Source organism: Arthrobacter sp. BE255 (assembly GCF_031457335.1).
GTDB lineage: Bacteria > Actinomycetota > Actinomycetes > Actinomycetales > Micrococcaceae > Arthrobacter.
This window is the reverse complement of the sequence record NZ_JAVDWK010000001.1, coordinates 169,644-283,681: the sequence shown is the minus strand read 5'-3', so window position 1 is coordinate 283,681 and position 114,038 is coordinate 169,644. Positions and strand designations below refer to the sequence as shown.

The window sequence follows — 114,038 nt, the reverse complement described above, 5'->3', positions numbered from 1 at the left end:
GGGTGTTCTGGGCGCCGGGCGGGGAGCTTGTTCGCAGCACATTTGCCCCCATCCTCGAGCCGGCGGGGACCCGGCACGGGCTCGACGTGATGACCGGCGTCTCCGCGCTCTTCCTGCCGGCCACTGCCCTGGACCACGACGGCAACCGCATCGGACAAGGCGGTGGCTATTACGACGTTTTCCTCGATGCGCTCGACGGCGTCCGGCCCGGCCTTCCCTCCGCGGCGATCGTCTACGACCGGGAGGTACTGCCTGCCGGAAGCATTCCTGCCGAGGACTTCGACCGGAAGGTACCCGACGCCCTCACTCCCTCCGGGCTGGTTCACCTGGGCCCGGAGCGGGCATAACTTCCGACGCCGGCAGGCCCCCGCGGCGGGGGTGATAGAATTGGCACTCAGGCCCTGCGACTGCTAATGGACGGTAAACGAACGTCCTGGCAGCACGGGACCTCTCGTTTGTCCAAGAGGAGGAGCACCAGTGCCAACGTATGCGTACGCCTGCAAGGATTGCAGCCATGCCTTCGATATTGTCCAGTCGTTCACGGACAGCACACTGACGTCCTGCCCCGAGTGCCAGGGCACCTTGCGCAAGAAGTTCAACAGTGTCGGCGTGGTCTTCAAGGGCTCCGGTTTCTACCGCACGGACTCCCGGGATGCCAAGGGAAGCACGGTTTCGGCCGCCCCGTCGGCGCCCGCCGCGCCGGCACCCGCCCCGGCCACGGCTGCTGCTGCAAGCTGACGCGCCGGGCCTGTTCCCCAGGCCCCGCTTTACCGCGGCATCCACAGCGATTCCCGGTCCGGTTGTCCACATAGCTTGAGGCCCGCCTGTTCTCCTTGTCCGGCCCGAAATAGCGTGGGCCCATGTCAGCCACAGTGTTTCGCCCTCATCGAAGAACTCCCGCCAGCCGAAAGTCCTCTGCGCCCGGGCGCCCGTCACATGGTGCCCGTCCGCTGCCGGCTGGCCGCCCGCCGGGCCGCCGGCTTGGCCCGTGGCTGGCCCGCAATCGCCGTCTCGCCATAGCGTTCCTGCTCTGCATTGCAGCCGCCGTGGCGGTCCATCAGCTCACTCCGGCGCCTGCGGATTCGGTGACGGCCCTCGCCGCGGCCCGGGACCTTCCGGCCGGTTCCTCGCTGGCGCCCTCGGACGTAGCCGAAGTACAGGTTCCACCGGGCATGATCGCTGCCGGATCGCTTGGGGTCACCGCCGAAGCCGCGGGAAAGCAGCTGGCGGCCCCGCTCCGAAAAGGGCAGCTCCTGACGGACGCCCAGCTGCTGGGTCCCGGTTTGCTCGCGGGGACTCCTCCGGGTTCTGCAGCTGTGCCGCTGCGGATGGCGGACCCTTCCTCCATCCAGCTCGTGTCACCGGGGCAGCTGGTCAACGTGGTCCTCACGTCCGCCAACGGCTATGACCAGCAGGCTGCCTCGGAAGTCCTGGCGACGGCCGTGCCGGTGCTCTGGACCTCGGGCCAGGGCGGTAAAACCGGTGAATGGCTGGGAACAGGCGAGACGGATGGCCTGATCGTGGTGGCGGCCGACCCCGGACAGGCTGCACGGCTGGCGGGCGCCTCCACGCAAGGCAAACTGTTTTTCGTCCTTGTCGGGCCGCCTTCGGGGTGACCCGCCCGCGCCGACTGGCGAGGCCCATGGCGCAGTGGGCGCCGGTCCATCACCCCCAGTGCGGCGGTTTCTGTTCCTTCAGCCATGCGTCGTGGTCGTCATCCGCGCCATCGCCCCAGCGCCGGGGGTCGTCCTCCGCGGCTTTGTTGGGCAGGATGCCGTCCGTTCCGGTGGCAGCCTGGCCGGACGCAGGGGCAGGCGTTTTGGCCGCCTCGCGGGCGTCTTCCTGGCCTGTGCCCTGGCTTGGCACCTGGCCGTCAGCGGCTTCTCCGCCAGCGTGGGCGTCAGCGTTGTGCGTTGGGGCTGGGGCCACGTGGACCGCCTCCTCCTCGTCCGGACGTGCCGCCCGGTTCTGGTAGTTTTCCGGCGCAGCAGGCTGTACCTGCTGCGTGTGGTCAGCCCGGCGGGGAAGGTCAGCCTCCCGGCTGACGCTCCCATAGGCTTCGAGTGAGAGCGGGTCCACGTCGTCGTCGAAGAAATTGGCGGATGCCGTGGCCCGGCCCGGCAGGACCACTTTCTCCAGGCCCAGGTAACCGGCAATGCGGTCGGCGCAGGCCGAAGGGTCGGTGAAAACCTCGATGGTCCACAGCGGCATATACCGCCAGCCCAGGCGCTCCAGGAGCTGCGGCCGGAGCCGGCTCCGCTCCCGGACGCTCATGGTGCGGTACTGGTCGGTGCCGTCTGATTCGATGGCCACCGGCCACGGCGTCTCGGGGTCGTCCTGGCCCATGGTGCTGAGGGGGTCGGCTGCCGCCACCACGTCGATGACGCCGTCGTACTGGTGCCAGACGCGGGCACCGCGGGCCCGCAGGCGGTCCCCGAGGTCGGCCACCAGCGGATCCGCTCCGAGCGCCTGCTCGCTGGCGGCCGCCCGGGACGCAGGGGTGCCGAGGTTGGTGTTCCCCGCGATCTCCCGGTCCAGGAGCTCGTAGAGGTCAACGGCGCCGTGGGCCAGCCTGGTGTGGTCCAGGTCTTCGGGCCGGAAGCAGGTCAGGACGTGCAGGGACCGGCGCGCCCGGGTCATTGCCAGGGCGAACTTCTCCCGGCCGCCCTCGGCGGACAACGGACCGAAATTATGCAGGGCACGGCCATGCGGCGTCCGTCCGAAGCCGGGTGAAAAAATCACGTGGTCCCGGACCAGGCCCTGGGCACGTTCAAGGTCCACCACCCGGAAGGATTCGGGACCTGCCCCGAAGAAGCCGGCGAGGCCGGGGTGGTTGGGCAGCTGCAGCCGGATGGATTCGCCGATCCTGGCCGCGTGCCGCAGGCTGGCCGTGACAACGGCCAGGGAAGTCCGCGGCCGGAGCCGGGCGTGTTCAAAGACAAGGTGCACCACCCGGTTGACCTCTGCCACGACGGATTCAACACCCTCGTGGTCGGCGCTCGGCAGCCCGGTGCCGTCCGGCAGATACTCAACCAGCAGGGCCCTGTCCAGGCCCGTAGCGGACTGGCCCTCCGGCAGCCGGCGGAGGCCGCCGTCGTAGAAATTCTTGCTGAGCTGGAGGACCAGGTCCTCGTCCACCGCACGGTACACAAAGTTCAGCCGCCAGACCGGCAGTACGGCTGACAGTGCGGAGAAGGCGCTCTCCACGCGCTGGTGGGCCGTTTCGCCGGCTGCGAGCCGTTCCACTCCGACGGTGAAAGTGCGCGGGCTGGCAATCCGGGAATCACCAAAGGCAATGACCTGCTTGGCCCGGGCCATGGCCGGCAGGACCGCCTGGAGCGAGGTGGCCTCGGCATCCAGGACAACCACGGCATCAAAGCGCTGCTCTGCCGGAAGGAGGCCGGTCATCAGGTACGGGCTCACGGACCAGACAGGCACGAGCATGGGCACCAGCTCGGGCGCCTGTGCCGTCAGGGCAGCAAGGGTCACCCTGCCGTCCTTCAGCAGGCTCCGCAGCAGGGCGGCCTGGCGCGGGTTCTCGCCGATGGCTGCGCGCCACCGCTCGGACAGGTCCCAGCGCAGCCGGGCGGCGCCGCTGGCTATGTGCGCGTTGTCGGCGAGCCGGTATTCAGCTTCCAGTTGCCGGAGGGCGTCACCGTCTGACATGGCGAGGTAGTCGTCGCCGCTGATCATCGCTTCCAGCGCGGACTGCCACCAGGCGAGTTCAAGCTCCGCGGCGACGGATCCGGCCGGGACCTCCCGCTCGGCGAGGTCGGTGAGCAGCTCACCCAGGCCATGTTCACGCATGTTCTCCACCAGCAGCGTTCGCTCCGGCAGTGTTTTCAGAGTGTCAGTGTCCGCGACCAGCCGCTCCAGGCGTTCCATGAGTTCCGGGTACGGCGTGGTTGCCAGGGACCCGCCGGCCTCGGTGTGCCGCAGGGCCTCCCCCAGCTCCGTGAGTTCACGGTCCAGCGAGCGGTACATCATGTTCATCTCCGCCAGCCCTGACGGCACTGCGGGGTGGCGCTGCGTTGTGGCGTAGCCGGACCACAGTGCGCGCTGTTCCTGCACAAGCATCAGGGAGCTGTGAAGGTCCGCGATGTGCACGCCGGGGCGGACGTATTCTTTCGCCACGCGGCGCAGCCGGGAGCGCTGCATTGATGCCATGTCGATGTTGCGCTCACGCCGCCAGGCGGAGGACGCTGTCGCTGAAATCAGGTCATGGACGGGCCGGTCGAAGATGTCCGGGGTGAACTTGTCCAGGCTTTCCCGGACCGCCATGAGAAGCTCCAGCTGCTCGCCCCATTCCGCAAATGACAGGCCAAGGCGGATCTCGGCGTGCTCCGCCACGGCGTTCATGCGGTCCCGCAGGACCGGCAGGTTTTCTTCCACGGAGCGGGCCAGCTGCTGGGCCTCTTCCGTTTCCTTGCGCGTGAGCAGCCTGGCCCCGTGCCAGGGGCTGGTGGTGGACGCGCGGCTGAAACTGCCGAGTTCGGCGGCACGGTGGAGCCGGCCGGCGAGCTCGTTACGGTCCCGGATGTTGTCCAGGACGCTCCGCTTGAGCCGGACAGTGGTGGCCGGGGCAGGCTGGATCGACGTCAGCTCGGCCAGGGACTGCATGGCCTGGTAGGGCGAGCACCCCCAGCGCTGCCGCACGTTGTGGAGGGACGCAACGTGGTCCGTCAGGGCGTGCCGGTGTTCGGTGAGGGTCTTGTGCAGGTTCCCCAGCTGGGGCTGGAGGGACTTTTCGTTCCGGACGATGGCGCGGACCAGCTGGGCCTTGAGCTGCTGCGGAGTGGCGGTGCCGGAGAGCTGGAACAGGATGGATTCCAGGCCGAGGGTCTCCAGCTGCGCCGAGACCCCGTTGAGGCTGGCACGCCGGTCGCCGACCACCAGCACGGTCTTGCCGGCATCCACGAGCGCGCCGATGGTGTTGATGGCGGTCTGGGTCTGGCCGGTCCCGGGCGGGCTGCTGACCACCAGGGAATCCCCGGCCCGGGCGGCGTCAAGCACGTACTGCTGGTCCGCGTCGGCGTCGAGCAGGAGCAGTTCATCCTGGGGGTGGCGCTGGTCCACGCCGGGGAAGCGGGAGGGGTCCGGTTCGTCCACGTCCACCACGGCACCGCTTGCGGCGGTGGCCAGGGCAGCCACCAGCGGGTTCGCTTCGTTGATCCAGGGGTCATCGAGGTTCCCGGACAGGTCGGCGAACGTGGAGACCAGCAGGTTGTGCTGCGCCTCGGCTCCGTGGATTGGCCTGATCAGCGTAGCCAGCCGGTCAAGCACGGGCTGGGGGTCAAAGCGGGCGGTGCTGTACGCCAGGCGGGTCACCGCGTTGACGTCGAAGACGATCCCGTGGATGTTCTTCAGGTGACGGACCAGTGCCGGGTTGATGTGTGCCTGTTCCGTGAGCTGCAGTTCGTAGTCGTCTTCGCCAGGGCGCACTGTCAGGGAGATCGCGGTCAGCATGACCGGGGCGGAGATCCGCTGCGGTTTGCCCCCGACGGCGGACGTCCAGACCACTGTTCCGGCGGAAAGGTAGCCGGCGTCGATACCGCGGTCGTTGCCCAGTTCGAAGATCTTGGAACGGATGTTCCGTGATGCGCGGGCCGCGACCACGTACTGCTGGCGGTCCCGGATCAGGGTGGAAAGCCGCGTGCGGCGGCCTGCCATCAGCTGGGCGAGGCCTGACGGGTGGGCGTGGGTCAGGTCGATGGAACCTTCAGGGGTCTTGGTGAAACGCAGCATGGTGTCTGCCCCGGTGACGGGCTTAAGACCGGACAGCCATTTCCTGAACTCCTCGGAGCCCTCCGGGTGGCCTTGACCAACTGACACTACTGCCTTCTTTTCTGCGTTTTCACGTGACGCCCTGGACCATACCGGCATACTTTCGAGCGTAGCCGGAAAGATGCCGTAGTGAGAGACCGCAACACTGATCAAGCCAAATTGCGGAGTAATTCCCCTCAAACGACCAGTGGCCGGCCTCCCTGACGGAGACCGGCCACTGTTATGCGGTTATTCCCATTCGATGGTTCCCGGCGGCTTGCTGGTCACATCCAGCACGACCCGGTTAACGCCTTCCACCTCGTTGGTGATCCGGTTGGAGATCCGGGCCAGGAGGTCGTAGGGCAGCCGTGACCAGTCGGCGGTCATGGCGTCCTCGGAGGAAACCGGACGGAGGACGATCGGGTGGCCGTAGGTGCGGCCGTCGCCCATGACGCCGACGCTGCGGACGTCTGCCAGCAGGACAACCGGCATCTGCCATACGTCGTTGTCCAGCCCGGCAGCGGTGAGCTCGGCGCGGGCAATGGCGTCCGCCTTGCGGAGCAGGTCCAGGCGTTCCTTGGTGACTTCGCCGACGATGCGGATTCCGAGGCCGGGCCCGGGGAAGGGCTGGCGTCCGACGATTTCCTGCGGCAGGCCCAGTTGGGCGCCGACGGCCCGGACTTCGTCCTTGAACAGTGCCCGCAGCGGCTCGACGAGCTCAAACTGCAGGTCCTCGGGAAGGCCGCCCACGTTGTGGTGGCTCTTGATGTTGGCTGCGCCTTCGCCGCCGCCGGATTCGACGACGTCGGGGTACAGGGTTCCCTGGACCAGGAATTTGATCTTTTCGCCGTGGGCGGCCGCCTCGGCGATGATTGCCAGTTCGGCTTCTTCAAAGGCGCGGATGAACTCGCGGCCGATGATCTTGCGCTTCGTCTCCGGATCGCTGACCCCGGCCAGGGCGGCCTGGAAGCGCTCCTGCTCGTTGGCGACGTAGAGCTTGACGCCGGTGGCGGCGACGAAGTCGCGTTCCACCTGCTCGGCTTCGCCTTCGCGGAGCAGCCCGTGGTCAACGAACACACAGGTCAGCTGGTCGCCCACGGCGCGCTGGACGAGGGCGGCCGCAACCGCGGAGTCAACGCCGCCGGAGAGGCCGCAAATGACCTTCGCGTCGCCGATCTGCTGGCGGATGCGCTCCACCTGTTCGTCGAGGATGTTCCCGGTGGTCCAGTTCGGTTCCAGCTTGGCGCCCTTGAAGAGGAAGTTCTCCAGCACCTGCTGGCCGTAGGCCGAGTGCTTTACTTCCGGGTGCCACTGCACGCCGTAGAGGCATTTTTCCTCGTTGGCGAAGGCTGCCACTTCGGCGCCGGCGGTGGTGGCCAGCACTTCGAAGCCTTCCGGCGCCTCGTGCACGGAGTCGCCGTGGCTCATCCAGGTGTTCTGGTGCTGCGGCATCCCCTCGAGCACTGAGCGGCCCTCGCCGAGGATGGTGGTCTGGGTGGAGCCGTACTCACGCAGGCCAGTCTTGTCGACTTTCCCGCCGAGGGCATTGGCCATGGCCTGGAAGCCGTAGCAGATGCCGAAGACCGGGATCCCGGCTTCGAAGAGGTCGGCGCCGACAGACGGCGCACCGTCAGCGTAGACGCTGGACGGGCCGCCGGACAGGATGATGGCGGCGGGGTTCTTGGCCAGGAGCTGCTCGGTGCTGTAGGTATGCGGAACCACTTCCGAATACACATTCGCTTCCCGGACGCGGCGGGCAATAAGCTGCGCGTACTGGGCACCGTAGTCAACAACCAGCACCGGCTTCTGGGAAGTCTGGGATGCAGTGGGAGTAGTCACCGTACTAGCCTACTTTGCGCGGTTGCCCCGCCGCACATCCAGGACCGCCGGTGTGACGGAGTAAACGTCCGACGGCGGGACGGCCTGCGTGCCGCGGCCCTAGTAGCGCTGGGGTGCCTGCGGGTTGTCCGCCAGCTCCGCCTCGACCTCGGCGTGGAACTTCTTCTCGACGATGAAGGACAGGAAGGGAACAACGCCGCCCAGGGCCAGCAGGATGAGTTTGGCGAAAGGCCAGCGCATCAGTGACCAGAGGCGGAAGTTGGACATCAGGTACACAACGTACATCCAGCCGTGGACGATCAGCACCGTGACGGAGATGTTGACCCCGCCTAGGACGCCCTTGGGTTCGGCGTCGGCGAACCCCAGGCCGAACGGCTCTCCCGTGACGGCGTTGGTTCCGCCCGCGAAAAGGTACTGGCCGAACGCATAGCGTGCAATGAGCTCGGCGCACAGCAGCAGCAGCATGCCGCCGGTGAGGTACGCCAGCACCTTGTAGAACTTCAGGGCTGAGCGGATCTGCTGCTCCGTGCCGCCGAAACGGCGCTTTTTGCCTTTGTTGGCCGCTCCGCCGCTGGTCTGGCTGCTGTCACCGGACGGCTGTGCCTGGATGGCAGGTTTGGGTTCGATCATGGCTGTACCTTTTGTTGGGTCGGTTCAGAAGGTGTGGGGGCTGGGAGGTGGTCGTGGCCGCCGTCGAGCTCGTCCTCAAGGGTCCGGCGGTAATCGTCCTTGACCAGGCGCCACCAGATGAACAGCGCAAAGCCGGCGAAGACCACCCATTCCAGGGAGTAGAAGAGGTTGAGCCAGTTGATCTTCTGGGCGGGCGGCTGGGGTCCGATGTTCAACGGTTTGAGCGCACCGTCGGTGGCCCCGGCGCTGAGGTCCGTTCCGGCGGACACTTCGGCCGTGGCCGCGATGAACCCGGGGTAGCTGCTGACGTCCCAGTAGTTGATGAGTTCGGCCACGGAAACCGCCGTGGCGCGCCCCGGGCCTGGAGCCGTTTGGGGCAACGGCGCCTCGGACGGCAGGAGCCGTCCGGTCAGTTCAACAGTGCCCGACGGCGGTTCGGCGGCGTCTGCGGGATCGGCCACCCAGCCGCGGGCCACGGGAATCCATGTTTCCGGTGAGGCGCCGGCGCCGCTGAGGACGGGCGCCCCGTTAACGGCAAAGGCCGTCACCACCCAGTAGCCGGACTCGCCGTTGTGCAGCCGTCCGGATATCAGTACCTGCTTGTCGGCGTCGTAGGTCCCCGCCGCGGTGACCATCTGGTCCGCCACGGAGCCATGGAAAAAGTCTCCGGGCTGGAGCGTGCCGGTCAGCGACTGTGCGGTCTCGGTGGCGGGATTGACCGGGATCTCGGCTTGCGTGGACCTGCCGAACTGCCATTGGCTGAGCAGGACAAAGACCCCGGAAACGGCAATCGCGAACACCAGGCCTGCGATCCATCGGGGTTTGAGGGCTGTTTTCCACACCCCTTAACCGTACTTCGTTCTGCCGTAGAACAACTAAACGTAGGGCCTGCCCCAAGAGTGGGGCAGCAGGGTCCCTACGTGGCGACGGAGTCGACACGAAAGGGCCTGCCCCAATCTTTAGTGGTCGAAGAAGACCAGGCTGGAGTTGATGAGCTCGGCGATGACTTCGGGGTCGTAGGCACGCCGCAGGGACTCGCGGAACGATTCCTTGGACAGCGACCGCGCCAGGGTGGCGAGGACCTCCAGATGGTCCGAGAAGGAACTCGCCGGCGTCGCGATCAGGAGGATGACGGTGGCCGGACCGTCGGTGGCGCCGAAGTCCAGTGCGTGCCCGTACTTGGTGATGCCGACGGCGATGGAGGTCCGGGACACGAATTCGCTCCGGGCATGCGGCAGCCCGATGCCGCCCGGCAGGCCCGTGGCCAGCTGGTGCTCACGGGCGTGGACGTGCTCAAGGAAGCCCGGCAGGTCCGTCACCCGGCCGGCGGCGAAAAGACGCGCTGCGAGCTGCGATGCCGCGTCCACCTTGTCCGATGCCTCGAGCTCGAGGATCACCATTTCGGGCGTGGTGAGTTCGGCATCGTACCGGTCAAGTGGTTCCGCCAAGGCGTGTCCCTTCAGTGAGGCGAGAATGCTGGAGCGGCCCCTCAGCGCAAGGGAACGATGTCGTCGACGCCCATTCGTGCGGCGTCGGCGGATTCATCATCGGGTTGCTGCTGGCTCAGCCGCTCGGCTTCTACGCGTGCAATGTAGTGCTTGATTTCGCTTTCGCGCTGCACATCGCTCCAGCCAAGGACTTCACCCATCAGTTTAGCGACTACCGGAACCGCGGAGACACCACGGTCCCACGCCTCGATCGAAATCCTGGTCCTGCGCGTCAGGACGTCGTGGACATGCCGCGCGCCCTCGTGGGTGGCGGCGTACACGGCCTCGGCCTGGAGGTAGTCGTCGGCGCCGGGCAGCGGCTCCGCCAGCTCGGGCCTCTCCGCGATGATGGCGAGCACTTCGGGCGCCATCGATCCGTAGCGGTTGAGCAGGTGTTCGATCCGCGCCACGTGGACACCCGATTCCTCGGCCGTCCGGTTGCGCCGGTTCCAGGCGGCCTTGAAGCCGCTGGCTCCCAGCAACGGGATGGTTTCCGTGCAGCTCGGCGGCACGCGTTCGTCCATGGTGCGGGTGGCCTCGTCAACGGCGTCCTTGGCCATGATCCGGTACGTGGTCCATTTGCCGCCGGCCACCACTACGAGGCCCGGCACCGGATGCGCCACGACGTGCTCGCGCGACAGTTTGGCGGTGGAGTCGTTTTCGCCGGCCAGCAGGGGACGCAGCCCGGCGAAAACCCCTTCCACGTCCTCGCGGGTGAGGGGCCGCTTCAGGACCCTGTTGACGCGTTCCAGGATGTAGTCGATGTCCTTGCTGGAAGCGGCTGGGTGGGCTTTGTCCAGGTTCCAGTCGGTGTCAGTGGTGCCGATGATCCAGTGCCGCCCCCACGGAATAACGAACAACACGGACTTCTCCGTGCGCAGGATCAGTCCCACGGTGGACTGGAAGCGGTCCCTGGGCACCACGAGGTGGATGCCCTTGGAGGCGCGGACCTTCAGTTGGCCCCGCTCGGTCACCATGGCCTGGGTCTCGTCCGTCCACACGCCGGTGGCGTTGATGACCTGTTTGGCGCGGATCTTGAACTCCGTGCCGTCCTCGTGGTTGACCACCTTGGCCCCGACCACGCGTTCGCCCTCCCGCAGGAAGTCCACCACTGCCATCTGGTTGACTGCGTGGGCGCCATAGTGGGCAGCCGTGCGGATCAGGTTGGCCGCGTATTTTGCGTCATCCACCTGGCCGTCGTAGTACCTGATGGAACCGACGAAGGCATCGTCCTTGAGGCTGGGCGCGGCGCGGAGGGTACCGCGCCGGGTCAGGTGCTTGTGGAAAGGCACCCCGCGGCTGTGCCCGCCGGTGATGGACATGGCGTCGTACAGGGCGATCCCGGCGCCCACGTACGGCCGCTCAAAAAATGGTTTGGTCAGCGGGTACAGGAACGGCACGGGCCTGGCGAGGTGCGGTGCGAGCACGGACAGGATCAGGCCGCGCTCGTGCAGGGCCTCCTTGACGAGGCCGAAGTCCAGCATTTCGAGGTAGCGCAGGCCCCCGTGGATAAGTTTGGAGGACCGGGACGAGGTGCCGGCCGCCCAGTCGCTGGCTTCCACGATTCCCACGCTGAGCCCGCGGGTCACGGCGTCCAGGGCCGCTCCGGTACCCACGATGCCGCCCCCGACAATGAGGATGTCCAGTTCCTTGCCAGGTTCAGTGGTGGCCCGCAGCCGCGCGATGGACTGCTCACGGGCCGCCGGGCCCAGGGTGCCGCTGGTGTTAGGAACACTCTTCATGGAACGCCTCCGATGCCGCTGGTGCAGGTAGTAATCCACACTACTTGCTAGCCGCACGGTTCGGCAGGCGGGTCCGGGTCTGGCGCCCGGCCCGCGCCGGACGTCAGTTTCCTGAGTAAGGCGAGACGACGACGTCGACCCGCTGGAATTCCTTGAGGTCCGAATAGCCGGTGGTGGCCATGGAGCGGCGCAGCGCGCCGATCAGGTTTGACGTCCCGTTGGTGTGGTGGCCCGGCCCGAAGAGGACTTCCTCCAGCGGCCCGACGGTGCCAACATTTGCCCGGTCGCCGCGGGGAAGTTCCAGGTGGTGGGCCTCCTGGCCCCAGTGCCAGCCCTTGCCCGGCGCCTCTTCGGCACGGGCCAGTGCGCTGCCGAGCATCACGGCGTCGGCGCCCATCGCGATGGCCTTGACGATGTCGCCTGAGGTTCCCATGCCGCCGTCGGCAATCACGTGCACGTACCGTCCGCCGGACTCGTCCATGTAATCCCGGCGGGCGGCCGCGACGTCGGAGATGGCCGACGCCATCGGCGAATGGATGCCCAGGGCACGGCGCGTGGTGGTGGTGGCTCCCCCGCCGAAGCCCACCAGCACGCCGGCAGCGCCGGTGCGCATGAGGTGCAGTGCCGGGGTGTAGCCGGCGGCGCCGCCCACAATGACGGGTACGTCGAGTTCGTAGATGAACTGCTTGAGGTTCAGCGGCTCGTGGTCCTTGGACACGTGCTCGGCGGACACGGTGGTGCCGCGGATGACAAAGATGTCGACGCCGGCAGCCACCACGGTCTTGTAGTGTTCCTGGGTGCGCTGCGGGGTCAGCGAGCCGGCCACGGTAACGCCGGCGGCACGGATCTCGGCGAGGCGCGAGGTGATCAGCTCGGGCTGGATGGGCGCGCGGTACAGTTCCTGCATCCGTCCGGTGACGGCGGGGCTGTTGACCTCGTCCTCGAGGGCGCCGATTTCGTCCAGGACTGCCTGCGGGTCCTCGTACCGGGTCCAGAGGCCCTCAAGGTCCAGGACCCCCAGTCCGCCGAGGCGGCCGAGGGTTATGGCAGTCTGGGGGGACATGGCCGAGTCCATCGGGGCGGCAATGACGGGCATGTCGAACTTGTAGGCATCGATCTGCCACGACACGGAAACGTCCTTGGGGTCGCGGGTACGACGGTTAGGGACAATCGCAATGTCATCCAGGGAGTAGGCACGACGCCCACGCTTGCCACGGCCGATCTCGATCTCATAAGTCACTGGTCTAGGTTATCCTCCAACGGTGTCAACTGCGATTCGAACATCCTGAAGTAGCGGCCACGCAGTGCCACCAGCTCCTTGTGAGTGCCCTCCTCGACGATCCGGCCATCTTCGAGCATGTACACGATGTCCGCCTTCTCAATAGTGGCCAGGCGGTGGCTGATGGCGATGATCGTGCTGCTGCGGTCCGCGAAGAGCCGGGTGAAGATGCGGTGTTCCGCCAGCGCATCGATGGCCGAGGTGGGCTCGTCCATCACCATGAAGGACGCGTTGCGGTAGAAGTTCCGGGCCATCGCGAGCCGCTGCCACTGGCCGCCCGAAAGCCCGCTGCCCTTCCGGCCGCGCGGGTCCTCCATCCAGTTGCTGACGTGGTTGTCCAGGCCATTGGGCAGCTTGTTGATGAACTCCAGCGCCTCCGCGTCCTCAGCCGACCGGCGGATCCTGCGGTCGTCCTTCGCGGAGTCAACATCGCCGAAGTAGATGTTCTCCGCTGCGGTGGCGAACTCGTACTTCAAAAACTCCTGGCTCAGCACCGCCAGGTGGCGGTGCCAGGAGGTGACGTCGACGGCGGCGAGGTCGACGCCGTCGAGCATTACCTGCCCGGAGTCCGGGGCGTAGAGCCCTGCCAGGATCCTGATGAGGGTGGACTTTCCGGCCCCGTTCTCCCCCACGATGGCGATGTGCTGCCCTTCCCGGATGGTCATGCTGATCCCGCGGATCACCTCGATGTCGCTGCCGGTGTAGGTGAAGCGGATGTCCTTCAGCTCCACGGTCTTGGGGGCCTGCAGCAGCGGCGGCGCATGCCGGGAGTGGACGGGCAGCGCCATGAACAGTTCGTAGTCCTTGAGGTTCGCGAGGTCCTCGTCGATGGAGCTCAGGGACGATACGAGGTTATTGGCTGTCGAGAGTGCGCGGCTGACGATCTGCTGGACGTACAGGAACTGGCCCACCGGCTGGGCGCGCGCGATGATCTGTCCGACCACCCAGATCAGGGAAACCACTTCGGCGCCGTACTGCAGGGCATCGGCGGCAAGCTGCTTCGGGATGTACCGCTTCTGGAAGTCCAGCCTGCGGCGCTCGTCCGCGTCCCGCAGCCGGGACCGGAAGTCCATCAGGTAGCCAACGATGCCGTACAGCCGCATTTCGGCGATGTGCTGCGGGCGCAGCAGGTTGGTCTCGATCATCCGGCGCTGGCGGCGCGAGTCCACCTGCGTGTTCCAGTGGGCGATCTGCTCCCGCGAAAGCTTGAACTGCAGGTAGACGCTGGGCCCGATCGCGACCAGGACGATGACGGCGATCCACCAGCTGACCAGCAGCAGGGCGCCGACGGCGAGAATCACCGACACGAGCTGGGTGAAGATGGCGGCGATGCGGTCCAGGACCCGGGCGTAGGAGTCAGAGAACCGTTTGGCGCGGTCGTAGAGGTCAACGGTCTCTTTGTCGTCGTACCGCCAGAATTCGAGCGCCAGGAACCGCTCGTACATGAGGTCGCCCACGATGGCTCCCACCTTGAAGCTCATGAGCTGCTGGATGTAGCGGTCCACGCTGCTGAACGCACCCCAGAACAGTCCCAGCGCCGCGGTGACAATGACGTAGACAATAGCCTGCCTGCCGGCGGCCTCGTCTCCCGAGTACGCAGCCGCCAAGGCGGTGGTGGTCAGCGCAGCGAAGTAGGTGGTGACCAGCGGTAGCAGCGCCGAGATGAGCGAACCCACCACTTTCATCACGACGGCGGCCGGCGAGGCCCGGAAGCTGACCCGCAGCACCTGCGCCACAGCCCGGGCATACGGCCGCACGGCGAGCTTCCGTTGGGGATCCCGCTTGGGGTTCAGCTCGGCGGGATGGTGTGGTTCGGGCATGAATACAGCCTAGTTCTGCCCGGGGATGCTAGGCGCAGACGCAAAGAGGCCACAGGAACGAATCCCCGTGGCCTCCTTGAGCGTGTGTGGCTAGCGAGAACCGTAGTTCGGTGCCTCCACGGTCATCTGGATGTCGTGGGGGTGCGATTCCTTCAGCCCTGCCGGGGTGATGCGGACAAACTTGCCGCGCACCTTCAGCTCCGGGATGGTCGGGGAACCGACGTAGAACATGGTCTGGCGGAGGCCACCCACCAGCTGGTACGCCACGGAAGCCAGCGGCCCGCGGTAGGCCACCCGGCCCTCAATGCCCTCGGGGATCAGCTTGTCGTCGCCGGAGACGTCGGCTTGGAAGTAGCGGTCCTTCGAGTAGGACGTGTTCTTGCCGCGGGACTGCATGGCGCCCAGCGAGCCCATGCCGCGGTAGCTCTTGAACTGCTTACCGTTGACGAAGATCAGCTCGCCCGGGGACTCGTCACAGCCGGCCAGCAGGGAGCCCAGCATCACGGTGTCGGCGCCGGCAACCAGCGCCTTGCCGATGTCGCCGGAGTACTGCAGGCCGCCGTCGGCGATCAACGGAACACCGGCCGGGATGGCTGCCTTCGAGGATTCGTAGATGGCGGTGATCTGCGGGACGCCCACACCGGCCACCACGCGGGTGGTGCAGATGGAGCCGGGGCCAACACCCACCTTGATGCCGTCGGCGCCGGCGTCGATCAGTGCCTGCGCGCCTTCACGTGTGGCGGCCTGGCCGCCGATGATGTCCACGTGCGCCGCTACGGGGTCGGACTTCAGGCGGCGGATCATGTCCAGCACGCCCTGCGAGTGGCCGTTTGCGGTGTCCACGAACAGCGCGTCGACGCCGGCGTCAACGAGGGCCATGGCGCGTTCCCAGCCGTCACCGAAGAACCCGATGGCGGCACCGACGCGGAGCCGGCCCTCGTCGTCCTTGGTAGCCAGGGGGTACTGCTCTGCCTTGGTGAAGTCCTTCGTGGTGATCAGGCCCTTGAGGCGGCCCTGCTCGTCAACGAGCGGGAGCTTTTCGATCTTGTTGGTGGCCAGCTTGTGCGAGGCTTCCTCGCGGCTGATGCCCACGTGGCCGGTGACGAGCGGCATTTTGGTCATGACGTCGCTGACCAGCCGGAGCGGGAAGTCTGCCTCCGGGACAAAGCGGGTGTCGCGGTTGGTGACGATGCCCAGGAGCCGCATACCCTCATCCACCACGGGCAGGCCGGAAACCCGGTACTGGGAGCAGATCTCGTCAAGTTCGGCCAGTGTGGCCTCAGGGCCGATGGTCAGCGGGTTGGTGATCATCCCGGACTCGCTGCGCTTCACGCGGTCCACCTGGTCGGCCTGGTCCTGGATGGACAGGTTGCGGTGGATAACACCCAGGCCGCCCTGGCGGGCCATTGCGATGGCCATCCGGGATTCGGTCACGGTGTCCATCGCGGCGGACAGCAGCGGTGTGTGGACCGTGATCCGCTTGGAGATCCGGGAGGAGGTGTCGGCGTCGGAGGGGATGACGTCGGTGTGGCCGGGGAGCAGCAGGACGTCGTCGTACGTCAGGCCAACAAAGCCGAACGGATCGTGTGCGGGCTGGGTCATGAGTGCGCCTCTTACCTTGGTTGCGGGGTTCACGGGTAGGGGTTGCAGCTGATGACCAGCCCGTCATTACGGGACTGGTCCGTGCATGGGTTGCGGTGCGGGGGTACTTCGTACACGGGTTCAGTGCAGAAAGTGTTGAGTAAATATTAGAACCTCGGCGCCGATCCCCCTATTCCGGGACGGCAATGTGAGCAACGGCACCCCCAGCGGCCGGAAGAAACCTCAGGTCCAGCCGGTGGCCGCCAGCAGCCGTTGCTCGAACATGGGGATCATGCTCTGCACGTAGGTTTTGGTGAGGTGGTTGTCGTCCTTGTAGACGTACACGTTCCCCACGACGGCAGGGCAGGTGCCGCCGGCGCAGATGAAGTCGCTCAGGTCCATCAGGTGGAGGCCGTCGATCCGGCCGCGGTAGCTGTCCAGCGGCGACGATTCGGCGAGGGACTCGTTCAGCGGCGCGTTGCATTCCGGGGCGTTTGCGCCGTGCTTCTGGACGCACTCCGGCATGTTGATGCTGAACCGCGGGTTGTCCCGGATACCCACCACGTCCATCCCTGCCTGGGTGAACTGGCGGATGCCGTCGAGGTAGCCGGGAACCTCGGTTTCGAACGGCGCCTCCACATGGGTCAGCGACGCGACGGTGAACACCGCGTCCGGCCGGTGTTCCATGACGTAGGCGGCGCTGGCCTTGTTGAACGCGTTGCACTCCGCGTCCCGTTCGGGTGACTCAGCACCGAAGCGGCAGCTGCCCCTGAGCAGGGTCACCACTTCCCAGCCGTGATCCTTGGCGATCGGGCCCAGGGCGGCCATGTACTGCTGGGCGTGGGAGTCGCCCAGCACCACGATCCGTTTGGTCACCGTCTCGGGTTTCGTATTCTGCAGGCATCCGGCCAGCAGCGGGTCCGACGGCACATTGGCGTCGGTGCATAGCCCGTCGATGTCCGCCCATTCGTCCTTCATTGCCGCCGGCGCCGGAATGATCCGGGCTTCCGGAGTGGGCTTGCCGGCGTTCTCCGGCGCCAGGGACGCGGCCCCGGGAGTCAGTTCGCGGGGCTGCCCGGCCGCGGCCGCCTCCTCCGCCGTGATCGTGGTCTGCCATACGGCCACAGGGCCGGCGAGTACCCCGCAGCAGGCGGCAATCACGACGGCGGTGCGCCAGGACCGCTTCTGCGGCCAGTGCCAGTCGCGCAGCGGCTTCTCCACAAAGCGGGTGGTCAGCACGGCGAGGATGACGGACGCGGCAACAACGGCCAGGCCCTGGCCGAGTCCGGGCGTCCCGATTCCGGTGGCGGCCAGTGCCAGGACCAGCACCGGCCAGTGCCACAGATACAGGGCGTAGGAGTTGTCGCCGAGGGCAACCAAGGGCTTCCAGCTCAGGAGCCTGTCCACGCCGAACGGGCTGCCGCTCTGGCCGGCAACGATGATCGCGGCTGCGGCCAGGGTTGGCCACAGGGCAATGAATCCCGGGAAGGAACGGTCCACGGTCAGCACCAGGCCGCAGGACACCATGGCGGCCAGGCCGGCCCAGCCGAGCATTACGCGCAGCGCCTTGCCCGGCTTCACGTACGGCAATGCCAGGGCCAGGAGGGAACCGAGGGCGAATTCCCACAGCCGTGTCCGGGTGTCGAAGTAGGCGTAGGCCTGGTTCGTGGCTGTCTGCTCGACCGAAAATGCCAGGGACGCCAGGAAGATTGCGGAGAAGGCCGCCGCCAGGACCAGCCGGTAGCTGGCGTTGCTCCGTCGTCGAAGCCACCGCCACACCAGCGCGGAGCCGGCGAACACCAGCGGCCACAAAATGAAGACCTGGCCCTGGATGGACAGCGACCAGAAGTGCTGCAGCGGGCTGGCACCGGAGTGGTCCTGGGCGTAGTAGTCGACGGCGGTATCGGCCAGGAGCCAGTTCTGCCGGTAGAGGAGGGAGGCCCATGCCTGGTCCAGGACGTCGGGCCAGCGGCTCTGCGGCAGGATCAGCCACGTGCCGGCCAGGATGCCCAGCAGGACCACGACGGCGGCAGGCAGCAGCCGCTTGAAAAGGTGCAGCCAGTGCCGGATAAGGTTCAGGGGCTTGTCCGCTTCGACTTTCCTGGTGAAGGAAAGGGTCAGCAGGAACGCTGAGATGAGCAGGAAGATGTCAACGCCGCCGGAAACCCGCCCCAGCCACACGTGGTAGGTCACCACCATGAGGACCGCGAGCGCCCGGAGCCCCTGGACCTCGGGCCGGAACGTCGCATTGCGTCCTTTGGGGGACGCTTCGCCCGCACGGCCGGGAGCGGGCGTGGTTCTCGCAGTCGACACAAAAGACCTCTCGCAGCGGGCAACCAAAGCCTCCATGCTACCGAGCCGTATTTTCGATGACCAATCAGGGCGGGCCGGTCAAGGGTCCCGAAGCACTGGGAAACTATGCTGTCCCCAGGCCAGGAAAGGGATCTGACGTGATTGTCCAGATGCGTATTTGTGTTCCCGGAGAGCTCTCCGCCGTCGTGCAGGAATGCTGTACCGGGCAGACCGGAGCCGCCGGGCTGGCAGTTCTTGCCGGGGCGTCCGTCCTGCCTCCCGGCGACGTCATCGAGGTCCAGATCGCCCGCGAGGCGGTCGAGGAGCTGCTGGAGAAACTGCACGTCCTCAAGGTGCACCAGACTGGGTCAATTTCCGTCTCCACGCCCGAACTGGTCCTGTCCCGCCGCGCGGACGCGGCGGAAAACGCCGCCCCGGGCGACGGAGCGGACGCCCTGATCTGGGATGAGGTGACGCGGCAGACCGGTGAGGACTCCCGGCTGACGTGGAGCTACCTCGCGTTCCTCGTGCTGGCGACTCAATTGGCCGCCATCGGCATCGTGACCAACTCGACGATCGCGATCGTTGGTGCCATGGCGGTGGGGCCGGAGTTCGGCCCGCTGGCCGCCCTCGCCGTCGCCCTGGCAAGGGGACGCTGGCGGCTGGGGCGCCGCGCCGCCGTCGCACTGGCCGTTGGTTTCCCGGTGGCGATGCTCCTGGCGGCGCTGAGCGCCTGGCTGTCCGTGCCGTTGGGCCTCTTCCCGGCAAACGTCCTGGACACCGGCTCCGCGGTGGAGTTCATTTACCACCCTGGACCGTACTCACTGATCGTTGCCGGGCTGGCAGGGGCGGCCGGAATGCTCTCGATGATCAGCCGGCGTTCGGCCGCGCTCATCGGTGTGTTCATCTCGGTGACCACGGTGCCGGCGGCAGGATTTGTCGCGGTGGCGCTGGTCCTTGGTGAATACCAGAAAGCTGCAGGCTCGGCCCTGCAGCTTTTGGTGAACCTGGTGGGGATCGTGGCCGCCGCCGTGGCCGTGCTTGTCTTTTACCGCTTGGTGTCCACCCGGCTGCCCGAGGACAAGGCGCGCCAGCTCAGATGGAGGATGCGGCGGACTCACGGCTGACGGAAACCGGGATTTTCCCGGCCAGGTAGCGGGCGTCGCGGCACTCACCGGGAAGGGTTGCCGAGGCCGCCGCATACATGAAGTCCTGACCCAGGAAGAACAGGCCTGGCGAGTCCAGCGCAACGCCGCGGTATTGGCGGGGCATTCCACCGTCGTCGAGCAAGGCCGGGTCCATCCAGCTGAAGTCCACGTGGAAGCCGGTGCACCAGATCACATTTGCGATGTCCTGCCGGCTACCGTCGGCGAGGACCGGCAGCCCGTCGTCCACACCAGTGACCCGGGGAACGAACCGCACACCGGCGGCTGCGAGGTCCTTGGTCTTGGTCCTGATCAGGGGTGCTCCATGGGCTTTGAGGCCCGGAATGGCCTTGCGGCCAATGGGAGTGGAGATGTTCAGCACGTGCAGCCCTGCAAACCGGACGAGTGGCAGGACAAAACGCGCGGCCGCCCTGCCATGCTTGACGGGGAGCTCACCGCCCGCCTTCCCTGCCATCAGGGTCCGGTGGGTCCTGCAGACCTCAATGCCGATCTCCGCGCCGGAGTTTCCGACACCGACAACAAGGACCGGACCGTCCTTGAGCTGGCCCGGATTCCGATAGTCGCTGGAATGGAGTTGGACTATGGAAGGGTCAAGCAAGGAAGCGAATTCCGGGATCTTGGGCGAACGTTCGGCGCCCGTTGCCACGACCACGTTGCGCGCTTCCCAGCGATGGCCGTTGGAGGCGGCAACATAGCGGTCATCTTCCCGCCAGAGCCTCTCGACCCGCATGCCCTGGCGCACCGGCAGTTCGAATTGCTCCGCGTAACGTTCGAGATAGTCCGCCAGTTGGTCCTTCGGGGGAAAGGACAGGGGATCCGCCGGAAACGGCGCGCCGGGCAGTCCGTCGTATTTGGCGGGGGTAAACACCCGGAGCGAATCCCACCGCTGGCGCCAGGCGTCTCCGGTCCTCGGGTTCTCGTCCAGGATCAGGAACTTCCGGTTTTGCTCCTTCAGGTAATAGCCGATGGCAAGGCCTGCCTGGCCGCCACCGATGATCATCGTGTCCAGCGTGCCGGTTCCGTCGTTGTTGTCCATCATCACTGCGCTCCTTTTTCACTGAGGTTGATTCCTGGGGCTGAACCCTCCCGTTGGCCGGCAGCCGTGCTCCCCGCTGCTTCGCCGCCCGTCTCCCTGTAGCGCCACCACCAGGCCAGCATCAGCGCGGACGCCAGGACGTAGGCCAGGTGCAGTGCCCAGATGGGGCCGGCGGGCAGGTTGAAGACGTAGACGGAGTGAACCGCATTGGCCACATTGCTCAGGACCAGGTTCCCCAGGCTGTAGGAGGCGAGGTCCCGCGTGCGGGCCGCTTTCACCAGCATCGGCAGCATTCCCAAGGCAAACAGCACCGTCGAAAGGGTGCCGGCAAGGACTGGAAGGTTCATGCTTTGAGGCTACGATCGGGGCCAGCCGGGCCGCGTCGGCCAAATCATGTAACTCTGCGCAGGGGCTTTGTGGGTATTTTTATGCAGTCCTGCAGTTACTCCGCGAGCCCGTGCTCGAACGCATACCTCGTGGCGGCCGCGCGGGAGGAAAGGCCCAGCTTCAGGAAGATGTTGCTGATGTGCCGGGCAACCGTCTTTTCGCTCAAGTACAGGTCAGCGGCTATCGCCCGGTTGCCTTCTCCGGACGCGACGAGCCGAAGCACTTCCGTTTCCCGCGGGGACAGCGGACTCTTGGCTCCGTCGTCGGCGCCTTCCCGCATAAGCGAGGCGGCCCCGGCGGCAGCAGGCGCTGCACCCAGCTCCAGGAACTCGGCATGTGCGGCCTCGAAGTCCATCAGCGCCGAGGGCTCATCGCCGAGAGCCCGGCACGCACGCCCGGTCAGGATGCGGCAACGCGCGGCCTCGTAGGGCACGCCGAGTTCAAGCCACAGCTTCCAGGCGTGCCGCAGGGCTGCTGATGCACCCGCCGGATCGCCTTCAGCGAGCCGGACCGCGCCGGCGGCCTGATCGGCAACCGCCCGGACCATGGGCATGGGGCATTCGCGGGCAAAGCTCTCCAGCTCGTCCGCGCCCCGCCGTGCCGCCTCAAGGTCGGAGGCTGCCAGTTCGATCTCCACCAGTGCCGGCAACAGATTCCGGCGGGTGGCGACGTCGGCCACGCCGGCTGCCCTGCGGAGCATTACCTGCGCCTGCTGCGCTTCCCCGCGTGCCAGCAGGAGGAGCGCAAGGCCGGGCTGCGGCTCGTAGCCGCTTCGTGCCGCCTCGCGGTAGGAACCGTCGGCGGCATCCAGGGCGCCGGTGAGCCGCTGCACTTCGCCCTGCTGGTAAAAACCGCCGTAGAGCGCCTGCGGATCGCCCCGGGTGGAGCGTCCCTGGGCCGCGGCCGCAGCCTCCATCGCTTCGGCCCAAGCCCCGTGCAGCCGGAAGATCTCGGCGCGGTGCGACTGGCACTGGCCGCTGAACGCCACCATGTCAGGGCGGGCATTGCACCAGCGGTCAAGCGCCACGGTCCATTGCAGCGCCCTCTCAAGGTCAAAGGCCAGGTGGCAGTTGCCGATGACAGCGCAGTAGATAATCCCGGAGGGGATCGCGGAGACTTCCCCCGCTGTCACGGCCACCATGACCTCGTCGAACATCCGAAGGCCCTCGTCGGGGTGTCCAAGCATCAGGGTCGCCTGGCCAGTGCCGAGGAGGGCCAGGGCGGACAGGTCTTTGTCCTGGAAGTTCCGGCCGTATTCGGCAGCCTGGGAGAACGTCTCGAGTGCGCCGGCAGGGTCGCCGCTGTAGAGCTTGCCCAGGCCCACCGGGACGAGCAGGAAACCCTGCACGGCGTCCGGCTCGGCCAGTTCGTCCGCCAGCCTCTGGCCGCGGGCAAACCAGCCTCCGGCCCGCGCCGGCTCCCCCACGTTCATCAGCTCCATGCCCATCCACGCCGCGCACCGGGCGGCACCCACAACGTCGCCGACCACCAGGTATTCCTCATGGGCCCGGGTGAGCGTATCAAGCCCTGCAGTGATATTGCCGGTCAGGATTTCGGAGACCGCGAGCCGGTCAAGGTCCGGTGCCGGCAGTCCGCCGCGGAGGTCGGCGTCACGGAAGTTCTCGAAAGCATCGGTCCAACGGTGCTCCCGGAAGGCTGACCGGCCTTGGTCGATGCCCGTCTCGGCTGTCATCTGGCCTCCGTTCGGATACATTCCCGCCCAGCCGGTTTGGCCCTGCCGCGCGCCAGGCGGGCTGCTTAAGCGCCACGGTACGCCCGCTCGGGAACCGGCACAACCTACCCGCGCAGCAGCGCGCGGAGGGTCTGGATGGTGTCCGCCTCGGCCGCCGTCTTGTCATCCCTGTAGCGCTTAACGCGCGCGAACCGAAGGGCAATTCCGCCCGGGTATCGCGGAGAACGCTGCACACCGTCGATCGCGATCTCCACCACGGTGACGGGCTCAACCCAGACCGTGCCGGCCGTGCGCCGCAGTTCGATCTCCGGGAACCTCTCGGTCTGCCAGCGCAGCAGCGCATCGGTGAGGCCCTTGAATGTCTTGCCCACCATCACGTAGCCGCCGGGTTCGCCAAACTCGCCGGTCGGGTCGAGGGCACCGAGGTGCAGGTTTGACAGCAGCCCGGCGCGCCGCCCTGACCCCCACTCGCAGGCGAGCACCACCAAGTCGTAGGTGAGTACCGGCTTCACCTTGATCCAGTTGGAACCACGCCGGCCTGCGGCGTAGGCCGATCCGACGGCTTTCACCACTACGCCCTCATGGCCGGCAGCGAGCGCATCCCGCGACACCCGTTCAGCGACGGCAGCGTCCGCCGTGATCTCCCCCGGGATCCGGTGTTCCGGGGCGATGCGCTCGAGCACGCCGATGCGCGTCGACAGAGGCTCCTCGAGCAGGTCCCGCCCGTCGATATGCAGTACGTCGAAGAACCAGGGATGCAGCACCGTGGCGTGCACAGCATCCGCCCCGAACCGCGACATGGTCTCCTGGAACGGCCGGGGGCCGCCGTCCTCGTCGAGGGCGAGTGTCTCGCCGTCGAGGATCACTTCACGGACCGGCAGTCCGCGCACCACCTCCACGACCTCGGGCAGCCGGTGCGTCACGTCGGCCAGGGTGCGGGTGTAGATGCGCACCTCGTCGCCGAACCGATGCACCTGGATGCGGGCGCCGTCGAGCTTGTACTCCACCGATGCCTCCCCCGTGGTTTCCAGCGCCGCGCTGGCGCTGGAAGCAGTGGCGGCGAGCATGGGCTGCACGGGACGGCCGACGACGAGGCCGACGGCGTCAAGCTGGGCGGCCGTGCCCGTGATCGCGAGCAGGGCGGTCCCGCCGAGATCGCCGGAGAGCATCGCAGCGCGTCGTACTGCGTCGGCGGGCCGGCCGGCGGCGCGGGCAACGGCATCCGTCAGCACGCCCTCAAGCGCACCGGTACGCAGCTCACCGAGCAGCACACCGGAAATGAATGCCTGCTCGCGTTCGGTGGCAGCCGCCGTGAGCATCCGGAGGGTGGCGGCGCGCTCCGCCGCCGATCCGGCACCTGCGGTGACGAGCAGCCGGTCCAGCGCAGCGTCGAGGTCAGCGACGGTAAGGCTCGGCTCGGCGGCCGGTTCCCCCATGGCCGCTGTCATGCCCCGCCAGCCGACCCCTACCCGGCCCTGTCGCGGCTTGGCGGTGAGCAAGCCGACGGCCGTTGCGATGTCCGTGGGGGCAAGCCGGCGCAGCAGGTCGGCCAGTGCCTCAACCTTCGCCAGCCGGGAGCGGGTCGACGCGACGGTATCAGTGGTTCTCACGAGCTCGTCGAGCAGCATGGCACCAGTCTGCCACGCGGGCCGATGCCGGTCGCTGGCTCTGGACAGCGCCGGAGCACAGTTCCAGACTGGACGCATGGGCATCATCGTCGCGAACCTGTTCATTACCCTCGACGGCGTCTACCAGGCGCCCGGCGGCCGGGAGGAAGACCCCGAGGGCGGCTTCGCCTTCGGCGGCTGGCAGGCGCCGGTGTCCGATGACGAAGCCGGCGCGGCCATCGGCGCCGAGATCGAACGCATCGATGCCCTGCTTCTCGGCCGGAAGACTTACGACATCTTCGCCGCCTACTGGCCGCACCAGTCCGACGACATCGGCGGCACGCTCAACCGGGTGCCCAAGTTCGTCGTCTCCAGCACGCTGGCTGATCCGACATGGGCGGGCACCACCGTACTGCCTGACGCCGCGGCCGCGGGCCGGCTCCGTGAGGAGTACGGCCAGGTGCACATGTTCGGCAGCGGCGTCCTCATCCGTTCACTCCTCGCTGCAGACGTCCTGGACCGCCTCCACCTGTGGCTCTATCCGATCACCCTTGGCCAGGGGAAGCGCCTTTTCGACGACGCGACGATCCCCGGTTCCTTTCGCCTGGCGGAGCCGGCCCGCAGCTTCCCCAAGGGCGCGGTGTCGCTGGTGTACGAGCGCGCGGGCGACGTCGAGACGCGGGACATGTAAGTCCCGGGCACAAAAAACCGGCCCAGCGGAAGCTGGACCGGTTTTTTGTGTACGAAGGACTGCGCTCAGGCGTCAGCTCAGTGGCTGTGACCTGCGTGCTCGTCTTCTTCAGCCGGCTTCTCCACCACGAGGGTCTCGGTGGTGAGGACCAGCGCGGCGATGGACGCTGCGTTGCGCAGGGCTGCACGGGTGACCTTGACCGGGTCGATGACACCGGCGCCGATCAGGTCCTCGTACACGCCGGACTTGGCGTTGAAACCGTTGTTGGTCTCGAGCTCTGCAACCTTGGCCGTGACAACGTAGCCGTCGAACCCGGCGTTCTGGGCGATCCAGCGCAGCGGCTGGACCAGGGCGCGGCGGACGATGCCAACAGCGGCTGCGGCGTCGCCTTCGAGGGCCTTGACTGCAGGGTCCTCGTCGAGTGCCTTCAGGGCGTGGATCAGCGCGGAACCGCCACCGGCCACGATGCCTTCTTCGAGGGCGGCGCGGGTGGAGGACACAGCATCTTCGATACGGTGCTTCTTTTCCTTCAGCTCAACCTCGGTGGCTGCGCCAACCTTGATCACGCCGATGCCGCCGGCCAACTTGGCCAGGCGTTCCTGCAGCTTTTCCTTGTCCCAGTCGGAGTCGGTGCGGGCCAGCTCGGCGCGCAGCTGGGAAACCCGGGCTGCGACGTCTTCTGCGGAACCGGCACCGTCAACGATGGTGGTGTTGTCCTTGGTGACCGTGATGCGGCGGGCAGTACCCAGCACCTCAAGGCCAACGGTGTCCAGGCTCAGGCCCAGTTCCGGGGAGACAACCTGCGCACCGGTAAGGGTGGCGATGTCCTGCAGCATGGCCTTGCGGCGGTCGCCGAAGCCCGGAGCCTTGACGGCAACCACGTTCAGGGTGCCGCGGATGCGGTTGACGATCAGCGTGGACAGCGCCTCGCCGTCGACGTCTTCGGCAATGATGAACAGCGGCTTGGAGCTCTGCAGCGCCTTCTCCAGCAGCGGCAGGAAGTCCTGGACCGAGGAGATCTTGCCCTGGTTGATCAGGATGAGGGCGTCTTCGAGGACGGCTTCCTGGCGTTCTGCGTCGGTGACGAAGTACGGGGACAGGTAGCCCTTGTCGAACTGCATGCCTTCGGTGAGGACCAGTTCGGTCTGCGTGGTGGAGGACTCCTCGATGGTGATCACACCATCCTTGCCGACCTTGCCGAATGCCTCGGCGAGGAGCTCGCCGATTTCGTCGCTCTGGGCGGAGATGGCTGCAACGCTGGCAACCTGGGTGCCCTCAACCGGACGGGCGTTCTCGAGCAGGCGGGCGGCGACGGCTTCAACGGAAACCTCGATGCCGCGCTTGATCTGGCCGGGGGCAGCGCCGGCAGCAACGTTACGCAGGCCTTCCTTGACCAGTGCCTGTGCCAGAACGGTGGCTGTGGTGGTGCCGTCGCCGGCAACATCGTTGGTCTTCGTGGCGACTTCCTTGGCCAGCTGCGCGCCAAGGTTCTCGTACGGGTCGTCCAGTTCGATTTCACGGGCGATGGTGACACCGTCGTTGGTGATTGTGGGAGCGCCCCACTTCTTGTCGAGGACGACGTTGCGGCCGCGGGGGCCGAGCGTCACCTTGACAGTATTGGCGAGCTTATCGATGCCGGCTTCAAGCGACCGGCGGGCAGCGTCGTTAAACGCAAGCTGCTTTGCCATGGTTGTGTCCTTTCAAGACAGAAACCCCGCGCTGCCGGCCAGCAAAAGCATGACCAGCGGCACGGGGATCCAAAGAGTTACTTTACGACGATCGCCAGAACGTCGCGGGCGGACAGCACGAGGTACTCGGTGCCGCCGGTCTTGACTTCGGTTCCGCCGTACTTGGAGTAGATAACGACGTCGCCAACGGCTACGTCGACAGGAACGCGGTTGCCATCTTCAAAGCGGCCGGGTCCGACTGCAACAACTTCGCCTTCCTGCGGCTTCTCCTGTGCGGAGTCCGGGATGACCAGGCCGGAAGCCGTGGTCTGCTCGGCTTCGAGCGGGCGGACAACAATACGATCCTCAAGAGGCTTAATAGAGACCGACACTCGGACCTCTCCTTTTCGTCAGCAAATTCATGGACTGGAGAGCTGCTGCCCGTGGCTGGCAAACCGTCGTCGCGGTGCCGGCAGCAGCCTGGCTGGCAGCTCTTCATGTGTTAGCACCCTCCTAGGGAGAGTGCTAATGATGACTCTATGTAAGTGGTTAGCACTCGGTCAAGGCGAGTGCCAGAATTTTGCCCCCGGTGAACAGTCCCAAACAGTCTCAGCGCCCGGCGAGGTCATCGAAATCGACGTCCTCGTCACCTTCGTTGCCCTCGTCCACGGCGTTGCCCCGCTGGAGATAGAGGATGACGGCGCCGGCTGCAGCGGCCAGCAGCGAAACCACCAGCAGGATAATGCCGCCTAACCGGGCCCCGGCATAGAGGTCCCTGATCTCGCGTGCCTCGTCGGTGGCGTCCTGGATGTTCTTGCCGCCCACGGAGTAGACCGTGGCGTTGAAGGTGTCCAGGAAGAAGATGATCACCAGGAGTGCGGTGCAGACCACGGCCACAGCAGCTCCCGCGATCAGTGCGGGACGGGCGAACTTCACCAGGCCTGGGTGGTTCGGATGTGGCTGTTCGGACGGCTGTAGGCCTGCGCGCTCTTCCATGCCTTCAACCCTATCGGCATCCCGCCGCCGTGCTCCTCCACTACGCTTGAACCCATGGCTCAAGCACCGCAGGACCAGATCGCACCACTGCTCACGAGCGAAGGCTGGGACCTGCTGGCGTCCCTTGGCCCGTACCGCGAGGACACCTCGTTCGAGCTGAATTCCTCGCTCCGCAAGGCCGGCCACTCCCCCGCACTGGTGTCCGCTGTCCTCACCCAGTCCAGGCTCCGCACCAAGGCCGAACTGAAGTTCGGTGAATTCGCCCGGAGCATGCTCTTCACCCAGGCCGGGCTGGAACAGGCCACCCGGCTGAACGTTGCCGCCCGGCACGCCGAACGGTTCGCGCAGGCCGGGATCGGCCACGTCGCGGACCTCGGCTGCGGGCTGGCCGCCGACTCGCTGGCCCTCGCCTCGATGGACATCACCGTCACGGCCGTGGAAATGGACGAGACCACTGCCGCCTGCGCCACGGTGAACCTCATCCCGTTCCCCAACGCCACCGTGGTGCACTCCGACGCGATGTCGGTCCCGCTGGACGGGATCGACGGCGTCTGGCTGGATCCGGCACGCCGTGTCACCTCCACGTCGGGAACCAGGCGGATCTGGGATCCGGAGGCCTTCTCCCCGCCGCTGTCCTTTGTGGAGTCGCTGGCCGCGTCCGGCCGCGCGGTGGGGGTCAAAATGGGTCCCGGGATGCCGCACGAATCGGTGCCGGCGGATTGTGAGGCGCAGTGGGTCTCCGTGGGCGGCGACGTCACCGAGGTGACGCTGTGGTTCAACGCGGTGCGCCGGCCGGGGATCCGCCGGGCAGCGTTGCTTTTGGGGCCACAGGGCGCCGCGGAAATCACCAGCGCTGAGGATTTCGACGGCGGTCCGGTCGCCCCGGTGGGCGCGGTGGAGGGCTACCTGTACGAGCCCGACGGCGCCGTGATCCGCGCGGGGCTGGTGGCCGACGTCGCACTCGAACTGGGCGGGCACCTGGTGGACGAGCACATCGCTTACATCTGTGCCCCCGACCTGGTGGACACGCCCTACGCCCGGGCCTACAGGGTCCTGGAGGTCATGCCGTACAACGTGAAGGCGCTCAAGGCCTGGGTCAAGGACAACGGCATCGGCGTGCTGGACATCAAGAAGCGCGGCACCTCCGTTACCCCGGAGGAGCTGCGGAAGCAGCTGCTTCCCGCGGGGAAAAGCAGCAAGAAGGCCGGAACCAAAACGGCCACCCTGGTCCTGACGCGCATCGGGGAGGACCGGGTGGCCATCGTGGTGGAACCGGCCTGAACCTACTGGGCGCGCGTGAATTCCTCGGCGGCCCGGACCTGCTCGTCGGTGGGGCGGACCCCGGTGTACAGCACAAACTGCTCCAGTGCCTGGATGGTGGCCACCTCGGCGCCGGTGATCACCGGCTTCCCGGCGGCGCGTGCCGCCTGGATCAGCGGGGTTTCGGCCGGCAGCGCCACGACGTCGAAGACCACTTTGGCGGCTGCGATGGTCTCTTCCGGGAACGACAGGGCGTCGGCTTCCGGACCGCCCTGCATGCCGATCGGGGTGACGTTGATGATCAAATCTGCCGTGCCGCCGTCGAGCGCTGCGCGCCAGCCGAAACCGTACTGCTCCGCGAGGGGCCGCCCCGCGTTCTCGTTGCGGGCAATCACCGTGACGTCCGTGAAACCGGCATCGCGGAGGGCGGCGATGGTGGCTTTCGCCATTCCGCCGGCCCCCTGCACCAGGACCGAGTGTCCGGTGGGTACGGCATTGGACTTGAGCAGCTGCTCAATGGCCGTGTAGTCCGTGTTGTAGGCCTTGAGGTGCCCGTCGGTGTTGACGATCGTGTTGACGGAATCGATGGCCTTGGCGGAGGCGTCCATCTCGTCCACGAGCGCGATCACGTCCTCCTTGTACGGCATGGACACCGCGCAGCCGCGGATCCCCAGGCCCCGGATGCCGGCGATGGCCTGGCCAAGGTCCGTGGGGGCGAAGGCCTTGTAGATCCAGTTCAGGTCCAGAAGGTCGTAGAGGTAGTTGTGGAAGCGGGTCCCGTTGTTGCTGGGCCGCGCCGACAGCGAGATGCAGAGGGTCATGTCTTTATGAAGAATGGGCACCGGTCCATTAAACGCGCTCCCGCCCAGCTGACTGACAGACAACGCACTGAAATGCGTGAATGGTGACGTTAACTGTGAGCCATTTGGGGTTATGGGCAGCCGGTGCCGGCGGGGAAGCTTCCGACGGCGGCAGGCAGCTTCCCGGGGGCGGTTGCCTTGCCGGCCAGTAAGGCCGCCAGCGCGTCGAAGGCGCCCGGGCTGCGCCCGTACAGTGCAACCTTGACCGGCGCGGCGGAGTCCTGCAGGGGCCAGGGCGCGTCGAGCGACACGGCAACGTCCCCTGCGGCCGGGGCGCCGCCATAGCCGATGAGGCTGACCACCGGCCCCTCGCCTACTGCGAGCCCGGCCTTGGCGGCGGCGGCCTCGAACCGGGCCCGGTCCTGCGGGGAGCCTCCTGCCACCCGGACACTGCCGGGAACCAGCGGACCGCTGCAGGGTCCGGACAGGACCGTGACAGCGGCGGCCGATACCCGCGCTGAGATGTCCGCGCCGGTCCCGGGCGCCGACCCTGGAGGCGACGCTGTCCTGCCCCGCCAGATCATCATGGTGGCCACCCGCTGCGCGGCCTCGTCCAGGCGCGCGGCCGGCAGGCTGCCGCCGGCCACCGCAGCCAGGATGGCCGCGTGTGCCTGCGCCACATCCGTGGGCATCAGCAGCAGGTCCGCCCCGGCGGCGAGCGCCGTCACGGCAGCGGAGCCGTCCGGATACTGCTTCTGGACCGCACCCATGTTGAGGGCGTCCGTCACGGCGACGCCGTTGAACCCCATGCCCCGCAGCGCAGCGTACGTGGGCGCGGACAACGACGCCGGGACGCCGGGTTCGAGCGCGGGCACGGCGATGTGCCCCGTCATGACCATGGGCACGCCGGCGCCGATAGCGGCCCGGAACGGCTTCCAGTCGCGGGCCTCGAGGTCGGCAATGCTTGCGGGCTGCACGGGCAGATCCTGGTGCGAGTCAACCATGACTGAACCATGCCCGGGGAAATGCTTCACGGCCGGCAGCACGCCCGACTCCTGCATCCCCTGCGAAAAGGCCACCCCCAGGGCCCCGGCCGCATCCGGGTTCCCGGACATGGAGCGCGCGCCGATGGTCGGATCGGCAGGCCCGATGGTGACGTCCGTGTCCGGTGCGAAGTCCACGTTGAACCCCAGCGGCGCGAGTTCGGACGCCATGGCCCGGCCCGCGTCCTTGGTGAGCGCCGCGTTGCCCGCAGCGCCGTAGGTCATGGGCGCCGGCCATTCGGTGAGCGGCGCACCGAGCCGCGCCACCATGCCGCCCTCCTGGTCCACTCCGATGAGGCCGGGCCAGGTCCGGCCGTCCGCGCGGGCTGCCTGGGCCAGCCGTGCGGTGGTTGCTGCCATGGCCGCAGGGTCCACCTGCTTCCGGGCGTCCACCGGGACGTTGTCCCCCATGATGATCGAACCTGCCAGGTGGAGGCGTTCGATGGTGGCGGCGTGCGCCTCAGCGTCCGTCCCCGCGAAGAAGGGCATCAGGACCTGGCCGGCTTTCTGCTCCGGGGTCATGGCGGCCACGGCTGCGGCGGCCGCGTCCCTGTCGCGCTGCTGCGGTCCCCAGCCGAGGGGCCTGGTCCCCGGGTCCGGTGCGGCAGACGACGGCGGGGGTGCCGGCGTCGTCCGTTGGGATGCCGAGGGCGACGGGCTGGGAGTGGGGCTCTCGGAAGAGGGCGCCGCCGCTGGGGCGGGCACGCCCGTGCAGGCGCTCAGGGCGGTGAGGGTGGCCGCCGCTGCCATGATGAGGGTGGTTTTGTGAAAACTGTCACGGGTCTGCGGGAACAAGGCCATCAATACGATGCTACCCCTGCACTAGACTTGAACCACCCCTTCGCCTGCCTGCCGCCGATTGCCAGGACACCCTTCCGGGGCGGCGTGGGCCAGGGACAACAGAACAGTTAGGGGAACGCATGAAGATTGATTTCGCTTCATCGAGGCAATCAACTCTTGGTGTGGAGTGGGAGCTGGCGCTCGTGGACGGCCAGACCGGTGAGCTGGCTTCCGTGGCCAACGAGGTGCTCCGCGGCGTCGCCGCCAAACACCCCGAGCTGAACGAGGACGACGAACATCCCCACATCAAGCAGGAACTCCTGCTGAACACGGTGGAACTTGTCACCGGCATCTGCGAGACCGCCGGCGAAGCCAAGGAGGACCTCAGCAGGTCCCTGGCCGCAGTCCGCGAGATCACCGACCCCATGGGCGTGGAGGTCTTCTGCGCCGGAAGCCACCCCTTCAGTCCGCCGCAGCTCCAGCCGGTCACGGACAAGGCCCGCTACGCCAAGCTGATCGACCGCACGCAGTGGTGGGGCCGGCAGATGGTCATTTACGGTGTGCACGTCCATGTTGGCCTGGACCGGCGCGAAAAGGCGCTCCCCGTGCTGGACGGCCTGGTCAACTACTTCCCGCACTTCCAGGCCCTGTCGGCGTCGAGCCCGTTCTGGGGCGGCGAGGATACCGGCTATGCCTCGCACCGGGCCCTGATGTTCCAGCAGCTGCCCACCGCGGGCCTGCCGTTCCAGTTCCAGTCCTGGGACGAATACGAGTCCTATGTCCAGGACATGTTCACCACCGGCGTGATCGACACCCTGTCCGAGATCCGCTGGGACATCCGCCCGGTCCCCAACCTCGGCACCATCGAGATGCGCATCTGCGACGGCCTGGCAACGCTGGAGGAAGTGGGCGCCATTGCCGCCCTCACCCAGTGCCTCGTGGACGAATTCTCCACCACGCTGGACAACGGCGGGACCATCCCCACCATGCCGCCGTGGCACGTCCAGGAAAACAAATGGCGTGCCGCGCGCTACGGCATGGAGGCCATCATCATCCTCGATGCCAAGGGCAGGGAACAGCTGGTGACGGACCATCTCCTGGAGACCCTGAACCGGCTGGAGCCCGTCGCGGCCAGGCTCGGCTGCCCGGACGAGCTCGCCGACGTCGAAAAGATCATCAGCCGCGGGGCCGGCTACCAGCGCCAGCGCCGCGTCGCCGCCGAGCACGGCGGGGACCTGCAGGCCGTGGTGCTGGACCTCGTCAAGCAGATGCGCAACGGCCCCACCGCCTGACGACACCCTCCCGAAACGGGGCACTTCGACACGGACACGCCCGCCGCCGTCGTGATTTACGACGACGGCTCCCCCAAAGTGCCCCGCGACGGTTCGCCGGGTCCCGGAGAGTCCGGCCTGCCTCAGGTTGGCAATGACACCGCGGTGACCGGCATCGACGAGTCCGGCGCGAAGCGGATGCCGCTGGGCGCCACCCCGGCCATCACCAGCTGCGCACCGAGGGCCGCCACCATGGCGCCGTTGTCCGTGCACAGGTCCAGCGGCGGAACGTGGAGCCTGATTCCGGCGGACGCGCAGCGCTGTCCGGTGAGCTCCCGCAGCCTGGAATTGGCCGCCACGCCGCCGCCCAACAGCACGTCCTTGATCCCATGTTCACGGCAGGCCAGCACGGCCTTTGACGTGATCACGTCCACCACCGCTTCCTGGAACGCGGCCGCAACGTCTGCCACGGGGACGTCCTCGCCGCGGGCCTCGAACTGCTCGACGCACCTGGCCACCGCGGTTTTCAGGCCGCTGAAGGACCAGTCATAACGGTGCGGGCCCGGTTCCTCGGCGGACCCCATGTATTTGGGCTGGGTGAGGCCGCGCGGGAACCGGATTGCCTTGGGGTTGCCGGTCTTTGCCAGCCGGTCGATGGCGGGACCGCCCGGGTAGCCGAGGCCCAGGATGCGGGCCACCTTGTCGTAGGCTTCGCCGGCGGCGTCGTCGATGGTGGAACCCAGCAGCTGGACATCGTCGGTGATGCTGTTGATCTTGAGGATCTCGGTGTGCCCGCCGGACACCAGCAGGGCTCCGAGGTTGTCCGGCAGCCGCGGGGCGACGCCTGAACCAACTCCGCCCGAAGCGCCGGCAGGAGACCGGCCGTCGAGGAGCCCCACACCCACGTGCGCCACCAGGTGGTTGATCGCGTACAGCGGCTTGCCGGTGGCCACGGCCAGGGCTTTGGCAGCGCAGACGCCCACCATCAGGGCCCCGGCGAGGCCAGGTCCCGACGTGACCGCGATGGCGTCCACGTCTGCCAACTCAACGCCGGCGTCGTCGAGGGCCTGCCGCAGCGTGGGGACGAAGGCATCCAGGTGCGCGCGGGAGGCGATCTCGGGGATCACCCCGCCGAAACGCACGTGTTCGTCCATGGAGGAGGAAACGGTGTTGGTCAGCAGGGCGGTTCCGCGGACGATCCCCACGCCGGTCTCGTCGCAGGAGGATTCGATGCCCAGTACCAGGGGCTGCTGGCGGTTCATGGCTGGTCTGCTTCCGTGGTGGGGGCCGGGTCGGGTGCGAGCTGGAGCCGCATGATCAGGGCGTCCACACCGTCGCGGTAGTACCGGCGGCGGACATGGATCTGCTCAAAGCCGAAGCGCAGGTACAGCTGCTGGGCCCGCGGGTTGTCTGCGCGGACCTCGAGCAGGACGTCCTGGGCGCCGCGCCGTCCGGCTTCCCCGATGAGCCGGGTGAGCAGTGCCGAACCGATCCCCCGGCCTTCGAATTCAGGAACGACGGCGATGGTCTGGACGTCCGCGATGGGCTCGATGCACATCAGGCCGGCGTAGCCCACGATCATGGACGCTGTTTCGGCCACCAGGTAACGGCGGGTGTCGGTCTGCGACAGTTCGTCGAAGAACATGTGGAGCGGCCAGGCATCGGTGGGGAACAGCCTTTGTTCCAAGGCGTTGACGGCCGGCACATCCTCCAGCGTCATGTCGCGGAGAACCACCCCGTCAGCGCCGGGCACGGCCGGGGTGCTCACAGCGCCCGCTTCCGCGGCCCAGGGACCTGAGCGTCCGATTCGCGCAGGTACAGGGGTGTGGAATCAGGCAGTGGGGCGCCCGCTGCCAGCCGGGCCAGCGCGAACTGGCCCAGATACAGGGCGTCGGGCTGTTCGGAGCTGAACGCGGCGTTGGCCTTGAGCACATCGGAGTACAGGCCGGCGCCGGCACCGTAGGCGGGCAGGTCCGGGAGGTCCGCAGCGAAGCCCACGTGCGGGCCGTCTTCCAGCTGCGGCAGCTGCCCGTCCGCCAGGCTGTAGCGGGCCCAGTAGACCTCTTTCCGGCGTGCATCGGTGACCACCAGGAATTCGGGCACCGCATCGGTGGATTCGGCAACCTCCAGGGCCACGGCGTCGAGGCTCATCATGCCGTACAGGGGCTTGTTCCAGACGAAGGCCAGTGTGCGGGCGGTGGCGATGCCGGACCGCAGGCCCGTGAACGGGCCCGGCCCCACGCCGGTGACGATGGCGTCGACGTCACTGCCCGAGACCCCGGCCGAGGCGAGCAGGTCTTCGATGCCCGGGGCGAGGACCTCGGCGTGGCTGCGGGTGTCCTCGGTGGCGAAGCTGGCTACGACGCCTTCCAAGGCGTCGTCGGACACCAGCGCGGCGCTGGCCACGGCTGAGGTGTCGATGGCAAGGATGAGCATCAGAGTGTCCCTTCCGTGATTCCGCCGAGGGCCGGCCTGGACGCCCAGCGCGGACCGAAGCCGCGCATCACGATCGTGCGGGGCTCGTCGTCGTCGTCCGTATCAAAGTCCAGGACTTCGGGCTCCCCTTCGTGGACGGCAGCTGCCGGGTGCGGTTCCGTTGCGGGCAGGCCAATGGCACGGTGCAGGTCGACTTCGAGGCGGCTCTCGCTCAGGTGTTCCACCCTGCCGCGGCCCCATTCCACCACTGTCACGGCTGAGTCCATGGTGTTCTCCAGGTCGATGTCGTCAATTTCCGACGCCGATCCCAGCCGGTAGGCGTCCACGTGGACCAGGTCCGGGCCGCCGGGGCGGGGACCGTCGGGCAGGTTGGGGTGGATGCGGACCAGGACAAAGGTCGGTGAAATAACGCCGGACCGCACCCCCAGGCCCTCCCCCAGCCCCTGGGTGAAGGTGGTCTTGCCGGCACCCAGCTCGCCGGTCAGCACCAGCAGGTCCCCGGTGTCCAGTTCCGACGCCAAAGCCGCCGCGAGCCCATGCGTCTGGTCCGCCGTCGACACGCGGAGCGTCAGCTCCCAGTTGGCCCCGGAGCCGGCCCCTGCGCCAGTGTCAGGAAGGCTCATGGCGTGCGCTGCTTCCCGGCCCCGGGCGCAACAAAGGCCTCGTTGATGAACCGGCGCGGAACCCGCGGACTGATCCGGGTCACGATCTCGTAGTTGTTCGTTCCTGCGGCAAGCGCCCAATCGTCAGCCGTGGGACCGCCGTCGGACCCGCTGCCGAAAATTTCCGCCTCTGCGCCCAGCAGGCCGGCCCCGGCCGGGACCGCGTCGCCGAGGTCGATGACCATCTGGTCCATGGCGATCCGCCCCACCACCGGATACGTGTGGCCCGCCACACGGACCGGGCCGCCGGTGGCCACCCGCGGGATGCCGTCCGCGTAGCCCACGGGGATCAGGGCCAGGGTGCTGGGGCTGGTGGTGTGGTAGCGCAGGCCGTAGGAAACCCCTTGTCCCTCCGGCACGTGCTTGCACTGCGACACGATGGTCCGCAGCGTCATGGCCGGGCAAAGTCCCAGCTCGGCGGACGTCTGGCCCTCGAACGGGGAGAGGCCATAAATGCCCAGGCCCACACGGACCAGGTCGAAATGGGTGTCGGGCCGGGACAGCGTCGCGGGCGTGTTCGCAAGGTGGCGGACCTCGGGATCCACGCCGGCGTCCTCGGCCACAGCCAGCACCTCGCGGAAGGCAGCCAACTGCTCGTCGGTTTCGGGCCGGTCGGGTTCGTCCGCGACGGACAGGTGGGAAAAGATGCCTACGACGCGCAGGAGCCCCTGGTCCTGGTATTCGAGGGCCTCGCCCACCAGGTGGTCCCAGCCTTCGAGGGTGACGCCGTTGCGGCCGAGACCCGTGTCCACTTTGAGGTGGATCCGGGCCGGGCGTTCCTGCTCGCGGGCGGCGGCCACAATTTTGTCCAGCTCCCAGCCGGAGCAGCCGATGTCGACGCCGGCAGCAACGGCCGCGCCGAAGTTGCTTTCCGTGGTGTGCAACCAGGCCAGCATGGGCGCATCGATTCCGGCGGTCCGCAGGGCGAGGGCTTCTGAGATGTGGGCGACACCCAGCCAGGAGGCCCCCGCTTCGAGGGCTGCCCGGGCCACGGGAACGGCGCCGTGACCGTACGCGTCGGCTTTGACCACCGCCATGACCTTTGCGGGCGACGCCGCGGCGGCCAGCCTGCGGACATTGTGGCGGATGGCGTCCAGGTCGATGACGGCGGAGCGTTCGTAGAGCGGATCCGCTCCTGGGGCCGCGCTGAAGTCACCGGTTGCTACGGGGTAAGTCACCTTAGTGATTCTAGTGCGGGCGGTCCCGCCGCAAATCACCGCCGGAAAATCGCGGGCCCCAGGCGTCCTGGCAACTCCGCTGCCTCAGGCGTCGGAGAGGTGGGCGATCGTGGCAGTGGCCCGGCGCTGGGCGGCCAGCGGGACGTCCCGGATGATCTCTTCGAGGAAGCCGTAGCGGCGCAGCCACTGGCTGCTCTGGCGTTCCCGCCGGGCGTTGGCCCGCTGCCACCAGTCGGCGATGTCGCCCCAGCCGGGGGCTGCGAGGGAACCGCCCACCTCCTGCACGGCCAGCGACGCGCACAGGTTCGCGAAGCGCAGCCTGTTCCCCAGGGGCCAGCCTGCGAGGCTGCCCACGATGAACGCCGCGTCAAAGCAGTCGCCGGCGCCGGTGGGGTCGAATGCCGAGACAGGCAGCGACGGCACCCATTCCTCCTCGCCGGTCTCCGAGTCGACAGCCATGGCGCCCTGCGCGCCGAGCGTCACCACGGCCACGGGCACACGGTCCGCCAGGGCATAGAGCGCCGCCCAGGGGTCGTCCTTGCCGGTGAACGCCATGGCCTCGCGCTGGTTGGGTAGGAAGGCGTGGAAGTACTGCAGGTTTTCGAGCCGGACCGGGGACCATTTGCCGCTGGGGTCCCAGCCGACGTCGCCGAAGAGCTTGACGCCGGACTGGTGCGCTTCCACCGCCCAGGGTTCAATCTCAAGGTCCAGTTCGGCGATCCCCGCGAGCGCCGGCGGCGGCGTGCCGATCAGCTCCGACGACGTCACCGGGGCCGGGTGCCCGTGCGTCACCAGCGAGCGGTCCTTCTGGACACTCAGGGACACCGTGACCGGCGAGTGCCAGCCGGGGATGCGGCGCGACAGGCTGAGGTCCACGTGTTCCTGCCCGGCCAGGATCTTCCAGTTGTAGTCGCCGTAGCCGTCGTCGCCGAAGGCCGCCGCCAGGCCCGTCCTGAGGCCCAGCCGGGCCGCCGCGATGGCCTGGTTGGCCACGCCGCCGGGGCAGCTGCCCATGCCCTCGCTCCAGATCTCTGTGCCGGGTTCCGGCGCATGCGGCAGCCCGGTGAAAATGATGTCCTGGAACACCGTGCCGGCGAGGATCAGGTCGAACTCACCGTCCGACGGCGCGCGGACGGCGGAGAGCGGGTCGAAGCGTCGGGCGGGGATGGCGTCCATGTCCGGCACGATACGCCCTGCCGCCCGCCGGCGATAGGGGCGACCCGCCGTCGGGCCTAGACTGCTGGTTATGCGGCTCATGATCGCCGGCGGCGGCGGATTCCGGGTTCCCCTCGTGTACCGGGCGCTGCGTTCGGGCGCCTTTGCGGGACTGGCCACGGAACTGGTGCTGTACGACGTCGACCCCGGCCGGCTCAGTGCCGTCGCCGCGGTGCTTACGTCCATGCCCTCCCCGCCTGCCGGGGAAGGCGACCGGCCGCCGTCGATCCGCACCACCACGTCGCTGCCGGACGCGCTCCGGGGCACGGACATGGTGTTCGCCGCGATCCGCCCCGGCGGCACGGCCGGACGGATCGCGGATGAACGAGTGGCGCAGGACCTGGGCCTGCTGGGACAGGAAACCACGGGAGCCGGCGGGATCTCCTATGCCCTGCGCACCATTCCCCGGATGCTGGAACTCGCCCGGCAAATGCGGGAGGTTTGCCCCGACGCCTGGCTGATCAACTTCACCAACCCCGCAGGGATGGTCACCGAAGCCCTGCTCCCCGTCCTCGGACCAAAGGCCATCGGCATCTGCGACTCGGCGGGCGGGCTGGTGCACCGGGCCGCCCACGCCGCCGGGAATCCGCTTCAGGACGGAAGGCTCGACGGCGTGGGCTACTACGGGCTGAACCACCTGGGCTGGCTGTACCGGCTGGAGTCCGGCGGCCGGGACCTGCTCCCCGGCCTGCTGTCGGACCCTGCGGCACTGCACACCTTCGAGGAAGGCAGGCTGTTCCCGCAGCCGTTCCTCGCTGAGCTCGGTGCCCTGCCCAACGAATACCTCTATTACTACTACCGGCAGGACAGTGCCGCGGCGGCCATGCGCGCCATGCCGCAGACCCGCGGTGAGTCGATCCACGCCCAGCAGGCCGAACTCTATCCACGGCTTACAGCGGCCGGACCCCGCGCCTACCGGCTGTGGGACGCCGCCCGCCGCTCCCGCGAGGAAGGCTACCTGGCCGAAGCCCGCACCCACGGTGAGCAGCGCGACGAGGAGGACCTCGCCGGCGGCGGCTACGAACGCGTAGCCCTGGCGGTGATGCGCGCTCTGGCTGGCGGCAGCGGTAACACGCAGCTGATCCTGAACACACGCAATACCCTGCCCGCAACTGCAGCAGCCCCACCGAAACCGGCCATTCCGGGGCTGCCGGCGGACGCCGTCGTCGAGGTCCCCTGCACAGTGACGGCCGACGGCGCGGTGCCGCTCCCCCAGTCGGCCCCGGGAAGGAAGCAGCTGGGGCTGATGCGCCGGGTCAAGGAGGTGGAGCAGCTCGCCGTGGGGGCAGCCACCCACGGCGACCGGGCCGCGGCCCTCGATGCTTTCGCCAGGCACCCCCTGGTCGACTCCCGGGAACTGGCCGGTGCGCTGCTCGAAGGCTATGAACGGGCGTTCCCCGCGCTGAAGGAACTCTGGCGCTGAATCCTGTGGCTCTATTCACACGCGCCACGTCAGCCGCCGCGCAGCTGCCGGCAGGCCGCGCGTTAACGTCAGGAGTAGTGTTTTATCGGATGCATAACTGAACGCGCCCCCGCGGGCGCAGGTGCTGGAAGGAGATGCCGTGGCACTGATCCGCAGGGTCGCCCTGCTCTCCCTCCACACCTCGCCCATGGAACAGCCGGGTTCGGGCGACGCGGGCGGGATGAACGTCTACATCCGCGAACTTGCCTCCGCCCTGGCTGAGACCGGCGTGGAAGTGGAAATCTTCACGCGGTCCACCTCCGCCAACCAGCCCGCCGTCGAGCATCCAGACCCCGGCGTCTGTGTCCACAACGTCCTGGCCGGACCGCCGCACAAGGTTCCCAAGGAGGAACTGCCCGGCCTGCTGCACAGCATGGTGGCCGAGATCGAGCAGATCCGCCAACGCCAGCCCCATGGCAGGTACGACGTCATCCACTCGCATTACTGGGTGTCGGGCGTGGCCGGCCTGGAGCTCTCAGAGCTGTGGGGCGTGCCGCTGGTCCACACGATGCACACCATGGCCAAGGTCAAGAACCTGCTGCTGGAGTCCGGCGAGCAGCCCGAGCCACGGCGGCGCGAGGTGGGCGAACACCGGATTGTCGACGGCGCCGCCCGCCTGATTGCCAACACCAGCGCCGAGGCCCAGGAACTCGTGTCGCACTACGGCGCCGACTACGACCAGATCGACATCGCCGCTCCGGGTGTGGACCTGGCCACGTTCACGCCGGCGTTCCGCGCGCGGTCTCGTGCCGAGCGGGATATCCCGGCGGACACCTTCCACCTGCTGTTCGCGGGGCGCATCCAGCGGCTCAAGGGCCCGCAGATCCTGATCAAGGCGGCCGCGAAGCTGCGTGCCCGGCGCCCGGACATCAACCTGCGGCTCACCATCCTGGGTGCGCTCAGCGGCAACAAGGACTTCAACCTCCGCCACCTGGTCTCGGACGCGGGAATGGACGACATCGTCACACACCTTCCCCCTGTGGGCGCGCCTGAGCTCGCGGCCTGGTTCCGGGCCGCCGACGTGGTGGTGATGCCCTCCTACAGCGAATCCTTCGGGCTGGTGGCGCTCGAGGCGCAGGCGTGCGGCACACCGGTGGTGGCCACCCGCGTGGGCGGACTGTCCCGGGCCATCTGCCACGGCCGGACCGGGCTGCTGGTGGACGGGCACCATGCCGAGGACTGGGCTGATGCCCTCGAAGCCCTGTACGACGACCCGGAAACGCGGGTAGACATGGGGCGGGCGGCCGCCATCAGGGCCCAGAACTCCGGGTGGCAGCGCACCGCCGCCATCACGCTGGAAAGCTACCACGCCGCCGTCGACGATCACCTGGTGGGCCGGCTGATCCCGGCTGCACCGGCACCCTGAGGCGGACGCCACCGCGCCCGCCGACCCGCCCGAGCAAAGGACAAAGATGTCTGAACACATTCCGCTGACCGACCTTGAGATCGCGCGCCAGGCAACGATCAGGCCCATCGGCGAGGTGGCGGCAGCGGCCGGAATCAATGCGGAAGCGCTCGAACTGTACGGGCGGTACAAAGCCAAGATCGACCCCGCCCTGCTTGATGCCCCCGCCCCGGCAGGGAAGGTGGTGCTGGTCTCCGCCATGTCCCCAACCCCCGCCGGCGAGGGGAAGTCCACCACCACCGTGGGCCTGGCGGATTCGCTGTCCCGGGCCGGCCACAAAGTCATGATCGCCCTGCGGGAGCCCTCGCTTGGACCCATCCTGGGCATGAAAGGCGGCGCGACGGGCGGCGGCTACTCCCAGGTGCTGCCCATGGATGAGATCAACCTGCACTTCACCGGCGATTTCCATGCGGTCACGTCGGCCAACAACGCGCTCATGGCGCTGGTGGACAACCACATCTACCAGGGCAACGAGCTGAACATCGATCCCCGGCGGATGACATTCAAGCGGGTCCTGGACATGAACGACAGGTCGCTGCGGGAGGTGATCATCGGCCTGGGCGGGCCCACCCAGGGTGTCCCCCGGCAGGACGGGTTCGACATTACGGTGGCGTCGGAGATCATGGCCGTGTTCTGCCTTGCCACGGACCTGGCCGATCTCCGCGGGCGCCTGGGCAGGATCACGTTCGGCTACACGTACGACCGTTCCCCCGTCACTGTGGCGGACCTCGGCGTCCAGGGCGCGCTCACGCTGCTCCTCAAAGACGCCATCAAGCCCAACCTGGTGCAGACCATTGCCGGCACTCCCGCCCTGGTCCACGGCGGGCCGTTCGCCAACATCGCACACGGCTGCAATTCGCTGATCGCCACACAGACAGCGCGGCGGCTGGCCGACATCGTGGTCACGGAGGCCGGCTTCGGGGCCGACCTGGGCGCGGAGAAGTACATGGACATCAAGTCGCGGGTTGGTGGCGTGGCGCCGTCCGCCGTCGTGGTGGTGGCCACTGTCCGGGCGCTGAAGATGCACGGCGGCGTGGCCAAGGACCGGCTGACCGAACCCAACCTCGAAGCGCTGCAGGCCGGCGTCGCCAACCTCCGGCGGCACGTGCACAACGTGGAGAAGTTCGGGGTGACGCCGGTGGTGGCCATCAACAGGTTTTCTTCCGACAGTGCTGGGGAGCTGGACTGGCTGCTGGAGTGGTGTGCCGCGGAGGGCGTGCAGGCCGCGGTGGCGGACGTCTGGGGCCGGGGCGGAGGCGGCGACGGGGGCGACGAACTCGCGGCCAAAGTGGCGGCAGTGGTCTCCGCGCCCAACAGTTTCCGGCACCTGTACCCCCTGGACCTGCCTGTGGAGGAGAAGATCCGGACCATCGTCCAGGAGATCTACGGTGCCGACGGCGTGGACTTCTCCGTCCCCGCCCTGAAGCGGCTGGCCGACATCGAAAAGAACGGCTGGACCGGGCTGCCCGTCTGCATGGCCAAGACCCAGTACTCGTTCAGCGACGACGCCTCCCGGCTGGGCGCGCCGAAGGGCTTCACTATCCACGTGCGTGACCTGATCCCGAAGACCGGTGCGGGCTTCATCGTGGCACTGACCGGTGCGGTCATGACCATGCCGGGCCTCCCCGCGGCCCCGGCGGCGATGCGCATGGACGTGGACGCCGCCGGCAACCCGGTAGGCCTCTCCTGACCTATCAGGACCCTCTCTGTTGCTCTATCACTTTTGGCCGTTATTTTGCCCTTATAAGGGCCAAAACTGATAGAGCAACAGGGGCTGTGGATATCTTCTGCGGGCGGCCGAGGCTTGGGCAACAATGGTGCCCATGCGCCCGTCCTCGCCTCTGCCAGACACTCTTTCATCTGTTCCGTTTACCGTCCATGAGGCTCGGGCCGCCTGCCTGAGCCGGGGTAGGCTACGTGCCTCCGATTTGGCCTCCGCCGGGCGGCTGATCTACCTGCCGGCCGGGTGGGACTTTGAAATCCGGGCTCTGTCCAGGGCTTTATCCGCGGCGACACCTGGGGCGTGGATCTCGCACGCGACAGCGGCCTGCATCCTGGGACTATGGCTCCCAACCTGGTTCCGCGACTGCCGTGAACTCCATCTGAGCAAACCGAGGGAACTGCCGCCCGTACGGCGGAAGGGAGTCGTCGGCCACACCGTCCTGGCATTTGAAGGAGAGGTCATGGAGCTGGACGGGATTCGAATCTCCACACCGGCCCGGACCTGGCTTGACCTTGCGGGCATCCTCCCTTTGGAGGATCTGGTGGCCGTGGGCGATCAGTTGGTCCGGCAGCCGCGGCCAGGCCTCGAATACCGCGCAGAGCCGTGGTCGACCCTTCCCCAGCTAAACGAAATGCTCCGGCGACACCGGAAGCTAAAGGGAATCGTAAGAGCCAGGGAAGCGGCCAAGCTCATCCGCTTTGGATCAGATTCGGCACCGGAGACCTTCCTGCGTTTGGCCCTGACTGCCGCAGGCCTGCCCGAGCCGGAGCTGCAGATGCGGATCGTGCCAGGCGACTTGTATTCGCCGGCGGCAGACATGGGATACCGCGCGCAACGCATTGCCATCCAGTACGACGGCGGCCCTCACCCGCGAGCAGCAGTCCATTGATAATCGCCGGGACGAATCCTTCAATGCCGCGGGCTGGCGGTATTTCAAGTTCAACGCCGACGATCTGGCGCAGGACTTCCGCCGGGCTGTCAGGAGGGTCAGGCTGGCCCTCGACCCTCATTAAAAGCACATTGCCCTATCACTTTTGGTTCCCAAACCGGGGGTTTGGGGACCAAAAGTGATAGGGCAACGAAAACGTGGGCGGGTTAGCGCTCCAGGTCGCCGCGGATAAAGGCCTCGACCTTTTCACGGGCGAGGTCGTCGTTGAACTGCTCCGGCGGGGACTTCATGAAGTAGCTCGAAGCCGACAGCAGCGGGCCGCCGATGCCGCGGTCAAGGCCGATCTTGGCAGCGCGGATGGCGTCGATGATCACGCCGGCGGAGTTGGGCGAGTCCCACACTTCCAGCTTGTACTCCAGCGAGACCGGGGCGTCACCGAAGTTGCGGCCTTCGAGGCGGACGAAGGCCCACTTGCGGTCATCGAGCCACTGGACGTAGTCCGACGGGCCGATGTGGACGTCCTTGGCAGCCAGTTCGGCCTCGACGTTGGACGTAACGGCCTGGGTCTTGGAGATCTTCTTGGACTCGAGGCGGTCGCGCTCCAGCATGTTCTTGAAGTCCATGTTGCCGCCGACGTTCAGCTGGTACGTGCGGTCCAGCGTGACGCCGCGGTCTTCGAAGAGCTTGGCCATGACACGGTGCGTGATGGTGGCACCGATCTGGCTCTTGATGTCGTCGCCCACGATCGGCACGCCGGCGGCGGTGAACTTGTCAGCCCAGGCCTTGGTGCCGGCGATGAACACCGGAAGCGCGTTGACGAAGGCTACCCCGGCGTCGATGGCGGCCTGGGCGTAGAACTCGGCGGCTTCCTGAGAGCCAACGGGCAGGTAGCAGACCATGACGTCGGCTTTGGCGTCCTTGAGGGCCTGGACAACGTCCACCGGCTCGGCCGGGGACTGCTCGATGGTCTCGAGGTAGTACTTGCCCAGGCCGTCCAGGGTGTGGCCGCGCTGGACGGTCACCCCGGTGGGAGGAACGTCGGCGATTTTGATGGTGTTGTTTTCGCTGGCGAGGATGGCATCCGCAAGGTCAACGCCGACCTTCTTGCCGTCCACGTCGAAAGCGGCAACGAACTGGACGTCGTTGACGTGGTACTTGCCGAACTCCACGTGCATCAGGCCGGGGATCGTGGCCTCGGGATCGGCGTCACGGTAGTAGTGCACACCCTGGACGAGCGATGCGGCGCAGTTACCCACACCGACGATTGCAACACGAATCGGATTTGAAGACACGGAACTCCTTTGAGGACAAAACTTCAGCCGCCGGACGGTCAGTACTGGAACGTACGACGGCGGACAGCAGGCATGGCGCCATGCGGCGCCTTTTCATAGTACCCAACTGAGCGGGGGCCGGGATTGTTCCCCGGCGCCCCGCCCAGTTGATTCGCGTACAGCTCGGAAGTGTTACTTCTTCTGCCAGAGGTTGATGTCCGATGCCTCCGCGAACTCGTCGATGGCGGTCAGCTCGTCGGTGGTGAACTTCAGGTTGTTGATGGCGGAGAGGGTGTCCTCCAGCTGCCTGACGCTCGAGGCCCCCACCAGGGCAGAGGTCACCGGCGTGCCCTTCGGCTGGTCGCGCAGGATCCAGGCGATGGCCATCTGGGCGAGGGACTGGCCGCGGCCCTCGGCGATCGAGTTGAGGCCGCGCACGCGGTCCAGTTTCTCCTCCGTGATGGCCGCTTCGGAGAGGAAGCGCTCCTTGGCGGCGCGGGAATCGGCGGGGACCCCGTTCAAATACCGGTTGGTCAGCAGGCCCTGCGCCAGCGGCGAGAAGGCGATCGAGCCGGCGCCCACCTGTTCCAGTGCCTCGTAGAGGTTGGGGGTGCCGTTTTCGGTCCACCGGTTCAGCATGGAGTAGCTGGGCTGGTGGATGAGCAGGGGCGTCCCGAGTTCCTTCAGGATCCGCGCGGCCTCGAGCGTCTGCTCGGGCGTGTAGGACGAGATGCCGGCGTAGAGCGCCTTGCCGGAACGGACGGCGTAGTCGAGCGCGCCCATGGTCTCCTCCATCGGCGTCTCGGGGTCCGGCCGGTGGCTGTAGAAGATGTCCACGTAGTCCAGGCCCATCCGCTGCAGGGACTGGTCCAGGCTGGAGATGAGGTACTTGCGGGAGCCCCACTCACCGTACGGGCCCGGCCACATGTAGTAGCCGGCCTTCGTGGAAATGACCAGTTCGTCACGGTAGGGCTTGAAGTCATCCGCGAGGTGGCGGCCGAAGTTGGTTTCGGCCGAGCCGTCCGGCGGGCCGTAGTTGTTGGCGAGGTCGAAGTGGTTCACGCCGAGGTCGAACGCGCGGCGGAGGATGGCGCGCTGTTCGTCGAAGCGCTTGTCGTCGCCGAAGTTGTGCCAGAGGCCAAGGGAAATGGCCGGGAGCTTCAGTCCGCTGCGGCCGACGCGGCGGTAGGGCATGGATTCATAGCGGTTTTCCGCGGCTGAATAAGTCATACGTTCCATCCTGCCAGCTGTGACGCAGGCTACAGCCCGGAACGGCCTTGTTACGCCGCGGGCTGACACAATCAGCCCGCGGCGCAGCAGCCGGAGCTACAGAGCCCTTACGACGGCGGCACTCCACGGACCCAGCGCCAGCAAACCATCACCGGCGGCGGGCACTTCCTCGGTGGATAGCAGCACTGTTCCCCCAGCACGGTCGAGCGTGATCTTCTGCTCGGACAGGTTCAGCAGCACCTCAACGGATCCGCGGCGGAAACGCAGCCAGCCGGCGTCGTCGTCGAACTCCACCTTGGTCTCCGCGAACCCCAGCCCTGCCAGCTCCGGATGCTCGCGGCGCAGCGCGGCGAGTGAGCGGTAGAGCTCCAGCAGCCGCGCGTGGTCACCGTGCGAGGCCTCGGCCCAGTTCAGTTTGGAGCGGCGGAACGTTTCGGGGTCCTGCGGGTCGGGTACGACGGCGGGATCCCACCCCATCCGTTCGAACTCGCGGATCCGGCCTTCCGCCGTCGCCTTACCCAGCTCGGGTTCGGGGTGCGATGTGAAGAACTGCCACGGGGTGGACGCGCCGAATTCCTCGCCCATGAACAGCATGGGCGTGAACGGCGACGTCATGGTCAGGACCGCCGCGACAGCCAGCTGCCCGTAGGACAGCGACTGGGAGAGCCTGTCCCCCGTGGCCCGGTTGCCGATCTGGTCGTGGTTCTGGTTGCAGACCACCAGGGCCGCGGGCTCCACGAGCGAGGTGTTGATGGCCCTGCCGTGGTGGCGGCCGCGGAAGCTTGAGTAACTGCCGTCGTGCAGGAAGCCGTTTTTGAGAACCTTGGCCAGAACGGCCAGCGACTGGAAGTCCCCGTAGTAGCCGGTGGTCTCCCCGCTGACGTTGACGTGGACGGCGTGGTGGAAGTCGTCGCTCCACTGTCCGGCCAGGCCGTAGCCGTTGGCATCGCGCGGGTAGAGCAGCCGCGGGTTGTTCAGGTCCGATTCGGCGATCAGGGTTTTGGGCAGCCCGGTTTCGGCCGAGATGGCGTCACCCAGCGCACCGAGGTCCTCCAGGATGTGCACCGCGCGCTCGTCCCGGAGGGCATGGACGGCGTCGAGGCGCAGGCCGTCCACGTGGTAGTCCCGCAGCCACAGCGCGGCGTTGTCCAGGATGTACTCGCGGACCACGTCCGAGCCGTGGCCGTCCAGGTTGACCGAATCGCCCCACGTGTTGGCGTCGCCCTGCTTGAGGTACGGCCCGAACCGGGACAGATAGTTGCCACTGGGTCCAAGGTGGTTGTAGACAACGTCCTGGATGACCCCGAGCCCGGCGGCATGGGCGGCATCCACAAAACGCTGGTAGGCCGCAGGCCCGCCGTAGCCTTCGTGGACGGCGTACCACTGGACGCCGTCGTAGCCCCAGTTGTGCGTCCCGTTGAAGCCGTTGACGGGCAGCAGTTCCACGAAGTCCACGCCCAGGTCAGCAAGGTAGTCGAGTTTTTCCGCGGCTGACTCCAGCGTTCCTTCCGGAGTGAACGTCCCCACGTGGAGCTCGTAGATGACGGATCCGCGGAGTTCCTTCCCCTGCCAGCCGGCGTCCTGCCAGTCATGGTCGCGGGGGCTGAACGTCCGGGACAACGCGTGCACCCCGTCAGGCACGCGGCGCGAACGCGGATCCGGCAGCGGATGCGTGTCCCCGTCCAGCAGGTAGCCGTAGTCAGCGTCGCCTTCCGCTGGGGCGCCGGGGGCGGTCCACCAGCCTTCGGTCCCGGGGGCGCTTTCCAGCTTCGCCATCGGGTAGTGCGTCCCGTTCGCCAGCAGCGTCACGGCCGATACGTCCGGCGCCCAGACGTCGAAGCGTCCGGAGCCTGAGTGGGTCAGGCTCATGAGTCGTCTCCGTCCGCCGGTACCAGCAAGGCCACCGGGTAGGTACCCAGGATTTCGGCCACCGAAACGGTGCCGGGACCAAAGCTGTTGCCGGTGAGTTCGTCGCGCAGGGAGCCGGGGAGTTCGACGGCGGTGTCCCGCCATCCGCCGCCGGCTTCCAGCCCGGCGGGAAGCCGGGTAGCCAGGGTCAGCGCCCCGCCCCGGTCAAAGGCCAACAGGTGTCCCGCTGCGGACCCGGATGCCACGACAGGGTTGTAACTGTCGAAAAGTCCCGGCTTGTCACGGCGCAGGCGGAGGGCGCGGGAGGTGACCAGCAGCTTGCTGGCTTCCGTGCCTGCGCCAGGCAACAGGCCGCCGTCGAGCCTTGCCAGTTCCTCTTCACGTCGGGTGAAGTCCACCGGTCGCCGGTTGTCGGGGTCGGTCAGCGACCGGTCCCAGAATTCCGTGCCCTGGTACACATCCGGAACCCCGGGCATGGTCAGCTGGATCAGTTTGGCGGCCAGCGAGTTGGACGCTGCAAAGGACTGCGTCCGTGCCACGAAATCCTCGATGACGGCGGTGACCCGCGCGTCGTCGAAAGCCGCGTCAACAGCTGCCCTGACCGTCGCTTCGAATTCTTCGTCCGGGTCGGTCCACGTGGTGGAGTTGCCCGCCTCACGTGCAGCCTTCTGCGCGTAACCCTGCAGCCGTTCCCGGGAGGCCGGCCAAGCGCCGACCACTGCCTGCCACAACAGGTTGGCGAAGGGGCCGTCCGGAACCGGCGCAAGCTCCTGGAGCGCGCCCAGCGTGGCCGTCCAATCCCCGGGCAGCTCGGAGATGACCGAGATCCTTGCCCGGGCGTCCTCGCTGCGCTTGGTGTCGTGGGTCGACAGCGTGGTCATGGATTCCGGAAGTTCCGCCAGCCGCCGGCGCATCCGGTGGTGGAACTGCTCCGGTGCCACGGAAAACTCGGTGGGTTCTGCCCCCACCTCGGTGAGCGTGCCCAGCCGGGTGTAGCGGTAGAACGCGGTGTCCTCCACGCCTTTGGCCATCACCATGCCGGAGGTCTGCTGGAAGCGTACGGCGATCGCGGTGCCGGGATCGAGCAGGAGGGGCAGCAGCGTGCCGACGGCCACCTCGAGGTCCGGGCGGCGTGCCGCCGCCGACTCGCAGGCTTCCTTCAGCACGTCCGCGCCCACCGGCAGGTAGGAGCGGTAGACCGGGAACGCGGCGATGATTTCGGCGATCGCGTCGGCGGCCCCTTCCTCCGAGAGCCCGTGGGAGGCGGGAACCAGCCGGGCCAGCCGCAGCACCTCGGAGCGCAGGATGCCGTCGGCGATCATCCGCTTGGTGCCGCGGATCATTTCGGCGTAATCGGCCGGGGAACCGGTCCCGCGCAGCTGCGCGTCCAGCGCATCCAGCCCTGCCTCACCGGCCGGGTCCACTAGGACCCGGTCAACCTCGGCCAGGGCGTCGTAGCCGGTGGTTCCCTCACACGCGAACTCCCCCGGCAGCACCTCGCCGGGTTCCAGAATCTTCTCCACCAGCACGTAGGCGCCGCCGCTGAGATCCTTGAGCCAGCGCAGGTACCCGGCAGGGTCAGCCAGCCCATCCGGGTGGTCCACGCGCAGGCCGTCCACCAGTCCCTCAAGGAACCAGCGGCCCACCTCGGCATGGGCCTCCTGGAAGACCTTCGGGACCTCGACGCGGATGCCTGCCAGCGTGTTGACGGCAAAGAAGCGCCGGTAGTTCAGTTCGCTGTCCGCCCGCCGCCAGGAGACCAGCTCATAGTGCTGCCGGTCATGGACGGCACGTGGTGAATCGCCCTCAGAGTAGGAGCCCGCCGCCAGGGGAAAGCGGTGGTCGTAGTAGCGAAGTTCGCCGTCCTTGACCTCCAGCTGGTCCACATCGTCATCGGAGCCCAGCACGGGAAGCCGGATCCGGCCGCCGCCGAAGTCCCAGTCGACGTCGAACGCGTCCGTGTACCGCGAGTCCTGGCCCTCCGCCAGCAGCGACCACCACCACGGGTTCTGCGCCGGGGACGCCACGCCCACATGGTTGGGGACGATGTCCACCAGGACCCCCATGCCGTGCTCGCGGGCTGCCTTGGACAGGGCCAGCAGCCCGTCCGGGCCGCCGCGCTCCGGGTCAATTGCGGACGGGTCCGTGACATCGTAGCCGTGGTCGGAGCCCTGCTCCGCCGTCAGGATCGGCGACAGGTAGACCCAGTCGGCCCCGAGGGACTTCAGGTACGGGACCTTCGCTGCCGCATCAAAGAGCGTGAAGCCGGGCCGGATCTGCAGCCGGTATGTGGACGCCGGAACCCTCATTTTGCAGGGCCTTTCGGCTTGCTGACCTTCTTCGTTTTCCTGGGCTCCGGCACGGTGGGCGTACTCAGGGCTTCGGTCTCGCTGGTGCTCGTCTGGGTCAGGGCCGCCAGCGACGCAGCTACGGAATGATCCGGCTCCGACTCCTCCACCATGTGCGCCCGCAGGACCACCAGGGACTTGGCATCAACCGGCAGGGACTTGCCCGCTGCCACTGGAGCAGTGTCCGCGTTGTGCCCTGCGGTGTCGATGATGATGTCCCACGCCGGCGCGTACTCGTCGTTGGGCAGCGTGAAGTCCACCATGTCGTCGTGCGCGTTGAAGTACAGCAGGAAGTTCACATCGGTGATCCGGCGGCCGCGGACGTCCTTGCCCTGGATCCCGTCGCCGTTGAGGAACATGCCCACGGACCGGCCGAAACCGCTGTCCCAGTCCTCGGGTTTCATGGTGTCGCCGTCGACGTCGAGCCATTCGATGTCCGGCAGCCGTTCCCCTTCGCCACGCAGCACAGGCCGCCCGTCGAAGAACCGGCTCCGGCGGAAGGTGGGGTGCTTGGCCCGCAGCGCGTTGACGGCGGACGTGAACTCCACGAGGGGCTGGTCGATGTTCTCCCAGTTGATCCACGTCAGCTCGGAATCCTGGCAGTACCCGTTGTTGTTGCCCTGCTGGGTGCGGCCCAGTTCGTCACCATGCAGCAGCATGGGGACACCCTGGGACAGCAGCAGTGACGCGATGAAGTTCCGCTGCTGACGGGCCCGCAGGCCCAGGACAGCCGGATCATCCGTGGGACCTTCGGCTCCGCAGTTCCAGGAACGGTTGTGGGACTCGCCGTCGTTGTTGCCCTCGCCGTTGGCGTCGTTGTGTTTCTCGTTGTAGGACACCAGGTCGGCCAGGGTGAAGCCGTCGTGGGCCGTGACAAAGTTGATGGACGCGACGGGGCGGCGGCCTGAGTGCTCGTAGAGATCGGCGGAGCCGGTAATGCGCGAGGCGAATTCGCCCAGGGTGGCCGGCTCGCCGCGCCAGAAGTCGCGGACCGTGTCGCGGTATTTGCCGTTCCATTCCGTCCACTGCGGCGGGAAGTTGCCTACCTGGTAGCCGCCGGGCCCAACGTCCCAGGGCTCCGCAATGAGCTTGACCTGGGAGACGACGGGGTCCTGCTGGATGAGTTCAAAGAATGTAGAGAGCTTGTCGACGTCGTAGAACTCGCGGGCCAGGGTGGAGGCGAGGTCGAACCGGAAGCCGTCCACGTGCATTTCCGTGACCCAGTACCGCAGGGAGTCCATCAGCAGCTGCAGCGAGTGCGGCTGGCGGACGTTCAGCGAGTTGCCGGTGCCGGTGTAGTCCATGTAGTGCTTCTCGTCGCCCTCCATCAGCCGGTAGTAGGAGGCGTTGTCGATGCCCTTGAAGGACAGCGTGGGGCCAAGGTGGTTGCCTTCGGCGGTGTGGTTGTAGACCACATCGAGGATCACTTCGATGCCGGCGCGGTGCAGGGACCGGACCATGGCCTTGAAGTCCTGGACCTGCTGGCCGGTGTCCCCGGTGGAGCTGTAGGTGTTCTGCGGCGCGAAGAAGCCGATGGTGTTGTAGCCCCAGTAGTTGTTCAGGCCCTTGTCCTGCAGCGTGCCGTCATTGACGAACTGGTGCACGGGCATCAGCTCGATGGCGGTGACGCCAAGCTTCTGCAAGTGGGAGATGACGGAGGGGTGCGCCACGCCGGCGTAGGTGCCGCGCTGCTCCTCGGGTATCTCGGGGTGGAGCTGGGTGAGGCCCTTGACGTGGGCCTCGTAGATGACTGACTTGTGGTACGGAACGCGGAGGTTGTGGTCGCCGTCCCAGTCGAAGAACGGGTTGATGACCACGCCCATCATCATGTGCGGGGCGGAGTCCTCGTTGTTGACGGAGTCCGGCTCGCCGAGGTTGTAGGAGAACAGCGACGGGTCCCAGTCCACCTGCCCGTGCACGGCTTTGGCGTACGGGTCCAGGAGGAGCTTGTTGGGGTTGAACCGGTTGCCGGAGGCGGGGTCATACGGTCCGTGGACGCGGTAGCCGTACTTCTGCCCGGGCTGGACCTGGGGGATGTAGCCGTGCCACACGTAGCCGTCGACCTCGTCCAGCCCGAAGCGGGTCTCGACGCCGTTGTCATCGAAGAGGCACAGCTCCACTTTTTCGGCACGTTCGCTGAACAGCGCAAAGTTGGTGCCGGTTCCATCGAAGGTGGCTCCCAGCGGATAAGCCGATCCGGGCCAGATTTCCATGCGTGCTCCTCATCGTTGTTCGGCAGCAGGCCCGGACATTCCGGTGCCCACTGCCCTGCAGAACCTATGCTTACCGTAATGCGTGCCTGTGACTATTACGTTTCCGGGCCACCTGTTAAGTAAGCATGCTGACTTTACCCCAAACCTCAGGTATGGCGTCCGCGATCCGGCCCGCGGTCAGCGGCCCGCCGGCAGACGCGGCCGCTCCGGCCCGGCCGTGCAGGCTCGCCGCCATGGCGGCGATGGCGGCCCAGCGCTCGTCCGGATCGATGCCCGCATCACGGAAGCGGCCGACGTCGGACCCCAGCTGGGCGAGCAGCGCACCTATGATTCCGGCCAGGACGTCACCGCTGCCGGCGGAGGCGAGCCAGGGGGTGCCGTCCGCCTGGCTGTAGAAATCCTGGAAGGGCGATGCCACCAGCGTGGTGGCGCCTTTGAGGAGGACGGTGGCCTCGGTGAGGCCCGCGGCGTGCCGGACGGCGCCGAGGGTATTCGCCTCCACGGCGGAACGTTCGGTCAGCGAGTGGTCGGCATCCAGCCGCTGCAGCAGGGACGCGAGCTCGCCGGCGTGCGGCGTCAGCACCATCTGCGGGGCCAGGATCAGCGGCAGGCCGGGAAGCGCTCCGGCGTCGGCCACAGTAGGCAGCCCCGAGTCCACGGCGTCCCGCGCGCGCCGGAGCTGGTCGTGGTCGTCGGGACCCATTCCCGAGCCCACCAGCCAGGCCTGCACGTGGGTGTCCGCCACCGCGCCGGTGCTGCACACCACCTCGGGACAGGACTGCCGGACCAGGTCCGCCACCTCTGGCGGGCCCAGGTAGCGCACCATGCCGACTCCGGCGGCGAGCGCGCCACGGCAGGCGAGCACCGCGGCTCCGGGATAGGTGGCGGAACCCGCCACGACGCCCAGCACGCCTCGGGAATACTTGTGTGAACGCCGCCGGGGCTGCGGGAGGAGCCGCACCAGGTCCGCGCTTTCCAGCCTCCGCAGCGCAGGCCATGGGAGGTGCTCCTCGATCCCGATCGGCACCACCTCGACGCGGCCCGCGTGGTCGGCGCCCGGATCGGCCAGCAGCCCGGCCTTGGCGGCACCGAAGGTCACGGTCAGGGCGGCGGACAGCACCGGGGCGTGGGCCGCGCCGGTGTCGGCATCAACGCCGCTGGGCACGTCACACGCAACCACCAGGGGCAGGCTGCTGCGGGAAAGCGCCACTACCAGGGCGGCAGCAGCTCCGCGGAGCCCGCCCCGGGCGCCGGTCCCCAGGACAGCGTCAATCACGACGTCGGCACCTGCCACGTGCGCCGCCAGCTCGCCGGAGTTGGAGTCGGTGAGCCGGTGCACGCGGCCGCCTGCCCGTTCAAAGGCGGCCAGTGCCTCGGGGTGCGCGGAGCCGGCGGTGAGTACCGCCGTCGTACGCATTCCCCGGGCGGCCAGGAAGGACGCGGCGAAAAGGCCGTCACCGCCGTTGTTGCCCTTGCCCGCGAGGACGGCAACGCCGGCACCGTAGAGCCGCTGCCCGCGGGCGCGCAACTCGCGGACCACGGCGGTGGCGAGGCCGTGCGAGGCGCGCTGCATGAGCACAGCACCCATGCCGGCGTCCAGCAGGGGCTGTTCGGCCTCCCTGACCTGGGTTCCGGTGTAGGCGCTGATCATGTCGTCAGTCCCGCTGGCAGGTCCAGCCTGTGGGCTTTCAGCCTTCGGCCAGGACCGTTGCCGTGGCGATCCCGCCGTCGTGGCTCATGGACACATGCCACCGCTTGACGCCCTTGGCCTCAGCCACCGCAAGAACGGTGCCCTTGACCTGGATCGTGGGGCCGTGCTGGTCCAAACCGATCCAGCAGTCCTGCCAGTTCATGCCGGCAGGCGCGCCCAGGACCTTGGCCACCGCTTCCTTGGCCGCGAACCGCGCGGCCAGGGACCGGGTGTTCAGCTCCCGCTCCGCGGGCACAAACAGCCGGTCCCGCAGCCCGGGGGTGCGTTCAAGCTGGCGGCCGAACCGCTCGATGTCTACAACGTCTACGCCTATGCCAACAATCATGCGGCTTATTCTACGGTGACGCTCTTGGCCAGGTTGCGCGGCTGGTCCACGTCGTAGCCCTTGGCCGAGGCGAGTTCCAGTGCGAAGATCTGCAGCGGCACGGTGGCCAGCAGCGGGGCGAGCAGCGTGGGCGTCTCCGGAATGTAGAAGACGTGCTCGGCGTAGGCCTTCACGGCCTCATCGCCTTCCTCGGCAATAACGATCGTCTTCGCGCCGCGGGCCCGGACTTCCTGGATGTTCGAGACGATCTTCGCGTGCAGCGAATCGCGGCCGCGCGGGGACGGGACCACCACGAAGACCGGCTGGCCTTCCTCGATCAGCGCGATGGGCCCGTGCTTCAGCTCGCCGGCAGCGAAGCCTTCGGCGTGGATGTACGCGAGCTCCTTGAGCTTCAGCGCACCTTCCATGGCCACCGGGAAGCCCACGTGGCGGCCCAGGAACAGCACCGACTTGGCGTCCTTCATCGACCGGCCCAGTTCCTTGATCTGGCCTTCGTTATCCAGGATCCGCTGGATCTTGGCAGGGATCTTGCCCAGGTCCGCCAGGATGTCCTTGATTTCGCCCTGGAACTTGTTCCCGCGCAGCTGTGCCAAATACAGGCCCAGCAGGTACGCGGCGGTGATCTGCGCCAGGAACGCCTTGGTGGAGGCCACCGCGATTTCCGGGCCGGCGTGGGTATACAGCACGGCGTCGGATTCACGCGGGATGGTGGACCCGTTGGTGTTGCAGATGGACAGCGTCTTGGCGCCCTGCTCCTTGGCGTAACGGACGGCCATCAGGGTGTCCATGGTTTCGCCGGACTGGGAGATGGACACGATCAGGGTGTTGGCGTCCACGATCGGGTCGCGGTAACGGAACTCGTGGGACAGCTCCACCTCGGTGGCGATCCGGCACCAGTGCTCGATGGCGTACTTGGCCACCTGCCCGGCGTACGCGGACGTGCCGCAGGCCAGGACGATGATCTTGTTGACGTTCTTCAGCAGCGCCGGGTCGATCCGGAGCTCGTCCAGGGTCAGCTTGCCGTTGATGTCCGAGCGGCCCAGCAGCGTCTGTGCCACGGCGTTGGGCTGGTCATGGATTTCCTTCTCCATGAACGACGGGAAGCCGCCCTTTTCGGCGGATTCCGGGTCCCAGTCCACGTGGTATTCCTTGCCCTCGGCCGGGGCGCCGTAGAAATCGGTGATCTCCACGGAATCAGCGGTGATGGTGACGATCTGGTCCTGGCCCAGTTCCACCGCGCGGCGGGTGTAGTCGATAAAGCCGGAGACGTCGGAGCCGAGGAAGTTCTCACCCTCGCCCAGGCCAACCACCAGCGGCGAGTTGCGGCGGGCGGCGACGACGACGTCGGGCTGGTCTGCGTGCACGGCGAGGAGCGTGAAGGCACCCTCGAGGCGCTGGCAGGCGAGCTGCATGGCCTTGGTCAGGCCGCCGTTGCTGGTGTCGCCGCCAAGTTTGGTGCGGAAGATGTCGCCGAGCAGCGCGGCGGCCACTTCAGTGTCCGTTTCGGAGGCGAAGGTCACGCCCTTGGCCAGCAGCTCAAGCTTCAACTCGGCAAAGTTCTCGATGATGCCGTTGTGGATCAGCGCCAGCTTGCCGCCGTCGGACAGGTGCGGATGCGCGTTCTGGTCCGTGGGGCCGCCGTGCGTGGCCCAGCGCGTGTGGCCGATACCCGTGAAAGTCTCCGGCAGCGGGTTCGTTTCCAGTTCTGCGAGCAGGTTGCTCAGTTTTCCGGACTTCTTGCGGGAGGAGATGACGCCGTCGGCAACAACAGCCACACCCGCAGAGTCGTAACCCCGGTACTCCAGGCGGCGCAATCCTTCAAGGACAACATCCAGCGCACTGTGACCGGCAATTCCCTGGCCAGTCGAACGGCCTACATATCCCACGATTCCACACATGGGGTCAAGCTTATCGGCAGCCGCAAGGGAGATCTAAACTGGACAGAGCCGGGCAAGCCGTCCCAGCCGCCCTTGTTCGCCGCCGCAGCAGCGGCAGGCCACGTCTTGCATTTCGCTCTCAGCCGCGTGAAGGGCAGAATCTCTAAAGTGACTGTGCAACGCAATGAAGCGAACGGCGAAGGTGTCTCCCCGTTCGTTGAGCTGGACCGGCAGACCTGGTCCCGGCTCGCAGCCCAGATGGAACAGCCTCTGAACGAAGAGGACATTGTCCGTCTGCGCGGCCTCGGCGATCCCCTGGATATGAAGGAGATCCGCGAGGTCTACCTGCCGTTGTCCCGCCTCCTTCATCTGTATGTCGAGGCGGCCGGCCAGCTTCATGCCGCGACCACCACCTTCCTGGGTGAACAGACCCAGCGCACCCCGTTTGTGATCGGCGTGGCCGGCTCGGTGGCGGTGGGCAAATCCACCATCGCCCGCGTGCTCCGCGAGATGCTCCGGCGCTGGCCGGGCACCCCTAACGTGGAGCTGATCACCACCGACGGGTTCCTGTACCCCCTGGCCGAGCTCAAGAGGCGCCAGCTCCTGGAACGCAAGGGCTTCCCGGAGTCCTACGACCGGCGGGCCCTGCTGCGCTTCGTCAGCGAGATCAAAGGCGGCGCCGAGGAAGTCCGGGCCCCCTGGTACTCACACGTCACATACGACATCGTTCCGGACAAGGAAGTTGTGGTCCGCCGCCCGGATGTGCTGATCGTCGAGGGCCTGAACGTCCTTGCTCCCGCACGCCCGCGCCACGACGGCAAGCAGGGACTTGCCCTGAGCGACTTCTTCGACTTCTCCATCTACGTGGATGCCAAGACCTCCTATATCGAGGAGTGGTACGTGGAGCGGTTCCGCAAGCTCCAGAGCACGGCCTTCGCCCAGCCGGAGTCCTACTTCCACAGGTACGCCACGCTCTCGGAGTCCGAGGCGGAGACCACCGCGCGGGACATCTGGAAGCGCATCAACGAGCCCAACCTTGAGGAAAACGTCCTGCCCACCCGCGGCCGGGCCCAGCTGGTGCTGACCAAGGACGCCGACCATTCCATCCGCCGCATGCTCCTGCGCAAGGTCTAGCACGCATGTGCCACGACTGCGCCGCGCTTGACGGCACCCCGGCGGCAGGCGCGAGCCGGCGCAGTTTCGCCCGGTTCCTCGCGGCCGGTGCCGGGCTGACTGTCCTGGCAGCCTGCACACCCGACGCACCGGCCCAGGAGGCGCCGCCGTCGTCCGCCCCTGTTCCTGCCCCTTCCGCGGCCTCCCCCTCCCCTGCTGCGGCGACCGCTTCGGAAAGTCCGACGGCGGCCGTGGAGCCGGCGGCGCAGGCGCCTGTTGCGCCCTCGCCGGCTGCAGCGCTCCCCCGTCAGTTCTCGCTGACAGATCCGGCGAGCCCGTGGCTGGTGGTCAACAAATACAGGCCCTTGGCGCCGGCTGACTATGTGCCCGCGGACCTGGTGCGGCCCAACGTCCCGGTGACGGTTTCCGGTGAAGCAGCGCTGCTGAACAGCACGACGGCGGCAGCCGCGGAAGCGATGTTCGCTGCGGCCGCGCAGGACGGCGTCAGCATCACGCTGGCGAGCGGTTACCGCTCGTACGGCACCCAGGTGACCACGTACAACGGCTACGTGGCGGCGCGCGGGCAGGCCGATGCGGACACGGCCAGCGCCAGGCCCGGCTACTCCGAGCACCAGACGGGATGGTCCTTCGACATCGGCGACGGTGGCGGGGCGTGCGGTTTCCAGCCCTGCTTCGCGGACCAGCCGGCAGCGGTGTGGGTCAAGGCCAACGGGCACCGTTTCGGTTTCATCGTCAGGTATCCGTGGATGTTCCACCCGGTCACCGGGTACTACTACGAGCCGTGGCACCTGCGGTACATCGGCGTCGAGGCCGCCACGGACATGGCCAACCGGGGCATCAGCACGCTGGAGGAGTACTTCGGCGTTGAGGCTGCGCCCGGGTATCCGTAAAGTACGCATGCTTGGTTCCCGACACGCGGTCAGGAATTAACAGTCCTGTCATGAGGGGCTAACCCACCTGCGCTAGCTTGGATCCTATGCTGACAGGATTCAAGAATTTCATCATGAAGGGCAACGTCGTAGACCTTGCCGTCGCAGTTGTGATGGGTGCCGCATTCGGCGCCGTCGTCACCTCGATTGTCGAAGGCCTGCTCACGCCCCTGATCGGACGTCTGTTCAGTGCCAAAGGCATTGAAGAAATGCAGTGGGAGGGATTCATGTATGGGTCCGTCATCTCCTCCATCATTTCGTTCCTCCTCATCGCCTCCGCCATCTACTTTGTGGTGGTCCTTCCGATGAACCATATGATCGAACGCCGCAACCGCCGGCTGGGCATCGACAAGGACGTCAAAGAGGAATCCGGCGAAGACCCGCAGATCGCCCTGCTGACTGAGATCCGGGACGCGCTTCAGGACCGCACTCCCTAGGTTTCTCCCACGAAAAAGCGGCCCGCTTCCTTTTGGAGGCGGGCCGCTTTTGCTTTTCGAGGCGGGGGCTGGTCCACCGTCAAGAGTGCTTTTAGGGGCCAATCTTCCAGAGAGATACAGCGCCTGTTGACGCGCCAGAGTCGTAGACGGTCTCGGCAACCTTTGCACCCTTCACTTGCTCCAGCCAATTTGCCTGACAGCCGCTGTCGATCATCACATAGTCGACTCCTGCCTGCTCGGCAAGGGGCTGATTCAGGGACCCGCCGTCCCGTTGTTCGAGTAGGGTCCTGAACATCGGTTCGTTGCTCGGCCAGGCTAAACCTAGGTTGTAGAAAGCCGTCGGGAGACCGCTCAAGGCTTTCAGCCGAAATGGGTCAATACACGGGTCGGATAAAACAAGGTTTTTGGCGCGGTCGGGAACGAACCCTGCGGTCCCAGTAATTGCACGAGCCTGGGCATCTTCGAACGTGTCGGTGCCCAGCGTGTGGACAGATATTGCGAAACCGACGTAGTCAAGAAGACTGACCACAAGCACGCCCCAGAGCACTATCCCATGAGCCTTGCGCAAGAACCGCGGCCCCACTCGTAGCGGCTTCTGCCGTGTTTCGATTGGACCATTCGCACTGCCAGACGAGGCTCCTATGTGCGATGCCAGCGCCGAGTCCGCCAGACGCTGCGACCGAGCGCGTTGGGCGACAGTCACAAGGACTTGAGCGAGTACGGGAAAGGATATGGCCGCCGCCAAAATGAAGCCGTCGATCCAAAACCTGTATGGCTCTTGATTCGCACCCCACAGATCGTTTGTGGCAATAACGGACCATGCGACGGCAATGCCTATTGACAGCGATAACCATGACTTGTTTACGTATCTGACCCCCGCCCAGAATATGGTCCCGAGAAATAGGGCAGGAACAACGCCCGCAATGATGCCAAGCGGAAAGGGGACCCCAAGGTTCGCCGAAGAAAGAGACCTATACGCAAGGAAGTCGTCATGTTGAGCTATTCCAGACAGTGTGGCCAAGAGTGTTGGGGCCGCAGCAACTGCCAATCCCAATGCAGAAGCGCCTACCATTGCGGGGTGACGCTTCAAGAGAAACAGAACGCCAGGAACGGCGCCGGCCAACCCGGCTACCAACGTTGCTAGCGGACCAACGGCGTGTGAGAAGAATGTGCCCCCAAACAGCACAGCCAGGAGCAGGGCCACACTGATGATGGCGTGCCTACGGTTGCCAAACTTCGTTAAGCCGAAGGCGGCTGCGGTATAGGTCAAGAAGTACACGGCCGTAAGGAACGAGTAGGTCTGAACGTTTGCCAGCATCCCGATGGCAACACAAGCTACGACCACCACGACAGCTCTCAACTGGGGCCGTTCCTTTTTCGCGCCAGGACCTGGGAAGGTGCAGCCGACGAGTACACAGGCCGCTATGATGGCCATCGCCATACCCGCTGCCTCGCCGTTTAGGGTGAACATAGTTCCGTACGTTCCCCATAACACCCCGTGGTTGTCCAACTGGTGATACCAGGCGCCGCTGATCGGCGCTGCCAGCACACCGACCAGGCTGGGGACGAATCCAAAAACCCCGAGCACTGCACGGTTTGTCAGTCGGATCAGCAGCCAGCTTATGGACATAACCATGACCAGCTGGAATGACAAGCCGACGATCTGCCACGTTGCGATTACGTCTGCGTCGAACACTCTCGCGATGAGTCCAAGAACTACGTAATAGAGCCGCGGGTAATGGCTGGTCCCAGTCTCGGTGAAGGGTTCAACGTTGTCCAGATTGCCGTTGCTGACGTTAACGGCAATCGCCAGGTATGAATACTGATCATGGTCGAAATAATTACGGAAATTTGCCCAGCCGAAATCTTTGCTGGTGGTCAGGGGTAGGACTAGAAAACACCAGTAGCCAACGGTCGACACGACGATTGATACCAGTGAGCCAATGACGAACTCATTCCCGTTTGTTCCACTTGCCTTTTGTTTACCTAACCCCAGCGACAACAATTGGCTTCCCCCTGTCAGCCCATGGGCACTGGTACGGACAATCGTTCTTCGACAACAGCCGCAAGCTGCTTACAGATGCGTTCGGCGGTAGGCATGTCGGCGGCCTCCACCATGACACGCACCAGGGCTTCCGTTCCGGAGGGCCGCAAGAGCACCCGCCCGGTCTCACCGAGCTGCGCCGAAGCATCAGCCACAGCAGCCAGCACACCGGCGTCTGTGCCAGCGCGGGCCTTGTCCACGTCCTTGACGTTAATCATCAGCTGCGGGAGTTTGGTCATGACTGTGGCCAGCTGCTTGAGCGGCCTGCCGGTCATGGCGACCTGCGCGGCCAACTGGAGACCGGTAAGCACGCCGTCGCCGGTGGTGGCATAGTCCGCGAAGATCACGTGCCCGGACTGTTCGCCGCCCAGGTTGTAGCCGCCTTCGCGCATGCTTTCGAGGACGTAGCGGTCCCCCACTGCAGTTTCACGGATGCTGATGCCGGCCTCGCGGAGGGCAATCTTCAAGCCGAGGTTGCTCATGACTGTGGCCACGAGGACGTCGTCTTTGAGCCTTCCAGATGCCTTCAATGCGATCGCGAGGATGGCCATAATCTGGTCGCCGTCCACTTCGTTGCCTTCATGGTCAACGGCGAGGCAGCGGTCAGCGTCGCCGTCGTGTGCGATACCCAGGTGGGCGCCGTGCTTGACCACCGCTTCCTTGAGGGGGCCGAGGTGCGTAGAGCCGACGCCTTCGTTGATGTTGTGGCCGTCCGGATCGGCGCCGATGACCACGACGTCGGCGCCGGCGTCCTTGAAGACCTGCGGCGAGCAGCCGCTCGCCGCACCGTGGGCGCAGTCAAGTACCACCTTGATGCCGTCCAGGCGGTGCGGCAGGGTGCGCAGCAGGTGCACGATGTAGCGGTCTTCGGCGTCGGAGAACCGCTGGATGCGTCCCACGTCGCCACCGATGGGGCGTACCGGCTCACGGCCCATCTGGGCCTCGATCGCGTCTTCGACGTCGTCAGGGAGCTTCTGGCCGCCGCGGGCGAAGAACTTTATGCCATTGTCCGGTGCCGGGTTGTGCGACGCGGAGATCATCACACCGAAATCTGCGTCCAGGTCCGCCACGAGATATGCGGCGGCAGGCGTGGGCAAGACGCCGGCATCGTAGACGTCAATGCCGGAACTGGAGAGCCCGGCCTCCACCGCCGCGGCGATGAACTCGCCACTCGCCCGCGGGTCCCTGGCCACCACGGCGCGCGGCCGGTTGCCGTTAGTACTGCGGTTGTGGCCAAGCACGACGGCGGCCGCTTGTGCGAGCTGCATCGCCAACTCGGCTGTCAGCAGGCCATTGGCCAAGCCCCGGACACCATCTGTTCCAAATAATCTAGACATCGGGTCAAGTTTAGACGAGGCAGCCGATTAATCGTCATGGGCAACGCTCACCGTAGCCGCCACGTGCACTCGAGGTGGCCACAAACTCGTTTTTCTGTTGTATCTTCACGTTGGAGGCCAAGATGTCCACCATGGCCCGAAAACTTAAGGCGGGGGCCTATGAGTCGTAAAGAATCGCTGTGGTATATCGGGCTATTGCTTCTGGCAGCTGTCTTGTACGTCTGGAATCTGTCCATCAACGGCTGGGCCAATGCTTATTACGCAGCAGCAGCCCAGGCTGGCGCCTCCGATTGGAAGGCGTTTTTCTTTGGATCCTCGGATCTGGGCAACGGCATCACGGTTGACAAACTTCCTGCAAGCATCTGGGTCAGCTCCATGTCAGTCAGACTGTTCGGGCTCAGTTCATGGAGCCTTCTGGTCCCACAAGCACTAATGGGTGTTGGAACGATTGCTCTGACCTACGTGATCGTGCGACGCCATTTTCACATGACTGCGGCGCTGCTGGCCGGCGGAATCGCACTTCTCACACCTGCTGCTGCGGTTATGTTCCGGTACAACAGCCCTGACGCGCTGCTGACACTGCTTCTTGTCACGTCTCTATACCTAGTCGTCCGAGCCGTCGAAGACGGCCGATGGCGTTGGCTCCTCGGCGCGGGGATTGCGGTGGGTTTGGGATTCCTGACCAAGTCGGCTCAGGCGCTCATCATTCTCCCCGTTTTAGGCCTCGTTTATCTTTTTGCTGGCCCGGCAAAGATGGGACGGAGGGTGTTGCAACTTCTGGCTTCAACTGGAGCCGCGGCTGTCGCGGCCGGTTGGTGGGTGGTTATTGCCGAAAACTCGGAGGCGATGGAGCGGCCCTACGCCGGCGGTTCGTTCACGAACAGTTTTGTTGAGGTACTGCTGCGGCAAAATGGCCTGGGCAGGCTCGTTGGGACGGCCGCCGGCGGTTCTTCGCAGACAGAGGACATCAAGTCTGGACCCTTGAAACTATTAATGTACCCAACATTCGGAACACAAGGCGCCTGGCTGCTCATCATTGCAATGATGCTTTTGATTAGCTCGTTGGTGCTTTTGAGACGACGCCCTATAAATGATCCAAAGCGAGCGGTTTTACTGCTAGCTGGGGGCTGGCTTTTTGCTTATTCTGGTGTTTTCAGTTTCATGTCCGGTGTTATCAATCCCTATTATCTGGTTGCGCTGGCTCCTCCTCTGGGCATCGTCGTCGGCGCAGGTGCCCAACTCTCCTGGGCCGCAAGGCGCTGGTTGCCATTTCGGCTCGCGCACGCTGTGACATTCCTCGTTTCCGCGATGCTCGCTGCCGGATATTTGGCGATTAGCGGCGGACTTGGATCCCCTTTGGCCCTAGTCGTCTTGATTGCTGCCGTAATCCTCGCCGAGCTGCTGATCTTCAGAATTCGCAAGCGAATTGTGGTCCGAGCGACAGCAATAGCAACGACCGTAGTCTGCCTCATCGGGCCATCGTTGTTTACGATTTCAGCGGTACTCAACCCACATGTGGGAATCTGGCCAGCCGCCACCTTGCCTGCCGCGACAGTTGTTTTCGACTCGCCCGCCCCTGATGATTGGCCGGCGGATTCGACAGTTGCCGCTAGAGGTACAGCCATCGGCCACAGTCCGGATAAGGCCGTTCTCGATCTCTTGGCTGCGGACGCTAGTGGCTCGCGATGGACCGCCGCGACTCCTGGGGCATCAAATGCAGCGCGCTACCAGTTGGAATCCGGAGCGTCAGTCCTGCCCATTGGCGGCTTCAACGGCAGTACCCCCTTCCCAACGCTCAATCAGTTTCGTGACTACGCGCAGACAGGAGAAATCCGTTACTACATATCACGAAGCGATTCCGAAAATATCTCGGCCGAGGCAGGGTTTGCCGATGAAATCACGGCCTGGGTCAGGGCAAACTTCACGCCGCGCGTCATTGGAGAAATTGAGGTTTACGATCTACAGCGGCCCTAGGTTGCACCCCTGAGCAAGGGATACCGCCAATGGCGGACAGCACGACTCTTCTAAACACGGAAGCCCGCCCCGCCAATGGCGGGACGGGCTTCCGTATAAGCGGATTTAGCGCTTGGAGTACTGCTGAGCCTTGCGGGCCTTCTTGAGACCGGCCTTCTTGCGCTCGATGACGCGAGCGTCACGAGACAGGTAACCGGCCTTCTTCAGGGTGGCGCGGTTGTTCTCGACGTCGATCTCGTTCAGTGAACGGGCGATGCCCAGGCGCAGGGCGCCGGCCTGGCCGGAGATGCCGCCACCGTGGATGCGGGCGATGACGTCGTAGGCGCCTTCGAGATCGAGGATCTTGAAGGGCTCGTTGACATCCTGCTGGTGCAGCTTGTTCGGGAAGTAGTTGTCCAGCGCGCGGCCGTTGATGGTCCACTTGCCGGAACCCGGAACAACGCGGACACGGGCAACGGCTTCCTTGCGGCGGCCAACTGCTGCGCCGGCGACGGTCAGGGCCGGACGTTCCTTCTTCGGCGCAGCTGCGTCTGCAGCCGAGCTTTCAGAGGTGTAGCTGGTCAGGGTTTCCTCAGCCTCAACGGCTTCGGTGGTCTCTTCGTTCTGAGCCACGGTTCTCCTTGTATAGATAAGTTGTTTGGTGGCCAGGACTACTGGGCGACCTGGGTGATTTCGAAAGTCTTGGGCTGCTGCGCGGCGTGCGGGTGCTCTGCACCGCGGTACACCTTCAGCTTGCCCAGCTGCTGGGCAGCGAGGGAGTTCTTGGGGAGCATGCCCTTGATGGCCTTCTCAACGGCGCGGACCGGGTTTGATTCCAGGAGCTCCGCGTAGTTGACGGAGGTCAGGCCGCCCGGGTAGCCGGAGTGGCGGTATGCGCGCTTCTGCTCCAGCTTGGCGCCGGTCAGGGCTACCTTCTCAGCGTTGATGATGATGACGAAGTCGCCCATGTCCATGTGGGACGCAAAGGTGGCCTTGTGCTTGCCGCGCAGCAGGATTGCGGTCTGGCTGGCAAGACGACCAAGGACAACGTCTGTGGCGTCAATGACGTGCCACTGGCGGTTGATATCGCCGGGCTTCGGGGTGTACGTACGCACGGTTTTTGCCTCGTTCTTGTTCTGGCGTTCTTGTTTAGGTGTCACTCAAGCGTGTGCACCTACTATCTATGCGCTACCGGAACAGAGGTGAGGGCTCCATGTAACCAGTCATCCTGAGGTCCCGAATGTGCTCGTTGAGTAGTTATCCTGCAACCGGATTCTCAAGCGGGCACGCATCATCGAGATAGGACACGCACAACGACTACCAATATTAGCTTGAAGCGGGCTCCGGGGTCAAAATGGGGTAGCCGGACGTTCATACGCTGCCAACCGGTCCGACGCGTGCAGGGGGACACCGTGATTTTCTTCAATGAAGCCAGCTCGGCCGGTCCGGTGTGGGTGGCCGGTGCTGGGCTCCTGGGACTCATCCTCTCCCCGTTAGCTGAGCTGCTTATTTCCAGACTTCTGCCCCGCGTCGGTCCGATGCCTGGCCTGAGCGCAAGGATCACGACGGCGGCGATCACCGCCGCCCTCTGCGCCGCCTTCGCGTTCCGGTTCTCAGCCAACCCAGGATTGCCGGCATTCCTACTTCTCGCCGTTCTTGGCGTGCAACTGGCGAGAATAGACATCTCGCTCCATCTGCTGCCCAACCCTATGGTTCTTTCCCTGCTAATAGGGGGCCTGTTGTTCCTTTTAGCGGCCACATTTGGCGGGGAACAGTTGTCAAGCCTCGTTCGAGCACTGGCCGGCGCGGCAATTCTCTTCGTTGCCTACCTGGTTCTGGCCTTAATTTCGCCGTCGAGCCTGGGAATGGGCGACGTCAAGCTTGCCGCTCCCGTAGGTCTCTACTTGGGGTACTTAGGTTGGAGCCAACTGCTTTACGGCGGCCTGCTGGGGTTCATTCTGAACGGCCTCGTCACCGCGCTTGTAGTGGCCCGAAACGGCAAAGAACATACGGCAGAAGTGGCTCACGGACCCTCCATGATCGGCGCCACCGTAGGCATCGGGCTTTTGTTTTTCTAGTCCTGGATCGGACGCAGCCTCAATCATCGGATCGCCCGCGCATCTGTAATCCAAGTAGCCGCGCAATGATGCACCCGACTATCCGAGTACTCGCATATACGTTCCGAGTACGCGCTGAGACAGGCCCTGCAAAAGTCGAGTACTACTACGCATTGTTGCCCAGAATCGCCAATGACAATCTCTTCTTAGCGAAGTCCAGCGACCGCAAAGAATTATGGGGACAGCTGGAAATTCGTTGAAACATCACAAAAATCACTTTCATCGAATTAAGGAAAATACAATGACTTCACTGATGGTCTCAATGCTCGCATTCGTTGCCGGCGTCAAGGATCGACTCACTTCAGAAAAGGGCGCAACCGCAACGGAGTACTCACTCCTCGTTGCGTTCATTGCCCTGCTGATTATCATCGGCGTGACCGCATTCGGCACCGCCCTCAACAACTGGTTCGCGAGCCTCGGAACCCGCGTCGGTTCCTGGTAACGAGACTCCCATAGTGTGCCGCGTCGTCGATACACGGCGCGGCACATTGCTGGCACTCTCAGTGGTCATTGACCAGACGGGAGCCACCAATTAGGTCAATCGACGGGGCGATTGGTCTAAGCAACTACGCCTCGGGACAAGTTCGCAGAAAGGAACTAAAAATGACTTCATTCATGGTCTCTGTGCTGGCCTTCGTTACAGGCCTGAAGAGCCGGCTCGAATCGGACAAGGGGGCGACCGCCACGGAGTATTCCCTCCTGGTTGCCTTCATCGCATTGCTCATCATCATAGGTGTGACCGCGTTCGGCACCGCACTGAACAACTGGTTCGCATCTCTCGGCACCACAGTCGGTTCCTGGTAACCAACACTTTCATGAAGTGTGCCGCGGCAACATGTCGCGGCACACTTCGAAGCCTTCAAACACCCCTGGGGGATCCGTTGAAGAAGACCCACAAGAAAAGCACGGACCACAAGAGCCGTGGCGCCGTCGCCGTCGAGTTCGCCTTGGTCGCGCCGCTACTGCTGGCTCTCATCACCGGAATCGTCGAGTTCGCTCACGCATACAATGCCCAGATCTCGGTAACCCAGGCTGCGCGTGAAGCGGCACGAACGATGGCCGTCAAAAACAACCAAACTGACGCCAAAGCAGCGGCTGTGGCTGGAGCTCCGGGACTTACAGGAACTTTCGGGTACACGTTCGCTCCCGCCGCCTGCGCTCCGGACACCACGATGAAAGTCACCATTTCCTACAGCTCTCCAACGATGACCGGGTTGTTTGGAAGTTCAGTAAACCTGACCGGAGTAGGAGCAATGCGATGCGGCGGATAACGATTAGTACTGAATCGAAGGAGCGCGGAGCAGCCGGGGCCCTAGTGGCCGTGATGATGCTCGCGTTGATTGGTGTTGGCGCATTGGCTGTCGATGCGGGGCAAATCTACGCTGAACGCGCGCAGCTCCAAAATGCAGCAGACGCCGGCGCCCTGGCGGGCGTCGACCTTTGTGCGGCTTCCGGCTGCACGCAAGCCAACGCAAACGCTTTGGCGGCGTCGTTGGCCAACAGCAACTCCAACGATTCAAGCTCGACAGTTCAGTCTGTAGACCTTTCGGTTGCCGGCCAGGTTTCGGTCACCACCTCAACCAAAGACGGCACCACAAACGCAGGCTTCCTCAGCAAGATGTTCGCGAGCGTACTCAGCGCTCCTCCGGCCACCGTCGGCGCAACGGCAACAGCCAAGTGGCTGTACCCCACGAAAGGCATCACGGTGCTCCCGTTGACGTTCGCAACATGCGAATTCAAGGACGACGGGATGCCTCACAAGATTCTTACTCAAGGCGGTGGCGGCGGCGCCCAAGACTGCAACGGACTGAATCCGTCCAACCAGATTATTCCCGGCGGATTTGCCTGGCTTATGCCGGATGGCGGCGCCGGTTGCAAGGTGACAGCCGAGGTGGGTCAATGGAGCCCCACGAGCGCGGGCGCCGCGGTGCCGAACGGGTGCATCGATCTGTTCAATCCTTCGATCAACCCGTCCCTGGCCAATTCGACTGTGGCGTTGCCTGTCTACAAGTACACGTGCAAAGGAATGCCGGCAGCCCAGTTCGGGTCATGTAGCGGCAGTTCCGTGCAGTACTACATCGAGAAGTGGGCTGGCTTCAAGATCCAGGCTTGGAATTTTACCGGACAGGCCAAATATGACCCCACCAACGTCTTCGGCGGGAGCGAGAAGGGCCTCTACGGAACCTTCGTGGGCTACTCCGCAGATCCAAACCTCTTCACCGGAGGCACCACCACACCCAACGGCAACGTCATTGTCATCGGGCTGATCAAGTAAGCACCAACTGCACCAACTAAGGGGATAAATTGAAAACACGCCTACTGGGAGGCATCGCCGCGCTACTGGTTGCAATCATCGGCACCGTCCTCCTCATTACATATGTCCAAAGTGCCGATCAACGGGCCATGGCAGGCACGGAGACATCCGAGGTCCTCGTAGTACAGAAAGCCATTCCCGCAGGGACTCCCGCAAGCGAAATTGGCGGCTCCGTTGCCCTGAAGCCAATCCAAAAGTCCACCCTCACCGAGGGAAGTGTGACTGACCTGGCCGACCTTGGCACCAAAGTCACCGCTGTTTCCCTCGTTCCGGGCGAACAGTTGCTGACGAGCCGAATGGTTGACCCGAACTCGTTCCTCGGCCCGTCAAGGGCTGCTGTTCCGGACGGGATGCAGGAAGTTACGATCAAACTGCCCATCGAAAGGGTAGTGGGTGGAAAGATCACAGCTGGGGACACTGTCGGCATCTTCATTTCGCTTCTGGAGACGTCGACCAACGGCGCCGGCGAAACCGCAACTCAGTCCGCTGGCACTCAACTCACCTTCCACAAGGTACTGGTTACAGCGGCCCAGTTCAGCAACGGCAGCGCTGCACAGCCTGATGCCGCCCAGCAAGGCAAAGGCGACGGAGCCCTGAGCTCCGGAAACAGCAACCAAAGTGACGGCACGTACTTGATCACTGTCGCGCGGAATTCGGTTGAAGCTGAACGACTGGTATACGCAGTTGAATTCGGCAAGATCTACCTGTCCAAGGAGCCAGCCGAAGCCACAGAAGGTAACACCGGTGTGGTTGACAAGACGAAAGTATTCCGATGAGCCGCTTCGTCCTCATCACGCCTAATACCGATTTCGAGCGCCGCGTTCGGATGGCAACCGCCGGGATGCCTGGCTCCCTGCAGTTCTTCCAGGCCGACTATCTTCCGCAAGGCCCGGAGGAAGTACTCAAACAGCTTCTTGGTGAGCCGCCAGAGGTCTTCATCCTAGGCCCGGGACTGCCGGAGGACGATGCGCTTAAATTCGCGTCAGTCATGGATCTGCAGTTTCCGGAGATCAGCATGATCCTGGTGGCCAGCGAGTCGCCCGAGGTTGCCGTTCAAGCGATGCGGGCCGGCGTCCGGGATCTCCTCGACCCGGCGGCGGAGGCGGATCACATCCGGATCATCGTGGAACGGGCCAGCCTTGCCGCCGCGGGTCGTCGGAGGGGCCTCGCGCCAAGTAGCTCCGAACACCACGAACATGCAGAAGGTGGACGCATTATCGCCGTTATCTCTCCAAAGGGCGGCGTGGGCAAGACCACTGTGTCGACCAACATCGCCGTCGGGCTCGCTCAGTTCGCTCCGATGGGCGTGGTGATCGTCGACCTGGATCTCCAGTTTGGCGATGTAGCCAGCGGCCTCATGCTGGAACCCGAGCACACGATTACCGACGCTGTGGTAGGAGCTGCCAGCCAGGACTCGATGGTCCTCAAGACGTACCTCAGCGTTCATCCGGCTGGACTGTATGCCCTCTGCGCGCCGCGGAACCCGGTGGAAATGGACCGAATCAGTGGCGAGAATGTCACCCACCTGCTGAACCAGCTGAAGCAGGAATTCCAGTACATCGTGGTGGATACAGCGCCCGGCCTGGGCGAACATGTCCTGGCAACTTTGGACCTCGCCTCCGACGCGGTGTGGATCTGCGGGATGGACATCCCAAGCATCAGGGGCCTCCGCACGGGAAGCCAGATCCTGGCGGAATTGAACCTCCTGCCGGAACGGCGTCACGTGGTCCTGAATATGGCGGATAGGCGGACCGGCTTGACGCTGCAGGACGTGGAAGCCACCATCGGCGCACCCGTCGACGTTGTCCTGCCCCGGTCCAGGACCCTTCCGTTCTCCACAAACAAAGGTGTTCCCCTGCTACAGGACGGTAGCCGGGACCCCGCATCCAAAGGGCTCCGGCAGCTCGTGGACCGATTCAAGCCGAATTGGGAAGAAAGACCTCACAAGAAACTGCACAGAAGGGCGGTAGTCCAGTGAACCTCTCACGCAGACTGGAAAAAGCGCGCGGTACGGAGTCACCGACGACGCTGGTTGAGGCCGTTCCGACGAACCCGTTTACAGCACACGGTGGCCCCGCAGAGCCCGCGACCTTGGGCCGCATTCATGAGGCAAAGACGGCAGAAACGGCTCACGCCGCGGATGTTGTTGATCTCACGCAAACGGCGGCCGTTGCCAGCGGCGCCCTTGGCGCCCTCAAGGAGCGTGCCAGCCAGGCACTCTACGAAAGACTGGGCGCCCGCATCACCGATTCGTCGCTTGAAGAGGCCGAGCTCCATCAGTACGTCAAAGACGAACTCAAAATCGTCGTCGATGAGGAACAAGTTCCGCTGACAGCGACTGAGCGCCAGCGGTTAATCCGGGAGATCATTGACGACGTACTTGGTCACGGGCCAATCCAGCGGTTCCTGGACGATCCGTCAGTCTCCGAGGTAATGGTGAACCGCTTTGACCAGGTTTACGTGGAACGCGCTGGCAAACTCACGCTGACGGACACGAAGTTCGCCTCCGATGACGCGCTAAGGCGTGTCATCGAACGCATAGTGTCAAAAGTCGGCCGCCGTATTGACGAGTCGTCTCCCCTAGTGGATGCCCGACTTGCCGACGGATCACGCGTTAATGCAATCATTCCACCTCTGGCGGTCAACGGACCTGCGCTCACCATCCGAAAATTCGGAGGCGATGCACTTACCGTCCAGAAGCTCATCGGTTATGGCAGCCTTTCACCGGAGATGGCTGAACTGCTGCAGGCATGTGTCTTGGCCCGCATGAACATCATCGTCTCGGGAGGTACCGGCACAGGCAAGACCACACTGCTGAATGCCCTTTCATCGTTTATTCCGTCTTCTGACCGCATCGTCACCATTGAAGATGCTGTTGAACTGCAATTACAGCAGGACCACGTGGTCAGGTTGGAAAGCCGCCCAGCGAATATCGAAGGCAAGGGTGAAGTTGCCATCCGAGACCTCGTTCGGAACTCACTCCGGATGCGACCTGACCGCATTGTCGTCGGTGAGGTCCGGGGTGGCGAATGTCTTGACATGTTGCAAGCCATGAACACGGGACACGACGGATCGCTGTCCACCGTCCACGCAAACTCACCCCGGGACGCAATAGCCCGCTTGGAGACTCTTGTCCTGATGGCCGGCATGGACCTCCCTCTTCGCGCGGTACGGGAACAGGTGGCATCAGCCGTCAACCTCATAGTCCACATATCAAGGCTCCGGGACGGAACCCGAAGGGTTACGCACATAACCGAGGTCCAGGGAATGGAAGGGGACATCGTCACGCTTCAGGATGCATTCGTCTTCGACTACTCCGCAGGCGTCGATGCAAGCGGCCGGTTCCTGGGCAAGCCGATTCCCACGGGTGTGCGGCCGCGGTTTACCGACAGATTCGTTGAACTCGGCATCCACATCTCCCCCCATGTTTTTGGGGCCCAGCCCGCCAGGGGCCGGTAGCCATGGGAACCGAACTGCCAGTGGGAATATTCATCACCGGGCTATTCCTGGTCTATTTGTCCCTTGGGCTCATCTTCGGTGTGGTCGTCAGAGGGCGGGCGGGTGTCGCGCTTTCTCGGAGGCGTCCTGATGCAATTCACTATTCGTCCAGCCTGTCACGGCTGACGGACCATGCTGTCGGGGTTCTTAACCGCACCATGAAGAAGCGTCCCAGCGGCTTTTTCAACCGCGAGAAGCTGGAACAGGCGGGGCTCCATAAGGAGCCCGGCGACTACCTCCTCATGGCTGGAGCCATAACCCTCGTGGCAGGAGTGCTGGGATTTCTGCTCGGGGGACTTGGAATCAGCATCCTCTCCGTTTTCCTAGCCCCGTTTCTGCTCCTTGTGTTCCTAAACATGCTCATCTCGCGGCGGCGGCGGAAGTTTGACACGCAAGTGCCGGACACTCTCCAGATGTTCGCCGGTGGTCTTCGCGCGGGGCACAGCCTCTTGCGGGCAATCGACGCAGCGGCCCAGGAGAATGACGGACCAATGGCCGATGAGCTCAGCCGCATCGTCAACGAGACTCGGATCGGGCGCGACCTCGGCGAGTCTTTAGCCGACGTTTCCCGGAGAACAGCCAGCGAAGACTTCTACTGGATCGCTCAAGCGATTGAGATCCATAGGGAGGTGGGCGGCGACCTCGCTGAGGTCCTGGACCACGTTGGCGAAACAATCCGGGACCGAAACCAGGTTAGGGGCCAGGTACGGGCGTTGAGCGCGGAAGGCCGAGTTTCGGCCGCTGTCCTGATGGCACTGCCGATTCTGATGTTCTTAGGTCTGTTGATCTTCAATCCCAAGTACGCCCAAGTTTTTACTACCACGGTTGTGGGATTCCTCATGGTGGCTGCGGCCATTGTCCTTCTGTCCACCGGCGGGTTTTGGCTCAGCCGGATCATTAAGCCGAAGTACTAGGAGGCGGACAAAATGCAACCCATCGCATTGGCAGCAATCCTGGCCATTATTCTTCCGATTTCGGGCATGATTTGGCTGGCTTTCACAGGCGATCGCGCCGGACTCCGCAACATCCAAACCAATCTTGGACGCCGGCCCAGCCAGGTTGCCAAGTCTTTGGATGTCAATGAGCAAATCGCTGCCCTCTCCCGTCGGCTCACCCCCCACAGCTACGAAGCGTGGCTGGATAAGCAGCTATCAGGAGCGGGCCGGCCTAAGCAATGGCCGCTGGCACGCATCATCATGGTCAAACCCATGCTTGCTTTTGGTGGAGCGATTCTAGGGCTTCTCGTCTTCCTTGCCGAACCGTCCGGCGGACGATTCGTGATCGGCATCCTGATCATGACGTTGGCGTACTTCATCCCAGACATCCTGTTGCGGAATCGGGCTCAGAAACGGCGGGAGGAAATCAGGCTCGAACTTCCAAACGCGCTGGATCAGATGCTGATCTCAGTTCAGGCCGGTCTCGGTTTTGAGACGGCCATGGGACGTGCAGGTGAAAACGGCCGAGGTCCCTTGGCCGATGAGCTGATAAGGACATTGCAGGATATTCAGGTTGGTCGGTCCCGGAAGGAGGCATATCTGGCACTCGCCGAGCGCGTCGATGTTCCTGACGTGCGCAGCTTCATCCGGGCAGTTGTTCAGGCTGACATCTACGGCATTGCCATTGCAGGTGTGCTAAAGGTTCAGGCCAAGGACATGCGAATCAAACGGCGGCAGCGGGCCGAAGAGCATGCGATGAAAATGCCCGTAAAGATGCTCTTTCCGCTAATCTTCTTCATCCTGCCGACACTGTTCATTGTGCTGCTGGGGCCGGCCGTGCTTCAGATCATGGCTGTCTTTTCCTAGGGGGAATCATGTTTCAAAAGCTCTATATCCACTTTGCACGGCTCGCTTCATCCTTGAAATTCTTAGTCCAGGACCAACGCGGAGCCACCGCTACGGAGTACGGAATCCTTCTCTCGTTTCTTGCTCTGGCTCTTGTGCTCGGTGTGACTGCGTTCGGCAACGCCCTGAACCTGCACTATTTGGGAATGACGACAACCCTTAGAACAGCCCTGGGCATTCCATAACCTCAGAGCCAGCACCACCGCGCCACTCGGCGCCCAAGTACCGGACCCCCTCGGCACCCAGAACCGAGGGGGTCCGCTTTTGTGCCCGGGCACCCCAACTCCAAGGTTTAACACAGCAGCTCCAACGCAAAGACGCAGGATACGTACAGTACGGAAAGCGTTTGCGCAGGATGTCCCAAGATCCAGCCAGACGGCCAATTTGCCTTGCTAACTTCGAGTTAGAGCTGGTGCAGGGCCAGCCATTCCAACTCGCTCAGGAGTTTCAAATGCTTTCTCTTATCGCATCGCTTCAGACCCTCGGCTTCAACCTCAAGAACCGTTTCAGCGAAGAAAAGGGCGCCACCGCCGTTGAATACGGCATCATGGTCGGCCTCATCGCAGTTGTCATCATCGTCGCAGTCAGCACCTTGGGCGGCACTCTTGATGGTTTCTTCGACTCGATCAACACCAAGCTCACTCCCGCCCCCTAGCGCGAACTGATCCGGCTCAGCCCCCATATCTGAACCGCATTACGCCTATCAGAGGCCACAACGAGCAGGCGAGCCAAGAGGAGGTGCAGCAGGTGTCACACGATTCCGAACGCGGTGCAGTCGCCGTCGAATTCGCGATCCTGCTGCCCCTCCTCTTGATGCTGGTCCTCGGAACTATCGAGTTCGGGCGTGCCTACAACGCGCAGATCACGCTCACCAACGCAGCCCGTGACGGCGTCCGGGTCATGGCCATCGCCAACGACCCAACCAGCGCGAAGACTGCAGCGATTAGCGCCGCCGCCAGCGTCAGCACCACCATTCCTACCTCAGATGTCACGCTAAGCACCGAGACATGCAGCACCGGCGCCCAGGTGACGCTCACCGTCAAGTACACACTCTCCACCGTCACCGGGATTGCCGGACCATTCCCGATGACGGGCAAAGGAGTCATGCTGTGCGGCGGCTGAAATCAGCGGAATCCACCGAAGAAGGCGCTGTCACAGTCATCGTGGCTCTTCTGATGGTGGCCCTCCTCGGGTTCGTGGCCATCGCCGTGGACGTCGGCGCAATCTACTCCGAGCGCGCGCAGCTGCAGAGTGGCGCGGATGCCTCCGCCATCGCCCTGGCGCAGACGTGCGCCCGGGACGCCGTCGATCCGTTGTGCTCGACGACGTCGACACTCGCCGGCAGCCTTGCCAACCAGAATGCCCTGGATGGCATGAGCAAGGTACACAACATCAACCTCGACAAAACGGCCCGAACAGTGACCGTCCAGACGTCGGCCAAAGAGACGGGCGGGGTAGACAACTCTGTCTCCCTGTTCTTCGCAGGGATCCTGGGCGTCCCCACCAAAGAGGTCGCAGCCCACTCGTCCGCCGTATGGGGCAGCCCCCAGGCCGGACGCACTGCCTTTCCACTCGCCTTCTCCATCTGCCAGGTCAAGGGCTACGTGGGCGGCGCACTGCAACTCCTTCAGGACCACGGCAACAACGCCAACCCGGACTGCAACTATGGGCCCTCCGGGGCGGCGGTGGAAGGCGGCTTCGGCTGGCTGGCACCGGATGCCGGCAAATGCGGTGGAACCATCGACATTAAGGTCGGCGAGGGCGGCAGCGATACCGGCAACAACGCCCCGGGACACTGTGCCGCGGAGCTCAACCGCTGGGGCGCCGAAATCACGGCAGGCCGGAAAATCATCGTCCTACTGCCGGTGTACAACAAAGTCACCGGAACGGGAGCCGGCGCCGTCTATAGCCTCATTTCCTTTGCCGCATTCGACGTGACCGGCTGGAAGTTCAGCGGAAACAGCGGCCTCCCCTACGAATTCCGCAGCGAAAAGTCGACGGCCACCGGTGTCACCACAGAGACGCAATGCAACGGCAACTGCCGCGGCGTCATCGGCAAGTTCGTCAAGTACGTCTCCCTCGCCGACGGTTACACCCTTGGGCCCGTAGACGACTACGGCGCCACCGTTGTCCGCCTTACCCTCTAGCCACAAATCCAGACCAGGAGCTGAACGTGAAGTCTCGCCTAGTGGCAGGAACGGCTGCGATTGCGTTGGCAGTTGTAGGGGCTCTCATCATCGTCTTCTACGCCCAGGGCGCCGACCAGCGGGCCATGGCCACCACCAAGCCCGTGGACGTCCTCGTGGTCAAGACCGCCATCCCCGCCGGAACCCCTGTCAACGACATGGCAGCATCCCTGGTCATCGAGAAGGTGCCGGCCGCCGGCGTCGCGGACACAGCCCTCAGCAACCTGGACAAATCCGCGGGAACTGTCAGCGCGGTTGACCTTGTCCCCGGCGAGCAGCTCCTCGCCGAACGGCTCGTGGCGCCGGAAGCCGTTAAGGCCGACGGCCGTACCCAGGTTCCGGCGGGCCTGCAGGAAGTCTCCTTCGAAGTTGAGCCGAAACGCGTTGTCGGCGGGCGCATCACCGTCGGCGACCACGTGGGCTTCTTCCTCTCCTTCGAAGCCGGGGCCTACAAAGCCAAGGCCGATGACGCAACCACCCAGCTCACCGTCCACAAAGCCCTGGTCACGGCCGTTCAGCGCGCACCCCAAGCAGCGAGCGCCGAGAAGCCGGCAGACGGCACGGACCCGGCGGACACGGCCCTCCCGGAGGGTTCACTCCTCCTCACCGTCGCCGTCAACGATGTCGACGCCGGCAAGATCGTTTTCGCCTCCGAATTCGGCCGCATCTGGCTCACCAAGGAACCCCTCGACGCGCAGGACAACGGCCCCCGCATCGAACGCAAGGAAGTGGTCTACAAATGAGCCGCTTCATCCTCCTCTCCCCCAACGCCGAATTCGACCAGCGGCTCCGGCACGCGGTGGCGAACGGCCTCCGCGGCACCGTCCAGACCATCGCCTCGGACATCCTCCCCGCCGGTCCCCAGGAGCTCTTCGCCCTCCTCAACCAGGAGCAGCCCGAGGTCCTCATCATCGGACCGGACGTTCCCCTGGACGAGGCCCTGCGCTTCGCCAAGGTCTTCGACGTCCAGCTGCCCGGACTCAGCCTGGTGCTCGTCAGCGAGGCCGATCCCGCCTACCTGCTGCACGCCATGCGCGCCGGAATCCGGGATATCCTCAGCCCCAACGCCGACGCCGCCGAAATCCGGGTCCTCCTGGAACGCGCCTGCCAGTCCTTCGCCACCCGCCACCGCAACCACGACGCCCCTCCCGCCGAAAACGCGGGAAAGGGCCTCGTCATCGGAGTCTTCTCCCCCAAGGGCGGCGTGGGCAAAACAACCCTCGCCACCAACATCGCCATCGGCCTTGGTCAGATCGCGCCCATGAGCGTGGTGATCGTGGACCTGGACCTTCAGTTCGGCGACGTCGCTTCCGGCCTTTACCTCAACCCGGAACACACAGTCACCGACGCCGTCTCGCCGGCCGCCGCCCAGGACCCCCTGGTGCTCAAAGCCTTCCTCACGGTCCACCCCGCCGGCATCTACGCCCTGTGCGCCCCGCCGAACCCCGTCGACGCCGACCACATCACTCCAGAACAGGTCACGCACCTGCTGGAGCAGCTGGCACAGGAGTTCCAGTACGTCGTGCTGGACACCGCCCCTGGCCTGCCCGAAATCGGGATCGCTGCGCTGGAACAGTGCACCGACGCCGTGTGGGTCAGCGCCATGGACATCCCCAGCCTCCGCGGCCTGAGGTCCGGCCTCGAGGTCCTGCGGCAGCTGGAAATCCTGCCCGAGTCACGCCACGTGGTCCTCAACATGGCCGACTCCAAAGCCGGCCTCACCGTGCAGGACGTCGAATCCACTGTCGGCGCCCCGGTGGACGTCAGCATTCCCCGCTCCCGGGCCGTCGCGCTCTCCACCAACCGCGGTATCCCTGTCCTGCAGGAATCAAGGAAGGACCCGGCCGTGAAAAGCCTCAAGCAGCTCGTCGAGCGGTTCAACCCGGTCTGGCGGACGCAGGCCCAACGCAAGCTTCACCGAAGGGTGGTCATCTGATGAAACTCTCCGAACGGATCCAAACGGTCCAGGACCGGAACCAGGCCGCCCACCCGGCCGTCGCGCAGCATCCTGCCGCAAAAGGTACGACGCCGGTACGCACCTCGGTCCCGCCGCAGGCCGCGAGCGCCGCACGGACGGAGCAGTTGGCTGGAACACAGCCGACCGCCGTCGTACCCTCCCCCGCGGCACCAGACCAGGCACCGCCGGTGCAGGCACCCAAAGCGCAGCCCGTGGATGTCTTCGCCGCCATGAAGCAGCGTGCCGCCACCGCCCTGTTTGAGCGGATGGGCGCGCGTTTTAATGACGCCTCCGTCACCGAGCAGGAGCTCCGGAGCACCGCCAAGGACGAGCTCATCCGCATCATCGACGCCGAGCAGGTCCCCCTCACGCCGGAGGAACGTACCCGCCTGGTCCGCGACGTGGCGGACGACGTCCTCGGCTACGGGCCGCTGCAGCGCCTGCTGGATGATCCTTCCGTCACCGAAATCATGGTCAACCGGATGGACCAGATCTACGTTGAGCGCAAGGGAAAGCTGACGCTCACCGAGTCCCGGTTCAGCTCCGAGGAACACCTGCGCAAGGTCATCGAGCGGATTGTGTCCAAGGTGGGGCGTCGGATCGACGAGTCATCGCCGCTGGTGGATGCGCGGCTTGAGGACGGCTCGCGCGTCAACGCCGTGATTCCGCCGCTGTCGGTGGGCGGATCGTCGCTGACCATCCGCAAGTTCAGCAAGGTGCCCCTCACGGTCCGCAACCTGATCGACTTCGGGACCCTCACGCCCGAAATGGCCGAACTCCTCGACGCCTGCGTCAAGGCCAAGCTGAATATCATCGTCTCCGGCGGTACCGGCACGGGCAAGACAACATTGCTGAATGTCCTCTCTTCCTTCCTCCCCGGCGACGAACGCATCGTAACCATCGAGGACGCCGTCGAGCTCCAGATCCAGCAGCAGCACGTGGTCCGGCTGGAAAGCCGCCCGCCGAACACTGAGGGCAAAGGCGAGGTGACCATCCGTGAACTGCTGCGCAACTCCCTGCGTATGCGCCCGGACCGGATCGTTGTGGGTGAGGTCCGCGGCGGCGAGTCCCTGGACATGCTGCAGGCCATGAACACCGGCCACGACGGGTCGCTCTCCACCGTGCACTCCAACTCCCCCCGCGACGCAGTGGCCCGACTGGAAACCCTGGTTCTGATGGCCGGCATGGACCTGCCGCTGCGGGCCATCCGCGAGCAGATCGCCTCGGCCGTGAACCTCATCGTCCAGATCTCCCGCCTGCGCGACGGTTCCCGGCGGATCACCCACGTCACCGAAGTCCAGGGCATGGAAGGGGACATCGTGACCCTCCAGGACGCCTTCGTCTTCGACTACTCGGCCGGGGTGGACGCCCACGGCCGGTTCCTCGGCAAGCCCGTCCCCACCGGCATCCGCCCCCGCTTCATCGACCGGTTCGAGGACCTCGGCATCCACGTCTCGCCGGCCGTCTTCGCCGGCTCCCTTTCCCCGGTTGCGAGGTGACCCGATGCTTGCGATCGGAATTGCCGTCATGCTGGCCGCCATCAGTTTGCTCGGCGTCGCGGTACTGGTCCCCGGAGTCCCCGCGGTTCCCATGGAACGACGCCGGCCCTTTGAGCAGGATCCGGCCTCACCGCTGAGCCGCTTCGCCGCCTCCGCTGTGGCATCGTTCGAGCGGATCCTCGCCGGCCGACGCCTCCGGCTGTTCTCGCGCAACGACCTGGAACAGGCCGGACTCCGGCTGAGCCAGGCAGAGTTCCTCATCCTGGTCGCGGCGGGCGCCTGCGTAGGCTTCCTCGTTGGCCTCGTCGCTGTGGGGCCCCTGATCGGCCTGCTCCTGGCAATACTGGCACCCTTCGTCGGCCATCTGGTCCTGTCGTTCCTGTCCGGGAAGCGGCGGGCCAGGTTCGACAGCCAGCTCGGCGATACGCTGCAGCTTCTCGCCGGCGGCCTCCGCGCCGGCCACAGTGTCCTGCGTGCCATAGATGCTGCCGCCAGCGAATCCCAGAAACCCACCTCGGAGGAAATGCGGCGCGTGATCACCGAGACCAGCCTGGGCCGGGACCTCCTCGCCGCGCTCAACGACACCGCCCTGCGGATGAAGAACGAGGACTTCGTCTGGATCGCCCAGGCAATCCAGATCAACCGCGAAGTGGGTGGAAACCTCGCCGACGTCCTCGACCAGGTCAACGAGACCATCCGCGAGCGTAGCGAGATCAAGGGCCATATCAAGGCCCTCGCCGCCGAAGGCAAGTTCTCCGCCTACATCCTCATCGCCATGCCTTTTGGCATTGTGGCGATGCTGCTGTCCGTCAGTCCCAACTACATGAACTCGATGTTCACCCATCCCTTGGGCTTCGTCATGATCGGGGCATCCTTTGTCCTCATGACGATCGGCGCGCTCTGGATGCGCAAGATCATCGACCTGAAGTTCTGAGGACCCATGAGCCCCGTCATTCTTCTCTCTGTCCTCCTGGTCTGCATCCCCGCCGCGGGACTGGCCTGGTCAGTCCTGACCGCCGACAAACAGGGACGCACCGCCACCGCGGAACTCCTGAACCGGGGCGTGGTTCTTACGCCCATGGCGGCTCCGGCACGGAGGAGTCTCTTTGAGGCCATCGGCCGCGGGCTGACTCCCTCCCGGTATGTGACGTTCCTCGACCGGCTGCTTTCGCTGGCGGGCAGGCCTGCGTCGATGCCCCTCGGGAAGGTGCTGGCATCCAAGCTTGCCCTCGGACTCGTGGCCGTTGCCCTCGGCGCTTACCTCATCGCCGTGGCGAGCACCCCGATGATGAAACTGGCCGGCATTTTTGTCCTGTTCCTTGGCTACTTCATCCCGGATCTCCTGCTCTACAGCAAAGGCATTGAACGGCAGAAGGTCATGCAACTCGAACTCGCGAACACCCTTGACCAGATGCTGATTTCGGTCGAGGCCGGGCTGGGGTTCGAAGGCGCCATGGCCCGGGCCGGTGAGAACGGCAAGGGACCACTGGCGGAGGAACTGGTCCGAACACTGCAGGACATGCAGGTTGGCAGAAGTCGCAGGGAGTCATATCTTGCCCTCGCCGAACGCACAAACATCCCGGAACTCCGCAGCTTCGTCCAGGCGATAGTGCAGGCCGATACCTACGGTATTGCCATCAGCCGGGTCCTCCGGGTCCAAGCCAAGGTGATGCGCGTAAAACGGCGCCAGCGAGCGGAGGAAAAGGCCATGAAGCTCCCCGTCATGATCCTTTTCCCGCTGCTTTTCTTCATCTTCCCGGTGCTTTTTATCGCAATACTTGGCCCCGCCGTCATCAACACCATCGTGACGTTTAGCAGCCAGTAGCTAACAAGTTCCGCCAGGTAAAGATCCCTCAAGCTTTCCTCAGGATCTCCCTAAATCCAGCTTTTGGAAATAATCAGGAAGTAGCCTTGTAGCATGCACACTCCAGACCCAAGCGCCGGCGAAAAGGGAATCCCCGCGGTTCCCTTGCCTGCTGCGGCTGGAGGTTTGGCGGACGCCGGAATCCTGCAGGAACTGGACGAGCTTCTGCCGTTGGTGGATTCGGGCATTCTGGAGGACCTGGAGGAGCAGCTGGACGGTGCAGAACTCGCCCTCCGGTTCGCCCGTGATTACGCCGCCATGTGGGACCAGCGTTACAGCCGGCTGGCCCTTGCCGTGGAGAACCAGGACCGCGCCTCCGCCCTTGACGCCATTATCAGCCTGAGGATCACGTCGGCCATGGTGGGGGGCCTCCGGCTGGCCCGGCTGGCCGAGATGCTGGAAACCGTCATCCGGCAGGGCGACTTTGGCCAGGGCCAGGCCATGATGGAACGCGTGGCCGAACACGGGGACAGGACGGTCTCCGAACTCCAGGCGAACTACATCCTGAAGAACGAATAAGGCCCGCCAGGCGTCAGCCACACCGGCCCGCCCTTCCGTCCGCCCCGCCTTTCAAGCAAAGGCACCGCGCCTAACGCTGCTCCGGCCGCTTCGGCGCCAGCCTGTACCCGACTCCCCGCACGGTCTGCAGCCACCGCGGAGCTGCCGGATCCTCCTTCAGCTTGCGCCTCAGGTTGCCGATGTGGACCTCCACGGCCCGCTCGTCAGCCTCACTGATGTAGGCGTCCTCCTCGTAGAGGTCACCCCGCACCGCGCGGACCAGGTCCGAGCGTGTACAAACGGCCCCACCGCCGCGGAGCAGCACGTGGAGGAGGTCAAATTCGCTGCGTGTGAGCCCAAGTTGTTCGCCGTGAATGGCCACTGAACGCGTCCGGTGGTCAAGGATCAGCCCGTTATGGTGGAGCACTCCGGTGTGTGCCGGCGGCGCAGCCTGCACAGGACCGGGAGGCCATGCTTCCGGATCCTGGCCCTTGATCTCATGCCGCGGCCGGCGCATCATCGCCGCCACCCGTGCCCGCAGCTCGCGCGGACGGAACGGCTTCGAAATGTAGTCGTCGGCACCCGCGTTCAGCGCCGACAGCAGATCCGGCTCTTCGGTCCTGCCGGTCAGCATCACCACATAGGCATCGCTGAAATTCCTGATCCGCCGCAGCACTTCAAAGCCGTCGATATCCGGAAGGCCGATGTCCAGGGTCACGACATTGGCCTGCTTATGTCGGACCACTTCCACGCCTTCCCGACCATCGGCGGCGGTATGAACCTCAAAACCCGCCTGGCTCAGCACACCTTCCAGAAGGTTACGCACGTCAGCATCATCTTCGATGACTACCGCTACTCCAAGATCGTCCATTGCTATCCCCATGCCAGGTGAAAGCGGCCCCCCATCAGCCCAGCGCCAATGCCGTATTCACTCCAACTGCCTCTACGCTACAAGGGATGAACGTCTGATGACACGCCTTTTCGATATTCGCATGCGAAAAGTCAATTATCATGACAGCAAACGTACATTTGGGGGCTGAGAGAGGGCATGACGGTGGGCTGTACCAATTCGTTGGAAAATTTTCCGGGCAATGCCCATGATGCGGCATCAAAGGCAGGCACATCGAATGCCTGAGGGGCTGATGCTGCGGGGAACAGCGCGGTATTTCCGGAATTTGGGGCAACGAGCCCAGGTGGCTTTATGCCAGCTGCCGCTGACATTGATTGTGCTGGTGCTGGCGGTGGCCACTCCCCTGGCCTGGCCGTCCCTGATGCTCAGCCCGCTCTACCTCTCTGGCCTGGTTCTTCACGGCCTTCTGCTCCTGGCCTGCTTCGTGACACCGTGGGAGCGGCTGGGCCAGCATGCCTACCTGGCGGTGCCGGTCCTGGATCTCCTGGCCATCGGCCTGCTGCGCAACGGCGCGTCCCCGCTCCTGCCCGGACTCGCCATCCTCGCCATCTTTCCGGTCATCTGGCTGTCGGCCTCCGGGATGCTGGCCCGCACCAGCATCGTCTTGAGTGCGGTGGGACCGATGCTGATTATGCTCCCTTCGCTTTCCGGCAGATTCCCCAACCTCACGGCGTCGGACATTACGTCCACCCTCCTTTTCCCGCTCATGATGCTCGCTGTGTCCCTGGCAATCCGTTTCGCGAGCGTCCATATGCGAATTCAGCAACGGCAGCTGCAGGAAAAGGACGTGGAACTCCGCGAATTGCTTGCCGCCAGCACAGAGCGGGAACGGCTGCTGCAAACAATCCTGGACGCCACCGACGTCGGAATTGTGGCAGTGAATGCGGAAGGCGGAATCCTGCTGACAAACAACCGGCAGCGGGACTTTGAACGCATTGCCGGACCCCGGGAAAGCCGGGCAACGGCTGAAGACCAACAGCTGATCTTTGCGCAGGACAGAGTCAGCCCCCTGCCGGCAGGCAAGCGTCCCGTCCGGCGGGCCACCGACGGGGAATCTTTCGCGGACTACCTCGTCTGGATCGGTTCAGGACCGGACCAGCGCGCGGTTTCGACGGCGGCACGTCCGTTAATGGACGACGGCGGGCGGTTCAGTGGCGCTGTCATCGTCTACACCGACGTCACAGGCCTGGTGGAGGCACTTGCCGCAAACGAGGAACTCGTCTCGAACGTTTCGCACGAATTCCGGAGTCCACTGAACTCCATCCTGGGGAACATCGACCTGGTCCTGGAGGATGTCGAGGGCACGTCCCCGCTGTCCGCCCGGCGGCTAGAAGTTGTCCAGCGCAATTCAGAACGGTTGCTCGCGTTGGTGTCCGACCTCATGGCGTCGGCCTCCTCCGCCCTCAGGGTCCACCCGAAACGGACGGACCTCGCCAGCCTCGTGGAAACCAGCATCGGCTCCGCACAGCCGCAGGCGGAACAGTCCAGGATCTCGCTTGTGGCTGACATCCAGTCCCCCTTGTGGGCCTATGCCGACCCGCTGCGCATCGGGCAGGCCCTGGACAACCTGGTGTCCAACGCCATCAAGTACTCCCCCGGCGGCGGCGTGGTGAACATCAGCGCCCAGGGCTCGGACGACTGGGTCCGGTTGCAGGTCCGGGATTCGGGGATGGGCATGAGCCCGGAAGACTCGGCCAGGGTGTTCCGCAGGTTCTTCCGGACAGACACTGCCCGCGAAGCTGCCATCCCGGGGGCCGGCCTCGGACTGTCCATCACCAAGGCGATCGTCGAAGGCCACGGCGGCGACATCTCCTGCACCAGCAAACCCGGCAAGGGCAGCACGTTCACGCTCACTCTGCCTGCCGAGGGGCCATAGGTGTCGTTCTGGAACACGCACTCGCATCGATTGCTCCGTAAGGGCCGTTTTGAACGCTGAAAAGGGCCCCTACGGAGCAATCGTTTAGTGCTCCCGCATGGCCCGTGTGAGTTCGGCCCGCGCCAGCATCTCGCCGTCGGTCGGATAGGCGACTTCCTCCAGGACCAGGGGGTGGGGCGCAGCCAGGACGGATTTGGCGTCCCGCTTCTTCGCGAGGAGCCGCTCGTACAGCCACTCCGGTTCCTCCACACCCTCGCCCACGAACAGGGCCGAGCCCACCAGTGAACGCACCATGTTGTGGCAGAACGCGTCCGCCTGGACCGTGGCCACGATGACCCCGTCCTCCCCGCGCGCAAATTCGAAGCGCTGCAGTTCGCGGATCGTGGTGGCACCCTCGCGCGGCTTGCAGTAGGAGAGGAAGTTCTGCAGCCCCAGCAGCTTGGACGCCCCCTCGTTCAACAGGGAAACGTCCAGCGGGTTCTTGTGCCACAACGTGAAATAGCGTTCCAGCGGGTCCCAGAGTGCCGGGCCATCCGCGATGCGGTAGCTGTAGCGGCGCCACAGGGCTGAGAACCGGGCGTCAAAGCCCTCGGGGGCCGGCGACACCCGGTGGACCTCGATGGATCCGGTCAGGTCGCCCAGGCCGCGGCTCAGTGCCCCGCGGAGACGGCGCAGCATGGCGACGCCGGGATCGAGTTCGTGCCCACGGGGCAGTCCCAGCCACTCGGCTTCGGTGAGGTCCAGGTGGACCACCTGGCCGCGGGCATGCACACCGGCGTCCGTGCGGCCTGCCACGGTCACGCGGACCGGCCGGCGGAAAAGCAATGCCACGGCCTCTTCCAGGACGCCCTGGACGGTACGCAGGCCCGGCTGGATGGCCCACCCGTTGAAGGGGCCGCCGTCGTACGAAAGATCAAGCCGGATACGCAAAAACCCGCCGCCCCCAATAACGGGGGCCGCGGGTTTTTGGTCGTTCATAGACCTAAGTCTATGCGAAGGAATCAGCGAATTACTTCGCGCCCTTTTCCTCAGCCTTGTCCTCGGCGGGTGCTTCCTCAGCGGCCGGAGCCTCTTCGGTTGCAGCCTCAGCCTCGGGAGCCTCAACAGCTTCGGTCTCGACGACCTCTGCCTCGGGAGCTTCTTCTGCGGCCGGAGCGGCAGCAGCAGCTTCCTTCTTGTCGGCGTCGCGCTTTGCAGCAGAGGTAGCCTCGGCTACAACGGCCTGCTTGGCGGAAACCGGCTCAAGGACCAGTTCGATGACAGCCATGGGAGCGTTGTCGCCCTTACGGTTGCCGATCTTGGTGATGCGGGTGTAGCCGCCGTCGCGGTTCTCCACTGCCTGTGCAATGTCGGTGAACAGTTCGTGGACGACGCCCTTGTTGCTGATCAGGCCGAGTACACGGCGGCGGGAAGCCAGGTCGCCGCGCTTGGCGAAAGTCACCAGGCGCTCTGCGTACGGCTTCAGGCGCTTGGCCTTGGTCACCGTGGTGGTGATCCGCTTGTGCTCGAACAGTGCTGCTGCCAGGTTCGCGAGCATAAGACGCTCGTGAGCCGGGCCGCCTCCGAGGCGCGGACCCTTAGTGGGGGTAGGCATAATTGTTTCTCCTCATATGGAAGCCGGTGGTGGGCACACCATGGTGCCCGCCGGCCAAGATCTGTTTTAGAGTTCGTCGTCGCCGAAGGCGGCGTCGTCCTCTTCAATTGCTGCGGCGCGTGCTGCGAGGTCAAAACCGGGAGGCGAGTCCTTGAGGGACAGGCCCAGTTCAACCAGCTTTGCCTTGACCTCGTCAATGGACTTCGCACCGAAGTTACGGATGTCCATCAGGTCGGCCTCGGAGCGGGCTACGAGTTCACCCACGGTGTGGATGCCCTCACGCTTGAGGCAGTTGTAGGAGCGGACGGTGAGGTCCAGATCCTCGATCGGCAGGGCCATGTCAGCTGCCAGGGCAGCGTCCGTCGGCGACGGGCCAATCTCGATACCTTCAGCTGCGGTGTTCAGCTCGCGGGCCAGACCGAAGAGTTCCACCAGGGTGGTACCAGCGGAAGCAACCGCATCGCGCGGGGCGATGGCCTGCTTGGTCTCGACGTCGACAATGAGCTTGTCGAAGTCAGTGCGCTGCTCAACACGGGTTGCTTCCACGCGGAAAGTAACCTTCAGCACCGGCGAGTAGATCGAGTCAACCGGGATACGGCCGATCTCGGAGTCGCCGGACTTGTTCTGAGCTGCCGAAACGTAGCCGCGGCCGCGCTCGATGGTCAGTTCGAGTTCGAACTTGCCCTTCGAGTTCAGCGTGGCAATGTGCAGATCCGGGTTGTGGAATTCGACGCCGGCCGGCGGAGCGATGTCCGCGGCGGTGACGACTCCGGGGCCCTGCTTGCGCAGGTAAGCAACAACCGGCTCGTCGTGCTCGGAGGAAACCGACAGGCTCTTGATGTTCAGGATGATCTCAGTGACATCTTCCTTGACACCCGGAACCGTGGTGAACTCGTGCAGCACGCCATCGATCCGGATGCTGGTTACAGCGGCACCGGGGATGGAGGAGAGCAGGGTACGGCGGAGGGAGTTTCCGAGGGTGTAGCCGAAGCCCGGTTCCAGCGGTTCAATGATGAAACGCGAACGGTTTTCGGAGACTACCTCTTCGGAGAGGGTGGGGCGCTGTGCAATGAGCACTTAGGTTTCCTTTCGGCGAGCATCCGCTATATGACGCAACACAGGTGGTGGAAATTCGGTCTGAAGACTTAACGCGGCTGGGCCTGCCCGGACCATCGACGGTCCGGGCAAGCTCCTGCTGCTGAAAAGCCTTAGACGCGGCGGCGCTTCGGCGGACGGCAGCCGTTGTGCGCTGCGGGGGTGACGTCCTGGATGGAGCCAACCTCGAGGCCAGCGGCCTGCAGCGAGCGGATTGCGGTCTCGCGTCCGGAGCCCGGTCCCTTGACGAAAACGTCAACCTTGCGCATGCCGTGCTCCTGCGCACGCTTGGCAGCGGCTTCGGCAGCCATCTGGGCAGCGAACGGGGTGGACTTGCGCGAGCCCTTGAAGCCAACCTCACCTGAGGAAGCCCAAGAGATAACAGCGCCGTTCGGATCCGTGATGGAAACGATGGTGTTGTTAAACGTGCTCTTGATGTGCGCCTGGCCAAGCGCGATATTCTTCTTGTCCTTCTTACGCGGCTTGCGAACCGCGCCACGAGTCTTCGGGGGCATTATTTCTCCTACAGAAAGTTATCGGGGAAAGGCGGGTTAATCCCTCAGGGATTAACGAGCCTTCTTCTTGCCGGCGACGGTACGCTTCGGGCCCTTGCGGGTACGTGCGTTGGTCTTCGTACGCTGTCCGCGTACGGGCAGGCCCTTGCGGTGGCGCAGGCCTTCGTAGCTGCCGATTTCAACCTTGCGGCGGATATCTGCTGCTACTTCGCGGCGAAGGTCACCCTCAACCTTGTAGTTGCCTTCAATGTAGTCACGCAGCTCAACCAGCTGGGCATCGGTGAGGTCCTTAACGCGGACGTCAGCACTGATGCCAGTGGCAGCCAGGGTTTCGTGTGCACGGGTCTTACCCACGCCGTAGATGTAAGTAAGCGCAATTTCCAACCGCTTTTCGCGGGGAATGTCTACGCCAGCGAGACGAGCCATAGTGGCAGTACTCCTTGAATAAACCGGAGGTCGTAGGCAGTACACCCGTACGTTCCGTACGGCCCCAGCCTCCGACCGGGGGTTAGCTGTCCGGGCTCAATACGTCCCAGTTCAGCTTGTGCTGCCTTTTATTTACTTGCGTGGGTTAGCAACCCAGGATTTCCTTCAAAGAAGGAAATTAGCCCTGGCGCTGCTTGTGGCGCGGGTTCTCGCAGATCACCATGACCCGGCCATTACGGCGGATCACTTTGCACTTTTCGCAGATCTGCTTGACGCTCGGCTTGACCTTCATGGCATTCCTTTGCGTGTAACAGTTGGTCAACTGGAGCAGCGCTCAGCGTGCGCTGAAGCTGCCCAGCAATTTACTTGTAGCGGTAGACGATACGACCCCGAGTGAGGTCATAAGGGCTCAGTTCCACCACTACCCGGTCCTCAGGGAGAATCCTGATGTAGTGCTGGCGCATCTTGCCTGAGATGTGTGCCAGAACGATGTGCTTGTTGGTGAGCTCAACGCGAAACATCGCGTTGGGCAGCGCCTCAGTCACAACGCCCTCGATCTCAATGACCCCGTCCTTCTTGGCCATACCCTCCGCTAACTGTTGTTGCCGCAGCCCTGCCGGATTGCACCGGACATGACCACGAACGTTTTTGTTGGATCGGTTGTCCCCTCAGGCCCCAAACAGGGCACAGCTGGGCAGACAACCAACAGACAACACTACGCCACTTTGCGGCGAAAGTTAAATCCAGCAATGCTAGCGCATTCCTGCGCCGTACGCACCATAGTCACCGGCCGGAGTGGTGACGGCTTCCGCGCTGGCCACGCCGTCCAGGATGGCCAGGCGTACGACGTCGGCTCCAGCACTCTGCAGCGTGATGAGGCTTAACTGCCGGGCAGTTTCGGTGCTGCGGTCCAGGGCCACGGCGCCGGTGGAGAGACAGAAGACCGTGTCGCCGTCGGCCAGGGTATGGGACGGGTTCAGCGCCCGGGCCAGCCCGGCGTGCGCCGCGGAGGCTGTCCGCTTGCACTCGGCCACATCCAAGACAGCGTTGGTGGCCACGACGACGAGCGTGGTGTTCAGTCCTTGTGGTTCCGGCCCCGCCGGGGCCGCAACCCTCGGCGTGCTAGGTCGTGCCTCGCTTTTACGCACGCTGCCGGGTTCCAGCCCCGTCGGCTCGGTGCCAGACTCACCACCAATATCACTCACCACGTACGGCAGTCCGAGCGCGTTCACTATTGCCAGGGCGCCGACAACGACTCCGTTGTCCAGCGTGACCGAGGCCGTGCCCACCCCGCCCTTGAACGTCCTGCCGAGCACCGCACCGGTGCCGGCGCCCACATTGCCGCGGCCGACGTCGTGCCCTTCCGGTAGCGCTGCGGCGGCGGCTGTTGCCGCGTAACCCATGCCGGCGTCGGGCCGCGCGCTGAAGTCACCGCCGCGGCCGAGGTCGAAGATTGCGGCAGCGGGAACGATGGGCACCACTCCCCCGGTCACTGCGAAGCCGCGGCCGTGTTCCTCACACCAGCGCTGGGCTCCGTGGGCGGAAGCCAGCCCGTAGGCGCTGCCGCCGGTGAGGACCACGGCGTCCACGGTGGAGACCAGCGTGGTGGGATCCAGCGCATCGGTTTCATGCGTGCCGGGGCCACCGCCCCGGACATCCACGGAGCCCACCGTCCCCGGCGGCGGCAGCACAACCGTTACGCCGCTCAGCCAGCCGTCCGAAGTCTTCTGCTCGTGGCCCACCCGGATCCCCGGCACATCAGTAATGGCTCCCATAGGCTCCATTGTGCCCCCACCCCCGTACCAGCAGGGATCTTTCAGGCGACGGGCTGGATGCCAGCCGACACGCAAATTCCCTGTCGACGCCCGTATTCGGGTGTCGCCAGGGAATTTCCGTGTCGCGGAGGAAGATGCGTGTCGCCTACGGGATGGGCACCGGGGTGACGCCGAGCGGAACCAGGTGCTCCGCGCCGCCGTCGGGAGCGGAGAGAACCCAGATCCCCTTCTCGTGGACCGCAACCGAGTGCTCCCACTGGCAGGAACGCTTGCCGTCCGTGGTCACCACAGTCCAGTCATCCTCCAGCACGGCCGTATCGATGCTGCCGCGGACCAGCATGGGTTCAATGGCAAGGCACAGGCCCGGACGGATCTTCGGGCCGCGGTGGCTGGTGCGGTAGTTCAGGACGTCGGGGGCCATGTGCATTTCCGAGCCGATCCCGTGGCCGACGTAGTCCTCGAGGATGCCCAGCGGCTTGCCGGGGACCGACGATACGTAGTCGTCGATGGCCGCGCCGATGTCTCCTACATGGCTGCCGGACGCCAGCGCGGCGATGCCACGCCACATGGCGGCCTGTGTGACGTCGGACAGGCGCTGGTCCTCGGGGTCTGCCTGCCCCACGATGACGGTGCGGGCCGAGTCGGAGTGCCAGCCGTCCACGATGGCTCCGCCGTCGATCGAGATGATGTCGCCGTCGTTGAGGACGCGGCCGCCGGGGATCCCGTGCACCACTTCCTCATTGACGGACGTGCAGATGGTGGCCGGGAAGCCGTGGTACCCGAAGAAGTTGGACTTGGCGCCGGCTTCGTTCAGGACCGCGGCGAAGACGTCGTCCAGGTGCTTGGTGGTCACCCCGGGCACCGCTGCGGCGACGGCCGCGTCCAGCGCACGGCTCAGGACCAGGCCCGCCTCGTGCATGGTGCGCATCTGGGCGTTGGTCTTGTATTCGATACGGGGCTGGCCGAAAGCCATGGTGTGTCCTTTCAATGGCTGAGGCCCCTCCCGGAATCCGGGAGGAGCCTCGAATAACTGTTGCCGGGATCAGGCGGCCTGGGCTGCCTTGATGGCCTGCATGACGCGGTCGGTGACCTCGTCGATGCCGCCGATGCCGTCCACCTGGGTCAGGATGCCGCGTTCGGCATACTTGGCCACAACGGCTTCGGTCTGCTCGTGGTACAGGTCCAGGCGGTGGCGGATGACGGCTTCGTTGTCGTCGCTCCGGCCCGTTTCCTTGGCCCGGCCGAGCAGCCGGTGCACGAGTTCCTCGTCGTCGGCCGTGAGCTGCAGGACGACATCGAGCTTCTCTTCGCCCTTGGCGAGGATCTCGTCGAGGTAGTCCACCTGCGCGGTGGTGCGCGGGTAACCGTCGAGCAGGAAGCCGCTTTCGACGTCGGCCTCGCTCAGGCGGTCACGCACCATCTTGTTGGTGACGCTGTCCGGCACGAAATCGCCGGCGTCCATGTACTTCTTGGCCTCGACGCCCAGCGGCGTCTCACCCTTGACGTTGGCACGGAAGATATCGCCGGTGGAGATCGCAACGACGCCGAGGCGTTCGGAGATCCGTTCCGCCTGCGTTCCCTTGCCCGAACCCGGAGGTCCAATAATTAGCATTCTCGTCATCGCAAAAGCCCTTCGTAGTGACGTTGTTGTAGCTGCGCGTCAATCTGCTTGACCGTTTCCAGGCCCACACCCACCATGATCAGGATCGACGTGCCACCGAACGGGAAGTTCTGGTTCGCGTTGATCAGGACCAGGGCGACGAGCGGGATCAATGCCACAAAGCCCAGGTAGAGGGCGCCGGGCAGGGTGATCCTGGAAAGGACGTACTGCAGGTAGTCCGCTGTCGGCTTGCCAGCCCGGATGCCCGGGATGAAGCCGCCGTACTTCTTCATGTTGTCGGAGACCTCTTCAGGGTTGAAGGTGATCGCGACATAGAAATAGGTGAAAAAGACAATCATGGCGAAGTAGAGAGCCATGTAGATCGGGTGGTCACCGCGGGTGAGGTTGTTGTTGATCCACTCCACCCAAGGGGCTAGCTGCTCGCCCTGCTTGGGCTGGTTGAACTGCGCAATCAGGCCCGGCAGGTACAGCATGGAGGACGCGAAGATCACGGGGACCACGCCGGCCATGTTGACCTTGATGGGGATATACGTGCTGGTGCCGCCCACCGTGCGGCGTCCAATCATCCGCTTGGCGTATTGCACCGGGACGCGGCGCTGGGACTGCTCCACGAAGACCACCAGGGCGACAGTCACCAGGCCGATGGCCAGGACCATAAAGAACGTGCCAGGACCCTGCGAGGTCCAGATGGCGCCCAGCGAGGTGGGGAAGCCTGCGGCGATCGAGGTGAAGATCAGCAGCGACATGCCGTTGCCCACACCCTTTTCGGTGACGAGCTCGCCCATCCACATGATCAGGCCGGTGCCGGCCGTCAGCGTGATGATGATCAGGATCGTGGTGATCACGCTGGCATCCGGAATGATGTCCAGCGCACAGCCCGGCAGGAGCTGGCCCGAACGCGCCAGCGACACCAGCGTCGTGGCGTTGAGCAGGCCCAGTGCGATGGTGAGGTACCGCGTGTACTGCGTCAGCTTGGACTGCCCGGAGGCGCCCTCTTCGTACAGCTGCTGGAACCGGGGAATGACCACCCGGAGCAGCTGCACGATGATGCTGGCAGTAATGTACGGCATGATGCCCAGCGCGAAGATGGACACCTGCAGCAATGCACCGCCGCTGAACAGGTTAACGAGCTGGTAGAGCCCGCCTGCGGTCTGACCGTTCTGCAAGCATTGCTGGACATTCTGGTAGTTCACACCAGGCGAGGGAATGAAGGCACCCAAGCGGAAGATGGTGATGATTCCCAGCGTGAACAACAACTTGCGTCGCAGATCAGGCGTGCGAAAGGCCCGGCCAAATGCGCTAAGCAAGCGTCCTCCTGTGTTGTAAATAAAGAGTGGTGTGATGGGGCTCAATAAATCCCAACAACCGAGTCTAACGGGTGTATGCGCGATGCGAACAATCCGCAGGTGCGCGCGTGCGCCGGCCGGTCGGAAATGGTCGGCTGGCGGATGTGAAAAAACTCCCGGTCTTCGGAGCCGGGGGGCTCTGCAGACCGGGAGTTCACAACGGGCGTTCGCCCACCGCCTCGTTAGAGGGCGGTGGTGCTTCCGCCTGCTGCAACAATCTTTTCAGCGGCGCTGGCCGAGAATGCGTGGGCGGTGACGTCAACCTTGACGGTGATGTCGCCGGTGCCAAGCACCTTGACGGGCTGGTTCTTGCGAACGGCACCCTTTTCGACCAGGTTCTCCACGGTGACTGCGCCACCTTCCGGGAACAGCTCGTTGAGCTTGTCCAGGTTTACAACCTGGAACTCAACCCGGAACGGGTTCTTGAAGCCGCGCAGCTTCGGCAGGCGCATGTGCAGCGGCAGCTGGCCGCCGGCAAAGCCAGCCTTGATCTGGTAGCGGGCCTTCGTACCCTTGGTACCGCGACCGGCGGTCTTACCCTTGGAACCTTCACCACGACCAACGCGGGTCTTGGCGGTCTTGGCACCCGGGGCGGGACGCAGGTGGTGAACCTTCAGGGCGTTCTGCTTCTCAGCAGTGGCGCTCTGTGCCTTTTCGGCGGTTTTCTTCTCTGCCATTTACTTCGCCTCCTCTACCTTTACCAGGTGCGGAACCGTGTTGAGCATGCCAACGGTCACGGCGTCGGCGGTGCGGACAACGGTGTGTCCGATCCGCTTCAGGCCGAGGGACCGAAGGGTGTCGCGCTGGTTCTGCTTGCCGCCAATGACGGACTTGATCTGAGTGATCTCCAACTGGACGTCGGAGGGAGTCAGGTTCTTAGCCATAACTTAGACACCCGCCTTCTGGTTCAGGAGAGCCTTCACCATTGCCGGCGGAGCAACCTCGTCGAGGGGCAGGCCGCGGCGTGCTGCCACTGCTGCCGGCTCTTCGAGGCGCTTCAGGGCATCAACGGTCGCGTGAACGATGTTGATGGCGTTGGAGGAACCGAGCGACTTGGAGAGGATGTCGTGGATGCCCACGCACTCCAGTACTGCACGGACCGGACCGCCGGCGATAACACCGGTACCGGCGGAAGCCGGACGCAGCATTACGACGCCGGCAGCAGCCTCACCCTGAACGCGGTGGGGAATGGTGTTGCCAATGCGGGGAACGCGGAAGAACGACTTCTTGGCCTCTTCAACGCCCTTCGCGATTGCGGCAGGAACTTCCTTAGCCTTGCCGTAGCCAACGCCGACCATACCGTTACCGTCACCAACGACGACCAGTGCGGTGAAGCTGAAGCGACGACCACCCTTGACCACCTTGGAAACGCGGTTGATGGTGACAACGCGCTCTACGAACTGGCTCTTCTCAGCTTCACGGCCGCCGTCGCGGCCGCCACGGCCACCACGGTCGCCGCGGCCCTGGCCACGGTCTCCACGCTCGCCACGACGAGCGCCACCACGGCGGTCGTCGGCAGCAGCGGGAGCAGTGGTCTCAGTGGCCGGAGCAGCTACGGCTTCAGTCGCCTTCTGATCTGCAGACACAGTGTCCTTTTCCTTGTTTGCTTCCGTCACAGTGACAGCCCACCTTCACGTGCGCCGTCAGCGACGGCGGCGATCCGGCCGTGGTACTTGTTACCACCGCGGTCGAAGACAACAGCTTCGATACCGGCAGCCTTCGCACGCTCGGCGACGAGCTCGCCAACGCGCTTGGCCTTGGCAGTCTTGTCACCGTCGAATGCACGAAGGTCGGCTTCCAGAGTGGACGCGCTCGCTACGGTCAGGCCCTTGGTGTCATCGACAACCTGGACGAATACGTGGCGTGCGGAACGGTTGACGACCAGACGAGGACGTACAGCCGTACCGGAGATGCGCTTGCGGATACGAAGCTGGCGGCGGCTGCGCGAAGCAGACTTGCTCTTGTTCGTACGCTTCTTGTTAATTGAGATGGCCATGGTTACTTACCAGCCTTTCCGACCTTGCGGCGGATGACTTCGCCGGCGTAACGGATGCCCTTGCCCTTATAGGGGTCCGGCTTCCGCAGCTTGCGAATGTTGGCAGCAACCTCGCCGACCTGCTGCTTGTTGATACCTGAAACAGAGAGCTTGGTCGGGGTCTCAACTGCAAAGGTGATGCCGTCCGGTGCGGTGACATTTACCGGGTGGCTGTAGCCGAGAGCGAACTCAAGGTCAGATCCCTTGGCCTGAACGCGGTAACCAGTACCAACGATTTCAAGCTTCTTCTCGTAGCCCTTGGTAACGCCCTCGATCATGTTGGAGATCAGGGTGCGTGTCAGGCCGTGGAGTGAACGGGAGGCGCGCTCGTCGTTCGGGCGGGCGACAGTCAGGGTCTCTGCTTCCAGGGAAACCTCGATCGGGCTGGCCACAGTGTGGTTCAGCTCGCCTTTGGCACCCTTGACGCTGACGACAGAGCCGTCAACCTTGACCTCAACGCCGGCAGGAACGGTGATGGGGAGACGTCCAATACGTGACATTATTCTCTTCCTTTCCCGTTACCAGACGTAAGCGAGGACTTCGCCGCCCACGCCCTTCTTGCCGGCCTGCTTGTCAGTCAAGAGGCCGGAAGAGGTGGACAGGATTGCGACACCCAGGCCACCGAGCACGTGCGGCAGGTTGGTGGACTTTGCGTAAACGCGCAGTCCCGGCTTGGAAATACGACGAACGCCAGCGATTGAACGCTCGCGGTTCGGACCGAACTTGAGCTCGAGGGTCAGCTTCTTGCCAACCTCAGCGTCTTCTTCTTTCCAGGAGGCGATGTAACCTTCAGCCTTCAGGATGTCGGCAACGCGTGCCTTGAGCTTGCTGTACGGCATGGTCACGGAATCGTGGTATGCCGAGTTTGCATTGCGCAGACGCGTAAGCATGTCTGCGACAGGATCTGTCATTGTCATTTTGGGCTCTTGCCCTTCCTCATAACGGTTTCCTCGCTGCTGCCAAAAGCCTCAGCGAAGGACCTGTTACGTAGTTAGATTAGTCTTCGGCCTTGAACGGGAAGCCAAGCGCCTTCAGCAGCGCGCGGCCTTCGTCATCGGTCTTGGCAGTGGTAACAACCGTGATGTCCATACCGCGGACGCGGTCGATGGAATCCTGGTCGATTTCGTGGAACATAACCTGCTCGGTCAGACCGAAGGTGTAGTTGCCGTTGCCATCGAACTGCTTGCCGCTGAGGCCGCGGAAGTCGCGGATACGGGGCAGAGCCAGCGTGACGAGGCGATCCAGGAATTCCCACATGCGGTCTCCACGCAGGGTAGCGTGTGCGCCGATGGGCATGCCTTCGCGCAGCTTGAACTGTGCGATCGACTTGCGGGCCTTGGTTACCTGCGGCTTCTGGCCGGTGATCAGGGTCAGATCGCGGACAGCGCCGTCGATCAGCTTGGAGTCCTTGGCGGCATCTCCAACACCCATGTTCACAACGACCTTCACCAGGCGGGGAACCTGGTTGACGTTCTCGTACTTGAATTCCTCAATAAGCGTGCTCTTGATGGAATCGGCGTACTTGGTCTTCAGACGAGGAACGATCTTCGTTGCCGGAGTCTCGAGAGTCTCAGTCATTAGATGTCCTTCCCGGAGCTCTTGGCCACGCGTACGCGCACTTCGCGCTTCACGCCATTGCGCTCAACGGTCTCGGTGCGGAAACCTACGCGGGTGGGCTTCTTGGTGGACGGGTCAACCAGAGCCACGTTGGAGATGTGGATCGAAGCTTCTACGACCTCGATGCCACCGGTCTTGGTGCCGCGCTGCGACTGACCGACCTTGGTGTGCTTGGTTACGCGGTTAATGCCTTCAACCAACACGCGGTTGGTCTCCGGGAATACGCGCAGAACCTTGCCCTGCTTGCCTTTGTCGCCGCCGCGCTCAGCCTTGGCGCCAGTGATGACCTGAACGAGGTCACCCTTTTTGATCTTAGCCATGGACTAGAGCACCTCCGGAGCCAGAGAAACGATCTTCATGAACTTCTTGTCACGGAGTTCACGACCAACCGGTCCGAAGATACGGGTACCGCGGGGGTCACCGTCAGCCTTCAGGATCACAGCTGCGTTCTCGTCAAACTTGATGTAGGAACCATCCGCACGGCGGCGTTCCTTCTTGGTACGGACGATGACTGCCTTGACAACATCGCCCTTCTTTACGTTGCCGCCCGGAATTGCGTCCTTGACGGTAGCGACGATGACGTCGCCAATGCCTGCGTAGCGACGGCCAGATCCACCGAGAACGCGAATGGTAAGGATTTCCTTAGCACCCGTGTTGTCGGCGACCTTGAGTCGCGACTCCTGCTGAATCACTATTTACTCCTTGCGTCGCGCTGGTTCTCAGACCGAAAATCTTCCTACGGAATGAGCCTTGCGGAACGGTTGATCGGGGTGTCTCTTGACCTGCCTGGATTTTGCCAGACCAGGCCTAAACGCCAGTGCCAAAAACATTTGCTTCCCAGGCGGATTGGACGCAGTCCAAGCGCAAGGGGGCACTATGCCGTGGCACGATTGTTTACGAGGTTTGATGACGGCGCACAAAAGGCGCCATACAAACTCAATATCCTAGCACAGACCGGGGCAGTCCCCCATATCACAAGGCGGCGGTCCCTGCCCACTCGCCAGGCAGCGCACGACGGCGTCACGCAGGGCACGCTTTCGGCGCACCATCGGTGCCGCTCCCCCGCCAAACCGGCCCGCCGCCGTCGTACGTTCCCCAGAACCGTGCTCCCCGTGACGCCCGGCGGCACGTCGGCCAAAAAGAGGAAACCCCCGCTCCCAAAGGGAACGGGGGTTTCCGGTACAGCGGCTGTTGCCAGCGGTGCTGCAGGTGTTACTTGGCCTTCTCGAGGATCTCCACGAGCCGCCAGTTCTTCGTGGCGGACAGCGGGCGGGTCTCGGCGATGACAACCAGGTCGCCGATGCCGGCGATGTTCTCTTCGTCGTGAGCCTTGACCTTGGAGGTACGGCGGATGACCTTGCCGTACAGGGCGTGCTTCACGCGGTCTTCAACCTGGACAACGATGGTCTTCTCCATCTTGTCCGAAACCACGTAGCCGCGACGCGTCTTGCGGTAACCGCGCTGCTCAGCCGTAGCTGCCGTAGCAGTTTCCGTCACGTTCTCGTCCTTTTCACTCACTTGGCATCCTCCTCGGTCTCAACCGTTTCAGCCTTTTCGGCCTTCTTGGTTGTTGCCTTCTTGGACTTCTTTTCTTCCTTGGCTTCCACAACCGGTGCGGCAACCTCGGCACGAATGCCCAGCTCGCGTTCACGGAGAACGGTGTAGATGCGTGCGATGTCCTTCTTTACCGCGCGCAGACGACCGTGGTTCTCCAGCTGGCCGGTGGCGGACTGGAAACGCAGGTTGAACAGCTCTTCCTTAGCCTTGCGAAGTTCTTCAACGAGACGCTCGTTGTCGAAACCGTCCAGCTGTGCGGGAGCGAGTTCCTTGGATCCTACTGCCATTTCTATTCACCACCTTCGCGACGCAGAATGCGTGCCTTCAACGGGAGCTTGTGGATTGCCAGGCGCAGGGCCTCGCGTGCCACCGATTCTTCGACACCGGAGATCTCAAAGAGAACCCGGCCCGGCTTGACGTTGGCGACCCACCATTCCGGCGAACCCTTACCGGAACCCATGCGGGTTTCGGCAGGCTTCTTGGTCAGGGGACGGTCCGGGTAGATGTTGATCCAGACCTTACCGCCACGCTTGATGTGGCGGGTCATCGCGATACGTGCAGACTCGATCTGACGGTTGGTAACGTATGCCGGGCTCAGGGCCTGGATGCCGTACTCACCGAAGGAGACCTTGGTGCCGCCCGTAGCAGCGCCGGAACGACCCGGGTGGTGCTGCTTACGGTGCTTGACTCGACGTGGGATAAGCATTTAAGCCTGTCCTCCTTCTACTGCAGCAGGTGCAGCCTCAACTGCCGGAGCCTCTGCAGCGGGAGCTGCTTCGGCGGCCGGACGGTCGGTACGACGGCGGCGGTCACCACGGTCAGCACCGCCCGGGCGGCCCGGACGGTCGCTGGCGCCGCGGCCACGGGACGGAGCAGCAGCTGCCTGCTGAGCCAGTTCCTTGGCGGTGACGTCACCCTTGTAGATCCAGACCTTCACGCCGATGCGGCCGAAGGTGGTCTTGGCCTCGTAGAAGCCGTAGTCGATGTTCGCGCGGAGGGTGTGCAGGGGCACACGGCCTTCGCGGTAGAACTCCGAGCGGGACATTTCAGCGCCACCCAGTCGACCCGAGCAGGCGATACGGATGCCCTTGGCACCTGCACGCTGCGCGGACTGCATGGCCTTCTTCATCGCACGGCGGAATGCCACGCGGGAAGTCAGCTGCTCAGCAACGCCCTGGGCAACAAGCTGTGCTTCCATCTCGGGGTTCTTGACCTCGAGGATGTTCAGCTGGACCTGCTTGCCGGTGAGCTTTTCGAGCTCGCCGCGGATGCGGTCTGCTTCAGCGCCGCGGCGGCCGATGACGATGCCCGGGCGTGCCGTGTGGATGTCCACGCGGACACGGTCACGGGTGCGCTCGATTTCGACCTTGGCGATACCGGCGCGCTCCATGCCAACAGACATGAGCTGGCGGATACGGATGTCTTCGCGAACGAAGTCCTTGTACCGCTGTCCGGCCTTGGTGCTGTCAGCGAACCAGTGCGATACGTGATCGGTGGTGATGCCGAGTCGGAACCCGTGCGGGTTTACTTTCTGTCCCACTTAGCGAGCCTCCTCTTTCTCCGGGGTAGCGACTACCACGGTGATGTGGCTGGTGCGCTTCTTGATCTGAAATGCACGACCCTGGGCACGCGGCTGGAACCGCTTCATGGTCGGGCCTTCATCAACAAACGCTTCGCTGATGATGAGGTCACCTTCGTCAAACGCCACGCCGTCGCGGTCCGCGAGGACCCGGGCGTTGGAGATTGCCGACTGAACTACCTTGAATACCGGCTCAGAAGCTGCCTGGGGGGCAAACTTCAGAATTGCCAGAGCCTCGTTCGCTTGCTTACCACGAACAAGGTTGACGACGCGCCGGGCCTTCATAGGCGTTACGCGGATGTGACGCGCAATTGCCTTGGCTTCCATTGCTTTCCTTCTCTCGTCTTTGACGTAAGTGCAGGCGCCTAGCGGCGCTTGCCCTTACGGTCGTCCTTGACATGGCCGCGGAATGTCCGCGTGGGAGCGAATTCGCCGAGCTTGTGCCCGACCATCGACTCGGTGACAAACACCGGGATGTGCTTGCGTCCGTCATGTACGGCGATCGTGTGCCCGAGCATGTCGGGGATGATCATCGAACGGCGGGACCAGGTCTTGATGACGTTCTTGGTGCCCTTTTCGTTTTCCCTGGCTACCTTCACAAAGAGGTGCTGGTCAACGAAAGGACCTTTTTTCAGGCTGCGTGGCATGTGTCCAGGCTCCTATCGCTTGTTCTTGCCAGTACGACGGCGACGAACAATAAGCTTGTCGCTCTCTTTGTTGGGGCGGCGGGTGCGGCCTTCACGCTTACCGTTGGGGTTGACGGGGTTACGTCCACCGGACGTCTTACCCTCACCGCCACCGTGCGGGTGGTCAACCGGGTTCATGGCTACACCACGGACGGTCGGGCGGACGCCCTTCCAGCGCATGCGGCCAGCCTTACCCCAGTTGATGTTCGACTGCTCAGCGTTGCCGACCTCGCCGACCGTGGCGCGGCAGCGCACGTCAACGTTGCGGATTTCGCCGGAAGGCAGTCGCAGCTGGGCGAAGCGGCCTTCCTTGGCAACAAGCTGGATCGATGCGCCGGCGGAGCGGCCCATCTTGGCGCCGCCACCCGGACGCAGTTCAACTGCGTGGATTACGGTACCCACCGGGATGTTGAGCAGGGGCAGGTTGTTACCGGGCTTGATGTCAGCACCGGGACCTGCCTCAACTACGTCACCCTGGGAGAGCTTGTTCGGGGCGATGATGTAACGCTTGGTGCCATCAACGAAGTGCAGGAGGGCGATGCGAGCCGTGCGGTTCGGATCGTACTCGATTTCGGCAACGCGGGCGTTGACGCCGTCCTTGTCGTGGCGACGGAAGTCGATCAGACGGTACTGGCGCTTGTGGCCACCACCCTTGTGACGGGTCGTGATCTTACCGGTGTTGTTACGGCCGCCCTTTTTGGGCAGCGGACGTACCAACGACTTTTCCGGCGTCGACCGCGTGATTTCGGTGAAGTCCGCTACGCTCGAGCCACGACGGCCCGGGGTAGTCGGCTTATATTTACGGATTCCCATAATTTATTTCCTCGTTAAAGTGGTCTCCGCTACGCGAGCGGACCGCCGAAGATGTCGATAGTGCCTTCTTTGAGGGTGACAATCGCACGCTTGGTGTTCTTGCGGGTACCCCATCCGAATTTGGTGCGCTTGCGCTTACCGGCACGGTTGATGGTGTTGATCGAGTCGACCTTGACGGAGAAGATTTTCTCCACGGCCAGCTTGATCTCGGTCTTGTTCGAGCGGGGGTCCACCAGGAAGGTGTACTTTCCCTCATCGATCAGGCCGTAGCTCTTTTCCGATACGACGGGTGCAAGCACGACGTCGCGCGGGTCCTTGATGGTGGCTGCACTCACTTGGCATCCTCCTCGTTCTTTGCAGCCTTGTCAGCAACGAATGCTTCGTAGGCAGCCTTGGTGAAGACTACGTCGTCAGAAACGAGAACGTCGTAGGTGTTCAGCTGGTCTGCGTACAGAACGTGAACAGCCTCGAGGTTGCGCACGGACAGTGCTGCAACATCGTTGGCGCGCTCAATGACAACGAGCAGGTTCTTGCGCTCGGAGACGCCGCGCAGCGTTGCCAGTGCTTCTTTGGAGGACGGCTTGGAGCCGGCAACCAGGTCAGCAACGACGTGGATGCGTCCGTTGCGGGCGCGGTCAGACAGTGCGCCGCGCAGTGCAGCAGCAATCATCTTCTTGGGGGTGCGCTGGCTGTAGTCACGCGGTGTGGGACCGTGGACAACGCCACCACCGGTCATGTGAGGAGCACGGATTGAACCCTGACGGGCGCGGCCGGTGCCCTTCTGCTTGAACGGCTTGCGGCCTGCACCGGAAACTTCGGCGCGGGTCTTGGTCTTGTGGGTACCCTGGCGAGCAGCAGCGAGCTGTGCAACGACGACCTGGTGCAGCAGCGGCACGTTGGTCTGAACGTCGAAGATCTCTGCAGGCAGGTCAACCTTGACAGTGTTAGCCATTGAACTAGGCTCCCTTCACGGCGGTGCGTACGAGTACGACCTGGCCGCGGGCGCCGGGAACGGCACCCTTGATCAGGAGCAGCGACTTCTCGACGTCAACAGCGTGAACGGTGAGGTTCAGCGTGGTGTGACGAACGGCGCCCATGCGGCCGGCCATTTTCATGCCCTTGAAGACGCGGCTCGGGGTGGATGCGCCACCGATTGAACCGGGCTTACGGTGGTTCTTGTGGGCACCGTGGGAAGCTCCAACGCCGTGGAAGCCGTGACGCTTCATAACACCGGCGAAGCCCTTACCCTTGGTGGTGCCGATGACGTCGATCTTCTGGCCGGCTTCGAAGAGCTCAACAGAAAGCTCCTGGCCCAGCTCGTAAGAGTCAGCATCTGCAGTGCGCAGTTCGACGACGTGGCGGCGAGGCGTGACGCCTGCCTTTTCAAAGTGACCAGCCAGCGGCTTGGTGACCTTGCGGGGATCGATCTGGCCGTAGCCGATCTGAACGGCGACGTAGCCATCGGTCTCTGCGTTGCGCAGCTGCGTGATGACGTTCGAATCTGCCTGGACCACAGTGACGGGGATGAGCTTGTTGTTCTCGTCCCAGACCTGGGTCATGCCGAGCTTCGTGCCCAGCAGGCCCTTTACGTTACGGGTTGCGGTCATAGTCTCTCAGCACCTCCCTACAGCTTGATTTCGATGTTCACGTCGGCCGGCAGGTCGAGACGCATAAGCGAGTCAACAGCCTTCGGCGTGGGATCGATGATGTCGATAAGACGCTTGTGCGTGCGCATTTCAAAGTGCTCGCGGCTGTCCTTGTACTTGTGGGGAGAGCGGATTACGCAGTAAACGTTCTTCTCCGTCGGCAGCGGCACGGGGCCAACTACCGTTGCGCCTGCGCGCGTGACCGTCTCAACGATCTTCCGTGCTGAAACGTCAATGACCTCGTGGTCATATGACTTCAGCCGGATGCGGATTTTTTGTCCCGCCATGTCGCCTGACTCTCTTTCAGTAAATGCTGCTCTGTTTACTTACCTGTTGTATGTGGCTGCCGAAGCATTTGAAGTCTTAACTACCACCCGCCGCACAAACTGAATCCGGATGAATCCGGGTTCCTCACCTTGCCGGCGTAACCGACCCCCGCGGTCGGGCGTGTCGCGATTTTCACGCATACAAGTCCGCAGTTCCATGGGGAGTGGGTTATGTTTGGTCTTCAACTTGGACCCTGACACCCGGCATTATCCGGATCGGGACACGAAGAAGCGCTTGAACAACTCATCTAGTATGCCGGATATTATCGGCAGAAGCGAATCTGCTTTTGCTTTGCCCCTCCCGGATCATTGCCTTCGGCAACCTGCGAATGGATGATGGGGGCATGACGGTCGAAAATGCTCCTTCCGTACGCGATCTCGCCGGCCGGCTGCCGCCGTCCTTTACGTTGGGCGTTGCCGCAGCCGCGTTCCAGATTGAGGGGGCCCTGGCCGAGGACGGCCGTGGACCTTCCGGCTGGGATGCCTTTGTGGAGAAGCCCGGGAGCATCATGGACGGCCACTCCCCCGCGGTGGCCTGCGACCACTACAACCGGTTCCCCGAGGACATCGCACTCATGCGTGAGCTGGGCATCGATTCGTACCGTTTCTCCCTTTCCTGGCCCCGGATCCAGCCGGACGGCCGCGGCGCCATCAACAGCCAGGGCCTGGACTTTTACGACCGGCTGATCGACCAGCTCCTCGAGGCGGGCATCTCTCCGATGGCCACCCTGTATCACTGGGACACCCCACTGCCGTTGGAGCACGCCGGCGGCTGGATGAACCGGGCCACTGCCGAACGGTTTGCGGAGTACTGCGCGGTGGCCGGGAAGCGCTTCGGCGACCGCGTCGCCCAGTGGGTGACGCTGAACGAGCCCGTTTCAGTAACACTGAACGGCTATGCCCTGGGCGTCCATGCGCCCGGCAGGGCCCTCATGTTCGATGCCCTGCCGTCGATCCATCACCAGCTGCTGGCCCACGGCCTGGGCGTGCAGGCGCTCCGTGCCGCCGGCGTCACGGGCGGTGTGGGCGTGACCAACCTGCACTCACCGGTGCGCCCCGCCAGCAGGAAGTTCGGCGACCGGCACGTCGCTAAGCTGTACGACCTGCTGATGAACCGGATCTACGCCGACCCTGTCCTGCTGGGACGGTACCCCAAGCTCCCCCTGGTGGCACGGCCCTGGCTTCGATCCATCGGGAAACTTTCAGATGCTGACCTCAAGACCATTCATCAGCCGCTGGACTTCTACGGCCTCAACTACTACTTCCCCGTGAAGGTGGCCATGAGCCGCGGCATCACTCCCATTCCCGCCGACACCCACAAGGCCGTGGCGCGGCTGCCGTTCCACGAAGTGGGATACCCGGAATATGGGACCACGGGATTCGGGTGGCCGGTCGCCCCTGCCCATCTTGGCGTCCTGCTCGCCGAACTCCGCGACCGCTACGGGGACGCGCTGCCGCCGGTCTACATCACCGAAAGCGGGGCCAGTTTCCCGGAGCCGGACCGGGTCAGCGGCCGCCTCCAGGACGGGCGCCGGGTGAAATACATCGCGGACCATTTGCGGCAGGCCTTGGACGCAACGGCCCCCGGCGGAATTGCCGAAGGCGTTGACCTTCGTGGCTACTACGTCTGGACGCTGATGGACAATTTCGAATGGGCGGCGGGCTACTCGCAGCGCTTCGGGCTGGTCCATGTGGATTTCGAGACGCAGGAGCGGACCCCCAAAGAGTCCTTCTACTGGTACCAGGCCCTGAGCAGGGAGCGGAAAAGGCAGTCCGGCTGAACGCAGGGCAGCCACTGCTCGCAAAGGCAGGCAGGGGCCCAGTATTTTGGCGCTGCCCTTACTGGTTCTTTTTTGCCCGGTTGATGCGTTTGGCGCGGTCGATCTCATTCCTGAAATACTTCTTCGCCCAAAAAACTCCGGCAACAATGGCAACCACGACAGCCAGGAAAATTAGCCATTCCATGATGCGCTCCTCTCGATGCAAGCAACAGTATCAGTGCTTGCTGAACGGCTTCCCGCTCTCCGGCCGGTCAGGTGACGGCTGCCCGGCCGGCGGCTGAACCGCCGGTTTCTCCACGGCCGTCCCGCGGTTCAGCCGCCAGACTGCGACCCCGATGAGCCCGACGGCGATCAGCGCCAGGAGGGCGAAGGTGTACTGGCGCATCGCCCAGAGAATGCAGGCCGCCACTCCGGCCGCTCCCCACCAGACAAACAGCCTGTCCCCCAGCCCCAGGCCGCCGAGCAGGAGCCCGGCGAACAGGACAAGCACCCACAGTTGCTGGCTCCCGGTTCCGGCAAACACAACGCCCAGTCCGCTCAGTGTGAGCAGCCCTGCCGCAGCCCCCGCCAGGACCCTCCCGGCGCTCCGCTGTCCCGAAGCGAAGCGCAGTGCGGCCAGGGCGGCGCCGGCGAGCACGTACCACTGGGCTGCCCAGAACGGGTCCGGCAGGCCCCTGGAAAGCCGGTAGTTCAGGCCATACTGCCCGTCCAGCTCAAAGATGGCTGCCCGCTGCACCGCTGCCAGCACCAGCACAAAACCGGCCTCGGCCACGACCCGGCGCACCGTTCCCGGCGCCTCGTTGCAGGCGACACCCACAGCCACGGCCAGAACAATAGCCGCTGCCCACGCCGTCGTGTCGGGCCGCATACCGGCCAGTGCGACCAGGCAGAGCCCGGCGAAGGCAGCTCCAGCCAGCGTCCAGCGGCGCACGGCGTCAACTGTGAGCTGTCCGCGACGGTACAGCCGTGCGGAGTACAGCCCCACTGCTGCCAGGCCGGTCCCGCAAAGCCAGGGCAAATACGTGCCCCATGCGCCCGGAACGTCCTCGAATATCGAGTCGCCGAGCGTTGAGCCGCCGGCCAGGACAGCCAGGGACGCCGGCGCGTACAGCCAGGGCAGCCCCTCCACATGCGAGGCAGCGAAGCACACCGTGGCCAGGACCAGCAGCGCGGCCCCAAGCACCCAGTCCGATGCCAGCGGTGCTACAGACAGGGCTGCCACAGAGAAAGATCCCGCCGCGGCAAGCCACAGCCAGTGCTCCACATCCGCCACGGGCACGTTCCGTCCGCGCCGCAGCACACCGGCGCCGGAGGCGAGCAACGCCATGCCCAGGAGCACCGCCGCCGTCCCGGTGTAGTCCAGCACGGGAGCCGCCAGGAACGCCGTGGTGCCCGGCTGGCCGGCGTTGGCAAAGCTGACCACCGGGCCCAGTGCCAGGACGCCGAACAACAGCGCGTAGACCCCGAAGTAGAGGGAGCCGCGTGCCGCGAAGAACCGGCTGGCCACGACGGCCGAGACCAGCAGCAAAACCAGCTCCAGGAGCACCGCCCAGCGTCCGCCGTCGCCGTCGGAAAGCCTTCCCCAGCCGCCCCGCGCCTGCCAGGCGTAGGCCAGCGGAAGCAGAGCCTGGCCGGCCAGGGTGATCCAGACAGCCGCCTGCTGGAAGGGGACCTCAGCCAGCCGCGAACGCATGATCCAGCGGACGCCGTGCTGCGCGGCAAGGACAAAGGCGAAGGTCACTGAGACCGCCGTCGGAGAGGCTGTGACGTCGTAACTGAGGACAGCAGCGAGGGCCGCCGTGAGCAGCCTTGCTGCTGCAAAATACCAGCCCTTCCGGGCCGGCTGGCCGGATGCCACCACCATGACCGCAGCGAACACGGCATAGATGCCCAGAAGCCCTTCAACAACCACGAGCTCACCGCGGCTGAACACCAACAGCAGAGCCAACGACGACGGCGCAAACCAGACCGCGGTGCCGCTCGACCTGAAGACGTACCCCGCCGCCGTCGAGGATAGTGCGGTCACGGCAGCGGCGACGGTTGCCTGCCATCCGTCCGGCTCCGTGGTCAGCAGCGCCGCGGACGCAGACAGCTGGAGCAACAGTACGACGCCGGGATCCACCAAGACTCCCCGCGGGGCCTTTTCCCGGGCTGCGGCGGCCATCGGGAACACTAATTGGATGGCCAGGAAGAGGACCAGCACCGTGGCATGTTGGATTTCTTCGCCCGCAATGATCGTTGGTCCGGCCTCATCCTGGAGAAGATCAAAAGCGGTCAGCACCAGCACCGAAGCCGCCAGGCGTCCGAGCCACCAGTAGGTCCAGCGATGCTGCCGCACGCGCATAAGGACGCCGGAGGCGACCAGGTAGCCCAGCACCAGCAGCAGGGCGACGTTCCCGGCTGCCTGGCCCACAGCCAGGAATGCCACCGGGACACACAGCGTGGAGGCCGCCAGCGGCAGGGCCTCCCACACGGTTGCATTCCACTCAAGCTCACTCTCCGGCCTTGGCACAACGAACATGCCGATCGACAGCGCGGACAGGAGCTGGATGATGACGGCAACCCAGACCCACCCGTGCCCAGGCGTTGTGTCAAGGAGCACCAGCAGGACAACCATGGCAAGTCCGGCGGCTCCGAAGCCGCCAAGCGTGGCCTCCGGGGCCAGGGACGTGGCTCCTGAACGCTCCAGGATCGCCGAGAACGCCTGCTGGCACACCAGTGCCACCAGCAAGCCGAAAACTGAGGCGATGATGCGGTCCGGGCCGTTGCCTATTGCCGCAGCGACAGTGAACGGTACGGCCAAGGTGACCGATATCCGGGCGCCGAGCGCCAGGTTCCGCCGCAGCAGGCCCACCGCAAAAAAGGCGCGGGCAGTCCAGAAGAGGAACGCCAGTGTCAGCATGATTGCCACGGGCCAGGGCCCCATCGCATCGCCAAGCACCCCGGCGAGGAGCAGAGACGCCACCGGAGCCCACTCTGCTGGCCCGCCCAGTCGGGCGGCCAGAACAAAACTGGTGGCCAGGGCCACGGCCACGGGCATCCACAGGGGAACGTCGCCCACCTGGCCGGGCGTCCCGTACCGGAAGAACTCAGCGGACAGGGCGAGGCTGGCATACACCAGCGTGACGAGCACCTGGATGCTGAACGTGGACACCGCGTCCACGAGCCACCGATGCTGCCGGGTACCCGAGGACGCTTCGGGCCGGTTCTGCGGAGTTTCGGGTTGGGGGAACCATTCGCTCAGCCGGGCAGCCGCGAAAGCCACGGCCACTCCCTGGACAGCGAGAAATCCTGCCGCGGCCAGAAAGGCATCACTCCCCCGGCCGGTCAGGTGCCAGATTTCGACGGCGGCGGCCAGCGTCAGGGATATCCGCGCCGCGTAGAAGTTGGCAAGCCGGAGACTGGTCCCGGGCACTGCCGCCAGCAGACCAAAGTAGCAACCGCACACGGCCATGATGAGCGCGTATTCGGCGTTGTCCAGCAGCAGCGGAACGCACGTGGCAACCGCTGCGACGGCCGGCACCACCAAGGGGTGCAGCACCATCAGGGGCCGCGCATAGACCGGAGGCAGCCAGCCGGGCCGGACCAGGGCCAGCAGAGTGAGCACGACCGCCACACCGATCAGGGAAGCGAAATACCAGACCAGGGCGCCGCCCAGGACTGAGACCCCGGACCACGCCGTCGATGCCACGAAGGTCAGCGACAGATAAACCAGCACACGGCTCTCGAGGCGGACTGCCGCAGCCACGTACGCCACGGTGCCAACCAATGAGGTGATCAGCCAGGCCGTGGGGCCATGGTGGAAGGCGAAGTTGTACAGGGCCAGTCCGGTGACGGGAACCAGGGCCAGGCCGGTACCGGCAAACGCCACGGCTGCTGGCCGCAGGCGTGGCGCCCGGGCGTGAAGGACAAACCCCGCGGCATAGAACGCGGCCGTTACAACGCAGACTCCGGCGAAGCGAAGCATGGGAGGAAGGCTCGTACCGATGAAGAGTGCAGCTGCGGCGACCAGGAGGAGGCTGGCCACGTAAAGCGTGATGTTGATGTTCTGTCTGTCCCGCTTCTCCCGCCGTGCCTGCCGTTCTGCCGGCGTCTCAACCTGCTGCGGAGCGGCGAAGCGGACAGGCGGCGGCACCGGGCGGTCAACGTGGGCTACCGGTGCCTGCCGGGCGACTGGCAGCCCGGACGCCGGCCCGGGCTCGATGAGGGCACCAATATTGTGGACCGCAGAGAGATCCGGAGAAACCGTGGGAACCACTAACGGCGGCGGAACCGGCGCCGGCGGGCTGGTGGCCTGCCGGGAGGCCTCCACTTTTGCCATGGCGTCCAGCCACCCCTGCAGGTGGCCGGCGCGATAACCCGCTTCATAAGATTCGTCCGGCATGATGAACCCTCTCCGATGGGCAGGATGACCCCTACCCAATTAATCCATTGATTGGATTAATTGTAGCAAAGAACAGCCCCGCTGCACTAGCAGCGGGGCTGATCCAAACTTCTCGTCAGGCCGTCAGACGGCCGTGCCGATCAGCGGGATCAACAAGAATTACTTGATGATCTTGGTAACGCGTCCTGAACCAACGGTGCGGCCGCCTTCGCGGATTGCGAAGCCGAGGCCCTCTTCCATTGCGATCGGCTGGATGAGCGCAACGGTCATCTCGGTGTTGTCGCCAGGCATAACCATTTCCGTGCCTTCCGGCAGGGTGATAACGCCGGTTACGTCCGTGGTGCGGAAGTAGAACTGCGGGCGGTAGTTGGAGTAGAACGGGTTGTGACGTCCGCCTTCGTCCTTGGAGAGGATGTAGACGTTAGCCTCGAAGTCGGTGTGCGGGGTGATGGAACCCGGCTTGACGACAACCTGGCCACGCTCTACGTCATCGCGCTTCAGACCGCGGAGCAGGAGGCCACAGTTCTCGCCGGCCCATGCTTCGTCGAGCTGCTTGTGGAACATCTCGATACCGGTAACCGTGGTCTTCTGGACCGGGCGGATGCCGACGATCTCGACCTCGGAGTTGATGGCGAGGGTTCCACGCTCGGCGCGGCCCGTTACAACGGTGCCACGGCCGGTGATCGTGAAGACGTCTTCGATCGGCATCAGGAACGGCTTGTCACGGTCACGTACGGGGTCCGGAACGGACTCGTCAACGGCTTCCATGAGGTCCTCAACGGACTTGACCCAGATGGGGTCGCCTTCGAGGGCCTTCAGGCCGGAAACGCGAACAACGGGAGCGTCGTCGCCATCGAAGCCCTGAGCGGAAAGCAGCTCACGAACTTCCATTTCAACGAGGTCCAGCAGTTCTTCGTCATCAACCATGTCCGACTTGTTCAGCGCAACCAGCAGGTAGGGAACGCCAACCTGGCGGGCGAGCAGAACGTGCTCGCGGGTCTGAGCCATCGGGCCGTCAGTGGCGGCAACCACGAGGATTGCACCGTCCATCTGTGCAGCACCGGTGATCATGTTCTTGATGTAGTCAGCGTGACCCGGAGCGTCTACGTGTGCGTAGTGGCGCTTCTCGGTCTGGTACTCAACGTGGGAGATGTTGATGGTAATGCCGCGCTGACGCTCTTCGGGAGCAGAGTCAATAGACGCGAAGTCGCGCTGCTCGTTGAGAGTCGGGTACTTGTCGTACAGCACCTTGGAAATGGCGGCCGTCAACGTCGTCTTACCGTGGTCAACGTGACCAATGGTGCCGATGTTAACGTGCGGCTTAGTCCGCTCGAACTTTGCCTTTGCCACAGGTTCCTCCTAGAACGTTTTCAAATGACTTACCCTTCAACCGCGCTTGTCGCGGCAGAAACTCAGGCAAGTCTACTTGGGGGGCTTTGGATTGGTGAAATTGCAGATTCAGGAACTAATACTAGTCCCTCGAGCCTGTTCGTGCAGGTGGCCGGAATCCGGTCAGGACCGGGACCCGGCCACCTGCACCAGGCGGGCTTCCGTTAGCCGGAAACACACCCGAGTTTGTCGCTTTGATAAGTCGTAAAGACTACTCGCCGCGGTTCTTCTGGATGATCTCGTCAGCAACTGCCTTCGGGACCTCGGCGTAGCTGTTGAAGGTCATGGAGTACACAGCGCGGCCCTGGGTCTTCGAACGCAGGTCACCGATGTAGCCGAACATGCCGGACAGCGGGACGTGCGCACGGATGACCTTGACACCCTGTGCATCTTCCATGGACTGCATCTGGCCACGGCGGGAGTTGAGGTCACCGATAACTTCACCCATGTATTCCTCAGGGGTGCGGACCTCTACATCCATCAGCGGTTCGAGCAGAACAGGGTTCGCCTTGCGTGCGGCTTCCTTGAAAGCCATACGGCCGGCGATCTTGAACGCCATTTCCGAGGAGTCAACATCGTGGTACGCGCCGTCAATCAGCGTGGCCTTGATGCCGACAACCGGGTAACCGGCCAGGACGCCGTCGTTCAGCGCATCCTGGATACCCGCGTCAACAGACGGGATGTATTCGCGCGGAACGCGGCCACCAGTGACCTTGTTCTCGAACTCGTACAGCTCGCCGTCGGCGGTGTCCAGCGGCTCGATCGCGATCTGGATCTTTGCGAACTGACCCGAACCACCGGTCTGCTTCTTGTGCGTGTAGTCGTGACGCTCCACAGCACGCTTGATGGTTTCGCGGTAAGCAACCTGCGGCTTGCCAACGTTGGCCTCGACCTTGAATTCGCGGCGCATGCGGTCCACCAGGATGTCCAGGTGGAGCTCGCCCATGCCGGCGATGATGGTCTGGCCGGTGTCTTCGTTGAGGGACACCTGGAAGGTGGGGTCCTCAGCGGAGAGCTTCTGGATGGCCGTGGAGAGCTTCTCCTGGTCACCCTTGGTGTTCGGCTCGATGGCAACCGAGATCACGGGCTCCGGGAAGCTCATGGACTCGAGCACGATCTGGTTGGAGGAGTCGCACAGGGTATCGCCCGTGGTGGTGTCCTTCAGACCGATCGCCGCGTAGATGTGGCCGGCGGTAGCGCCCTCAACAGGCATTTCCTTGTTGGCGTGCATCTGGAACAGCTTGCCGATGCGCTCCTTCTTGCCCTTGGTGGAGTTGACCACCTGGGCGCCTGCTTCCACGTGACCGGAGTACACGCGGATGAAGGTGAGCTGGCCGAAGAACGGGTGCGCGGCGATCTTGAACGCAAGAGCCGAGAACGGCTCTTCCGAGGAAGGTGCACGCGTCAGTTCCTTCTCTTCGTCGCGGGGATCGTGACCGATCATCGGCGGGACGTCGAGCGGGTTCGGCAGGTAATCGACGACGGCATCCAGCATCGGCTGCACGCCGCGGTTCTTGAACGCGGAGCCACAGAAGATCGGGTACAGCTCAGAGTTGATCGTCATCTTGCGGATGCCGGCCTTGAGCTCGTCGACCGAGATCTCTTCGCCCTCGAGGTACTTCTCCATGAGCTCTTCGGAAGCCTCTGCAACAGTCTCTACGAGCTGTGCACGGTACTCTTCAGCCTTGGCCTGGAGGTCGGCCGGGATTTCCTGCACTTCGTAGGAAGCGCCCATGGTGACGTCACCCTTTGCGTCGCCAGGCCAAACCAGAGCGCGCATTTCGAGCAGGTCAACAACACCGATGAAGTCGTTCTCAGCGCCGATGGGCAGCTGCATGACCAGCGGCTTGGCACCAAGGCGGGAGATGATGGTGTCTACGGTGAAGTAGAAGTCAGCGCCCAGCTTGTCCATCTTGTTGACGAAGCAGATACGCGGAACGTTGTACTTGTCAGCCTGGCGCCAAACAGTCTCGGACTGCGGCTCCACGCCTTCCTTGCCGTCGAACACTGCGACTGCACCGTCGAGGACGCGCAGGGAGCGCTCAACCTCAACCGTGAAGTCAACGTGGCCCGGGGTGTCGATGATGTTGATCTGGTTCTTGTCCCAGAAGCAGGTCACGGCGGCAGACGTGATGGTAATGCCGCGTTCCTTTTCCTGTTCCATCCAGTCAGTCGTCGAAGCGCCGTCGTGCGTTTCGCCGATCTTGTGGTTCACACCCGTGTAGAACAGGATGCGCTCGGTGGTGGTGGTCTTGCCGGCATCAATGTGGGCCATGATGCCGATGTTGCGGACCTTACTAAGGTCGGTAAGCACGTCCTGTGCCACGGTGTCTCCCTTTCGGATGGACTACACGTTCGCCGCCGGCTCGTGACGAGCCGGCGGCGTCCGGAAGTATTACCAGCGGTAGTGTGCGAAGGCCTTGTTGGACTCGGCCATCTTGTGGGTGTCTTCGCGACGCTTCACAGCGGCACCGAGACCGTTGGACGCATCCAGGATTTCGTTCTGGAGGCGCTCGGTCATCGTCTTCTCGCGGCGGGCCTTGGAGTAGCCAACCAGCCAGCGCAGTGCGAGGGCGGTGGAGCGGCCCGGCTTGACCTCAACCGGAACCTGGTAGGTTGCGCCACCGACGCGGCGTGAGCGGACCTCAAGGGAAGGCTTGACGTTGTCCATGGCCTTCTTGAGGGCTGCAACGGGGTCGCCGCCGGACTTGGCACGAGCACCTTCGAGGGCACCGTAAACGATGCGCTCTGCGGTGGACTTCTTGCCGTCAACCAGCACCTTGTTGATCAGCTGGGTGACCAGCGGGGAGCCGTA

The 114,038-nt window shown here is 64.7% G+C and carries 110 protein-coding genes (2 of these 110 cut by a window edge); 36 read left to right on the top strand and 74 right to left on the bottom strand.

Going from position 1 to position 114,038, the window contains the following annotated elements; translation table 11 throughout:
* From J2X42_RS01350 to J2X42_RS01340, 3 genes are all read left to right on the top strand, one after another.
* A protein-coding gene (locus tag J2X42_RS01350) for a 5-formyltetrahydrofolate cyclo-ligase (RefSeq protein WP_310161411.1) crosses the window boundary here: on the top strand, positions 1-347 show its 3' portion. 277 nt of this gene lie to the left of the window's left edge; only the last 347 of its 624 coding nucleotides appear in the window; its start codon lies beyond the left edge, outside the window; the stop codon is at positions 345-347.
* Between the two features lie 130 nt (positions 348-477).
* Positions 478-738 (top strand): FmdB family zinc ribbon protein, encoded by a 261-nt coding sequence (locus tag J2X42_RS01345; protein WP_131131380.1) that lies wholly within the window; start codon positions 478-480, stop codon positions 736-738.
* Positions 739-1,046: 308 nt separating this feature from the next.
* Positions 1,047-1,616: an RcpC/CpaB family pilus assembly protein gene (locus J2X42_RS01340; protein WP_310161410.1), complete on the top strand. Its 570-nt coding sequence runs from the start codon at positions 1,047-1,049 to the stop codon at positions 1,614-1,616.
* Between the two features lie 49 nt (positions 1,617-1,665).
* Here J2X42_RS01340 and J2X42_RS01335 read toward each other — a convergent pair whose 3' ends face one another.
* The 10 genes from J2X42_RS01335 to J2X42_RS01290 all read right to left on the bottom strand — a co-directional run bounded on the left by J2X42_RS01335 (position 1,666) and on the right by J2X42_RS01290 (position 18,454).
* On the bottom strand, positions 1,666-5,883 hold the full coding sequence (locus J2X42_RS01335; RefSeq protein ID WP_310161406.1) for an AAA family ATPase: 4,218 nt from the start codon (positions 5,881-5,883) through the stop codon (positions 1,666-1,668).
* A 129-nt stretch (positions 5,884-6,012) separates the two neighbouring features.
* Positions 6,013-7,602, bottom strand: coding sequence for a glutamine-hydrolyzing GMP synthase (gene guaA, locus J2X42_RS01330; RefSeq protein ID WP_131131377.1), 1,590 nt, complete (start codon positions 7,600-7,602; stop codon positions 6,013-6,015).
* A gap of 99 nt (positions 7,603-7,701) precedes the next feature.
* Positions 7,702-8,232 (bottom strand): DUF3817 domain-containing protein, encoded by a 531-nt coding sequence (locus tag J2X42_RS01325; RefSeq protein ID WP_310161399.1) that lies wholly within the window; start codon positions 8,230-8,232, stop codon positions 7,702-7,704.
* The gene (locus J2X42_RS01320) at positions 8,229-9,074 is read right to left on the bottom strand and encodes an SURF1 family protein (RefSeq protein WP_310161398.1); all 846 of its coding nucleotides are present in this window, start codon (positions 9,072-9,074) and stop codon (positions 8,229-8,231) included. Before J2X42_RS01320 ends, J2X42_RS01325 begins: the two co-directional genes overlap by 4 nt.
* Positions 9,075-9,191: 117 nt before the next feature.
* On the bottom strand, positions 9,192-9,680 hold the full coding sequence (locus J2X42_RS01315) for a PTS sugar transporter subunit IIA (RefSeq protein WP_131131374.1): 489 nt from the start codon (positions 9,678-9,680) through the stop codon (positions 9,192-9,194).
* A gap of 41 nt (positions 9,681-9,721) precedes the next feature.
* The gene (locus J2X42_RS01310; RefSeq protein WP_310161395.1) at positions 9,722-11,461 is read right to left on the bottom strand and encodes a glycerol-3-phosphate dehydrogenase/oxidase; all 1,740 of its coding nucleotides are present in this window, start codon (positions 11,459-11,461) and stop codon (positions 9,722-9,724) included.
* Between the two features lie 103 nt (positions 11,462-11,564).
* Entirely contained in the window at positions 11,565-12,701 is a 1,137-nt protein-coding gene (locus J2X42_RS01305; protein ID WP_310161393.1) for a GuaB3 family IMP dehydrogenase-related protein, read from the bottom strand.
* A complete protein-coding gene (locus J2X42_RS01300) occupies positions 12,698-14,560 on the bottom strand; it encodes an ABC transporter ATP-binding protein (RefSeq protein WP_310161391.1) in 1,863 nt (620 codons plus the stop codon). Before J2X42_RS01300 ends, J2X42_RS01305 begins: the two co-directional genes overlap by 4 nt.
* Before the next feature lie 90 nt (positions 14,561-14,650).
* A complete protein-coding gene (gene guaB, locus J2X42_RS01295) occupies positions 14,651-16,162 on the bottom strand; it encodes an IMP dehydrogenase (protein ID WP_310161389.1) in 1,512 nt (503 codons plus the stop codon).
* Between the two features lie 222 nt (positions 16,163-16,384).
* Positions 16,385-18,454, bottom strand: coding sequence for an acyltransferase family protein (locus J2X42_RS01290; protein ID WP_310161388.1), 2,070 nt, complete (start codon positions 18,452-18,454; stop codon positions 16,385-16,387).
* A gap of 137 nt (positions 18,455-18,591) precedes the next feature.
* Here J2X42_RS01290 and J2X42_RS01285 point away from each other — a divergent pair, with 137 nt between their 5' ends.
* Positions 18,592-19,560 (top strand): DUF389 domain-containing protein, encoded by a 969-nt coding sequence (locus J2X42_RS01285; RefSeq protein WP_310161387.1) that lies wholly within the window; start codon positions 18,592-18,594, stop codon positions 19,558-19,560.
* On the opposite strand, the gene J2X42_RS01280 is transcribed toward J2X42_RS01285, so the two are convergent.
* The 4 genes from J2X42_RS01280 to J2X42_RS01265 form a co-directional block, all read right to left on the bottom strand.
* A complete protein-coding gene (locus J2X42_RS01280; protein ID WP_310162137.1) occupies positions 19,529-20,635 on the bottom strand; it encodes an NAD(P)-binding domain-containing protein in 1,107 nt (368 codons plus the stop codon). The two genes, J2X42_RS01285 and J2X42_RS01280, sit on opposite strands and share 32 nt — an antisense overlap.
* 2 nt (positions 20,636-20,637) lie before the next feature.
* Positions 20,638-20,982 carry a hypothetical protein gene (locus tag J2X42_RS01275; protein ID WP_310161386.1) on the bottom strand — a complete coding sequence of 115 codons (345 nt, stop codon included), beginning with the start codon at positions 20,980-20,982 and terminating at the stop codon, positions 20,638-20,640.
* 95 nt (positions 20,983-21,077) lie between these two features.
* The gene (locus J2X42_RS01270; RefSeq protein ID WP_310161383.1) at positions 21,078-22,715 is read right to left on the bottom strand and encodes a response regulator transcription factor; all 1,638 of its coding nucleotides are present in this window, start codon (positions 22,713-22,715) and stop codon (positions 21,078-21,080) included.
* A 104-nt stretch (positions 22,716-22,819) separates the two neighbouring features.
* Positions 22,820-24,343, bottom strand: a complete 1,524-nt coding sequence (locus tag J2X42_RS01265) for an ATP-dependent DNA ligase (RefSeq protein WP_310161380.1) — start codon at positions 24,341-24,343, stop codon at positions 22,820-22,822.
* 76 nt (positions 24,344-24,419) lie between these two features.
* On the opposite strand from J2X42_RS01265, the gene J2X42_RS01260 reads away from it, so the two are divergent.
* Complete coding sequence (locus J2X42_RS01260; RefSeq protein WP_310162135.1) at positions 24,420-25,013, top strand: dihydrofolate reductase family protein; 594 nt, start codon at positions 24,420-24,422, stop codon at positions 25,011-25,013.
* Between the two features lie 77 nt (positions 25,014-25,090).
* Here J2X42_RS01260 and groL read toward each other — a convergent pair whose 3' ends face one another.
* The 3 genes from groL to J2X42_RS01245 form a co-directional block, all read right to left on the bottom strand.
* Positions 25,091-26,701 (bottom strand): chaperonin GroEL, encoded by a 1,611-nt coding sequence (groL, locus tag J2X42_RS01255; RefSeq protein ID WP_310161377.1) that lies wholly within the window; start codon positions 26,699-26,701, stop codon positions 25,091-25,093.
* 77 nt (positions 26,702-26,778) lie between these two features.
* Entirely contained in the window at positions 26,779-27,072 is a 294-nt protein-coding gene (gene groES, locus J2X42_RS01250; RefSeq protein WP_003805290.1) for a co-chaperone GroES, read from the bottom strand.
* Between the two features lie 217 nt (positions 27,073-27,289).
* The gene (locus J2X42_RS01245; RefSeq protein ID WP_310161373.1) at positions 27,290-27,676 is read right to left on the bottom strand and encodes a hypothetical protein; all 387 of its coding nucleotides are present in this window, start codon (positions 27,674-27,676) and stop codon (positions 27,290-27,292) included.
* Positions 27,677-27,730: 54 nt separating this feature from the next.
* Here J2X42_RS01245 and J2X42_RS01240 point away from each other — a divergent pair, with 54 nt between their 5' ends.
* Positions 27,731-28,957, top strand: a complete 1,227-nt coding sequence (locus tag J2X42_RS01240; protein WP_310161371.1) for a class I SAM-dependent methyltransferase — start codon at positions 27,731-27,733, stop codon at positions 28,955-28,957.
* A 2-nt stretch (positions 28,958-28,959) separates the two neighbouring features.
* Here the strand turns inward: J2X42_RS01240 and J2X42_RS01235 are convergent, their stop codons facing one another.
* Together J2X42_RS01235 and J2X42_RS01230 are read right to left on the bottom strand one after the other, a co-directional pair.
* Positions 28,960-29,778 carry a shikimate 5-dehydrogenase gene (locus J2X42_RS01235; RefSeq protein ID WP_310161367.1) on the bottom strand — a complete coding sequence of 273 codons (819 nt, stop codon included), beginning with the start codon at positions 29,776-29,778 and terminating at the stop codon, positions 28,960-28,962.
* 89 nt (positions 29,779-29,867) lie between these two features.
* Positions 29,868-31,301 carry a glycoside hydrolase family 3 N-terminal domain-containing protein gene (locus tag J2X42_RS01230; protein WP_310162133.1) on the bottom strand — a complete coding sequence of 478 codons (1,434 nt, stop codon included), beginning with the start codon at positions 31,299-31,301 and terminating at the stop codon, positions 29,868-29,870.
* Positions 31,302-31,699: 398 nt separating this feature from the next.
* Between J2X42_RS01230 and J2X42_RS01225 the strand changes: the two genes are divergently transcribed.
* Positions 31,700-32,851 carry a glutamate--cysteine ligase gene (locus J2X42_RS01225; protein WP_310161365.1) on the top strand — a complete coding sequence of 384 codons (1,152 nt, stop codon included), beginning with the start codon at positions 31,700-31,702 and terminating at the stop codon, positions 32,849-32,851.
* Between the two features lie 122 nt (positions 32,852-32,973).
* Here J2X42_RS01225 and tsaD read toward each other — a convergent pair whose 3' ends face one another.
* The 6 genes from tsaD to J2X42_RS01195 form a co-directional block, all read right to left on the bottom strand.
* Positions 32,974-34,092 (bottom strand): tRNA (adenosine(37)-N6)-threonylcarbamoyltransferase complex transferase subunit TsaD, encoded by a 1,119-nt coding sequence (tsaD, locus tag J2X42_RS01220; protein ID WP_310161363.1) that lies wholly within the window; start codon positions 34,090-34,092, stop codon positions 32,974-32,976.
* A complete protein-coding gene (gene rimI / locus J2X42_RS01215) occupies positions 34,089-34,550 on the bottom strand; it encodes a ribosomal protein S18-alanine N-acetyltransferase (RefSeq protein WP_310162131.1) in 462 nt (153 codons plus the stop codon). The genes tsaD and rimI overlap by 4 nt, the downstream gene beginning before the upstream one ends.
* A gap of 44 nt (positions 34,551-34,594) precedes the next feature.
* Complete coding sequence (tsaB, locus tag J2X42_RS01210; protein WP_310161361.1) at positions 34,595-35,266, bottom strand: tRNA (adenosine(37)-N6)-threonylcarbamoyltransferase complex dimerization subunit type 1 TsaB; 672 nt, start codon at positions 35,264-35,266, stop codon at positions 34,595-34,597.
* Positions 35,266-35,889: a tRNA (adenosine(37)-N6)-threonylcarbamoyltransferase complex ATPase subunit type 1 TsaE gene (tsaE, locus tag J2X42_RS01205; protein ID WP_310161360.1), complete on the bottom strand. Its 624-nt coding sequence runs from the start codon at positions 35,887-35,889 to the stop codon at positions 35,266-35,268. The genes tsaB and tsaE overlap by 1 nt, the downstream gene beginning before the upstream one ends.
* On the bottom strand, positions 35,886-37,106 hold the full coding sequence (alr, locus tag J2X42_RS01200) for an alanine racemase (RefSeq protein WP_310161359.1): 1,221 nt from the start codon (positions 37,104-37,106) through the stop codon (positions 35,886-35,888). Before alr ends, tsaE begins: the two co-directional genes overlap by 4 nt.
* 84 nt (positions 37,107-37,190) lie before the next feature.
* Positions 37,191-38,282 (bottom strand): carbohydrate kinase family protein, encoded by a 1,092-nt coding sequence (locus J2X42_RS01195; protein WP_310161357.1) that lies wholly within the window; start codon positions 38,280-38,282, stop codon positions 37,191-37,193.
* Positions 38,283-38,352: 70 nt separating this feature from the next.
* Between J2X42_RS01195 and J2X42_RS01190 the strand changes: the two genes are divergently transcribed.
* The 4 genes from J2X42_RS01190 to J2X42_RS01175 all read left to right on the top strand — a co-directional run bounded on the left by J2X42_RS01190 (position 38,353) and on the right by J2X42_RS01175 (position 43,800).
* Positions 38,353-39,744: a 6-phospho-beta-glucosidase gene (locus J2X42_RS01190; RefSeq protein WP_310161354.1), complete on the top strand. Its 1,392-nt coding sequence runs from the start codon at positions 38,353-38,355 to the stop codon at positions 39,742-39,744.
* Positions 39,745-39,883: 139 nt separating this feature from the next.
* On the top strand, positions 39,884-41,149 hold the full coding sequence (gene mshA, locus J2X42_RS01185; protein WP_310161351.1) for a D-inositol-3-phosphate glycosyltransferase: 1,266 nt from the start codon (positions 39,884-39,886) through the stop codon (positions 41,147-41,149).
* A 46-nt stretch (positions 41,150-41,195) separates the two neighbouring features.
* Entirely contained in the window at positions 41,196-42,878 is a 1,683-nt protein-coding gene (locus J2X42_RS01180; protein ID WP_310161347.1) for a formate--tetrahydrofolate ligase, read from the top strand.
* Between the two features lie 493 nt (positions 42,879-43,371).
* On the top strand, positions 43,372-43,800 hold the full coding sequence (locus tag J2X42_RS01175) for a hypothetical protein (protein ID WP_310161345.1): 429 nt from the start codon (positions 43,372-43,374) through the stop codon (positions 43,798-43,800).
* Positions 43,801-44,006: 206 nt separating this feature from the next.
* On the opposite strand, the gene J2X42_RS01170 is transcribed toward J2X42_RS01175, so the two are convergent.
* The 8 genes from J2X42_RS01170 to glmS all read right to left on the bottom strand — a co-directional run bounded on the left by J2X42_RS01170 (position 44,007) and on the right by glmS (position 56,665).
* Positions 44,007-45,092, bottom strand: coding sequence for an inositol-3-phosphate synthase (locus tag J2X42_RS01170; protein ID WP_310161343.1), 1,086 nt, complete (start codon positions 45,090-45,092; stop codon positions 44,007-44,009).
* Positions 45,093-45,263: 171 nt separating this feature from the next.
* Positions 45,264-46,301: an L-glyceraldehyde 3-phosphate reductase gene (gene mgrA / locus J2X42_RS01165; protein ID WP_310161341.1), complete on the bottom strand. Its 1,038-nt coding sequence runs from the start codon at positions 46,299-46,301 to the stop codon at positions 45,264-45,266.
* Positions 46,302-46,397: 96 nt separating this feature from the next.
* Entirely contained in the window at positions 46,398-48,170 is a 1,773-nt protein-coding gene (gene treZ / locus J2X42_RS01160; protein WP_310161339.1) for a malto-oligosyltrehalose trehalohydrolase, read from the bottom strand.
* Positions 48,167-50,479 carry a malto-oligosyltrehalose synthase gene (gene treY, locus J2X42_RS01155; protein WP_310161337.1) on the bottom strand — a complete coding sequence of 771 codons (2,313 nt, stop codon included), beginning with the start codon at positions 50,477-50,479 and terminating at the stop codon, positions 48,167-48,169. The genes treZ and treY overlap by 4 nt, the downstream gene beginning before the upstream one ends.
* A complete protein-coding gene (gene glgX / locus J2X42_RS01150; protein WP_310161335.1) occupies positions 50,476-52,731 on the bottom strand; it encodes a glycogen debranching protein GlgX in 2,256 nt (751 codons plus the stop codon). Before glgX ends, treY begins: the two co-directional genes overlap by 4 nt.
* Before the next feature lie 115 nt (positions 52,732-52,846).
* Entirely contained in the window at positions 52,847-54,382 is a 1,536-nt protein-coding gene (locus tag J2X42_RS01145) for an NAD(P)H-hydrate epimerase (RefSeq protein ID WP_310161332.1), read from the bottom strand.
* A 37-nt stretch (positions 54,383-54,419) separates the two neighbouring features.
* Positions 54,420-54,767 (bottom strand): holo-ACP synthase, encoded by a 348-nt coding sequence (locus J2X42_RS01140; RefSeq protein WP_131131341.1) that lies wholly within the window; start codon positions 54,765-54,767, stop codon positions 54,420-54,422.
* A 5-nt stretch (positions 54,768-54,772) separates the two neighbouring features.
* A complete protein-coding gene (gene glmS / locus J2X42_RS01135; protein WP_310161329.1) occupies positions 54,773-56,665 on the bottom strand; it encodes a glutamine--fructose-6-phosphate transaminase (isomerizing) in 1,893 nt (630 codons plus the stop codon).
* 147 nt (positions 56,666-56,812) lie between these two features.
* Between glmS and coaA the strand changes: the two genes are divergently transcribed.
* The 3 genes from coaA to mscL all read left to right on the top strand — a co-directional run bounded on the left by coaA (position 56,813) and on the right by mscL (position 59,144).
* Complete coding sequence (gene coaA, locus J2X42_RS01130) at positions 56,813-57,778, top strand: type I pantothenate kinase (RefSeq protein WP_310161328.1); 966 nt, start codon at positions 56,813-56,815, stop codon at positions 57,776-57,778.
* A 5-nt stretch (positions 57,779-57,783) separates the two neighbouring features.
* On the top strand, positions 57,784-58,668 hold the full coding sequence (locus J2X42_RS01125; protein WP_310161327.1) for a M15 family metallopeptidase: 885 nt from the start codon (positions 57,784-57,786) through the stop codon (positions 58,666-58,668).
* A gap of 86 nt (positions 58,669-58,754) precedes the next feature.
* On the top strand, positions 58,755-59,144 hold the full coding sequence (mscL, locus tag J2X42_RS01120) for a large conductance mechanosensitive channel protein MscL (protein ID WP_310161324.1): 390 nt from the start codon (positions 58,755-58,757) through the stop codon (positions 59,142-59,144).
* Between the two features lie 91 nt (positions 59,145-59,235).
* Here mscL and J2X42_RS01115 read toward each other — a convergent pair whose 3' ends face one another.
* Both J2X42_RS01115 and glmM read right to left on the bottom strand, forming a co-directional pair.
* Positions 59,236-61,149: a hypothetical protein gene (locus J2X42_RS01115; RefSeq protein WP_310161320.1), complete on the bottom strand. Its 1,914-nt coding sequence runs from the start codon at positions 61,147-61,149 to the stop codon at positions 59,236-59,238.
* A 14-nt stretch (positions 61,150-61,163) separates the two neighbouring features.
* Positions 61,164-62,525: a phosphoglucosamine mutase gene (gene glmM, locus J2X42_RS01110; protein WP_310161318.1), complete on the bottom strand. Its 1,362-nt coding sequence runs from the start codon at positions 62,523-62,525 to the stop codon at positions 61,164-61,166.
* Between the two features lie 159 nt (positions 62,526-62,684).
* Here glmM and J2X42_RS01105 point away from each other — a divergent pair, with 159 nt between their 5' ends.
* A complete protein-coding gene (locus tag J2X42_RS01105; protein WP_310161317.1) occupies positions 62,685-64,499 on the top strand; it encodes a glycosyltransferase family 39 protein in 1,815 nt (604 codons plus the stop codon).
* A 105-nt stretch (positions 64,500-64,604) separates the two neighbouring features.
* Here J2X42_RS01105 and rpsI read toward each other — a convergent pair whose 3' ends face one another.
* Together rpsI and rplM are read right to left on the bottom strand one after the other, a co-directional pair.
* Positions 64,605-65,111 carry a 30S ribosomal protein S9 gene (gene rpsI, locus J2X42_RS01100; protein ID WP_050684362.1) on the bottom strand — a complete coding sequence of 169 codons (507 nt, stop codon included), beginning with the start codon at positions 65,109-65,111 and terminating at the stop codon, positions 64,605-64,607.
* 38 nt (positions 65,112-65,149) lie between these two features.
* Entirely contained in the window at positions 65,150-65,593 is a 444-nt protein-coding gene (gene rplM / locus J2X42_RS01095) for a 50S ribosomal protein L13 (RefSeq protein WP_015937805.1), read from the bottom strand.
* Positions 65,594-65,890: 297 nt separating this feature from the next.
* Between rplM and J2X42_RS01090 the strand changes: the two genes are divergently transcribed.
* The 19 genes from J2X42_RS01090 to J2X42_RS00995 all read left to right on the top strand — a co-directional run bounded on the left by J2X42_RS01090 (position 65,891) and on the right by J2X42_RS00995 (position 82,273).
* Positions 65,891-66,556 (top strand): prepilin peptidase, encoded by a 666-nt coding sequence (locus J2X42_RS01090; RefSeq protein WP_310161314.1) that lies wholly within the window; start codon positions 65,891-65,893, stop codon positions 66,554-66,556.
* A 280-nt stretch (positions 66,557-66,836) separates the two neighbouring features.
* Entirely contained in the window at positions 66,837-67,037 is a 201-nt protein-coding gene (locus tag J2X42_RS01085) for a Flp family type IVb pilin (RefSeq protein WP_310161313.1), read from the top strand.
* Positions 67,038-67,198: 161 nt separating this feature from the next.
* Positions 67,199-67,399, top strand: a complete 201-nt coding sequence (locus J2X42_RS01080) for a Flp family type IVb pilin (protein WP_310161312.1) — start codon at positions 67,199-67,201, stop codon at positions 67,397-67,399.
* A gap of 77 nt (positions 67,400-67,476) precedes the next feature.
* The gene (locus tag J2X42_RS01075) at positions 67,477-67,866 is read left to right on the top strand and encodes a pilus assembly protein (RefSeq protein WP_310161309.1); all 390 of its coding nucleotides are present in this window, start codon (positions 67,477-67,479) and stop codon (positions 67,864-67,866) included.
* Positions 67,854-68,870, top strand: coding sequence for a pilus assembly protein TadG-related protein (locus J2X42_RS01070; RefSeq protein ID WP_310161306.1), 1,017 nt, complete (start codon positions 67,854-67,856; stop codon positions 68,868-68,870). Before J2X42_RS01075 ends, J2X42_RS01070 begins: the two co-directional genes overlap by 13 nt.
* A gap of 257 nt (positions 68,871-69,127) precedes the next feature.
* Positions 69,128-69,685, top strand: coding sequence for an RcpC/CpaB family pilus assembly protein (locus tag J2X42_RS01065; RefSeq protein ID WP_310161302.1), 558 nt, complete (start codon positions 69,128-69,130; stop codon positions 69,683-69,685).
* Positions 69,682-70,887 (top strand): AAA family ATPase, encoded by a 1,206-nt coding sequence (locus J2X42_RS01060; RefSeq protein WP_310161299.1) that lies wholly within the window; start codon positions 69,682-69,684, stop codon positions 70,885-70,887. Before J2X42_RS01065 ends, J2X42_RS01060 begins: the two co-directional genes overlap by 4 nt.
* Positions 70,884-72,368 carry a CpaF family protein gene (locus tag J2X42_RS01055; RefSeq protein ID WP_310161297.1) on the top strand — a complete coding sequence of 495 codons (1,485 nt, stop codon included), beginning with the start codon at positions 70,884-70,886 and terminating at the stop codon, positions 72,366-72,368. Before J2X42_RS01060 ends, J2X42_RS01055 begins: the two co-directional genes overlap by 4 nt.
* Before the next feature lie 2 nt (positions 72,369-72,370).
* On the top strand, positions 72,371-73,321 hold the full coding sequence (locus tag J2X42_RS01050; RefSeq protein ID WP_310161295.1) for a type II secretion system F family protein: 951 nt from the start codon (positions 72,371-72,373) through the stop codon (positions 73,319-73,321).
* Positions 73,322-73,333: 12 nt separating this feature from the next.
* Complete coding sequence (locus tag J2X42_RS01045; protein ID WP_310161292.1) at positions 73,334-74,209, top strand: type II secretion system F family protein; 876 nt, start codon at positions 73,334-73,336, stop codon at positions 74,207-74,209.
* A 490-nt stretch (positions 74,210-74,699) separates the two neighbouring features.
* On the top strand, positions 74,700-74,903 hold the full coding sequence (locus J2X42_RS01035; RefSeq protein WP_310161287.1) for a Flp family type IVb pilin: 204 nt from the start codon (positions 74,700-74,702) through the stop codon (positions 74,901-74,903).
* A gap of 92 nt (positions 74,904-74,995) precedes the next feature.
* Entirely contained in the window at positions 74,996-75,370 is a 375-nt protein-coding gene (locus J2X42_RS01030) for a TadE/TadG family type IV pilus assembly protein (RefSeq protein ID WP_310161286.1), read from the top strand.
* Positions 75,358-76,395, top strand: a complete 1,038-nt coding sequence (locus J2X42_RS01025) for a pilus assembly protein TadG-related protein (RefSeq protein WP_310161284.1) — start codon at positions 75,358-75,360, stop codon at positions 76,393-76,395. The genes J2X42_RS01030 and J2X42_RS01025 overlap by 13 nt, the downstream gene beginning before the upstream one ends.
* 26 nt (positions 76,396-76,421) lie before the next feature.
* Positions 76,422-77,177: an RcpC/CpaB family pilus assembly protein gene (locus tag J2X42_RS01020; RefSeq protein ID WP_310161282.1), complete on the top strand. Its 756-nt coding sequence runs from the start codon at positions 76,422-76,424 to the stop codon at positions 77,175-77,177.
* Complete coding sequence (locus J2X42_RS01015) at positions 77,174-78,370, top strand: AAA family ATPase (protein ID WP_310161279.1); 1,197 nt, start codon at positions 77,174-77,176, stop codon at positions 78,368-78,370. The genes J2X42_RS01020 and J2X42_RS01015 overlap by 4 nt, the downstream gene beginning before the upstream one ends.
* A 251-nt stretch (positions 78,371-78,621) precedes the next feature.
* A complete protein-coding gene (locus J2X42_RS01010; RefSeq protein ID WP_396134008.1) occupies positions 78,622-79,890 on the top strand; it encodes a CpaF family protein in 1,269 nt (422 codons plus the stop codon).
* Between the two features lie 4 nt (positions 79,891-79,894).
* Positions 79,895-80,824, top strand: coding sequence for a type II secretion system F family protein (locus tag J2X42_RS01005; RefSeq protein ID WP_310161273.1), 930 nt, complete (start codon positions 79,895-79,897; stop codon positions 80,822-80,824).
* Between the two features lie 6 nt (positions 80,825-80,830).
* Complete coding sequence (locus tag J2X42_RS01000; protein WP_310161271.1) at positions 80,831-81,715, top strand: type II secretion system F family protein; 885 nt, start codon at positions 80,831-80,833, stop codon at positions 81,713-81,715.
* A 93-nt stretch (positions 81,716-81,808) separates the two neighbouring features.
* The gene (locus J2X42_RS00995) at positions 81,809-82,273 is read left to right on the top strand and encodes an Hpt domain-containing protein (protein WP_310161269.1); all 465 of its coding nucleotides are present in this window, start codon (positions 81,809-81,811) and stop codon (positions 82,271-82,273) included.
* Between the two features lie 70 nt (positions 82,274-82,343).
* On the opposite strand, the gene J2X42_RS00990 is transcribed toward J2X42_RS00995, so the two are convergent.
* Positions 82,344-83,123 (bottom strand): response regulator transcription factor, encoded by a 780-nt coding sequence (locus J2X42_RS00990; RefSeq protein ID WP_310161267.1) that lies wholly within the window; start codon positions 83,121-83,123, stop codon positions 82,344-82,346.
* A 322-nt stretch (positions 83,124-83,445) separates the two neighbouring features.
* On the opposite strand from J2X42_RS00990, the gene J2X42_RS00985 reads away from it, so the two are divergent.
* Positions 83,446-85,038: a PAS domain-containing sensor histidine kinase gene (locus tag J2X42_RS00985; RefSeq protein WP_310161264.1), complete on the top strand. Its 1,593-nt coding sequence runs from the start codon at positions 83,446-83,448 to the stop codon at positions 85,036-85,038.
* A gap of 84 nt (positions 85,039-85,122) precedes the next feature.
* Here the strand turns inward: J2X42_RS00985 and J2X42_RS00980 are convergent, their stop codons facing one another.
* The 31 genes from J2X42_RS00980 to rpsJ form a co-directional block, all read right to left on the bottom strand.
* Positions 85,123-86,016, bottom strand: coding sequence for a tRNA pseudouridine synthase A (locus J2X42_RS00980; protein ID WP_310161262.1), 894 nt, complete (start codon positions 86,014-86,016; stop codon positions 85,123-85,125).
* Between the two features lie 31 nt (positions 86,017-86,047).
* A complete protein-coding gene (gene rplQ, locus J2X42_RS00975) occupies positions 86,048-86,632 on the bottom strand; it encodes a 50S ribosomal protein L17 (protein ID WP_310161259.1) in 585 nt (194 codons plus the stop codon).
* Between the two features lie 66 nt (positions 86,633-86,698).
* Positions 86,699-87,709 (bottom strand): DNA-directed RNA polymerase subunit alpha, encoded by a 1,011-nt coding sequence (locus J2X42_RS00970; protein ID WP_131131310.1) that lies wholly within the window; start codon positions 87,707-87,709, stop codon positions 86,699-86,701.
* A 131-nt stretch (positions 87,710-87,840) separates the two neighbouring features.
* Positions 87,841-88,242 carry a 30S ribosomal protein S11 gene (gene rpsK, locus J2X42_RS00965; RefSeq protein WP_018769149.1) on the bottom strand — a complete coding sequence of 134 codons (402 nt, stop codon included), beginning with the start codon at positions 88,240-88,242 and terminating at the stop codon, positions 87,841-87,843.
* Between the two features lie 51 nt (positions 88,243-88,293).
* Positions 88,294-88,668, bottom strand: coding sequence for a 30S ribosomal protein S13 (gene rpsM / locus J2X42_RS00960; protein ID WP_003803743.1), 375 nt, complete (start codon positions 88,666-88,668; stop codon positions 88,294-88,296).
* A 178-nt stretch (positions 88,669-88,846) separates the two neighbouring features.
* Complete coding sequence (gene rpmJ / locus J2X42_RS00955; RefSeq protein WP_009358722.1) at positions 88,847-88,960, bottom strand: 50S ribosomal protein L36; 114 nt, start codon at positions 88,958-88,960, stop codon at positions 88,847-88,849.
* 70 nt (positions 88,961-89,030) lie between these two features.
* Complete coding sequence (gene infA, locus J2X42_RS00950) at positions 89,031-89,252, bottom strand: translation initiation factor IF-1 (RefSeq protein ID WP_009358723.1); 222 nt, start codon at positions 89,250-89,252, stop codon at positions 89,031-89,033.
* Between the two features lie 168 nt (positions 89,253-89,420).
* Positions 89,421-90,443: a P1 family peptidase gene (locus J2X42_RS00945; protein WP_310161254.1), complete on the bottom strand. Its 1,023-nt coding sequence runs from the start codon at positions 90,441-90,443 to the stop codon at positions 89,421-89,423.
* Positions 90,444-90,588: 145 nt separating this feature from the next.
* The gene (gene map, locus J2X42_RS00940; protein WP_310161252.1) at positions 90,589-91,416 is read right to left on the bottom strand and encodes a type I methionyl aminopeptidase; all 828 of its coding nucleotides are present in this window, start codon (positions 91,414-91,416) and stop codon (positions 90,589-90,591) included.
* Between the two features lie 69 nt (positions 91,417-91,485).
* On the bottom strand, positions 91,486-92,055 hold the full coding sequence (locus J2X42_RS00935) for an adenylate kinase (protein ID WP_207307663.1): 570 nt from the start codon (positions 92,053-92,055) through the stop codon (positions 91,486-91,488).
* 5 nt (positions 92,056-92,060) lie between these two features.
* A complete protein-coding gene (secY, locus tag J2X42_RS00930; protein ID WP_310161250.1) occupies positions 92,061-93,371 on the bottom strand; it encodes a preprotein translocase subunit SecY in 1,311 nt (436 codons plus the stop codon).
* Between the two features lie 221 nt (positions 93,372-93,592).
* Complete coding sequence (rplO, locus tag J2X42_RS00925) at positions 93,593-94,087, bottom strand: 50S ribosomal protein L15 (RefSeq protein ID WP_310161249.1); 495 nt, start codon at positions 94,085-94,087, stop codon at positions 93,593-93,595.
* A complete protein-coding gene (gene rpmD / locus J2X42_RS00920) occupies positions 94,088-94,294 on the bottom strand; it encodes a 50S ribosomal protein L30 (protein ID WP_310161247.1) in 207 nt (68 codons plus the stop codon).
* Positions 94,295-94,297: 3 nt separating this feature from the next.
* Positions 94,298-95,026 (bottom strand): 30S ribosomal protein S5, encoded by a 729-nt coding sequence (gene rpsE, locus J2X42_RS00915; protein WP_066293261.1) that lies wholly within the window; start codon positions 95,024-95,026, stop codon positions 94,298-94,300.
* The gene (gene rplR / locus J2X42_RS00910; protein WP_079596676.1) at positions 95,023-95,406 is read right to left on the bottom strand and encodes a 50S ribosomal protein L18; all 384 of its coding nucleotides are present in this window, start codon (positions 95,404-95,406) and stop codon (positions 95,023-95,025) included. The genes rpsE and rplR overlap by 4 nt, the downstream gene beginning before the upstream one ends.
* A gap of 2 nt (positions 95,407-95,408) precedes the next feature.
* Positions 95,409-95,945 carry a 50S ribosomal protein L6 gene (gene rplF, locus J2X42_RS00905; protein ID WP_056344361.1) on the bottom strand — a complete coding sequence of 179 codons (537 nt, stop codon included), beginning with the start codon at positions 95,943-95,945 and terminating at the stop codon, positions 95,409-95,411.
* Positions 95,946-95,963: 18 nt separating this feature from the next.
* Positions 95,964-96,362: a 30S ribosomal protein S8 gene (rpsH, locus tag J2X42_RS00900; protein ID WP_018773673.1), complete on the bottom strand. Its 399-nt coding sequence runs from the start codon at positions 96,360-96,362 to the stop codon at positions 95,964-95,966.
* Positions 96,363-96,441: 79 nt separating this feature from the next.
* Complete coding sequence (gene rplE, locus J2X42_RS00895) at positions 96,442-97,023, bottom strand: 50S ribosomal protein L5 (RefSeq protein ID WP_066293276.1); 582 nt, start codon at positions 97,021-97,023, stop codon at positions 96,442-96,444.
* Complete coding sequence (rplX, locus tag J2X42_RS00890) at positions 97,023-97,382, bottom strand: 50S ribosomal protein L24 (RefSeq protein ID WP_131131304.1); 360 nt, start codon at positions 97,380-97,382, stop codon at positions 97,023-97,025. Before rplX ends, rplE begins: the two co-directional genes overlap by 1 nt.
* Before the next feature lie 3 nt (positions 97,383-97,385).
* The gene (gene rplN / locus J2X42_RS00885; protein WP_024366126.1) at positions 97,386-97,754 is read right to left on the bottom strand and encodes a 50S ribosomal protein L14; all 369 of its coding nucleotides are present in this window, start codon (positions 97,752-97,754) and stop codon (positions 97,386-97,388) included.
* 520 nt (positions 97,755-98,274) lie between these two features.
* A complete protein-coding gene (gene rpsQ, locus J2X42_RS00880; protein ID WP_066293283.1) occupies positions 98,275-98,580 on the bottom strand; it encodes a 30S ribosomal protein S17 in 306 nt (101 codons plus the stop codon).
* Positions 98,577-98,906: a 50S ribosomal protein L29 gene (gene rpmC / locus J2X42_RS00875; RefSeq protein WP_131131303.1), complete on the bottom strand. Its 330-nt coding sequence runs from the start codon at positions 98,904-98,906 to the stop codon at positions 98,577-98,579. The genes rpsQ and rpmC overlap by 4 nt, the downstream gene beginning before the upstream one ends.
* A gap of 2 nt (positions 98,907-98,908) precedes the next feature.
* Complete coding sequence (rplP, locus tag J2X42_RS00870; protein WP_013601829.1) at positions 98,909-99,325, bottom strand: 50S ribosomal protein L16; 417 nt, start codon at positions 99,323-99,325, stop codon at positions 98,909-98,911.
* The gene (gene rpsC, locus J2X42_RS00865) at positions 99,326-100,159 is read right to left on the bottom strand and encodes a 30S ribosomal protein S3 (protein WP_131131302.1); all 834 of its coding nucleotides are present in this window, start codon (positions 100,157-100,159) and stop codon (positions 99,326-99,328) included.
* Positions 100,160-100,525, bottom strand: a complete 366-nt coding sequence (gene rplV / locus J2X42_RS00860) for a 50S ribosomal protein L22 (protein WP_003803798.1) — start codon at positions 100,523-100,525, stop codon at positions 100,160-100,162. It lies immediately after the preceding gene.
* Between the two features lie 38 nt (positions 100,526-100,563).
* A complete protein-coding gene (gene rpsS, locus J2X42_RS00855; RefSeq protein ID WP_003803803.1) occupies positions 100,564-100,845 on the bottom strand; it encodes a 30S ribosomal protein S19 in 282 nt (93 codons plus the stop codon).
* A 12-nt stretch (positions 100,846-100,857) separates the two neighbouring features.
* Positions 100,858-101,697: a 50S ribosomal protein L2 gene (gene rplB, locus J2X42_RS00850; protein WP_131131301.1), complete on the bottom strand. Its 840-nt coding sequence runs from the start codon at positions 101,695-101,697 to the stop codon at positions 100,858-100,860.
* A 29-nt stretch (positions 101,698-101,726) separates the two neighbouring features.
* Positions 101,727-102,032 (bottom strand): 50S ribosomal protein L23, encoded by a 306-nt coding sequence (rplW, locus tag J2X42_RS00845; protein ID WP_066293292.1) that lies wholly within the window; start codon positions 102,030-102,032, stop codon positions 101,727-101,729.
* Entirely contained in the window at positions 102,029-102,649 is a 621-nt protein-coding gene (rplD, locus tag J2X42_RS00840) for a 50S ribosomal protein L4 (protein WP_131131300.1), read from the bottom strand. Before rplD ends, rplW begins: the two co-directional genes overlap by 4 nt.
* 4 nt (positions 102,650-102,653) lie before the next feature.
* Positions 102,654-103,304 (bottom strand): 50S ribosomal protein L3, encoded by a 651-nt coding sequence (gene rplC, locus J2X42_RS00835; protein ID WP_056626643.1) that lies wholly within the window; start codon positions 103,302-103,304, stop codon positions 102,654-102,656.
* A gap of 17 nt (positions 103,305-103,321) precedes the next feature.
* Positions 103,322-103,630 carry a 30S ribosomal protein S10 gene (gene rpsJ, locus J2X42_RS00830; RefSeq protein WP_003803825.1) on the bottom strand — a complete coding sequence of 103 codons (309 nt, stop codon included), beginning with the start codon at positions 103,628-103,630 and terminating at the stop codon, positions 103,322-103,324.
* A gap of 383 nt (positions 103,631-104,013) precedes the next feature.
* Between rpsJ and J2X42_RS00825 the strand changes: the two genes are divergently transcribed.
* The gene (locus J2X42_RS00825) at positions 104,014-105,450 is read left to right on the top strand and encodes a GH1 family beta-glucosidase (protein ID WP_310161229.1); all 1,437 of its coding nucleotides are present in this window, start codon (positions 104,014-104,016) and stop codon (positions 105,448-105,450) included.
* Between the two features lie 58 nt (positions 105,451-105,508).
* Here J2X42_RS00825 and J2X42_RS00820 read toward each other — a convergent pair whose 3' ends face one another.
* From J2X42_RS00820 to rpsG, 5 genes are all read right to left on the bottom strand, one after another.
* The gene (locus J2X42_RS00820; RefSeq protein WP_269449497.1) at positions 105,509-105,634 is read right to left on the bottom strand and encodes a hypothetical protein; all 126 of its coding nucleotides are present in this window, start codon (positions 105,632-105,634) and stop codon (positions 105,509-105,511) included.
* Between the two features lie 30 nt (positions 105,635-105,664).
* Positions 105,665-109,834, bottom strand: a complete 4,170-nt coding sequence (locus tag J2X42_RS00815) for a hypothetical protein (protein WP_310161226.1) — start codon at positions 109,832-109,834, stop codon at positions 105,665-105,667.
* Between the two features lie 159 nt (positions 109,835-109,993).
* Entirely contained in the window at positions 109,994-111,184 is a 1,191-nt protein-coding gene (tuf, locus tag J2X42_RS00810) for an elongation factor Tu (protein ID WP_131131298.1), read from the bottom strand.
* A gap of 250 nt (positions 111,185-111,434) precedes the next feature.
* The gene (gene fusA / locus J2X42_RS00805) at positions 111,435-113,549 is read right to left on the bottom strand and encodes an elongation factor G (protein ID WP_310161224.1); all 2,115 of its coding nucleotides are present in this window, start codon (positions 113,547-113,549) and stop codon (positions 111,435-111,437) included.
* Positions 113,550-113,618: 69 nt separating this feature from the next.
* On the bottom strand, positions 113,619-114,038 hold the 3' portion of the coding sequence (rpsG, locus tag J2X42_RS00800) for a 30S ribosomal protein S7 (protein ID WP_026531948.1). Its footprint extends 51 nt past the window's final position; only the last 420 of its 471 coding nucleotides appear in the window; its start codon lies beyond the right edge, outside the window — the gene reads right to left on this strand; its stop codon occupies positions 113,619-113,621.

Coding starts and splice junctions, on each gene's coding strand:
- mgrA (WP_310161341.1), bottom strand. CDS start 46,301: ATGACTTATTCAGCCGCGGAAAACCGCTATGAATCCATGCCCTACCGC.
- rplB (WP_131131301.1), bottom strand. CDS start 101,697: ATGGGAATCCGTAAATATAAGCCGACTACCCCGGGCCGTCGTGGCTCG.
- J2X42_RS01010 (WP_396134008.1), top strand. CDS start 78,622: ATGAAGCAGCGTGCCGCCACCGCCCTGTTTGAGCGGATGGGCGCGCGT.
- rpsJ (WP_003803825.1), bottom strand. CDS start 103,630: ATGGCGGGACAAAAAATCCGCATCCGGCTGAAGTCATATGACCACGAG.
- J2X42_RS00825 (WP_310161229.1), top strand. CDS start 104,014: ATGACGGTCGAAAATGCTCCTTCCGTACGCGATCTCGCCGGCCGGCTG.
- J2X42_RS01105 (WP_310161317.1), top strand. CDS start 62,685: ATGAGTCGTAAAGAATCGCTGTGGTATATCGGGCTATTGCTTCTGGCA.
- rplV (WP_003803798.1), bottom strand. CDS start 100,525: ATGGAAGCCAAGGCAATTGCGCGTCACATCCGCGTAACGCCTATGAAG.
- J2X42_RS01080 (WP_310161312.1), top strand. CDS start 67,199: ATGACTTCATTCATGGTCTCTGTGCTGGCCTTCGTTACAGGCCTGAAG.
- J2X42_RS01195 (WP_310161357.1), bottom strand. CDS start 38,282: ATGGACGCCATCCCCGCCCGACGCTTCGACCCGCTCTCCGCCGTCCGC.
- rpsK (WP_018769149.1), bottom strand. CDS start 88,242: ATGCCCCCGAAGACTCGTGGCGCGGTTCGCAAGCCGCGTAAGAAGGAC.
- infA (WP_009358723.1), bottom strand. CDS start 89,252: ATGGCCAAGAAGGACGGGGTCATTGAGATCGAGGGCGTTGTGACTGAG.
- rimI (WP_310162131.1), bottom strand. CDS start 34,550: ATGACGCTGGAGGATGTGCCGGCCGTCAACGCCTTGGAACAAAGGCTG.
- J2X42_RS00990 (WP_310161267.1), bottom strand. CDS start 83,123: ATGGACGATCTTGGAGTAGCGGTAGTCATCGAAGATGATGCTGACGTG.
- J2X42_RS01015 (WP_310161279.1), top strand. CDS start 77,174: ATGAGCCGCTTCATCCTCCTCTCCCCCAACGCCGAATTCGACCAGCGG.
- rplR (WP_079596676.1), bottom strand. CDS start 95,406: ATGGCCATCTCAATTAACAAGAAGCGTACGAACAAGAGCAAGTCTGCT.
- tsaD (WP_310161363.1), bottom strand. CDS start 34,092: ATGAACCGCCAGCAGCCCCTGGTACTGGGCATCGAATCCTCCTGCGAC.
- J2X42_RS01335 (WP_310161406.1), bottom strand. CDS start 5,883: ATGCCGGTATGGTCCAGGGCGTCACGTGAAAACGCAGAAAAGAAGGCA.
- J2X42_RS01310 (WP_310161395.1), bottom strand. CDS start 11,461: ATGAAGAGTGTTCCTAACACCAGCGGCACCCTGGGCCCGGCGGCCCGT.
- treY (WP_310161337.1), bottom strand. CDS start 50,479: ATGAGGGTTCCGGCGTCCACATACCGGCTGCAGATCCGGCCCGGCTTC.
- J2X42_RS01180 (WP_310161347.1), top strand. CDS start 41,196: ATGTCTGAACACATTCCGCTGACCGACCTTGAGATCGCGCGCCAGGCA.
- rpmD (WP_310161247.1), bottom strand. CDS start 94,294: ATGGCTAAGAACCTGACTCCCTCCGACGTCCAGTTGGAGATCACTCAG.
- J2X42_RS01035 (WP_310161287.1), top strand. CDS start 74,700: ATGCTTTCTCTTATCGCATCGCTTCAGACCCTCGGCTTCAACCTCAAG.
- J2X42_RS01175 (WP_310161345.1), top strand. CDS start 43,372: ATGGAGCTGGACGGGATTCGAATCTCCACACCGGCCCGGACCTGGCTT.
- tsaB (WP_310161361.1), bottom strand. CDS start 35,266: ATGCTCATCCTTGCCATCGACACCTCAGCCGTGGCCAGCGCCGCGCTG.
- mscL (WP_310161324.1), top strand. CDS start 58,755: ATGCTGACAGGATTCAAGAATTTCATCATGAAGGGCAACGTCGTAGAC.
- J2X42_RS01225 (WP_310161365.1), top strand. CDS start 31,700: ATGAAGATTGATTTCGCTTCATCGAGGCAATCAACTCTTGGTGTGGAG.
- treZ (WP_310161339.1), bottom strand. CDS start 48,170: ATGAGCCTGACCCACTCAGGCTCCGGACGCTTCGACGTCTGGGCGCCG.
- J2X42_RS01050 (WP_310161295.1), top strand. CDS start 72,371: ATGGGAACCGAACTGCCAGTGGGAATATTCATCACCGGGCTATTCCTG.
- J2X42_RS00815 (WP_310161226.1), bottom strand. CDS start 109,834: ATGCCGGACGAATCTTATGAAGCGGGTTATCGCGCCGGCCACCTGCAG.
- rplE (WP_066293276.1), bottom strand. CDS start 97,023: ATGACTGAGACTCTCGAGACTCCGGCAACGAAGATCGTTCCTCGTCTG.
- guaB (WP_310161389.1), bottom strand. CDS start 16,162: ATGACCCAGCCCGCACACGATCCGTTCGGCTTTGTTGGCCTGACGTAC.
- J2X42_RS01125 (WP_310161327.1), top strand. CDS start 57,784: ATGTGCCACGACTGCGCCGCGCTTGACGGCACCCCGGCGGCAGGCGCG.
- J2X42_RS01230 (WP_310162133.1), bottom strand. CDS start 31,301: ATGACCCCGGAGCAGAAAGCCGGCCAGGTCCTGATGCCCTTCTTCGCG.
- groL (WP_310161377.1), bottom strand. CDS start 26,701: ATGGCAAAGCAGCTTGCGTTTAACGACGCTGCCCGCCGGTCGCTTGAA.
- J2X42_RS01260 (WP_310162135.1), top strand. CDS start 24,420: ATGGGCATCATCGTCGCGAACCTGTTCATTACCCTCGACGGCGTCTAC.
- rplC (WP_056626643.1), bottom strand. CDS start 103,304: ATGACCGCAACCCGTAACGTAAAGGGCCTGCTGGGCACGAAGCTCGGC.
- J2X42_RS00820 (WP_269449497.1), bottom strand. CDS start 105,634: ATGGAATGGCTAATTTTCCTGGCTGTCGTGGTTGCCATTGTTGCCGGA.
- rplP (WP_013601829.1), bottom strand. CDS start 99,325: ATGCTTATCCCACGTCGAGTCAAGCACCGTAAGCAGCACCACCCGGGT.
- J2X42_RS01070 (WP_310161306.1), top strand. CDS start 67,854: ATGCGGCGGATAACGATTAGTACTGAATCGAAGGAGCGCGGAGCAGCC.
- J2X42_RS01275 (WP_310161386.1), bottom strand. CDS start 20,982: ATGAACCTTCCAGTCCTTGCCGGCACCCTTTCGACGGTGCTGTTTGCC.
- J2X42_RS00995 (WP_310161269.1), top strand. CDS start 81,809: ATGCACACTCCAGACCCAAGCGCCGGCGAAAAGGGAATCCCCGCGGTT.
- rpsH (WP_018773673.1), bottom strand. CDS start 96,362: ATGACAATGACAGATCCTGTCGCAGACATGCTTACGCGTCTGCGCAAT.
- glgX (WP_310161335.1), bottom strand. CDS start 52,731: ATGGAAATCTGGCCCGGATCGGCTTATCCGCTGGGAGCCACCTTCGAT.
- J2X42_RS01060 (WP_310161299.1), top strand. CDS start 69,682: ATGAGCCGCTTCGTCCTCATCACGCCTAATACCGATTTCGAGCGCCGC.
- rplO (WP_310161249.1), bottom strand. CDS start 94,087: ATGGCAGAGAAGAAAACCGCCGAAAAGGCACAGAGCGCCACTGCTGAG.
- J2X42_RS01270 (WP_310161383.1), bottom strand. CDS start 22,715: ATGACAGCCGAGACGGGCATCGACCAAGGCCGGTCAGCCTTCCGGGAG.
- glmM (WP_310161318.1), bottom strand. CDS start 62,525: ATGTCTAGATTATTTGGAACAGATGGTGTCCGGGGCTTGGCCAATGGC.
- rpmC (WP_131131303.1), bottom strand. CDS start 98,906: ATGGCAGTAGGATCCAAGGAACTCGCTCCCGCACAGCTGGACGGTTTC.
- J2X42_RS01140 (WP_131131341.1), bottom strand. CDS start 54,767: ATGATTGTTGGCATAGGCGTAGACGTTGTAGACATCGAGCGGTTCGGC.
- J2X42_RS01145 (WP_310161332.1), bottom strand. CDS start 54,382: ATGATCAGCGCCTACACCGGAACCCAGGTCAGGGAGGCCGAACAGCCC.
- rplF (WP_056344361.1), bottom strand. CDS start 95,945: ATGTCACGTATTGGACGTCTCCCCATCACCGTTCCTGCCGGCGTTGAG.
- rplX (WP_131131304.1), bottom strand. CDS start 97,382: ATGGCTAAGATCAAAAAGGGTGACCTCGTTCAGGTCATCACTGGCGCC.
- J2X42_RS01240 (WP_310161371.1), top strand. CDS start 27,731: ATGGCTCAAGCACCGCAGGACCAGATCGCACCACTGCTCACGAGCGAA.
- rplD (WP_131131300.1), bottom strand. CDS start 102,649: ATGGCTAACACTGTCAAGGTTGACCTGCCTGCAGAGATCTTCGACGTT.
- J2X42_RS01190 (WP_310161354.1), top strand. CDS start 38,353: ATGCGGCTCATGATCGCCGGCGGCGGCGGATTCCGGGTTCCCCTCGTG.
- rplQ (WP_310161259.1), bottom strand. CDS start 86,632: ATGCCTACCCCCACTAAGGGTCCGCGCCTCGGAGGCGGCCCGGCTCAC.
- rpmJ (WP_009358722.1), bottom strand. CDS start 88,960: ATGAAGGTCAAGCCGAGCGTCAAGCAGATCTGCGAAAAGTGCAAAGTG.
- map (WP_310161252.1), bottom strand. CDS start 91,416: ATGGCTTTCGGCCAGCCCCGTATCGAATACAAGACCAACGCCCAGATG.
- J2X42_RS00935 (WP_207307663.1), bottom strand. CDS start 92,055: ATGCTAATTATTGGACCTCCGGGTTCGGGCAAGGGAACGCAGGCGGAA.
- J2X42_RS01045 (WP_310161292.1), top strand. CDS start 73,334: ATGCAACCCATCGCATTGGCAGCAATCCTGGCCATTATTCTTCCGATT.
- J2X42_RS01085 (WP_310161313.1), top strand. CDS start 66,837: ATGACTTCACTGATGGTCTCAATGCTCGCATTCGTTGCCGGCGTCAAG.
- J2X42_RS01245 (WP_310161373.1), bottom strand. CDS start 27,676: ATGGAAGAGCGCGCAGGCCTACAGCCGTCCGAACAGCCACATCCGAAC.
- J2X42_RS01005 (WP_310161273.1), top strand. CDS start 79,895: ATGCTTGCGATCGGAATTGCCGTCATGCTGGCCGCCATCAGTTTGCTC.
- rpsM (WP_003803743.1), bottom strand. CDS start 88,668: ATGGCTCGTCTCGCTGGCGTAGACATTCCCCGCGAAAAGCGGTTGGAA.
- rpsS (WP_003803803.1), bottom strand. CDS start 100,845: ATGCCACGCAGCCTGAAAAAAGGTCCTTTCGTTGACCAGCACCTCTTT.
- J2X42_RS01265 (WP_310161380.1), bottom strand. CDS start 24,343: ATGCTGCTCGACGAGCTCGTGAGAACCACTGATACCGTCGCGTCGACC.
- J2X42_RS00980 (WP_310161262.1), bottom strand. CDS start 86,016: ATGAACGACCAAAAACCCGCGGCCCCCGTTATTGGGGGCGGCGGGTTT.
- glmS (WP_310161329.1), bottom strand. CDS start 56,665: ATGTGTGGAATCGTGGGATATGTAGGCCGTTCGACTGGCCAGGGAATT.
- J2X42_RS01280 (WP_310162137.1), bottom strand. CDS start 20,635: ATGGACAACAACGACGGAACCGGCACGCTGGACACGATGATCATCGGT.
- J2X42_RS01000 (WP_310161271.1), top strand. CDS start 80,831: ATGAGCCCCGTCATTCTTCTCTCTGTCCTCCTGGTCTGCATCCCCGCC.
- J2X42_RS01300 (WP_310161391.1), bottom strand. CDS start 14,560: ATGCCCGAACCACACCATCCCGCCGAGCTGAACCCCAAGCGGGATCCC.
- J2X42_RS01325 (WP_310161399.1), bottom strand. CDS start 8,232: ATGATCGAACCCAAACCTGCCATCCAGGCACAGCCGTCCGGTGACAGC.
- tsaE (WP_310161360.1), bottom strand. CDS start 35,889: ATGAGCCTTCCTGACACTGGCGCAGGGGCCGGCTCCGGGGCCAACTGG.
- J2X42_RS00945 (WP_310161254.1), bottom strand. CDS start 90,443: ATGGGAGCCATTACTGATGTGCCGGGGATCCGGGTGGGCCACGAGCAG.